Origin of the sequence: Mycobacterium novum (assembly GCF_010726505.1) — a bacterium.
Classification (GTDB): Bacteria; Actinomycetota; Actinomycetes; order Mycobacteriales; family Mycobacteriaceae; genus Mycobacterium; species Mycobacterium algericum.
On the sequence record NZ_AP022562.1, the window covers coordinates 4,352,531 to 4,458,926 of the forward strand.

General features: G+C 67.9%; 80 protein-coding genes, 1 tRNA gene, 3 rRNA genes, 11 pseudogenes and 2 riboswitches (1 of these 97 only partly in view). Of the genes and pseudogenes, 23 read left to right on the top strand and 72 right to left on the bottom strand.

The annotated features are described in order from the left end of the window. Together G6N19_RS20505 and G6N19_RS20510 are read left to right on the top strand one after the other, a co-directional pair. Positions 1–1,117, top strand: partial view of a malate synthase G gene (locus G6N19_RS20505; protein WP_041317821.1) — the 3' portion only. The gene continues 1,115 nt to the left of window position 1, outside the view; only the last 1,117 of its 2,232 coding nucleotides appear in the window; its start codon lies beyond the left edge, outside the window; it ends in the stop codon at positions 1,115–1,117. A 70-nt stretch (positions 1,118–1,187) separates the two neighbouring features. Further along, positions 1,188–3,263 carry a substrate-binding domain-containing protein gene (locus tag G6N19_RS20510; protein WP_193465522.1) on the top strand — a complete coding sequence of 692 codons (2,076 nt, stop codon included), beginning with the start codon at positions 1,188–1,190 and terminating at the stop codon, positions 3,261–3,263. Between the two features lie 6 nt (positions 3,264–3,269). On the opposite strand, the gene G6N19_RS20515 is transcribed toward G6N19_RS20510, so the two are convergent. From G6N19_RS20515 to secA2, 13 genes are all read right to left on the bottom strand, one after another. Further along, positions 3,270–4,826 carry a hypothetical protein gene (locus G6N19_RS20515; RefSeq protein ID WP_013828859.1) on the bottom strand — a complete coding sequence of 519 codons (1,557 nt, stop codon included), beginning with the start codon at positions 4,824–4,826 and terminating at the stop codon, positions 3,270–3,272. 195 nt (positions 4,827–5,021) lie between these two features. Next, the gene (gene gcvP / locus G6N19_RS20520; protein ID WP_193465523.1) at positions 5,022–7,853 is read right to left on the bottom strand and encodes an aminomethyl-transferring glycine dehydrogenase; all 2,832 of its coding nucleotides are present in this window, start codon (positions 7,851–7,853) and stop codon (positions 5,022–5,024) included. Between the two features lie 148 nt (positions 7,854–8,001). Further along, positions 8,002–8,099: riboswitch (glycine riboswitch) on the bottom strand. A gap of 163 nt (positions 8,100–8,262) precedes the next feature. After that, a complete protein-coding gene (locus G6N19_RS20525; protein WP_193465524.1) occupies positions 8,263–9,552 on the bottom strand; it encodes an IS110 family RNA-guided transposase in 1,290 nt (429 codons plus the stop codon). 308 nt (positions 9,553–9,860) lie between these two features. After that, positions 9,861–10,499 carry a MerR family transcriptional regulator gene (locus G6N19_RS20530; RefSeq protein WP_013828857.1) on the bottom strand — a complete coding sequence of 213 codons (639 nt, stop codon included), beginning with the start codon at positions 10,497–10,499 and terminating at the stop codon, positions 9,861–9,863. A gap of 229 nt (positions 10,500–10,728) precedes the next feature. After that, entirely contained in the window at positions 10,729–11,223 is a 495-nt protein-coding gene (locus G6N19_RS20535) for a bifunctional nuclease family protein (protein WP_013828856.1), read from the bottom strand. A gap of 123 nt (positions 11,224–11,346) precedes the next feature. Beyond that, positions 11,347–12,081, bottom strand: coding sequence for a transcriptional regulator FtsR (ftsR, locus tag G6N19_RS20540; protein ID WP_013828855.1), 735 nt, complete (start codon positions 12,079–12,081; stop codon positions 11,347–11,349). After that, the gene (garA, locus tag G6N19_RS20545) at positions 12,082–12,567 is read right to left on the bottom strand and encodes a glycogen accumulation regulator GarA (RefSeq protein ID WP_193374430.1); all 486 of its coding nucleotides are present in this window, start codon (positions 12,565–12,567) and stop codon (positions 12,082–12,084) included. It abuts the gene before it with no gap. Between the two features lie 187 nt (positions 12,568–12,754). Continuing rightward, positions 12,755–13,156: a glycine cleavage system protein GcvH gene (gene gcvH / locus G6N19_RS20550; protein ID WP_013828853.1), complete on the bottom strand. Its 402-nt coding sequence runs from the start codon at positions 13,154–13,156 to the stop codon at positions 12,755–12,757. 28 nt (positions 13,157–13,184) lie between these two features. Then, on the bottom strand, positions 13,185–13,970 hold the full coding sequence (locus G6N19_RS20555; RefSeq protein ID WP_085975711.1) for a DUF881 domain-containing protein: 786 nt from the start codon (positions 13,968–13,970) through the stop codon (positions 13,185–13,187). A 4-nt stretch (positions 13,971–13,974) separates the two neighbouring features. Continuing rightward, positions 13,975–14,307 (bottom strand): small basic family protein, encoded by a 333-nt coding sequence (locus tag G6N19_RS20560; RefSeq protein ID WP_013828851.1) that lies wholly within the window; start codon positions 14,305–14,307, stop codon positions 13,975–13,977. Between the two features lie 83 nt (positions 14,308–14,390). Beyond that, complete coding sequence (locus tag G6N19_RS20565; protein ID WP_013828850.1) at positions 14,391–15,320, bottom strand: DUF881 domain-containing protein; 930 nt, start codon at positions 15,318–15,320, stop codon at positions 14,391–14,393. After that, the gene (locus G6N19_RS20570) at positions 15,313–15,927 is read right to left on the bottom strand and encodes a CDP-alcohol phosphatidyltransferase family protein (RefSeq protein ID WP_013828849.1); all 615 of its coding nucleotides are present in this window, start codon (positions 15,925–15,927) and stop codon (positions 15,313–15,315) included. Before G6N19_RS20570 ends, G6N19_RS20565 begins: the two co-directional genes overlap by 8 nt. Before the next feature lie 11 nt (positions 15,928–15,938). Beyond that, positions 15,939–18,293, bottom strand: coding sequence for an accessory Sec system translocase SecA2 (gene secA2 / locus G6N19_RS20575; protein ID WP_013828848.1), 2,355 nt, complete (start codon positions 18,291–18,293; stop codon positions 15,939–15,941). A gap of 186 nt (positions 18,294–18,479) precedes the next feature. Between secA2 and G6N19_RS20580 the strand changes: the two genes are divergently transcribed. Then, positions 18,480–20,414: an ABC transporter ATP-binding protein/permease gene (locus G6N19_RS20580; RefSeq protein ID WP_083038474.1), complete on the top strand. Its 1,935-nt coding sequence runs from the start codon at positions 18,480–18,482 to the stop codon at positions 20,412–20,414. A gap of 108 nt (positions 20,415–20,522) precedes the next feature. On the opposite strand, the gene G6N19_RS20585 is transcribed toward G6N19_RS20580, so the two are convergent. The 23 genes from G6N19_RS20585 to eccB all read right to left on the bottom strand — a co-directional run bounded on the left by G6N19_RS20585 (position 20,523) and on the right by eccB (position 47,447). Next, positions 20,523–21,980 carry an FAD-binding protein gene (locus G6N19_RS20585; RefSeq protein WP_013828846.1) on the bottom strand — a complete coding sequence of 486 codons (1,458 nt, stop codon included), beginning with the start codon at positions 21,978–21,980 and terminating at the stop codon, positions 20,523–20,525. Between the two features lie 49 nt (positions 21,981–22,029). After that, complete coding sequence (locus G6N19_RS20590; RefSeq protein WP_013828845.1) at positions 22,030–22,530, bottom strand: VOC family protein; 501 nt, start codon at positions 22,528–22,530, stop codon at positions 22,030–22,032. Next, positions 22,527–23,189: an Rv1815 family serine proteinase gene (locus tag G6N19_RS20595; RefSeq protein ID WP_041319805.1), complete on the bottom strand. Its 663-nt coding sequence runs from the start codon at positions 23,187–23,189 to the stop codon at positions 22,527–22,529. Before G6N19_RS20595 ends, G6N19_RS20590 begins: the two co-directional genes overlap by 4 nt. A gap of 137 nt (positions 23,190–23,326) precedes the next feature. After that, positions 23,327–23,887 (bottom strand): LysM peptidoglycan-binding domain-containing protein, encoded by a 561-nt coding sequence (locus tag G6N19_RS20600; RefSeq protein WP_085975767.1) that lies wholly within the window; start codon positions 23,885–23,887, stop codon positions 23,327–23,329. 113 nt (positions 23,888–24,000) lie between these two features. After that, positions 24,001–24,900 carry a sterol desaturase family protein gene (locus tag G6N19_RS20605; protein ID WP_013828842.1) on the bottom strand — a complete coding sequence of 300 codons (900 nt, stop codon included), beginning with the start codon at positions 24,898–24,900 and terminating at the stop codon, positions 24,001–24,003. 45 nt (positions 24,901–24,945) lie between these two features. Then, positions 24,946–25,659: an MgtC/SapB family protein gene (locus G6N19_RS20610; RefSeq protein ID WP_013828841.1), complete on the bottom strand. Its 714-nt coding sequence runs from the start codon at positions 25,657–25,659 to the stop codon at positions 24,946–24,948. A gap of 19 nt (positions 25,660–25,678) precedes the next feature. Then, the gene (locus G6N19_RS20615; RefSeq protein ID WP_013828840.1) at positions 25,679–26,884 is read right to left on the bottom strand and encodes a PPE family protein; all 1,206 of its coding nucleotides are present in this window, start codon (positions 26,882–26,884) and stop codon (positions 25,679–25,681) included. 433 nt (positions 26,885–27,317) lie between these two features. Further along, a riboswitch (M-box (ykoK) riboswitch) is annotated at positions 27,318–27,503 on the bottom strand. Between the two features lie 125 nt (positions 27,504–27,628). Beyond that, the gene (locus tag G6N19_RS21660) at positions 27,629–28,987 is read right to left on the bottom strand and encodes a PPE family protein (RefSeq protein ID WP_013828839.1); all 1,359 of its coding nucleotides are present in this window, start codon (positions 28,985–28,987) and stop codon (positions 27,629–27,631) included. A 5-nt stretch (positions 28,988–28,992) separates the two neighbouring features. Then, positions 28,993–30,309, bottom strand: coding sequence for a PPE family protein (locus G6N19_RS20625; protein WP_193465525.1), 1,317 nt, complete (start codon positions 30,307–30,309; stop codon positions 28,993–28,995). Between the two features lie 4 nt (positions 30,310–30,313). Beyond that, on the bottom strand, positions 30,314–31,537 hold the full coding sequence (locus tag G6N19_RS20630; protein WP_193465526.1) for a PPE family protein: 1,224 nt from the start codon (positions 31,535–31,537) through the stop codon (positions 30,314–30,316). 83 nt (positions 31,538–31,620) lie between these two features. Continuing rightward, the gene (locus tag G6N19_RS20635) at positions 31,621–31,905 is read right to left on the bottom strand and encodes a WXG100 family type VII secretion target (protein WP_013827941.1); all 285 of its coding nucleotides are present in this window, start codon (positions 31,903–31,905) and stop codon (positions 31,621–31,623) included. A 20-nt stretch (positions 31,906–31,925) separates the two neighbouring features. Then, complete coding sequence (locus G6N19_RS20640; protein WP_013827942.1) at positions 31,926–32,222, bottom strand: WXG100 family type VII secretion target; 297 nt, start codon at positions 32,220–32,222, stop codon at positions 31,926–31,928. Positions 32,223–32,273: 51 nt separating this feature from the next. Further along, positions 32,274–32,573, bottom strand: coding sequence for a PE family protein (locus tag G6N19_RS20645; RefSeq protein ID WP_013828836.1), 300 nt, complete (start codon positions 32,571–32,573; stop codon positions 32,274–32,276). Between the two features lie 361 nt (positions 32,574–32,934). Beyond that, complete coding sequence (gene eccA, locus G6N19_RS20650) at positions 32,935–34,767, bottom strand: type VII secretion AAA-ATPase EccA (protein ID WP_013828835.1); 1,833 nt, start codon at positions 34,765–34,767, stop codon at positions 32,935–32,937. Next, positions 34,764–35,933, bottom strand: coding sequence for a type VII secretion protein EccE (gene eccE / locus G6N19_RS20655; protein ID WP_041317813.1), 1,170 nt, complete (start codon positions 35,931–35,933; stop codon positions 34,764–34,766). The genes eccA and eccE overlap by 4 nt, the downstream gene beginning before the upstream one ends. Further along, positions 35,930–37,747 carry a S8 family serine peptidase gene (locus tag G6N19_RS20660; RefSeq protein WP_041317810.1) on the bottom strand — a complete coding sequence of 606 codons (1,818 nt, stop codon included), beginning with the start codon at positions 37,745–37,747 and terminating at the stop codon, positions 35,930–35,932. Before G6N19_RS20660 ends, eccE begins: the two co-directional genes overlap by 4 nt. Continuing rightward, positions 37,725–39,239: a type VII secretion integral membrane protein EccD gene (gene eccD, locus G6N19_RS20665; RefSeq protein WP_013828832.1), complete on the bottom strand. Its 1,515-nt coding sequence runs from the start codon at positions 39,237–39,239 to the stop codon at positions 37,725–37,727. The genes G6N19_RS20660 and eccD overlap by 23 nt, the downstream gene beginning before the upstream one ends. Positions 39,240–39,412: 173 nt before the next feature. After that, positions 39,413–40,312: an ESX secretion-associated protein EspG gene (locus G6N19_RS20670; protein WP_013828831.1), complete on the bottom strand. Its 900-nt coding sequence runs from the start codon at positions 40,310–40,312 to the stop codon at positions 39,413–39,415. 144 nt (positions 40,313–40,456) lie between these two features. Next, positions 40,457–40,741 (bottom strand): WXG100 family type VII secretion target, encoded by a 285-nt coding sequence (locus tag G6N19_RS20675; protein WP_013827941.1) that lies wholly within the window; start codon positions 40,739–40,741, stop codon positions 40,457–40,459. 14 nt (positions 40,742–40,755) lie between these two features. Beyond that, entirely contained in the window at positions 40,756–41,052 is a 297-nt protein-coding gene (locus G6N19_RS20680) for a WXG100 family type VII secretion target (RefSeq protein WP_013827942.1), read from the bottom strand. Positions 41,053–41,145: 93 nt separating this feature from the next. Further along, entirely contained in the window at positions 41,146–41,445 is a 300-nt protein-coding gene (locus G6N19_RS20685; RefSeq protein ID WP_193465527.1) for a PE family protein, read from the bottom strand. Between the two features lie 351 nt (positions 41,446–41,796). Then, positions 41,797–45,996: a type VII secretion protein EccCa gene (gene eccCa, locus G6N19_RS20690; protein ID WP_193465528.1), complete on the bottom strand. Its 4,200-nt coding sequence runs from the start codon at positions 45,994–45,996 to the stop codon at positions 41,797–41,799. Continuing rightward, complete coding sequence (eccB, locus tag G6N19_RS20695) at positions 45,993–47,447, bottom strand: type VII secretion protein EccB (RefSeq protein WP_013828828.1); 1,455 nt, start codon at positions 47,445–47,447, stop codon at positions 45,993–45,995. The genes eccCa and eccB overlap by 4 nt, the downstream gene beginning before the upstream one ends. Before the next feature lie 625 nt (positions 47,448–48,072). On the opposite strand from eccB, the gene G6N19_RS20700 reads away from it, so the two are divergent. The 3 genes from G6N19_RS20700 to G6N19_RS20710 all read left to right on the top strand — a co-directional run bounded on the left by G6N19_RS20700 (position 48,073) and on the right by G6N19_RS20710 (position 52,276). Beyond that, the gene (locus G6N19_RS20700) at positions 48,073–49,872 is read left to right on the top strand and encodes a molybdopterin-dependent oxidoreductase (protein ID WP_013828827.1); all 1,800 of its coding nucleotides are present in this window, start codon (positions 48,073–48,075) and stop codon (positions 49,870–49,872) included. Positions 49,873–50,053: 181 nt separating this feature from the next. After that, positions 50,054–51,814 carry a molybdopterin-dependent oxidoreductase gene (locus tag G6N19_RS20705; protein WP_013828826.1) on the top strand — a complete coding sequence of 587 codons (1,761 nt, stop codon included), beginning with the start codon at positions 50,054–50,056 and terminating at the stop codon, positions 51,812–51,814. A 60-nt stretch (positions 51,815–51,874) separates the two neighbouring features. Further along, positions 51,875–52,276, top strand: coding sequence for a hypothetical protein (locus G6N19_RS20710; RefSeq protein WP_041317804.1), 402 nt, complete (start codon positions 51,875–51,877; stop codon positions 52,274–52,276). A gap of 34 nt (positions 52,277–52,310) precedes the next feature. Here the strand turns inward: G6N19_RS20710 and G6N19_RS20715 are convergent, their stop codons facing one another. Beyond that, positions 52,311–52,874, bottom strand: a complete 564-nt coding sequence (locus G6N19_RS20715; protein WP_013828824.1) for a hypothetical protein — start codon at positions 52,872–52,874, stop codon at positions 52,311–52,313. Positions 52,875–53,520: 646 nt separating this feature from the next. Between G6N19_RS20715 and G6N19_RS20720 the strand changes: the two genes are divergently transcribed. Then, entirely contained in the window at positions 53,521–54,165 is a 645-nt protein-coding gene (locus G6N19_RS20720) for a glycoside hydrolase (RefSeq protein WP_041319801.1), read from the top strand. On the opposite strand, the gene G6N19_RS20725 is transcribed toward G6N19_RS20720, so the two are convergent. After that, positions 54,162–54,674, bottom strand: a complete 513-nt coding sequence (locus tag G6N19_RS20725) for a class I SAM-dependent methyltransferase (RefSeq protein ID WP_408632514.1) — start codon at positions 54,672–54,674, stop codon at positions 54,162–54,164. The two genes, G6N19_RS20720 and G6N19_RS20725, sit on opposite strands and share 4 nt — an antisense overlap. A 54-nt stretch (positions 54,675–54,728) precedes the next feature. Between G6N19_RS20725 and G6N19_RS20730 the strand changes: the two genes are divergently transcribed. Together G6N19_RS20730 and G6N19_RS20735 are read left to right on the top strand one after the other, a co-directional pair. Further along, a complete protein-coding gene (locus G6N19_RS20730) occupies positions 54,729–55,067 on the top strand; it encodes a hypothetical protein (protein ID WP_013828821.1) in 339 nt (112 codons plus the stop codon). Between the two features lie 12 nt (positions 55,068–55,079). Beyond that, positions 55,080–56,735, top strand: a complete 1,656-nt coding sequence (locus G6N19_RS20735) for a ribonuclease H-like domain-containing protein (RefSeq protein ID WP_013828820.1) — start codon at positions 55,080–55,082, stop codon at positions 56,733–56,735. A gap of 6 nt (positions 56,736–56,741) precedes the next feature. Here G6N19_RS20735 and G6N19_RS20740 read toward each other — a convergent pair whose 3' ends face one another. Then, a complete protein-coding gene (locus G6N19_RS20740; RefSeq protein ID WP_013828819.1) occupies positions 56,742–57,134 on the bottom strand; it encodes a hypothetical protein in 393 nt (130 codons plus the stop codon). 125 nt (positions 57,135–57,259) lie between these two features. Here G6N19_RS20740 and G6N19_RS20745 point away from each other — a divergent pair, with 125 nt between their 5' ends. From G6N19_RS20745 to G6N19_RS20770, 6 genes are read left to right on the top strand one after another with little or no spacing between them, the layout of a single operon-like run. Further along, complete coding sequence (locus G6N19_RS20745) at positions 57,260–57,583, top strand: DUF732 domain-containing protein (RefSeq protein ID WP_158019463.1); 324 nt, start codon at positions 57,260–57,262, stop codon at positions 57,581–57,583. 57 nt (positions 57,584–57,640) lie between these two features. After that, entirely contained in the window at positions 57,641–58,777 is a 1,137-nt protein-coding gene (locus G6N19_RS20750; RefSeq protein WP_232062447.1) for a DNA topoisomerase IB, read from the top strand. Beyond that, complete coding sequence (locus tag G6N19_RS20755; RefSeq protein ID WP_041317798.1) at positions 58,698–59,489, top strand: LLM class flavin-dependent oxidoreductase; 792 nt, start codon at positions 58,698–58,700, stop codon at positions 59,487–59,489. The genes G6N19_RS20750 and G6N19_RS20755 overlap by 80 nt, the downstream gene beginning before the upstream one ends. 18 nt (positions 59,490–59,507) lie before the next feature. Next, entirely contained in the window at positions 59,508–60,767 is a 1,260-nt protein-coding gene (locus G6N19_RS20760; protein ID WP_013828815.1) for an amidohydrolase family protein, read from the top strand. 13 nt (positions 60,768–60,780) lie between these two features. Then, positions 60,781–62,424, top strand: coding sequence for an NAD-dependent malic enzyme (locus G6N19_RS20765; RefSeq protein ID WP_193465529.1), 1,644 nt, complete (start codon positions 60,781–60,783; stop codon positions 62,422–62,424). A 25-nt stretch (positions 62,425–62,449) separates the two neighbouring features. Next, the gene (locus G6N19_RS20770; RefSeq protein ID WP_041317795.1) at positions 62,450–63,160 is read left to right on the top strand and encodes a hypothetical protein; all 711 of its coding nucleotides are present in this window, start codon (positions 62,450–62,452) and stop codon (positions 63,158–63,160) included. Positions 63,161–63,215: 55 nt separating this feature from the next. On the opposite strand, the gene G6N19_RS20775 is transcribed toward G6N19_RS20770, so the two are convergent. Both G6N19_RS20775 and G6N19_RS20780 read right to left on the bottom strand, forming a co-directional pair. Next, on the bottom strand, positions 63,216–65,582 hold the full coding sequence (locus G6N19_RS20775) for an AAA family ATPase (RefSeq protein WP_232062448.1): 2,367 nt from the start codon (positions 65,580–65,582) through the stop codon (positions 63,216–63,218). 23 nt (positions 65,583–65,605) lie between these two features. Next, positions 65,606–66,295 carry a type 1 glutamine amidotransferase domain-containing protein gene (locus tag G6N19_RS20780; RefSeq protein WP_083039427.1) on the bottom strand — a complete coding sequence of 230 codons (690 nt, stop codon included), beginning with the start codon at positions 66,293–66,295 and terminating at the stop codon, positions 65,606–65,608. A 67-nt stretch (positions 66,296–66,362) separates the two neighbouring features. Here G6N19_RS20780 and G6N19_RS20785 point away from each other — a divergent pair, with 67 nt between their 5' ends. Then, entirely contained in the window at positions 66,363–66,863 is a 501-nt protein-coding gene (locus tag G6N19_RS20785; protein WP_193465530.1) for a TspO/MBR family protein, read from the top strand. A 1-nt stretch (position 66,864) separates the two neighbouring features. Here G6N19_RS20785 and G6N19_RS20790 read toward each other — a convergent pair whose 3' ends face one another. From G6N19_RS20790 to G6N19_RS21665, 3 genes are all read right to left on the bottom strand, one after another. Continuing rightward, entirely contained in the window at positions 66,865–67,860 is a 996-nt protein-coding gene (locus G6N19_RS20790) for an oxygenase MpaB family protein (RefSeq protein WP_193466468.1), read from the bottom strand. 197 nt (positions 67,861–68,057) lie between these two features. Next, positions 68,058–68,723, bottom strand: coding sequence for a serine protease (locus G6N19_RS20795; protein WP_193465531.1), 666 nt, complete (start codon positions 68,721–68,723; stop codon positions 68,058–68,060). A 19-nt stretch (positions 68,724–68,742) separates the two neighbouring features. Continuing rightward, a complete protein-coding gene (locus G6N19_RS21665; protein ID WP_193466469.1) occupies positions 68,743–70,164 on the bottom strand; it encodes a hypothetical protein in 1,422 nt (473 codons plus the stop codon). Between the two features lie 139 nt (positions 70,165–70,303). Here G6N19_RS21665 and G6N19_RS20805 point away from each other — a divergent pair, with 139 nt between their 5' ends. Further along, the gene (locus G6N19_RS20805) at positions 70,304–70,552 is read left to right on the top strand and encodes a tyrosine-type recombinase/integrase (RefSeq protein ID WP_013828806.1); all 249 of its coding nucleotides are present in this window, start codon (positions 70,304–70,306) and stop codon (positions 70,550–70,552) included. Here the strand turns inward: G6N19_RS20805 and G6N19_RS20810 are convergent. The 3 genes from G6N19_RS20810 to G6N19_RS20820 all read right to left on the bottom strand — a co-directional run bounded on the left by G6N19_RS20810 (position 70,549) and on the right by G6N19_RS20820 (position 71,708). Then, complete coding sequence (locus G6N19_RS20810; RefSeq protein WP_049792879.1) at positions 70,549–70,986, bottom strand: GNAT family N-acetyltransferase; 438 nt, start codon at positions 70,984–70,986, stop codon at positions 70,549–70,551. The two genes, G6N19_RS20805 and G6N19_RS20810, sit on opposite strands and share 4 nt — an antisense overlap. 16 nt (positions 70,987–71,002) lie before the next feature. After that, positions 71,003–71,563, bottom strand: coding sequence for a hypothetical protein (locus G6N19_RS20815; RefSeq protein ID WP_041317785.1), 561 nt, complete (start codon positions 71,561–71,563; stop codon positions 71,003–71,005). Between the two features lie 71 nt (positions 71,564–71,634). Further along, a tRNA-Pro gene (locus tag G6N19_RS20820) sits at positions 71,635–71,708 on the bottom strand. 163 nt (positions 71,709–71,871) lie between these two features. On the opposite strand from G6N19_RS20820, the gene G6N19_RS20825 reads away from it, so the two are divergent. Further along, on the top strand, positions 71,872–73,557 hold the full coding sequence (locus G6N19_RS20825) for a patatin-like phospholipase family protein (RefSeq protein ID WP_193465532.1): 1,686 nt from the start codon (positions 71,872–71,874) through the stop codon (positions 73,555–73,557). A 5-nt stretch (positions 73,558–73,562) separates the two neighbouring features. On the opposite strand, the gene G6N19_RS20830 is transcribed toward G6N19_RS20825, so the two are convergent. From G6N19_RS20830 to G6N19_RS20860, 7 genes are read right to left on the bottom strand one after another with little or no spacing between them, the layout of a single operon-like run. Next, on the bottom strand, positions 73,563–74,345 hold the full coding sequence (locus G6N19_RS20830; RefSeq protein WP_193465533.1) for a sulfite exporter TauE/SafE family protein: 783 nt from the start codon (positions 74,343–74,345) through the stop codon (positions 73,563–73,565). A gap of 22 nt (positions 74,346–74,367) precedes the next feature. Continuing rightward, a complete protein-coding gene (gene der, locus G6N19_RS20835) occupies positions 74,368–75,786 on the bottom strand; it encodes a ribosome biogenesis GTPase Der (RefSeq protein ID WP_193465534.1) in 1,419 nt (472 codons plus the stop codon). Continuing rightward, positions 75,783–76,475: a (d)CMP kinase gene (gene cmk / locus G6N19_RS20840; RefSeq protein ID WP_013828800.1), complete on the bottom strand. Its 693-nt coding sequence runs from the start codon at positions 76,473–76,475 to the stop codon at positions 75,783–75,785. Before cmk ends, der begins: the two co-directional genes overlap by 4 nt. Then, positions 76,472–77,233 carry a pseudouridine synthase gene (locus tag G6N19_RS20845; RefSeq protein WP_013828799.1) on the bottom strand — a complete coding sequence of 254 codons (762 nt, stop codon included), beginning with the start codon at positions 77,231–77,233 and terminating at the stop codon, positions 76,472–76,474. Before G6N19_RS20845 ends, cmk begins: the two co-directional genes overlap by 4 nt. After that, a complete protein-coding gene (scpB, locus tag G6N19_RS20850; protein WP_013828798.1) occupies positions 77,233–77,997 on the bottom strand; it encodes an SMC-Scp complex subunit ScpB in 765 nt (254 codons plus the stop codon). The genes G6N19_RS20845 and scpB overlap by 1 nt, the downstream gene beginning before the upstream one ends. 14 nt (positions 77,998–78,011) lie before the next feature. Beyond that, positions 78,012–78,842, bottom strand: coding sequence for a segregation/condensation protein A (locus tag G6N19_RS20855; RefSeq protein WP_408632515.1), 831 nt, complete (start codon positions 78,840–78,842; stop codon positions 78,012–78,014). Further along, positions 78,830–79,687, bottom strand: a complete 858-nt coding sequence (locus tag G6N19_RS20860; protein WP_041317780.1) for a ParA family protein — start codon at positions 79,685–79,687, stop codon at positions 78,830–78,832. Before G6N19_RS20860 ends, G6N19_RS20855 begins: the two co-directional genes overlap by 13 nt. A 115-nt stretch (positions 79,688–79,802) precedes the next feature. Here G6N19_RS20860 and G6N19_RS20865 point away from each other — a divergent pair. Continuing rightward, positions 79,803–80,552, top strand: a pseudogene (locus G6N19_RS20865) (O-methyltransferase); the annotation flags it as partial. A gap of 104 nt (positions 80,553–80,656) precedes the next feature. Here the strand turns inward: G6N19_RS20865 and xerD are convergent. From xerD to G6N19_RS20920, 11 genes and pseudogenes are all read right to left on the bottom strand, one after another. Further along, positions 80,657–81,604 (bottom strand): annotated as a pseudogene (gene xerD, locus G6N19_RS20870) (site-specific tyrosine recombinase XerD); the annotation flags it as partial. After that, on the bottom strand, positions 81,601–82,224 hold the full coding sequence (locus G6N19_RS20875; protein WP_013828792.1) for an NUDIX domain-containing protein: 624 nt from the start codon (positions 82,222–82,224) through the stop codon (positions 81,601–81,603). The gene G6N19_RS20875 and the pseudogene xerD, both read right to left, overlap by 4 nt. Further along, the gene (locus tag G6N19_RS20880; protein ID WP_049793015.1) at positions 82,217–84,013 is read right to left on the bottom strand and encodes a CTP synthase; all 1,797 of its coding nucleotides are present in this window, start codon (positions 84,011–84,013) and stop codon (positions 82,217–82,219) included. Before G6N19_RS20880 ends, G6N19_RS20875 begins: the two co-directional genes overlap by 8 nt. A gap of 131 nt (positions 84,014–84,144) precedes the next feature. Continuing rightward, a complete protein-coding gene (locus G6N19_RS20885; RefSeq protein ID WP_013828790.1) occupies positions 84,145–85,086 on the bottom strand; it encodes a copper transporter in 942 nt (313 codons plus the stop codon). An 18-nt stretch (positions 85,087–85,104) separates the two neighbouring features. Beyond that, positions 85,105–86,286 (bottom strand): putative cytokinetic ring protein SteA, encoded by a 1,182-nt coding sequence (gene steA / locus G6N19_RS20890; protein ID WP_013828789.1) that lies wholly within the window; start codon positions 86,284–86,286, stop codon positions 85,105–85,107. A gap of 103 nt (positions 86,287–86,389) precedes the next feature. Next, positions 86,390–88,183 (bottom strand): DNA repair protein RecN, encoded by a 1,794-nt coding sequence (recN, locus tag G6N19_RS20895; RefSeq protein ID WP_193465536.1) that lies wholly within the window; start codon positions 88,181–88,183, stop codon positions 86,390–86,392. Between the two features lie 9 nt (positions 88,184–88,192). Next, the gene (locus G6N19_RS20900) at positions 88,193–89,125 is read right to left on the bottom strand and encodes an NAD kinase (RefSeq protein WP_013828787.1); all 933 of its coding nucleotides are present in this window, start codon (positions 89,123–89,125) and stop codon (positions 88,193–88,195) included. Then, positions 89,122–89,928, bottom strand: coding sequence for a TlyA family RNA methyltransferase (locus G6N19_RS20905; protein WP_013828786.1), 807 nt, complete (start codon positions 89,926–89,928; stop codon positions 89,122–89,124). The genes G6N19_RS20900 and G6N19_RS20905 overlap by 4 nt, the downstream gene beginning before the upstream one ends. Positions 89,929–89,936: 8 nt before the next feature. Further along, positions 89,937–90,113, bottom strand: a complete 177-nt coding sequence (locus G6N19_RS20910; protein ID WP_013828785.1) for a hypothetical protein — start codon at positions 90,111–90,113, stop codon at positions 89,937–89,939. Between the two features lie 47 nt (positions 90,114–90,160). Then, positions 90,161–91,196, bottom strand: a pseudogene (locus tag G6N19_RS20915) (HAD-IIA family hydrolase). Continuing rightward, positions 91,182–92,084: pseudogene (locus G6N19_RS20920) on the bottom strand (hypothetical protein); the annotation flags it as partial. The pseudogenes G6N19_RS20915 and G6N19_RS20920, both read right to left, overlap by 15 nt. A gap of 99 nt (positions 92,085–92,183) precedes the next feature. On the opposite strand from G6N19_RS20920, the pseudogene G6N19_RS20925 reads away from it, so the two are divergent. Then, positions 92,184–93,541, top strand: a pseudogene (locus tag G6N19_RS20925) (ISL3 family transposase). A 155-nt stretch (positions 93,542–93,696) separates the two neighbouring features. On the opposite strand, the gene rrf reads toward G6N19_RS20925, so the two are convergent. The 5 genes and pseudogenes from rrf to G6N19_RS20950 form a co-directional block, all read right to left on the bottom strand. Beyond that, positions 93,697–93,809: ribosomal RNA gene (gene rrf / locus G6N19_RS20930) — 5S ribosomal RNA — on the bottom strand. Positions 93,810–93,948: 139 nt separating this feature from the next. Then, positions 93,949–97,068, bottom strand: a 23S ribosomal RNA gene (locus G6N19_RS20935). Between the two features lie 351 nt (positions 97,069–97,419). Continuing rightward, positions 97,420–98,948 (bottom strand): 16S ribosomal RNA (locus G6N19_RS20940). Together the 16S, 23S and 5S rRNA genes form the textbook arrangement of a ribosomal RNA operon. A 414-nt stretch (positions 98,949–99,362) precedes the next feature. Then, a pseudogene (gene tyrS, locus G6N19_RS20945) lies at positions 99,363–100,645 on the bottom strand (tyrosine--tRNA ligase). Positions 100,646–100,662: 17 nt separating this feature from the next. Further along, positions 100,663–101,272, bottom strand: a pseudogene (locus G6N19_RS20950) (DNA-3-methyladenine glycosylase). A 67-nt stretch (positions 101,273–101,339) separates the two neighbouring features. Between G6N19_RS20950 and G6N19_RS20955 the strand changes: the two are divergent. The 3 pseudogenes from G6N19_RS20955 to G6N19_RS20965 all read left to right on the top strand — a co-directional run bounded on the left by G6N19_RS20955 (position 101,340) and on the right by G6N19_RS20965 (position 103,485). Further along, positions 101,340–102,104: pseudogene (locus G6N19_RS20955) on the top strand (ABC transporter ATP-binding protein). Next, positions 102,038–102,866: pseudogene (locus G6N19_RS20960) on the top strand (ABC transporter permease). The pseudogenes G6N19_RS20955 and G6N19_RS20960 overlap by 67 nt, the downstream one beginning before the upstream one ends. After that, a pseudogene (locus tag G6N19_RS20965) lies at positions 102,866–103,485 on the top strand (TetR/AcrR family transcriptional regulator). The pseudogenes G6N19_RS20960 and G6N19_RS20965 overlap by 1 nt, the downstream one beginning before the upstream one ends. On the opposite strand, the gene G6N19_RS20970 reads toward G6N19_RS20965, so the two are convergent. Further along, the gene (locus G6N19_RS20970; protein ID WP_013828778.1) at positions 103,451–103,675 is read right to left on the bottom strand and encodes a Trm112 family protein; all 225 of its coding nucleotides are present in this window, start codon (positions 103,673–103,675) and stop codon (positions 103,451–103,453) included. The pseudogene G6N19_RS20965 and the gene G6N19_RS20970 sit on opposite strands and share 35 nt — an antisense overlap. Further along, a pseudogene (locus G6N19_RS20975) lies at positions 103,672–106,396 on the bottom strand (acyl-CoA synthetase); the annotation flags it as partial. The pseudogene G6N19_RS20975 and the gene G6N19_RS20970, both read right to left, overlap by 4 nt.

Sequence of the window (106,396 nt, forward strand, 5' to 3'; positions counted from 1 at the left end):
CGAGGTGTTCGAGGGCATCCAGGACGCGCTGTTCACCGGGCTGATCGCCGTGCACGGGTTGACTGCCTCCGACGACAACGGCCCGCTGCTCAACAGCCGCACGGGGTCGATCTACATCGTCAAACCGAAGATGCACGGACCCGACGAGGTGGCGTTCACCGCCGAATTGTTCAGCCGGGTCGAAGACGTCCTCGGCCTGCCGCAGGCGACCCTCAAGATCGGCATCATGGACGAGGAGCGCCGCACCACCGTCAACCTGCGGGCCTGTATCAAGGCGGCCGTCGACCGGGTGGTGTTCATCAACACCGGCTTCCTGGACCGCACCGGCGACGAGATCCACACCTCGATGGAGGCCGGGCCGATGGTGCGCAAGGCCACCATGAAGTCGCAGCCGTGGATCCTGGCCTACGAGGACAACAACGTCGACGCGGGCCTGGCCACCGGATTGACCGGCCACGCCCAGATCGGCAAGGGCATGTGGGCGATGACCGACCTGATGGCCGACATGGTCGAGCAGAAGATCGGGCACCCGCGCGCCGGCGCCAGCACCGCCTGGGTGCCGTCGCCGACCGCCGCCACCCTGCACGCGATGCACTACCACCAGGTGGACGTGTTCGAGGTGCAGCGGGAGTTGGCTGGAAAACGCCGCGCCACAATCGATCAGCTGCTGACCATCCCGCTCTCCGAGGGGCTGGCCTGGGCCCCCGACGAGATCCGCGAGGAGGTCGACAACAACTGCCAGTCGATCCTCGGCTACGTCGTTCGCTGGATCTCGCAGGGCGTGGGCTGCTCGAAGGTTCCCGACATCCACGATGTGGCACTGATGGAAGACCGTGCGACGCTGCGGATCTCATCGCAGCTGCTGGCGAACTGGCTGCGGCACGGGGTGATCACCGCTGACGACGTGCAGTCCAGCCTGGAGCGGATGGCCCCGGCCGTGGACCGGCAGAACGCAGGCGATCCGACTTACCTGCCGATGGCTCCGGATTTCGACGACAGCATCGCGTTTGCGGCCGCCCGTGAGCTGATCCTGTCCGGAACGACTCAGCCCAACGGCTACACCGAGCCGATCCTGCACCGGCGCCGACGCGAGTTCAAAGCCCGCGCCGGCCGCTGAGCGGCTACGCGGATTCGAGTGGAATTGACCGTGGCCGGAGAGCTGACCAGGCGGAGAGGACGCAGCCACCGTGGGTAGGCACAGTTTCCCCGGCCCCGACGATTTCGACGACGAGCCGCTCGACCCCGACCAGGACTGGGACGCCGCGGCGCCCGATCCGTTCGGCTTCGGCGACCCGGACGACGACGAGTACGTCGATGACTATCAGGACGCCTTCTACGACGAGCCGATCGGCGGCGATGCGGGCTACGACGCGGACCCGGCCCAGTACATGCGGCGCGGCAGCGGTAGCCGTAGCGAGGAAGAAACCCGGTACCGTACCGGACCTTTCGGCGCGCCCGGGGCCTTGCCGAGCGGGTCCTACCCGGACCGGGAGGCCGAGCGGGACCAACCGCGCCGCGGTCGCCGCGAGCTGGAGCGGTGGCGACGGCATCGCAACGATGCGGGCCGCCGCGGCGTCAGTGTCGGTGTGATCGCCGCACTGATTGCCGTGATCGTCCTGGTGGGCACCGTGATCCTGTGGCGCTTCTTCGGCAACTCGCTGTCGCAGCGCTCGGCCATCGCCGCCGGCAACTGCGCCCACGGCGATCTGACGGTCGCCGTGGTGGCGGACCCCTCGATCGCCGACCACGTGCAGGGTTTCGCCGACCGATTCAACAAGACCGCCAAGCCGGTGGGTGACCGCTGCGTGTCGGTGCAGGTCAAGCCGGTGGATTCCGACGCCGTGGTCAGCGGTTTCATCGGCGACTGGCCGGCACAGCTCGGCCAGCGCCCGGCGCTGTGGATTCCGGGCAGTTCGATCTCGGCGGCCCGCCTGCAGGCCTCGGCCGGCCAGGAAACCGTCAGCGACAGTCGTTCGCTGGTCACCTCTCCGGTCCTGCTGGCGGTCCGGCCCCAGCTCGAATCCGCCCTGCAGCACCAGAACTGGGCGAACCTACCGGACCTGCAGACCGACCCCGACGGTCTGGGCCGACTCGGCCTCGCCGGCTGGGGGCAACTCCGACTGGCGCTGCCGATCGGCGGCAACGGCGATGCCGCTTTCCTGGCCGGTGAGGCGGTGGCATCCGGCGCCGCCCCGAAGGGCGCCCCCGCCACCGACGGGACCGGGGCGGTCCACCGACTGGCCGGCGCACAGCCCCACCTCGCCGACAACTCGCTTGCCGAGGCGATGAACGTACTGCTGCGCCAAGGTGATTCGGCGGCTGCGCCGGTGCACGCGGTGGTGACCACCGAGCAGCAACTGTTCACCCGCGGGCAATCGCTGTCGGACCCGGCGAGCACACTCGGTTCCTGGTTGCCGCCCGGGCCGGCGCCGGTCGCCGATTACCCCACCGTGCTGCTCGCCGGCTCGTGGCTCTCGCAGGAACAGGTCAGTGCCGCCAGCGAATTCGCGCGGTTCGCCCGCAAGCCGGATCAGCTCGCGGATCTGGCCAAGGCCGGATTCCGCGTCGAAGGCGTCGCACCGCCGAGCAGCGACGTGACCGGATTCCCGGCGCTGCCGGACACCTTGTCGGTCGGCGACGACGCGATGCGGGCCACGCTCGCCAATGCGCTCACCACGCTGCCGGGCGCTTCGGCGGTGACGATCATGCTCGACGAGTCCATGACGACCGACGAGGGCGGCAAAACCCGGCTGGCCCATGTGGTCGCGGCCCTGGATCAACGGATCAAGGCGCTGCCGCCGAGCTCCGTCGTGGGCCTGTGGACCTTCGACGGTGTGGAGGGCCACAGCGTGCTCACGTCCGGCCCGCTGGATGAGCCGGTGAACGGCGGAACCCGGGCGGAGACGCTGACCAGGGAACTCGATGCGCTCAGTTCGACATCGGGCGGCGCGGTGTCATTCACCACGCTGCGCCTGGTCTACAACCAGGTGTTGGCCAATTACCACCCCGGACAGACCAACTCGGTACTGGTCATCACCGCGGGACCGCATACCGACCGCACCCTGGACGGCCCCGGACTGCAGGACTTCATCCGGGCGAACACCGACCCTGAGCGCCCGGTCGCCGTCAACGTCATCGACTTCGGTGACGCCGACCGGGCGGTCTGGCAGGCGGTGGCCCAGCTGTCCGGTGGCACGTACCAGAACCTGCGCGGGGCGAACACTCCGGAACTGGCCGGCACGCTGAACACCCTGTTGGGCTGACCGCCGCTAGGCACCCAGCATGTCGAGGATCTGCTGCGGGATGACGTCCACCAGCAGGGTGACCATCCCACCGAACGACCCGACGCTGATGTCCGCCAAGTCCAGGTTGCCCAGACCCAGGTCGTCGAGCAGCTCGCCCAGGTTCAAGCCGGTCAAGTCGCCGATCAGGTCGCCGAGGTTCAGCTCCAGATCCGACAGCCCCAGACCCCCGATCAGGTCGCCCAGATCCAGGCCGTTGAGCAGCCCGGTGATGTCGAGGCCGCCGAGGCCCAGGCCGCCGAGCAGGCCGCTGAGCGTCAGCTCGCCGGTCGAGGGGGCGAAACCGAGGCCTTCCAGGATTCCGCCGATGCTCAGGTCGTCGGGCGACAGCGAGACGCCGAATGCCCCGAGCAGGGAGCTGACGGACTCGGTGATGGTCTGACCGCCCAGCAGATCCCCGAGGGTGATGGTGTTCAGCGCTTCCTCGAGGCCGCCGCCGGTCAAGACGTCCAGCACCGGTTGCAGCAGCGGATTCAGCAGTCCGAGAACCGGCTTGAGAAGCTCCGCGAGCACATCGGCGACAGGCCCGAGTAGGCCAAGGTTCGATAGCATGTCGCCCAGGTGCGAGTCGAGCAGGCCGCCGAAGCCGAGATTGCCCAGCAGGTCGCCCAGACCCAGGCTGACCTCACCGTTGATACCGAATACGTTCAGCACGTCATCGAGGCTCAGGTCGTTGAGGCTGACGTTGGTGTCCAGGCCCAGGCCGCTCAGGATGCCGGTCAGGCTCAAGCTGCCCAGTCCGAGGTCGCCCAGGCCGAGGAAGCCCAGCATCCCGCCCAGGTTGGTGATGCCACTGCCCTGGAGCAGGTCGCCCAGGCCGTCGTCGCTGATCCCCAACTCACTGAGCAGGTTGCCCAAGGTGATGTCGCCCACCAGACCGCTCAGGTCCAGGTTGCCCAGGTCGAGATTGCCCAACCCGAGCAGGTCCAGCAGCTTGGTCAGGTTGAGGTCGGCTTCGAAGTTCTGCTCGGGGGCCAGAATGCCGTTGAGCACCGGGATGTTGATGATGCCCCCGAGCAGGCTGACGTTCTGTGCGCCGTTGAGGTAGGCATCGGCGATGCTGGCCGGCGCGGTGAGCAGGGTGGAGAAGTCGCCGTTGGCCATATCGGCCGCGGCGTTGCTGATCGCTTGGGAGGCCAGCGCCTGCGCGCCCATACTGGCGATCGCCAGTTCCAGCCCGGGCGGCAGCTGTACCGAGACCGACGCCGGCAGCTCCGAGATATCGGTGGTGACGGTCGGCGTGATGCTGGTGAACGCGGAGATCACGCCGAACGGGTCGGTGAACAGCTTGCCGAAGACGGCGGTGATGGCCGACCAGTCGGCGTTCTCGCTGATGTTGTTCAGGTTGGCCGTGGTGTGGGTGAAGAGGTCCGACCAGGCATCGGTCAGCTGTACCGCGTGGAACTGCGCGCCGGCTGCCGGCAAGGCCGGTGAAACGGGGCTGACCGGCGCAATCGCGATGATGCCGGCACCGGCCACGGCGATGCCGGCGGTGAGGTAGGGACGAAGCGCGAGCTGCTGCATGATCTCTCCTTCTGTGATTCACATCACCATCCAGGTGAGATCAGCGTAATCCTCATTTCGGGCTTAGATGAGAGTTTCCTGATTATTTATCATCCACGCATATAACACTTCGGCCGCTATCGATACACTTCGCGACCTTATTCCGGCGCTTCAGTTCACAAACACGGCGTAAGGTCCGTAACTGCGGCCGCGCGGTCAGGCGAAGGCTTCCACCGGAGGGCACGAGCAGACCAGGTTGCGGTCGCCGAAGGCGCCGTCGATCCGGCGCACCGGCGGCCACACCTTCGGTCGGAAGTCACGTCCCAGCGGATAGGCGGCCTGCTCCCGGGTGTAGGGGTGCTCCCATTTGTCGACCACCAGGCATTCGGCGGTGTGCGGGGCGCCGCGCAACGGATTGTCCTCAGCGGTCCACTCGCCGGCGCCGACCCGGTCGATCTCGCCGCGGATGGCGATCATCGCCTCGCAGAACGCGTCCACCTCGGCCAGGCTCTCACTCTCGGTGGGCTCCACCATCAGCGTGCCGGCCACCGGGAAACTCATGGTCGGAGCATGGAACCCGTAGTCGGCCAATCGTTTTGCGACATCGTCGACAGTCACGCCGGTCGCTTTGGTGATCGCGCGCAGATCCAGGATGCATTCGTGGGCGACCATGCCGTTCTCCCCGGTGTAGAGCACCGGGAAGTACTCATCGAGGCGGCGGGCGATGTAATTCGCCGACGCGATCGCGGTCAGCGACGCCGATCGCAGGCCCTGCGCACCCATCATCCGGATGTAGGCCCAGGTGATCGGCAGGATCGAAGCCGAACCGTAGGGAGCCGCCGAGACCGGCGCGCCGCCGGGCAGTTCATCGGCCAACGGGTGTCCGGGCAGGAAGGCGGCCAGGTGCGAACGCACCGCCACCGGCCCGACGCCGGGGCCACCGCCGCCGTGCGGAATGCAGAACGTCTTGTGCAGGTTCAGGTGGCTGACGTCGCCGCCGAAGCGCCCGGGGCGAGCCAGGCCGACCAGCGCGTTGAGATTGGCGCCGTCGACGTAGACCTGCCCGCCCGCGTCGTGCACCGCGGCGCAGATCTCGGCGATGTCGTGCTCGTAGACCCCGTGGGTGGAGGGGTAGGTGATCATCAGCGCCGACAGCGTCGTGGCGTGCTCGTCGACCTTGGCACGCAGATCGTCGAGGTCGACATCGCCGTTCTCCCGGCAGGCGACCACCACCACCCGCATCCCGGCCAGCGCTGCCGACGCGGCGTTGGTGCCGTGCGCGCTGGACGGGATCAGGCAGACGTCACGCTGTAAGTCGCCACGGCTGGCGTGGTAGGCGTGGATCGCCAGTAGACCCGCGTACTCGCCCTGCGAGCCGGCGTTGGGTTGCAGCGAAACCGCATCGTACCCGGTGATCCCGGCCAGCCAGGCCTCCAACTGGGCGATGAGCCGGCGCAGCCCGGCGGCATCGGCGGGCGGTGCGAAGGGGTGCTGGCGAGCGAATTCCGGCCAGCTGATCGACTCCATCTCCGCGGCGGCGTTGAGCTTCATGGTGCACGAACCCAGCGGAATCATGCTGCGGTCCAGTGCGATGTCCTTGTCCGACAGCGCGCGCAGATATCGCATCATGGCGGTTTCGGTCCGGTATTGCCGAAATGCCGGGTGCGTCAGGAATTCCGAGGTACGGGTGGCGATCGGGGCGGCGGCGGGTGCGGCCGCGGCGAGCCCGAATGCCGCCAGCACCGCGGTCACGTGGTCGTCGGTGGTGGTCTCATCGCAGGCCACCGCGACGTGGTCGGCGTCGACGCGCCACAGGTTGATGCCGGCCGCCTTAGCCGCCGCGATGACCTCGTCGGCGCGGCCGGGAACGCGGGCCAGCACGGTGTCGAAGTAGCGGTCGTGCACCAGCGCGTCACCGAGCGCGGCGGCGATCTTCTCGGCCTGGCCGTGCACCCGCCGTGCGATGGCGGTCAGGCCCTCGGCGCCGTGATAGCTGGCATACATCGCGGCCATTACCGCCAACAGCACCTGGGCGGTGCAGATGTTCGATGTCGCCTTGTCCCGGCGGATGTGCTGCTCGCGGGTTTGTAGCGCGAGTCGGTAGGCCGGCGAGCCGTCCGCGTCCACCGAGACCCCGACCAGCCGCCCCGGCAGTTGCCGGGCGTGCTTGCTGTGAACCGCCAGGTAACCGGCGTGGGGCCCGCCGAAGCCCATCGGCACCCCGAATCGCTGGGCGCTGCCGAACGCCACGTCGGCGCCGATATCGCCGGGCGGCGTGACCAGGGTCAGTGCCAGCAGGTCTGCCCCGACCGCCACCATCGCACCGCGTTCATGGGCAGCCTCGATCACCTCCGACCAGTCCGTGACCCGGCCAGATGCCCCCGGCAGCTGGGTGATCACGCCGAAGAAGTCGCCCTCGGGCAACCCATTCCGCAGGTCGGCGGTGACGACCTCGATGCCCAGCGGTTCGGCACGGGTTGCCAGCACCGCCGCGGTCTGGGTGAACAGGTCGGTGTCGACCACCAGCCGGTTGGCCTTTCCCCGCACCGCGCGCTGCATCAGCGTCATCGCCTCGGCTGCCGCGGTGCCCTCGTCGAGCATCGATGAATTGGCGATCTCGCAGCCGGTCAGGTCGGCGATCATGGTCTGGAAGTTCAGCAGCGCCTCCAGCCGGCCCTGGCTGATCTCGGGCTGATACGGCGTGTAGGCGGTGTACCAGGCGGGGTTCTGCATGATGTTGCGCAGCAGCACCGGCGGGGTGACCGTGTCGTAGTAGCCCTGCCCGATCATCGACACCGCGACCGTGCTGGCGTCGGCCAGTTCGCGCAGTTCGGCCAGCGCCTGCATCTCGCCGGCGGCCGGCAGCAAGGCTTCCAGCCCGGGCGCGACACCGTCGGGGCCGAGCGGGTCGAGGATGCCGGCGGGCACCGCCTTGGCGGCCAGTTCGTCCAGCGAGCCGACCCCGATGGTGTCCAGCATCGTGGCAATGGCGGCCTCGTCCGGGCCGATGTGCCGGTCGACAAAACGGAATTCGGTGTGCTCAGCCACGTAGACCCCCTCGGCGATAGACGACTGGTGTCCCTCCCCCTCTGTCGTCTGCCCGTCCCGGGCGCCTGAGAGATTCGGCGCCGGCACGGGCGCCTTTCCCCATGGGCGGGTGGACCCGAAACGGGCAGCACCGCTTTCCAGAGGCATCGATGCGTGCGCGGTCCTGGTGCCTGAGAGGTTGACGGGGAGGTATTGCTCCTTCGGCGCCCGAGACTGGCTGTCCCGAGACTCTCCCGCGCGGCGCTGATGCGCGGCCCAGTCTACTCGGCGCCCCGACCACCGGCGAACAGACGCGAAAGCCCCCATTTCACGCCCAAAATGGGGGCTTTCGCTGGGGGCACCTCCCGCTTGCGGGGGACTCACTCGAAAATGAGGTGACCCCCAGCAGGTGAGTTGCTGCCCCCGGATGTTAGGCGATGTCGGTGAGGGGTTCCAGGGTCACGCTGTAGCCGAGGGATTCGAGCTGTTTGATGGCTTTGGCTTTAGTCTTCGCGGGCTGGTGTCGGGTGTAGTAGTCGAGGCCGGGGTCGTGGTAGAAAGCACCGTTGAGCAGCATGTTGTAGGCGTCGGTGAGCATCTTGTGCTCGATGGCTACCAGGGCGATCATGCCGGATGGTGAACCGCTGGTGCGGTCAGCGTTCCTGCGTTTTTGTGGTGATCGTCGCCTGCCGGCGATGCGGCGGTAGCGGGCACTGTAATAGGTGTTTTTACTGCGGGCCGCCGACAGGGCTGCCACGCCCAGGGCGGCCTTGAGGTGACGGTTACCGGGCCGGGTGGTAGTCGATTTGACCCGACCCGCTGATTCGTTGCAGCCCGGAACCACACCGGCCCACGATGCCAGGTGTCCGGCGGTGGGGAACACGCTCATGTCCGCGCCGGTTTCGGCGATGAACACATCGGCGACGATCCGCGAAAAACCGGGGATGCTCATCAGCAACTCCCGGGCGTACTGAAAGGGCTTGACCACCTCCTCGATGCGTTCATCGAGGCGGTCAATGCCAGCGCTGTGGGCGTCGATGCGATCCAGGTACAGCCGGGCCATGAACGCGTGGTGATCGCTGAACCGGCCGTGCAGCGCCTCGGTGAGGGTGGGGATCTTGTCCCGCAGCCGTTGTCTGGCCAGATCGGCCAACACTGCCGGGTCGCGTTGACCGGCGATGAGCGCTTCGAGCATCGCCCGCCCGGAGACCCCGACAATGTTGGAGGCCACCGCCGACAGTTTGATCCCGGAGTCTTCGAGCAGCTTCTCCAGTCGCTGGATCTCCTTGGTACGAGCGCGGGTAATGACCGTGCGCGTGCGGGTCAGATCCCGCAGTACCCGAATCGGCTCCGGTGGCACGAACGACGCCCGCACCAGCCCGTGCGCGCCCAGATCGGCCAGCCACATCGCGTCGGAGACATCGGTCTTGCGGCCGGGCACGTTACGCACCGACTTGGCGTTGACCAAAATCACCTCCAGCCCGTCTTCGAGCAGGTAGTAGAACGGCTTCCAATAAACTGACGTGGATTCGATCACCACACAGCTGACCTGCTCGGCGATCAGACGCTCACGCAACGCCAAGATCTCACTGGTGGTCGAACCCCAGGTACTCACCGTCGTCGACGTGCCACGCCGGCCCCGGCCTTGGACACGGATGCAGGCCTTGGCGTCTTTCTTAGAGACATCAAGGCCGGCGCACCGCGAATGAATCACTTCCATGGCTGATCAACTCCTTCACCGGAGAATTGTTGGCAATCAACGTGTTCCGGGAAGAGCGAAAAAAAACAGGAGTCTCACTCGCGTGCTCACAGGCAACAATCCACGGCCCCCGCACAAGCACGGGGTGCCCTTCAGTCCCAAGCTGCTCGGCGTGCTCACCAGCAACACAGACGCAACGGGGTCAACCGAAACACCCCTTAAGCGTCACCCCCACCGACCTGCAGCGCAACCACCCCACCAGGCGAAACGGACCCACTAATTTTCATCCCCCACGGTGGGGCGCAGCCCCCCCGATAGCTGCTCGCGGGTTAACCGGTCTTGCGGTCGCGGAACTTGCGGCGGCTGGCCAGTTCATCCTCCGGCGCGGCGATCGACTCGCCACCGTCGGCGCGTTCGCCGGGGAAATCGGCGATGACGCCGGTCAGCTCCCGCATCGCGCCCGACACCGCGATCCCGAACACGCCCTGGCCGCCCTGCAGCAGGTCGACGACCTCCTCGGCCGACGTGCACTCATAGACGGTGGTGCCGTCGGAGAACAGCGTGATGTTGGCCAGGTCCCGTACCCCGCGCTCCCGCAGATGGTCGACGGCGACCCGGATGTTGTGCAGCGAGATGCCGGTGTCGAGCAACCGCTTGACGATCTTGAGCACCAGGATGTCTTTGAACGAGTACAGCCGCTGACTGCCGGAGCCGGCCGCGCCGCGAATAGACGGCACCACCAGCGAGGTGCGGGCCCAGTAGTCCAACTGGCGGTAGGTGATGCCGGCGATCTGGCAGGCGCTGGGCCCGCGGTAGCCGACCAGTTCGTCGGGGACGGAGTCATCGGGGAACAGCCCGGCCTGCACCGGTTCGCCGACGCCGGAAGCGGTCGCTGCGACTTCGCCATCCGAACCCGATTCGGAGGGACCCGCGAAGTCCAGCTGTTCCTGCCCCGGTTGCTCGCCCACGATGCTTCCTCTCGCCGATCGCGCTCGTTGCCACTGGCTGGCCGGTGGCCGCGTTTGCTCTTGCCCGAGTTGGTCGTGAGCATACGCTGTCCGACGAGCCACCGTGCAGTTCCCGCCGTGGCTCAAGTATGGGGCCGTGATTTCCGCATCCTGCTTTGCCGATGGGCGTGTCGTCGGACCGCTCGCAGATGAGACGGATCTGTGACGGGGCTGAGGCCGCCGCGCCGGGTCAGGTTGCTTTGAAATCGTCGGGCGACACGCTATCGAGGAACTCCTTGAACTTCTCCACCTCGTCTTCGCGCACCGCGCCGGAGGGCTCATCGTCGGTCTCGTCGGGGATCAGCAGGCCCGCTTCGGCCAGCACCGCCTCCTCGACGTAGATCGGCACCCCCACCCGCAGCGCGATAGCCACCGAGTCCGACGGACGCGCCGAGACCGTGATGTCACGGTCGAATATCAGGTCGGCGTAGAACGTACCCTCCTGCAGGTCGACGATCCGGACCTCCTTGAGCGAGTGCCCCAGCGCAGCGATCAGGTCGCGGATCAAGTCGTGAGTCAACGGCCGGGCCGGCTCCACACCCTGCTGCTCCAGGGCGATGGCGGCGGCTTCGGCCTGCCCGATCCAGATCGGGAGGTATCGGTCGCCGTCGGCCTCGCGCAGCAACAACACCGGCTGGTTCTGCGGTTGCTCGACGCGAATGCCGACCACGCGTACTTCACCCATCTCCAGTCAGCCCTCCGCAATTGCTTGTTACCCAAGTCGCTGTGTCCCAGTCCGACTCGCTGCGAAACCCCCGGTCCGGCAACCGCATGTCGCACAACAAGCCGCCGACGCGAAGTCTAGTCCTCAGCCGTGCAGAACGTCGTGTACCGCCGACTTGAGCAGCGCGGTGTGCAGCGCGATCGCCAGCGCGGCGACCTCGCGCGCCAAGTCGTCGGCGCGGTCGCGCGCGCCGGCCTTGCCGCCCTTGACCAGCGGCCCGGCGATCTGCGCGATCAGATCGGACTGCCGGTCGGCGGCTGAGCGGAACGCCCGCAGGTGCCGCGGCTCGACACCGTAGTCGGCCAGTCCGCGGGCGCACTGCGCGATGACGACCGCGTGCTCGTCGAAGAATCCGCCCGGCCCGGCCGTGATGACCCCCGTTCTGACCAGTGCCGTCAGCAGGATGTCATCGGCCCCCGAGCGCTCCAGCAGGTCCTCCCGGCTCAGCCTGACCCGCCGGGGCGGTACGGGCAGCGCCGTGTCGCTGTGGGCGACGTCGCCGGCCGACACCAGCCGCGGCACCGAATACGGCGACTCGGCCAGCGGCAGCGCCCCGTCCGGCTCGGCGTCCAGCCTGGCCTTGATCACTTTCAGCGGCAGGTACTGGTCGCGTTGCGCGGTCAGCACGAACCGCAGGCGCGCGCAGTCGTAGGCGCTGAACCGGCGGTAGCCCGACGCCGAGCGCTGCGGCGTCACCAGCCCCTCGGCCTCCAGAAACCGAATCTTGGAGATCGTGACATCCGGAAACTCCGGCCGAAGCAGATCCAGTACCGCTCCGATCGACATCCCGGCCGGTTCGGGGCTGTCAGGCGCGCTCACTTAGCTCCCCGGCCCGGCCTCGGTCTCAGCCGTCTTCGGGCCGGTCAGGAATACCAGCCGGAACTTGCCCACCTGTACCTCGTCGCCGTTGACCAGGACCGCCGAATCGACCGGCTCCCGGTTGACGTAGGTGCCGTTGAGGCTGCCGACGTCGACGACCTGAAACTCGTTGCCTTCCAGCCGGAACTCGGCGTGACGGCGGCTGACCGTGACGTCGTCGAGAAAGATGTCGCTGTCGGGGTGCCGGCCGGCGGCGGTGACCGGTTGGTCCAGCAGGAAACGCGACCCGGCGTTGGGGCCGCGCTTGACGACCAGCAGCGCCGAACCCGCGGGCAGCCCCTCGACACCCGAGGTCAGGCTCTCACCGCCCGCCTGTGCGGGAGCGTCGAGTTCGCTCAGGAAGTCGGCGCGGAAGACCGATGTGGTTTCCACCGTGACCTCGTCGCCTGCCTGGTCCTGCCCATTTCCTGGGTCCTTCTCCGTCACCCGCTGCTCCTCACTGGCCACTGTCGTGTTACCTGGTCGCACCCGCCGGATATCCATGGCACCGGACCCACGATTGTTGAGTCGACCGTACCGCGCAGCGGTCGATAATGTGCCCCGCACCGCGGGATCGTGTCACGGAATACCCGCCGCGATATCCGGCGCGTCCCGGCAGGGAGGCTAGCAATACTCATTCGGCCAGCGTCGCGCGGTACGCGTCGGGCGTCAGCAGCCCCGCGAGGGTCTCATCCAAGCCGTCCGCGGCCTGAAGATCGACCAACCAGCCGGCGCCGTACGGATCTGAATTCACCAGCTGCGGGCTGGCGTCCAGGTCCGCGTTGACGGCAACCACTTTCGCCGAGATCGGCCCGAACAGGTCCGAGACCGACTTGGTCGACTCCACCTCGCCGAAGCTCTCCCCCGCGGTCACGTCGGCGCCCACCTCGGGCAGTTGCACGAAGACCACGTCGCCCAGCGCCGCCTGCGCGAAGTCGGTGATGCCCACCCGGACGGTGTCGGTTCCGGTGCGCTGCACCCACTCGTGCTCGGCGGTGTAATACAGGTCGGACGGAACATTGCTTTCCGAGCTCACGGTGATCGTGCTCCTTGCGCTGTCGGGTTCACTTGACTGGCTGAGCGTATTGGCGTGGTTTCGGTTGCCGCAACACGGTCACCTCGACGTGGTCGGCCTGCTGCACCGCCATGGCGCCACCGAGCCGTTTGACGCTGTCGACGGCCCCACCGGGAATGTTCATCGCGGCCGCCAAGGTAGGCGGATCGCCGATCGCCAGTACGGAATACGGTGGCACCAAGGCGATCCCGTCGAAGTCCAGCGCTCCCGGCGTTCCGGCGACCCAGGAGTCCACCCCGATGCGCACCGCTTTGGTTCCGTCACGGACCTCCATCGCCTCGGCGCCGGCGGCCCGCAGTTCGTTGATCACATCCAGCATGGTCTCCGGCGCCACGCCGCGCGCCGGATCGTCGACGGTGACCACCACCCCGGGCCCGACGGCGCCGACCGTACCGATCATGATCGCCAGGGCGGAGAGCCGGGCCTGGGCGGTCTCGATGGCGGCCTGATCGCTGCTGCCGGACTCCTGCAGGGCGTTGAGCGTCTGCTGCAGCTCAGCGATCTCGGTGTTGAGCGCGGCTTCGCGCTGTCGCAGCGAGTCCAGCAGCACCAGCAGGTCGGCGGGCCGGGCCGTCTCCAGGGCGTCGGTGGAGTCGTTCTGGCGGACCTGGGTGACAATCGCAACCCCTAGCAGCAGGCACAGCAACATCGCCAGTACGCCGAACAGCGGGCTGGAACGGCGCCCGCGAATATCCCCGAAGCCGCGTCGCGACGGCGCGCCGTCAGCGGTGTCGGGTAGTTCGTGCCGACCGTGCGGCACCGGATCACCGGCCACCGCGTCAGGCCCCGAACAGCCGTCGTCGCAGTGCCGCGGCGTTGCCGAAGATGCGGATGCCCAGCACCACGATGATCGCGGTGGACAGCTGGGTGCCGACCCCCAACTGGTCGCCGAGGTAGACGATCAGCGCCGCGACCAGGACGTTGAACACGAACGACACGACGAACACCTTCGCGTCGAAGATCCGCTCCAGGTAGGCGCGCAGCCCACCGAACACGGCGTCCAATGCCGCCACCACGGCGATCGGCAGATAGGGCTGAACCACCTCTGGAACGCTGGGATGAAATACCAGGCCCAGCACGATGCCGGCGATCAGCGCGGCGATACCGATCATCTAGAACTCACTCCAGCCTCCCGAACCGGATTTCCGCCCGGGCACGACGCCGGCGGCGGCGTACCCAGCAAGGCAAGCTTGCGTCACGGCTGCCCGATCTGTTTGGCGAACCGGACATCTCGCACCGAACCGGCCGGCAGGGTCAGGTCGGCGCCGGTCCGGCTGTCGACGCGCACCACCACCCCGTAGGACACCTCCAGCAGGCGCAGCCGGTAGAGCCCGGGCGTCCGCTCGAAGGCGTCGCGCAACTCGCGCGGTGGCCCGATCGCGCGCACCGAGTACGGGCTGCTGATCGGCTTGTTGTCGACCAGGATCGCGCCGCCGGCCTGCCGGATCGTCACGTTGGGCCCGATCCGGACATCACCGATCGCGATCGCCTCGGCGCCGCTGGCCCACAACGAGTTGACGACGAGCTGCAGGTCGCGGTCCAAGATGATCTGTTGGCTGCCGGACACCCGCTGCTTGGAGGCATCGGAGAGGTTGCGCCCGGCAGCGCCCGGGTCGGTTACGGTGACGGTCAGCCCGGGGCCGGTCACCCGGGTGCTGGCGGCCGCCAGGCTCAGCGCGTCAAGGCCGGCCAGCACCCGCTGCCCTTCGGCGTCGTCGGCCAGCCGGTGGCGGCGCAACTCATCGACGCGATTCGTCCAGGTGTCGCGTTTGTCGGCAAGCCGCACGGTCACCGATTCGGCCGAACGAACGTTGCTGGCCAGCACCTGCTGGGCGTCGCGCACACCGGGCGCCAACGAGCGGGCCTGCGAGAACGCGACGGCGAACACCGTCGCCATCAGCAACGCCGCCACCGCCTCCCATGCCCAACGCGCAGTCCGGGCCGGCCGCCCGGTGCCGCGCCGGTCACGCTCGGCCGCCGCCGCGGCATAGCCGGGATCCAGGTGTTCGGACAGCAGCGACCGCAGCAGCGAGGGCACCGCGAATCGCTGCGGCCGGCCCGCCTCGTGGGCGCCCCGGTCGCTCTGGCCGTCATAGCCGCTGAGCGCGAAGAACGGTTCAGACATCTGCCCCTCGGGAGGTGATCTTCGGCAGCGTGCGGACCACCAACCTCACCTGGATCAGGTACAGCACGAACGCCCACAGGTACATGCCCAGGCCCCAGAGCAGGAAGGCCCATCCGACCGACAGCACCGCCCGGCTCCCTACCGCGTCCCACTGGCCCAGCAGGATCAGCGGGAAAGCCGACATCAGCGCGAAGGTGCCGGCTTTGCCGATGTAGGTCACCGGCAGCGCGGTCAGTCCCCGGCTGCGCAACACCGGCAGCACCGCGGCCAGCAGCAGGTCGCGGGCCAGCAGCGTGCCGATGATCCACCACGGCACCAGGCCGCGCAGGCCGAACGCGATCGGGACCGCCGCCATATAGAGCCGGTCGATCGCCGGGTCGAGCAGGGCGCCCAGCGCCGAGGACTGGTCCAGCACCCGGGCCAGCTTGCCGTCGGCCCAGTCGGAGATGCCGCTGATGATCAGCGTCGCCGCCGCCAGCCCGTCGGCCTGCGCGACCAGCAGCAGGTATCCGAAGACGACGATCAGGCCGAGCCGAGCCAGGCTGATGACGTTGGGCACCGTGAGCACCCGGTCTTGGACTCGATGCGAGCCCGCCCCGGCAGACATCCCGGCCGCTCCTAGCGGAAGATTCCGGGCAGGCTCAGCGCGTCCATGGTGTCGTCGCTGAGCGGGTTGTCGCGGACCATGTAGGTCCACGTCGATGTGGGCCGCGCCAGCTTGGACAGGTCGATGCCCGGCTCGGACTCGATGTGTTCGGATGTCTCGAGGGTCTGCTGGGCCGCCTCGATGGCGTCGGCCGCCAGCGAGGCGAACGCGTCCAGGGCCATCCGGTGGAACTCGTCGAGCGGGTTCTGCCTGCCCAGCGCGCGCAGGTGGATGCTCTCCCGGATGTCGGCCAGGAACGCCAGGTGATCGGCCCAGCCGCGGTCCAGGTGGTAGAGCATGATCAGCCGGCAGATCTTCTCGAGCTTCGCATCGGCGTCCTCGCCCAGCTGCTTTTTCAGCTCGGCATAGCGCTGCGGGGTCAGCTCGGCGAGCTCCTCGCGGGCCGCCGGGGTGGACAGCAAGGTGTTGCGCCGTTCGACGATGATGGCGCGCTGCTGGGCGATCAGCTGGTTGTAGCGCCAGGTGTTGGCATGGATGTCGAGCAGCTTGCCCTCGGCGATGCGCTGTGCGTGGTCGAGCATCCCGGCGGCCTTCGGACTCAGGATGCGCCCGTCGTCGTCGGTCTCGGTCGGCAGCTTGTTGGGTTCCAGGTTGGTCGCCGCGACGTCGTCCTCCCAGCTGGAGAAGAACACCGACGAGCCGGGGTCGCCCTGCCGGCCGGCCCGGCCCCGCAGCTGGTTGTCCAGGCGCTCGGTGTGCTGGCGCCCGGTGCCGATCACGTGCAGCCCGCCGAGTTCGACGATCTCGTCATGGTTCGTCTCGTCGGAGCCACCCAGGCGGATGTCGGTGCCGCGCCCGGCCATCTGGGTGGAGACGGTGACCGAGCCGAGCTTGCCGGCCTCGGCGATCACCGTGGCCTCCTCGGCGTCGTTCTTGGCGTTGAGCACCACCGCCGGCACGCCGCGTTTGCGCAGCCGCTCGTAGAGTTCCTCGGACTCGGCGACATCGTGGGTGCCGACCAGCACCGGCTGCCCGGTGGCGTGGATCTCGACGATGTGTTCGACGATGGCGTCGTTCTTGGCCGCGGCGGTGATGTAGACCCGGTCGGTCTCGTCCTCGCGGATGTTTGGCATGTTGGGCGGGATCGGCGAGACCCCCAGCTGGTAGAACTGCCGCAGTTGCTCGCCGGCGGCCAATGCCGTCCCGGTCATGCCACACACCGTGGGATAGCGGTTGACCAGGGCCTGCACCGTGATGGTGTCGAGCACCTCGCCGGTCTCGGTCGTCTCGATGCCCTCCTTGGCCTCGACCGCGGCCTGCAGGCCGTCCGGCCAGCGCTGCAGCGCGGCGATCCGGCCGCGGGACGCGTTGATCAACTGCACCTTGCCGTCGCGGACGATGTAGTGCACGTCGCGCTGCAGCAGTACGTGGGCGTGCAGGGCGACGTTGACCTCGGTCAGCGTGGACACCACATGTTCCTCGGAGTACAGGTCGATGCCGCCGAGTGCCGCTTCGACGCGCCGCGCGCCATCCTCGGTGAGATGGATGTTGCGCCGGTCCTCGTCGGAGTCGTAGTCCACCCCCGGGGTGAGCCGGCCGATGAGTTCGACGATCTCCATCCGGGGGGTCTCCCGGTGGGTGGTGCCGGCCAGCACCAGCGGCACCAGCGCCTCATCGACCAGCACCGAGTCGGCCTCGTCGATCAGCGCCACGTCGGGGTTGGGCGAGACCAGGTCGTCGACGTCGGTGACCAGCTGATCTCGCAGCACGTCGAAGCCGATCTCGTTGATCGACGCGTAGGTGACATCGCACTTGTAGGCCTCGCGGCGCTCGGCCGCGCTGGAGTCGGCGGTGATCCAGCCGACGGTCACCCCCATCGCGGTCAGCAGTGGCCCCATCCACTCGGCGTCGCGACGGGCCAGGTAGTCGTTGATGGTGACCACGTGCACGTGGCGCCCGCCGATGGCGTAACCGGCGGCGGCGATCGCACCGGAGAGCGTCTTGCCCTCGCCGGTGGCCATCTCGACCACATCGCCAGCCAGCATCCGCAGCGCCCCCTGCAGCTGCACATCGAACGGGCGCATCCCGATGCTGCGCTCGGCCGCTTCGCGGGCGATCGCCAGGAACTGCGGGATGTCGGAGGCATCCGCCAGGTCCTTGAGCTTGAGCAGTTGCGCGGCCTTGCGCAGCTGCTCGTCGTCGAGCCCGGCGGCCTTCTTGGCGAAGCCGGCCGCCGCGTTGACCTCGGCCATCGAGCGGCTCTGGTTCTTCTCGGTGCTGGCGCCCAGCAGTTTCCAGAATTTTCCGCTCAGCCGACCCGACTTGGCGCGCGTGGTCCCGGAGACCGTTTTCGAGGTGTTAGCCACAGCACAACCGTACGCGGTGGCCGGTGTCACCACCCCGGGGGCACCACCGGGCCCGTCGGCTTTTCCCGCGCTGCTCATCCGACGCGACGACGTGGCGCTGCGGTAGGTTTCGCACGGGATTTTTCTCGATTTCCGATACCGGCGGCGACGTGGTTCCGGCGGTAGCGACCGCAAGGAGACGTGGCAGTGGACTCGAAGCTGTTCAACCCGTCCATCGACTGGTCGCACGCGCTGCCCGATTCGCTGCTGTGGATCGCGATGGCCTGGAGCATCAGCGCCGTCTGTGTGGTGGCCGTGGTGGTCCTGCTGCGGATGAGCACCCGGTGGGGCCGGCAGTTCTGGGAGATCACCGGCGGCTACTTCACCGGGCGCGACAGCGCCCGGGTGTGGCTGATGCTGGGGGTGCTGCTGCTGTCGGTGATCACCGCGGTGCGCCTCAACGTGCTCTTCAGCTTCCAGGGCAACGACATGTACTCCTCGCTGCAGACCGCGTTTCAGGGCGCCGCCGGCGGCGACGAGGCGGTCAAACAGTCCGGCGTGCACGGGTTCTGGGTGTCGATCGGCATCTTCAGCCTGATGGCGGTGCTGCATGTGGCGCGGGTGATGCTCGACATCTATCTGACCCAGCACTTCATGGTGAACTGGCGAATCTGGCTCACCGATCGGCTCACCGGCGACTGGCTCGAGGGGCGGGCCTACTACCGCGCCCGCTTCGTCAAGACGCCACTCGACCCGGCCGTGGGTGAGGCCGTCGAAGGGGCGATCGACAACCCCGACCAGCGCATCCAGCAGGACATCGACATCTTCACCGCGGGCAACGGCGCCAATCCGAATGCGCCGGCCAACGGCACCGGTGGAACCCTGTTGTTCGGCGCCGTGCAGTCCATGGTGACGGTGGTGTCGTTCACGGCCATCCTGTGGAACCTGTCGGGCACGCTGACCGTGTTGGGGGTCGACATCCCCAGGGCGATGTTCCTGATCGTGCTGCTCTACGTGGCCATCGCCACCGTTGTCGCGTTCTGGATCGGCCGGCCGCTGATCCGGCTGAGCTTCCGCAATGAGCTGACCAACGCCGCCTTCCGGTATGCACTGGTCCGGGTACGCGACTCCGCCGAATCCATCGCGTTCTACCGCGGCGAGGTCGCCGAACGCCTCCAGTTGCGGGAGCGGTTCGGCGGGATCATCGACAACTACCTGAAGTTCGTGAACCGGACCATCGGGTTCGCGGGCTGGAACCTGTCGGTGAGCCAGGCGATCGTGCCGTTGCCCTGGGTGATCCAGGCGCCGCGGCTGTTCTCCGGGCAGATCATGTTCGGCGGAGTGGCGCAGACGGCGACGGCTTTCGGCAACATCTCCGATTCGCTGTCCTTCTTCCGCAACGCCTACGACAACTTCGCCGGCTACCGTGCCTCCATCATCCGCCTGCATGGGCTGGTGGAGGCCAACCGCGAGGCCCGCGAGCTGCCGGAGCTGCTGGTCAAGCCCAGCACCGACGGCACCGTGGTTCTCGAGGGCGTCGAGGTGCGCAGCCCGGCCGGTGACCCGCTGGTCGAGGCGCTCGATGTGCAGCTGGGCATCGGTGACGCGCTGATGATCGCCGGACCGTCCGGCAGCGGAAAGACGACCCTGCTGCGCAGCCTGGCCCAGCTGTGGCCGTACGCCTCAGGCACCCTGCAACGTCCCGACGCCGACAACGAGACGGTGTTCATCTCCCAGCTGCCCTACATCCCGCTGGGCGACCTGCGGACCGTGGTCGCCTATCCGCTGGCACCACAGGAGATCTCCGACATCGCGCTGGTCGATGCGCTGGGCAAGGTGCTGCTGCCGCATCTGATCAACCAGCTCGACAACGTCGAGGACTGGGCCAAGGTGCTCTCGCCGGGCGAGCAGCAGCGGGTGGCGTTCGCCCGGCTGCTGCTGACCCGGCCCAAGGCGGTGTTCCTCGACGAGTCGACGTCGGCGCTCGACGAAGGCCTGGAGCTGACGCTGTATCAGCTGCTGCGCACCGAACTTCCTGACACCGTCGTGGTCAGCGTGAGCCACCGGCACACCGTCCGCCAGCATCACAAGCAGGTGCTCGAACTGCTCGGCCGGGGCCGCTGGGAGCTCACCCCGGTCTAGCCTCACCACCAGCGCGAGCTCGCCCCTACCAGCGCGAGTGTGCGTGCCTCCGGTCGACACGCCGTGGCACACACCGGATTTGCGCACGTTCGCGCCCGGGGTGGCCGGTCAGCGGGAGCGGGCCGCCGCGTGCGCACCGGCACGGCGACCGAAGAACGAGCCCTCGCCCAACTGGGTGCCGCTGGCATAGCCTTTGCCGTCCTGGGCGATGTTGGCCGCACAGGCCCCGGCGGCGTAGAGGCCGGGCACCGCGCTGCCGTCGTCGCGCAGCACCTCGCCGTCCACCGAGGTCGCCAGCCCCCCGATGGTGAAGCCGGCATACATCGCCTTGCCCAGCGACAGGTCGAAGGCACCCCACGGCCCGGTGTCCTGCGGGGCGAGGAACGGCGGCTGCTTGTGGAAGTCCGGGTCCTCCCCGCGCGCCGCGTAGCTGTTGTAGCGATCCAGCGTCGCCACCAGGTTCCCCTCCGGAATCCCCAGTGCCGCTTCCATTTCCGGAACCGTCTCCCAGCCATCGATCAGCGTGACCAGCGGCACCTGCGGCGTTCGCAGGTGGTTCTCGTCGACGATCAGGAACGCCGCACTGTTCGGCTGATCCATCACGTAGCCCGACGTGCGCGAGTGATAGGAGTCCTCGGCGACGAAGCGCTTACCGTCGGAGTTGACGATGATCCCGGTGAGCAGGATCGACGGCGGATAGACCGGCGCGGTGATGAATATCTGATCCATATGCTTGGTGGCACCGCCCACCGACATCCCCATCCGGATGCCCAGCCCGTCGTCGTAGGTATTACCCAGCACGAACGGCTTCTCCGCCAGTTTCGGGGTGTACTGGGCGACCATCTCCGGGTTCATCACGAAGCCGCCGGCGGCGATCACCACCGACTTCGCTTTGATCGCACCGCTTTCGGTGAAGTGCTTCCAGGTGACACCGGCGACGGCGCCGGCGGCGTCGGTGACCAGGCCGGTGGCGCCTGTTTCGTAACGGATCTCCACGCCGAGGCCATCGGCCCGCTTGAGCAGCAGGTCGATTACCATCTTGGCGCCCTGGGTGTCACCGGGAACCGGAACCTTGTGTCCGCGCGGCGCCGGAACGGCCTGGTTCAGGTACGGCCATACCTTCTCGTTGCCGGTGTACATCAGCCCCTCGGTGTTGGGCTGGATCACCGCCTTCTCCGGGTAGTAGCTGCGCTCGAAGGCGACCCCCAGCTCTTCCAGCCAATTGAAGTGCTCGACGCTGCCGTCGCAGTAGGCCCGGATCTTGTCGTGCTCGGGCTCCCGGGAGACCGCTACAAGGTACTTGTACATCTCGTCGGGTGAATCCGGATGCCCGGTTGCCTGTTGGACGGCGGTCCCGCCGCCCAGGTAGAAGTGCCCGCCCGCCATGGCGGTGGTGCCGCCCGCCTCGGCGGCCCGCTCCAGCACCAACACCCGCGCACCGGCGGCCGCCGCGCTGACCGCCGCGCAACCACCGCCTATCCCGAATCCGATCACCACCACGTCGACCTCGTCAGACCATGACGAGATATCCTCTACGGCAATGGTTTCCGGAATTTCGGTGGTCATCGAAATCGTTCCTTCCCGTGCTGGCGCTGCGCGTCGTAGCCGACGCGACTCACCTCTGCTGCTCTTTGATGTAGTCGAAGACCGCTCGGATCTCCGCCGGAATGTACGCGATCTCCACGAACGGGACGCCCGCCTGGACCGCCGAGACGTAGCCGAACCGGATACCGCCGGGCATCACGCCTTGGGCGACCACGCCGGCTCCTTGCGCAGCGGCGTCCTCGATCATCGCGGCGAAATCGGCGGGGTCGGCAGCCTCGACGCAGATGTGATGCAGGCCGGGTCCGCTGTCGCGGAGGAACTCGGAGTAGATACTGCGCCCGCTGACCGGTGCGATCAGCTCCAGTTGCATGTCGCCGGCATAGCTCAGCGCGATGTCGGCGACGAAGTCGGCCGGTTCGCCCCGATAGCTGCAGGTATCCGGGGTGAAATGCACCCCCGGCATGCGGACCCACTTGCGGGCGCCCAACAATGCGCTCAGCGTCGATTCGGTGGCATCGAGATCACTGGTGACCCAGGCGATCTGGACGGGTGGTCGAGGCAGCGGAGTCACGGCAGCGGGGTTGGCACGCCGACGTCTTCGCGGACCTGCTGCGAGATCGCCGGCCACGACACCGCGGCCGGGTACTGCCCCCACACGCTGTTGAACAACCCGACGATCCGGGCGGAGCCGGGGCCGCGGATCACATACACCGGGCCACCGGAGTCGCCCTGTTGGCTTTGAACGCCGTGGGTCATCGTGAACCATCCGTTGTTGACCCGCTCGACGGTTCCGCAGGTCTCTCCGGTGACGATACCGAAGTGGCAGACCGGGTCTCCCGGCGCCACGATGTCGTCCGGACCGGCCTCGAGTCGCAGGCCGCCGGGCAGGATGTCGTTGCTGTCGACATCGTCGGCAAGCACGATCGCCTCGTAGTCGGCGATCACCTGATCGGTGTTGACGGTCGCACCGTTGGGGGTGTTGTCGCGGAAGGTCGCCAGGGTGCCGATCACGTTTCCGGCCCGGTCGGTGACGGGGCCGCTCCCCCGGCAGTGGCCGGCGGTGAAGGCGACACGCATGACGGGGTCGACGTAGCCGAGTGTGCACACGTGGGTGTCCTGGTGAATCTCCATCCCGGGAAACACCAACACCCGATCGGCGCGCGCGGTACCGACCGCCGGGGACGCGACCGTCGCCCCGACCGCAACACCCACCGCCAGCAACCGCACAATGCGCCCGCGCACCGTCTCGACTCCGATCGTTGAGGCCGGTCAGTCCGGCCGGGATTCGACCACCGTGATCACCGGCGCAACGCGACGGCCCGGCCCCGTTGTGGGCTCCGGGCCGCCGCGTCGGCCGTCAGCGGCGATCAGGGGATGGTCAACTCCTGACCGGGGTGGATCAAGTCCGGGTTGGCGATACCGCTGGCCTCCGCGATCTGCGGGTACTTGTTGCCGTCACCGTAGAACCGCTCGGCGATGGCGAACAGCGTGTCACCGGAGACCACGGTGTACTTGCGTGCCGCGGGTGCGGCCGGCTCTGCGGGGGCCGCTTCAGCGGGGGCCTCTTCAGCCTTGGGCTCCTCGGGCGGCGGGGCGTCGGTCTCGGTCTTGGTCGACCAGGCCGCGCCGTCGGCGGCGTAGAGCACCAGGTTGCGGTCGTCCTGCAGGACCAGCTTGACGTCCTTCTTGCCCTTGGTGTCGGTGTGCCAGATGGGCTTGTCCGCGGTGTACAGCACGAAGTTGCCGTCGGTCTGCACCTCGGCGCGCACCACGTCCTTGCCGTTGGTACCGGATGCCCAGATCGCCTTGCCCCGCGCCGCCAGCACCAGGTTGCCGTCGTCCTGCAGTGTCAGGGTGTACGCCCCGTTCTTAGAGGTCAGCGACTCGCCCTTGACGAGCTTCTTCCCTGCGGTGAGCGTGTCTCCCAAGCTCTGTGCCACGTTGTTCCCTTCTCATCGGCACGCCGCGGCCGAAGGCGCCGGGGCGTTGTCGCTCGGATGCGACGTCGCAAGCCTATGCGAACACCGGTCGGTGCGTCCCATCATTGCCGCAGTGCCGCCGAAGCCCGCGACGATGCGGGTTGCCATCCGGGCGGCCCGAAAACGTAGCCGAGCCGATCGCGCCAGCTCCTCGCGGCGCGCACATCGGCGATGATCGAGGCGTATTCGTGGATCTGCAGTTTGACGATGTTGAAGGTGTCGACCTGCTTGGTCAGCCCGTAGTGCGGCCGAAACCGCTCGGGCGCGAAGCTGCCGAACAGCCGGTCCCAGACGATCAGGATCCCGCCGTAGTTCTTGTCCAGATACTCCTGATCCATCCCGTGGTGCACCCGGTGGTGCGAGGGGGTGTTGAAGATGAACTCGATTACACGCGGCAGCTTGTCGATCCGCTCGGTGTGCACCCAGAACTGGTAGATCAGATTCACCGAGAATGCGGCGAACACCATCCAGGGCGGAATACCAAACAGCGGCAACGGGATCCACAGCAGGACCTCGCCGCTGTTGTTCCACTTCTGTCGCAGTGCGGTGGCCAGGTTGTAGTACTGGCTGGAATGGTGCGCCTGGTGGGTCGCCCAGATCAGCCGCACCCGGTGCGCGATGCGATGGTAGGTGTAATACAGCAGGTCCACGCCCAGGATGGCGATCACCCAGGTGTACCACTGCCGCGGCGACAGGTGCCACGGCGCCAGATAGGTGTAGATCGCCGCGTAGCCGAGCAGCGCGAGGAACTTCCAGCCGGCGGTGGTGGCCACCGACACCAATCCCATGGAGATGCTGGTCCAGGCGTCCCTGGCGCGGTAGGAGCCGCGTTCAAGGTCTGCGAGCTTGCGGGCCGCCGTCCATTCCAGCGTCAGCAGCAGCAGGAAGAACGGGATGGCGAACAGCACCGGGTCACGCATCGGGCCCGGCAACACCGACCACATGCCAGCGATCCCATCCACCGCGCTCACCTCCAGTGCCAACAGCCTAGATCGGCCCGGCGACGGTCACTCCGGCGACAGGGCCGCCTGCCCCTCGGCGTGCCACTGCACCGCATAGACGCCCGGCTGCAGCGAGAGCTCGCCGACCAGGCGCTCGAGCCGTTCCGGCGCCCGGTTATCCGACAACATCGTGGCGGTCAGGGTCATGTTGTCGTCGCCGGCCGGGCCGGTGTGGATCCCCCGCAGCACCAGGTCGTTGCCGGCGGTGTGCTGCACGATCTGGGCCCGCAGGTACTTCTCGGACTTGGGCCGGCAGACCACCTGCACCTGGTACGGCGACTGCGGCTCGTCCTCCTCGATGTGCTGATCACGGTCGATGAGCCGGCCCAGCGGTCGCAGCAACAGGTGGGTGCCGACGATCGCGCCGGTGCCGATCACCGCGAACAGCACGTCGCCGGCGGCCGCCAGCACCCCGACGGCCGCCGAGCACCACAGGGTCGCCGCGGTGTTCAGGCCGCGAACGTTGAACCCCTCCCGCAGGATCACCCCGCCGCCGAGGAATCCCACCCCGGACACCACATAGGAGGCGACCCGGGTGGAACTGGTGTCACCGGCGGAAACCGAGTAGAGCACGAACAGTGTCGCCCCGGCCGCCACCAGCGCATTGGTGCGCAACCCGGCCATCCGTGCCCGCCACTGCCGTTCCAGCCCGATCAGCGCGCCGCAGCCCAGCCCGACGGCCAGCCGCAGCGTGAACTCGGCGACGCTCAGCGTCTGCATGGTCCCAACGATGTCACAGCTATCCGGCGACCACCGGCCGAGCCATGACCGTCGGCTTGAAGCCGTACCGCGGCGCGGCGAATCCGTAGTTGCGGCCCTGCCCGGCGCCGGCCAGCGGCACGCCCGGCATACCGGCCGCGCCGGCCTCCGGCGCGTGTGCGGCAACGGTCCAGCCGGTGGCGGCCACGGCGCTGCCGGGAGCTGCGGTAGCCGGGATGGACGCCGCCCACGACTGCGGCACCGACAGCGCGCCGACCGTGGACGCCTGCCCCATTGTCGCCGAGGCAGTGCCCAGACCCCCCAATCCGGCGCCCAGGCCGTGCATTCCGTGGCCGAGTCCGCCGCCCAGCCCGAGCCCGCCGAGCATCGGCGTGAACGGGTCGATGGCGCCCAAGCCCAGCGGGTCACCCGCGGCGATGGCAGCACCACGCACCACCGCCATGTCGGCGGCGAAGTTGGAGATCCCGGCCGCGCCCATCGGGCTGAACGAGCTGCTCATCAAGTTGGTCATCGCGTTGCTCAGGTCACCCGTGCTGATCCCCTCGCCCCCCGTGACCGGCGGCTGCACCGGCGCGGCGAGGGTCTGCAGCGTCTGCGGCGTGTTGGTAATCGCTTGCGACAGTGTGGATTGCGCATTCGACGAGGCCGCGTTACCAGCGGCCTGGGCAACCGCGGCCTGCTGGACCGCCTGCGACGACGGGTCGGCGACCTCGTGCGGTGAGTTGAACGGCGTCACCTTGGTGGCCACCGCCGACGACGCCGCGTAGCCGTACATCGCCGCAGCGTCCTGGGCCCACATCTGGCCGTAACGCGCCTCCGTCGCGGCGATCGCCCCGGTGTTCTGGCCCAGGACGTTGGTGGCCACCAGGGTCGCGAGCTGTGAGCGGTTGGCGACGACCAGCGGCGGCGCCACCGTCATCGCGTACGCCGCGTCGAACGCCGCGGCTGCCGCCTTCGCCTGGGCGGCAGCCTGTTCCGCCCGGACCGCGGTGGTGCCCATCCACGCCGCGTAGGGCGCGGCCGCGGCGGCCATCGCGTTGGAGGCCGGCCCCATCCAGCCCTCGCTGATGAGCCCGTTGATGACCGACTGGTAGGCGGCCTCGGCCGAAGCGAGTTCGGCGGCCAACTTGTCCCACGCCGCCGCGGCGGCCATCAGCGGTCCCGAGCCGGGGCCGGTGTAGATACGAGCCGAGTTGAATTCCGGCGGGAATGCTCCGAAGTCCATGGCATTGCTCCTAATTGACTGGTGGTTGAGAGAGTCTGGTGTTGCGCGGGTGTGCAGGCACGTCGATATCCCGATACGCGTTGCGTCCGCAGCTGGCCGGAGGCACGAATCGGGTTAGCCGGTCATGGCGACATACCGGAGCCGGGCGCGTCGACGAAATCGCTGCTCGACGGAAAGTTCGAGCTGACAAGCATTTTCGCCGACATGCCGAAGCCTGACGTGTTCCGCTGACGGAAGCACGCCAGATGACGAATTCAGCGCCGGTGCGAATCAGATGGTGAAAGCAGTACCGAGATCGAGCGAGACGAACATCGATCTCGGATAGGAACTATCACTCGGACTCAATGTCGCTCTCACCTCCTCTCGGCCTGGGCACGCGCGGGTGCCTGCACGTATGCACACAGAGGTGGGGACGCCCGGCGACAGCCGGACTTTCGCACCCCTCTCGTCAGAGCTTCGGCACTGCACGGCGTGTCCTGCCTGCGCATGCAACGCAGGTCCGGAAGCCACTTGGGCTCAACCCTTAATCCGGGAGGAGCTGTCCTGACCCGGGGCGTCTTTCGACGTTCGGGGTCAGTGGCCTATATCCGTGCAGACGCCTCACCTAACGAGGTGCTTGCCTCACCATAATGCACCAGCTAACTGGCAGGGTCAATCAGACACCGCGCGACGGCAGCGGCTCGCGGGCCAATAGTCCGCTTCGGTGGCCAAATCGCCTGCTGTCGGGCAGAAATCGCACGGGCTTCAGCCGGGCTGCCGACCCGGCCCGGCGTTATTCTGCCCGTCGGGATTGACGTGCACCGCATGCACGCCGGGTTGCTCGGCGAGTTCCTCGAGCAGGCTGTCGAGGCGACTGGGGTCAACGTGCCAGTGCTGCACATCGGTGGTGCCGGCCAACTCGGTGACCAGGCGTTCCAGTCGGCTCTGCGCGTGGCCGTTCATCGCGGCGGCGGGGCGGCTTCGCGGTGCGGCGCCGGTGAGCGCCCGCGCGGCCAGGCTCGCCAGCGCGATGTCGCCGAAGACCCCCGTGGGGATCTGCGCTCCGGCGACCGCAGCGGCCGGCGCTGCCGCCGCGGCGGCGCCGGGCAACGCCGCTGCGGCCATCTTGGCCACCGGGGCGGTCGTCACCCAGTTCGGCGGAACGCTGAGCCGGCCGATCCTGCCCGGGCCGCCGGCACCGGCCGATACCGGCCCGGCGCCGACCGGTTGCGGCAGTTCCGTTGCGACCAACGACGTTGCGCCGGAGCCGAATCCGGCTTGCCCGCCGGTTGCCGCGGCGATGTCCAGGTCGATGTTGAGATTACGGGAGTACTGGACCATGCCGTAAAGCACGGTCTTGATCGCGGCGTTGAACGGCACGATGCTCTTCGGCAGCACCTCGATGTAGGAAGCGATCTGGGCCAGTGACAGCGCCGTGGTGGTCTGCGCCGGCTGCGTCGAGGCTGCCGCAACCGCCGCCGCCGGAGCAAGCCCGTTCAGCGCCTGAGGAATGGCGGTGATCAACCGCGACAGCTCAGCGTGCCCGCTGGCGGCGGTGGCAGCGGCGACCGCCGCCGCCTGCCCACCCTGCCGCGCGGGGTCGGTGGTGGGCGGTGGTTCGGCGAACGGGGTCAATGCGGTCGCGGCGGCCGACTTGGCGGCATAGCTGTACATCGCCAGCGCGTCCTGGACCCACAGTTGCGCGTACTCGACGTCGAGCGACGCGATCGCCGCGCTGTTCTGCCCGAGCACATTCGACGCGACGAGCGTCGCCTGCGCGCTGCGGTTCGCCGCGATCATCGGCGGTGGCGCGACGGCGGCGAAGGCTTCGTCGAAGGCCGCCGCGGCCGCGGTGGCCCGGGCGGCAGCCTGCTCGGCCAGGGCTGCGGTGGAGTCGAGCCAAGCCAGGTAGGGTGCCACGGCGGCGGCCATCGACTCCGACGCCGGCCCCAGCCACCACTGGCCGGTCAAGCCCGATAGCACCGATCGGTAAACCCCGGCAGCCGAACCGGTTTCGGCGGCCAGCCGCGCCCACGCGGCCGCGGCGGCCAGCATCGGCCCGGAGCCCGGGCCGGCATACAGCCGTCCGGAGTTGACCTCCGGCGGCAGCGCGGCAAAATCCATTCCCCTCACCTCCGGCCCCGTGGCGACCCGGTGTCCGGCGGAACCTGCGCCTCGGTGTCGAAGTAGATCTCGTGGACCCCGGGCTGTCCGGCCACCTCGCCCAGCAGACTCTTGAGCCCGCCCGGCTCGACGTGCCAGTGCCGCACCTCTCCCGCCTCGGTGAACCGGTCGCCGATCCGCTCGCCCTGCGCGCCCGCCCGCTTGGCACGGCTTCGCCGACCGGCCCGCCCGGCCGTCATCGCGGCGGCAGCCATGCCCGCACCGTGTCCTTCCGGTGCCGCTGCGGCGGCGGCCGGTGCCGCGGTGGGTACCGCCGCTGTCGTCGTGGCCTCCGGCACCGACTCGGCCCAGGCCGGCGGGACCGCGAGTTTGCCGACCACGCCTGCGTTCCCGGCGCTCGCGGCCACCGCCGGCCGCACTCCGCCGCCCGATTCAACGACACCCAACGCCGTTGTGCCCGAACCGAACCCGGCCCGTCCGCCGGTGGCCTGTGAGATGTCCAGATCGGTGTTGAGGTTGCGCGCATACTGCCCCATGCCGTAGAGCACCGAGATGTTGGTGTCGTTGGCGGGCAGGACCGTGCGGGCCAGTGTCTCAAGGTAGGAGGCGCCCTGCGACACCGGGTCGGTGCTCTGCGCCGAACCCAGCACGTCGACCGGTGCGGCCTGCGTGCCGCCGGACCCGGAGAGTCCGCGCAACGCCTGCGGTATCGCGTTGAGCAGTTGGGACAGTTGGTTGTGCACACCGCCCGTGTCGGCCGGTGTGACCGCAGCGTTCTGTCCGCCCGATGGGCCGGCCACCACCGTTGGCGGCGAGGTGAACGGCTGCACCGCCGTCGCGGCTGCGGAGCGCGCGGCGTAGCCGTACATCACCATGGCGTCCTGCAGCCACATCTGTCCGTACTCGGCCTCCATGGCCGCGATCGCCGTCGCGTTCTGTCCGAGCACATCGGAGGCGACCAAAGCCGCCAACAGGCTGCGGTTCGCGGCGATCACAGGCGGCGGCACGATTGCTGCGAACGCCTGCTCGAAATCGCTCACCGCCTGCATCAGCCGGCTCGCGGTCTGCTCCGCCACCGCCGTGGTTGCGGTGAGCCAGTTCACGTAGGGTGCCGTCGCCGCCGCCATCGCCTGCGACGCGGGACCGAACCACGCCTGCCCGGTGAGTTCGGCGATCACGGCCTGATAGGCCGAGGCCACCGCACCGAGCTCCCCGGCCAGTCCCCGCCATGCGCCGGCCGCTGCCAACATCGGCCCGGCGCCCGGGCCGGCATACATCCGCGCAGAGTTGGTCTCCGGCGGCAGCGCCCCGAAGTCCGGCATCGCTCTAGTCCTCCGCCGAAGGCGGAATCACGATGATGGTCGCCTTGCTCGGTTTACCGGGCTTGCCGGCCGCCGCCCGGCCGGTGACTCCGCCGGGCCCGCGCCCGCCGGCCCCGGCGGCGGTGAGACTCATGGCGCGGCCAGCCAGCCCGCCCAGTGCCAGGTCGCCGGCCAGCCCGCTCTCGCTCTCCGCGGCAACGGCCGCGACGGCTTCCGGACCGGCCTCGGGGAAGACCGCGGCCACGGCCTTGGCGGTCGGCGTCTGGGCGAGCCATCCCTGCGGCACCGACAGCCGCCCGATAGAGCCGCTGTTGGCCGACCCGGCCGACACCGCCGGCATCGGGGCCCCGGCCAGCCGCGCCCCGGCCAGCGCCTGCGCAGGCAACGGCTGCTCGAGCCAGGGTTTGGGTCCCATCGCCCGGTTGACAGACGAGACCACGTTCGCGCCGTTCATCGGCAGCAGCACGCACTGGATCGCCAGCAGGTAGGGGATCCCACCGATGCCGAACAGCGAGATCGGCGACAGCGGACCGGCCAGGAAATCGAGGATCGCCGTCGGTTCGGCCTGTGCCGTGCCCGATACCGCCATGCCCTGTAAGGCCTGCGGCACCAGCGAGATCAGCTGGGTCAACGACGACTGGGTCTGGGCACCGGTTCCGGCCGCCGCCTGGCCGGCTGCAGCCGACTGTGCCTGTAGGCCGGCAGGATTGGTGGTCTGGGGCGGCTGCGCGAACGGAGCCAGCGTGGTGGCGTTGGCCGACGCACCGGCGTAGCCGTACATCGCGGCGGCATCCTGGGCCCACATCGCGGCGTATTCCAACTCGGCCGCCGCGATCGCCGCGGTGTTCTGGCCCAGGATGTTGGTGGCGATCAGCGACAGCAGCAGGCTACGGTTCGCCTCGATCAGTGGTGGCGGCACCGTCGCGATGAACGCCGCGTCATAGGCGGCGGCCGCCGCCCGGGCCTGGGCGGAGGACTGTGCCGCCTGCGCAGCAGTGCTGCCCATCCAACCCGAATAGGGCTGGGCGGCCGCCGCCATCGCAGCCGCCGTCGGACCGGACCAGACTTGGGCGAGGCTGGTGACTACCGAGTTGTACGACGACGCGGTCGAACTCAACTCGGCGGCCAGTGCGTCCCATGCTGCGGCTGCCGCCAGCAACGGCCCGGATCCGGGACCTGCATACATTCGCCCCGAGTTGATCTCCGGGGGCAACGCTCCGAAATCCATGCCCTACCACCTCTGGTCGATCGGCCGCGGCGCGGATTTCCGCTCAGTTGGTGACGGCGCAGCGCCCCGGGGGCTCGGGTCGGTCAGGCCCAGCTGGAGCCCACCGAGGCGTCGGTGTTGGCCATGTTGTTGCCGGCGGTCTGCACCTTCTGACCGTGGGCGTTGGCCTGCTCGTAGATCACCGCGAAATTGCGGCCCAACTGCGCCACGAACTCCTGGCAGGCCACCGAACCGGCGCCACCCCAGAAATCCCCGGCCGCCAACACGTCATGCACGATCGCCTGGTGCTCGGCCTCCAACGAGGCAGCCTGAGCACGGATCAACGCACCGTGGGCATTCACATCACCGAACTGGTAATTGATCGACATAGTTGCTCTCCTTGGCCCTTCTAGCTCGACAGGATCTGCTGGGAAGCAGCTTCCTGCTGCTCGTAGTGGTTGGCGTCACGGATCAACCCATCGCGCACCCCGTGCAGCATGTTCACGATGTTGCGAAACGCCGTCTGCATCTGACCCATGGTGTCCATCGAGGTCCGCTCGGCCAGACCACCCCACCCCGCACCGGAGATGTTGGTCGACGACGCCCACATCCGGCGCGCCTCATCCTCCACCGTCTGCGCGTGAACGTCGAAACGCCCCGCCATCGCCCGCATCGCATCCGGGTCGGTCATAAAACGAGTTGCCATGAAAATCTCTCCTAGGTTTGTGAAAAAATTTGTGGCACAGCGGCAGTGGACTTATCCGGCCGATGCGGCGTTGGCCGCCTCGGTCGCCGCATACGAATTGGCGCTGCTGTTCAGCGTGGCCACGAACGCCTGGTGGATGGCTTCCGCCTGAGCGCTGATGGACTGGTACATGCTGGCGTGGGCGGCGAACTGGGCCGCGGTCAGCGCCGAGACCTCGTCCGCGGCAGCCGGAACGACGCCCGTGGTGGGCGTTGCCGCCGCGGCGTTCTGGGCGCTCAGGGCCGACCCGATGGCGGCCAGATTGCCTGCGGCCGCGGTCAGGGCCTCCGGTTGGGTGTTCACAAAACTCATCGGGCCTCCTCCGAAAGGTGCCGGCCGCCGAAGGACCGGCGTTCACCGGGTGCGTCGAGCGTGCACCCGCTGACAACGTTAGGCGTCATCGCGGAGTGGGGCTCACTACAACACGGTTCAAGGACAGTTCAGAAATCAGATACGGTGCCGAAGGCGGATCGGATCGAAACACTCAGCGACCCCCGATAGGCACAATCACCGGGACACAAGTCTCGTCGTCACCTCCTCACACCGCCGATACCGACGGGCCGGGGTGAGACACCGGCCCCCTTATCTGCGCAATGGTGGCACCGCTGGCACCGGCCGTCAACCCGAACAGGAGGCCTGGCCACTGTGAATCGGCTGGCGGGATGCTGTCGGGTCAGGACGGCTTCTTCTCGGCGACCGCCGCGCTGAGCCCTTCGGCGAGGTCCTCGCGGGTCAATTCCTTGAACTTGTGCAGCCATTCGTCGCTGAATTCGGTGACGTCGCCCGCCAGCACCGCGTCGAGTTCGGAGTCGTCGAGCCGGAAGCTGCGGTGGTCCCGCGCCTTCTCCACCACGTTGCGTACGAATCCGGCGTTGCCCAGCACGTCGATGCCGCGGATCAGATCGCCGTCCTCGGAGTAGTTTTCGTCAGCGTAGAACTTGGTGTAGGACGGCAGCAGCCCCTCGACCGCTTCGTCGGTGACCACGTCCTCGTTCTCGGCGCCCATCATCTTGGTCAGTTCCAGCAGTTCCGGCGGGGTGTAGCTGTAGAACTCGATCACCGTCGAGAACCGTCGCCGCAAGCCCTGGTTCACCTCGAGCATCTTGTCCATGGCGTTGGCGTAGCCGGCTCCGAACACCACCAGCTCGTCGCGGTGGTTCTCCATGTAGAGCAGCAGCGTGTTGATGATCGCATTGCCATAGGCGTCGCCTTGGCTGTAGCCGCGTTCGTGCAAGGTGTGCATCTCATCGAAGAACACCGCGCCGCCGAGCGCACCCTCGAGCAGTTCCTCGGTGTTCTTCTCCGCGTCGGCCATGTAGCGGCCCAGCAGCTTGGAACGGTTGGTCTCGACCACCAGTGGCTTGCGCAGCACCGTCAGACCGCACAGTTGCTTGGTGAAGGCGCGCGCCACCGACGTCTTGCCGGTGCCGGGTGGACCGAGCAACAGCGTGTGGCGGGATGTCACCGGGACGGGCAGTCCCATCTTGGTACGCGCCAGGTTCACCTTGGTGGTCGCCTTGATCAGCTTGATCTCCCGCTTGGCCTGCTCCATGCCGAGCATGGCGGCCAGCTCCGCGTCGCCCTCGGCCAGGTATCTGGCGGCCTCTTCGGCGTGCCGGTGCGCCTCGGCCTGTTCCCGGGTCGGGGCGCTGTCCGGGTCCCACGGATCCGTGCGGGCCTCGATGGTCTCCGGGTCGGTCAGGATCAGCCGGTAGTCCAGGTTGTCCAGGGCCTCGCGGGCAGGCGCGAACTTCGCGTCACGCGAATACACCCGGCGCAGCAACTCAGCGGCCTCGTCTTCACGGCCGAGGTGGCGCATGCACATGCCCTGGGTGTAGAGCGCGACGTTGGTGGCACCGGGCACCCGGTCGCCCTCGATGGCCTCCTGGGCCCGTCGGGTCGCCTCCTCGAACACCCCTAGCGAGGCCAGCGCCGTGGTGGCCATCGCGGCGGCGGCCGCCTTGAGCTCGGGCTGGCGCCACGGCGCCGCCGCCGGGAACTGCTTGAGCACGTCGGGCCAGCGGCCGGTCCGGAAGTACAGCATGCCGCGCACGTAGCCGACCAGCTCCGTTTCGAACGGGTTGCGCGGCTCGATGCCGTCGAGCAGCTTCGCCGCCTCCTCATAGCGCTTGGCTTCGGCCAGCGCGGCGGCGTAGGCGGCGGCCAGCGACTCCACGCTGGTGATCCGCAGCCGCAGGAACATCCCGTCGGAGACCTCGGGATGGAATTCCAAGTCGGACAAGCCCAGTCGGCGCGTCTCCCAGCCGAACGTGCGGACGGTCGCCCAGGCGTTCGCCAACACCTCGATGTCGGAGTCACCGGCCAGCACCCGGGCCAGCCAGGCGTCGCACATGCTCGGGTCGATCGTGGTGGCGGTGGTGAACATCTGCAACGCCACCTGCGGGTTGTGGCTCGGCTGCAGCCCGTTGACCGAGATCCCGGAGGCCAGCATCCCGGCCACCATGGCGTTGCGGGCGTCGGTCGCCGCCGACTGCGGGCTGGTCACGGCCGCGTCCCAGATGCCGGAACGGCGTACTCCTGCAACGCATCCACCGACACGACCAGGTGTTCGCCGTTCTGCAGGTCCCGGCCGGGCACGGGCATGCGTGGATGCGAGGTGGGTGCCGGAAGGCTGGCGCAGACCGCCTCCAGCTGGCGCCGGCCCACGAACCGGTTCAGTGCGGCGCGCACGTTGCGGCCCAGCTTGCCGGCGCTGTGGTACCGCACCAGCACCGATACGCTGGTCGTCCGGCCGCCCCCCGGGGCGAGCCGGACCGTCACCACCGTCGCATCGGTCTCCGGGTACCACAGATGCTCGAGGTTCTCGTCGGTGATATCGGCCGGTGACAGCCAGAAATTGGTGACGTGGCCCTCCGGCCGATTGCGGAACAGCCGGTGCGAAAGTTGTGCGGCCTCCAGTCCCGCCAGCGTGGCCTCGTCGACGTCGTCGAATTCATCGGCGCGCAGCGGTCGCGCACTGATCAGGCGTCCGTCGATCTCCTCGGCCAACCGCTCGGTGGCCGCCGTCAGGGTCGCGGCCAGCGAGTCGCGTGCCGCCACCGCGTTGACGTTGTGCTGCGGGTCCATCCGCAGCACCAGCCAGGTCCGCCGGTGGTCGGGCATCGACGGGGTGTCGTCGAAGTCGACGTCCTCGCTGTCACGGGGCGCACTGCGGGTGCCCACCGAGACGATGTCGATGCTGTCCAATCGCACGTCGAACTGGCGCAACCCGCCGGCGAGCCGCTCCAGTGGGAGGGCCGCCGGCTCCAACCCGCGTCGATGCCGGCCGGTCGCCTGCACCGGCCGACCGCCCACCGCGATCACCGTCACCAATCGGCCCTGGTGCTCGCGCATACCGATCGGCTCCCGCCCGAAGCGGCGGTGATGATCGACTGCCGGAGTGCGGCCGCGGCTCAGTGCCGTCTCCGTGTCGGCGAATTGATCGGCGAACCATGCCGCCCACATCGTGCTGATCGGCACCTGCCGGTAGGTGACCAGCGCGATGATTGCGACCAGCACCGCGACGCCGACGCCCGACCACCATGCGTAGACGGCGACCTGCTCGTCGCCGGGCCACCGGCCGGCCAGCACCAGTATCCCGATGTCGATCAGAAAGACGATGGTCACCCGCGTCCATGACAGGTTCAGACCTACTGCGTGCTGTGCCTTCATCGGTTCCTACGTGATCGTCGCAATGCTGCCACTCCCAGTGCCACACCGGCCGCCGCGACCGCCGCCAACAGCCCGGCCCCGGCGACCCACGCCGGGGTCATGTCGCGTTCCGGCGGCATCGGCGGCACCTGCAGCGGCGCCGACAGCCGTTCCGGCGGTTGGGGCGCAACGTCGGGAACATCCCACGTCAGCGCCGCCACCGGGTCAATGATGCCGTAACCCACCACGTTGTCGACGCCGCGTGCCGGTGGCCGCGCCGTGCGAATCAGCCGGTTGATCACCTGATGCGACGACAATTCCGGGTATTTGGCCCGTACCAGCGCCGCCACGCCGGACACGATCGCCGTCGAGAAACCGGTGCCCGACGGCACCAGCAGTGAGTTCTCCGGGCCGTCGACCGCGTTCATCAGCCCGTCATCGCGCGGCGAGAGGCCCTCGATGTCGGTGCCGGGTGCGGCGATCGACACCCAGGGACCGGCGACGCTCGTCTTGCCCAGTGGCGCTCCTGCCGAATCCACCGCACCGACCGTCAGCACGTACTCGTCGTACCAGGCCGGCGTCACCACGGTGTTGACCCCGTTCCAGTCGCGCGGGTCGTCGGGCCGCATAGCGTTGTAGATCGGGTTCTGCTTGCAGTCGCGCCAACTCGTGTCGCCGGCGGCGGCGACGATCACCGCGTTCTTCTCGACCGCGGCGTAGCGCACCGCTGCGCCCAGATCGGCCTGATCGATGAGGGTGCGCACGTTCATGCAGATGGCGTGGGAGATGTTGATGACCCCGGCGCCCATGTTGGCGGCGTGGACGATCGCTCGCGCCATGGTGCGGATGCCGTCGGTCTTCTCCCGCAGCTGCGGATCCTGCCCGTCGCCGAACGGCTCCTTGGGGCCGAATGCCTGGCTGTTCTGCCGGATCGAGATCAGTTGCACATCGGGGGCCACCCCGCTGAACGCGTCGGGCGCCGGCCCCGGCGGCGGTGGTGCCTTCGGCGCGCGGAAGTCGACCGGGGCGATGCGCGCCCGCCCGGCAGAGCCCGCCGATCGCACGGTTCCGGCGTCGGTGGTGTGGGTGGACGACGCCGCACCATTGGCAGGACCGGGAGCCGGACCGGGAGCGGGTCCCGGAGCCGGAGCCGGCGGCGGGGCGGGCGCAGGCGGGGGGGCCGGCGCGGGATGCTGGGCGGGCGGACCGTTGCCCGGTTCCTCCCCCTCTGCCGGCGGTGGTGGCGGCGCCGGGGGCGGCGGCATCACCATGATCGTCGTCTGCGGCACCGGTGGCGGTGGCGAGGGTTCGTTGGTGGGAACCGACGGCGGTCGCCGGGTCTGGCGTGGCGGCGGCAGCGGGGTCACCCCGTTGTCCGGCAGCGCAGCGATCAGCGACGCCACCAGGGTGCCGTGCGCGTCACAGTCCGACAACCCGTCCCCGCCCGCCATCACGTAGTCGCCGCCACCGATGAGGTTCGGCATCCGCGGGTGGGGAGTCACCCCGGTGTCGATGACCGCGACGCTCACTCCGCCGCCACGGCTGAACTTCCAGGCCTCCGGCAGGTTGAGCATGTCCATGTAGGCCGGCTGCACCCGGAAGTCGGTGTCGGGCAACACGCCGACCTCGGTGCAGTACGAGGTCTGCCGCATCGTCTGCGGCGGCCCGGGCGGACCGTCCGGCGGCAACGCTCCGGGGTCGATGCCGGGCCGTTCGATCGCACCGGCGACCGGCATCCCGGCCAGTGAGCCGCTGGCCATCATGATCATCGCGGCACCGGCCGCCGCGGTGCGCTGCAGCCGACGCACGCCCCTACCGGTACCGGATCGCTTCATAGGTATTCATCAACCACAGCGCCAACGGGAACAACGGCATCAGGCACAGGTATTCGATCCACTCGACGAACTTGCGGAACAGCGGACTGTAGATGGTGTTGGGCACGATCACCGCGGACAACAGCCCGAACATCGGCACCAGTACCAGCACCGCCGCCCCGACCACCAGCGTCGTGGGCGTCCACAGCACCACCACGAAGCGCACCACCACCGCGGCAACGATCACCAGGCCGGTCAGCGTCACCGTGACCGCCTGCCACCGGTCCCGGAAGGAACGGCCTCGCAGCACCAGGAACCCTGCCGTCAGACCGGCCAGCAGCAACGGCAGCCACGATCGGTCCGAGTGCGGGTCGCACAGGCCGGTGACACACACCGCGATCAACACGCCCAGCCCGGTGAGCAGGCCGGTCAGGAAGGATCGTGCCCGCTCGGCGCGCAGCACCACCTCGCGGACCGACTCCGGCCCCTCCAGGGACGGCGCGGCGCCGGGCTTGCTCACCACCGTGGTGGGCAGGTCGGGACGAGCCTCGAACACCCAACGACTCGTCGCCGACGGGAAGACCGGCAGGCGCAGCCCGGCGAGCCACCGCGACAGCGACGGTGCCCACTGGTAGGCGAGCACACAGGCCAGGTACACGCACGCCATGAGGGTCACCGCCCCGGTCAGGAACAGCATCCGCAGGACGCCGGCGAACATCACCGCCGCGCTGATGACGGTGACGGCCGAGTAGGCGGCCAGCTGCCGTCCGGTGAGGCGAATGACCGACAGTGCGGCGATGCCGGCGACGCCGAAGCCCAGCGCAGCCTGCGCCGCGCCGACCTCGCCGGGCACCGCTGCCGCGGCGGCCACAACCAGCGGAACCAGCCCGCTGGACAGCAGCATGTCGCCGGCCCACCGGTCGGAGGCGTTGCGCGCCTGGATCAGGATCAGCGCGGCGGCGATCAGCACCAGTAGCGCCAGCCCCGCACTGAATCCGGCCGTCAGCCAGTTGTCGTGCTGGACGCGCCAAGCGGCGAGCAGTCCGGTCGCCAACAGCACGCCCAGCGCCAGGGTCGACACCCCGACGCGCACCGCGGTCACCGCATTGACCGGGGCGAACCGCTTGGCCAGGTTCACCGATACCGCCGTGGAGATGTGTTCGATGACCGGTGAACGCCGCTCCCGGTCCTCGATGAACCGCAGCCACAGCCGGTCGCCGTCGTAGACGTCCTGTTCGGTCAGCGACTGGTTCGGCCGCAGCGCCGTGCCGTCGACCAGGCACAGCACCCAGCGGCCGCGTCCGTCGGCCTGCAGGGTGGGCTCATCGAGCTCGGCCAGCCGGCCGTTGATCACCTTGAGCAGCGGGTCCAGCATCACCGACACGGGCGCGTCGGCGTCCAGCAGCGTCCCGATCTGGACACCGTCGCCGGCCATGACGCCGACCACCACCGCACGCGGCGCGGACGTCGCGACTTCACCGCCCGGCTGCGGTGCTTCGATCGCCGTGGTCATGGCCGCACCCCCTGATCGACGAATACTGAACCCATAGCTGCCGCCTCGCAATTTGTCATTTCAAAGTCTGTCCAATTCTAAAGGCAATGCATGTTATTCGCACGATTGGCGTTTACCGGCAATTTCCCGGTGCGTCACACGACATTTCGGTGCCGGTAGTCCCGGTGCACCGGTTAGACCCTCCGGTGCGTTTTCCAGGCGCCGTAGGGCAGGGTGTCGAGCACGGTTTTGACACCCACCTGAACCAGTTGCGGGGTGGCCGGGCAGATCGCCAGCCACGCTTCGCCCGATCCGGCGGTGCGCGCCTGCTGATAAAGCGCGATCCGGCCGCCGGATCCGTCTTTGAGCGACAGCACCGACGCGCTCGGGCCCTTGGCGTCATCGCGGTATTGCCGCGCGTACACCGCGGCCTCCGCAGCCGGCTCGGACAGCGCCTGGCCCAGCGCTGCGACGGTGGCAGCGCTGATCCCCATCCGGCGCAGGTCTCCCCCGGTGAAGATGTTGAAGCCGGAGTCCTGCCAGCTCTGAGTCGCCTCGAGCATCTCCTCCATCGGCACGTTGACCGCGGTGATCTGCGCCGGGTCGGCGTGGTGGATGGATTCCATGCCGTCGATCACCAGCGCGGCGATCGAGGCGGCATCGGTCACCGAGACGTCGTCGACGGTGATGTCGGTGCCGACCCGCACCGCCGATACCCAGTGCTCGCCGCGCCGCGCCAGCAGCACGCGGAACTCGTTGTCCGGGATGTCGCGGGTGCCGGGCGGCTGGTCTTCGTCGTCGATGACGCCGTAGCGCAGCTTGCCCAGCGACAGCAGGGCGACCACCTCGAGGTCGGGCGCGGCCAGCACCTTCATCCGGGCGGCGACGGTCTCGTTGACCTGGTCGTCGACGACGATGCCCTGCTCACGCATCACGGCCATGCCGGGATGTTCCGACAGCCAATCGTTCGAATCGGTGGAAACGTAGGGTCGGCAACGCAATTCGGGGGCAACGTGGCGAATATCCAGCAGCGCTTGCAGCAGCCAGAAACCCTCGACGTTGACGGTGATGTCTGTGCGGGTGCTCGGATCCATCACTACCCTCCTCTACCTTTGCCGACGTACTTGGCTATTGGATCACGCTGCGGCGTGGGAACGCCTGCCACCATCCCACCAATTGCAGCACGCGGCAGCACACCGGTGGGTCGGTGTGCTGCCGCGCTGCGGATTGCGGGTCGGTCAGGCCCAGCTGGAGCCGACGGAGGCGTCGGTGTTGGCCATGTTGTTGCCGGCGGTCTGCACCTTCTGACCGTGGGCGTTGGCCTGCTCGTAGATCACCGCGAAATTGCGGCCCAACTGCGCCACGAACTCCTGGCAGGCCACCGAACCGGCGCCACCCCAGAAATCCCCGGCCGCCAACACGTCATGCACGATCGCCTGGTGCTCGGCCTCCAACGAGGCAGCCTGAGCACGGATCAACGCACCGTGGGCATTCACATCACCGAACTGGTAGTTGATGCTCATCTGTGGTTCTCCTTCTAGCTCGACAGGATCTGCTGGGAAGCAGCTTCCTGCTGCTCGTAGTGGTTGGCGTCACGGATCAACCCATCGCGCACCCCGTGCAGCATGTTCACGATGTTGCGAAACGCCGTCTGCATCTGACCCATGGTGTCCATCGAGGTCCGCTCGGCCAGACCACCCCACCCCGCACCGGAGATGTTGGTCGACGACGCCCACATCCGGCGCGCCTCATCCTCCACCGTCTGCGCGTGAACGTCGAAACGCCCCGCCATCGCCCGCATCGCATCCGGGTCGGTCATAAAACGTGTTGCCACTTGTCTCTCCTTGTCTGAAGTTCGTCGGTCGGTTGGTTGACGTCGTTGTCTTAGGTCGCCGGCATGGCCGTCACTCCTGCTCGTTCAATCCGCTCAGCCGGCCGAAGCCGCGTTGGCCGCCTCGGTGGCTGCATAGGAGGTGGCGCTGTTGTTGAGGGTCGCGACGAACATCTCGTGGATCGCCGCGGCCTGAGCGCTCACCTGCTGGTACATCGTCGCGTGGGCGGCGAACTGCGCAGCGGTCAACGCCGAGACCTCGTCGGCGGCGGCCGGGACCACACCGGTGGTCGGGGCCGCAGCAGCGGCGTTCTGCGCGTTGAGCGCTGATCCGATACCGCTCAGGTTCCCCGCAGCGGCGGCGAGCGCCTCCGGTTGCGTGTTCACGAACGACATTGACAATCCTCCTCGGATCGCTGTCAGCAATCTTTCCGCCACAAAGCTTAAAGGCTCGGAAAGGCCGAAACGGCCGATTATGCCTACTGTTCACCTGCCGACAGCAACTGTTCATCTGGTGGGGCCCGCGAGGAGTGGCGCGGCACACAAAACAGCGACGACCTGCCGAAACACGAGACTGTAATTCACCTGCGGAGTGGGTCCGCGGGCGTCTCGCCGCAGTGGCCGCAACGAGGCCCGCCGTTTAAATCTGGCCGCGGCGAATTGCCGGCGGCGCTGCTGAAAGTTCCGCCGCCAGCAACCGCCGCGGCGCCGTTACGGACGCCACGGCGGTTGTCGCGACGGGGCAGCTCAGCGCACCGGCGCGGCGGTACGTTCCTGGGTCGGTGCCCGCCGCAGCTCCGTGGCGGCGACCTGCACGAACACCCCGGTGTCCTCGGCCATCAGCAGGCCACGTCCGCGGGGCAGCGGACCGCCCTTCATCTTGCCGCGGATGAAGCCCTCGTCCGGGTCGGCATCCATCACCAGCAGCGGCGCATTGGCCTGGTGCAGCGCCCGCAGCAGCGGATCACTACCGGCCGACGACCAGCCGCCGAAGGTCCGGGTGGCGATCACGTGCAGGCCCACGTCGGCCGCGCGGGTCACCCAGGGGGCGGCCTTCTGGAACGGTGAGTCGAATCCAGGCGGGAACTGCTGGATGTCGTCGATGATCAAGAAGATGTCCGGCCCGCTCCACCAGGTACGCGACAGCAGTTCCTCGGCCGACAGACCCGGCGGCGGCTCACGGTTGGCCAGCGTGGCGGCCAGCTCGTTGATGAGCGCCACCGCGCCGTCCATGTTGTAGGCGAACTTCTCCACGTAGTCCGAGCCCAGGGTGGTCAGCAGCTGCCGACGGGGGTCGATCAGCCACACCTGCGCCGACCGCTGCGTGGTGGGCGGCGCGGTGCTGGAGCCGGGCGCGTACAGCCGCTCGATCTCACTCATGATGGTCGCCAGCGTGGTGGTCTTGCCGGATTCGCGGCGCCCAGTCACCATCAGGTGCCCGTTCTCGGCGAAGTTCAGATAGACCGGCTGCAGGTCGAGTTCGGAGATGGCCCACGCGATACCGCCGGCCCCGACGCCTTCGCGCTGGTCGTTGGCCGCGACGGCCCGCACCTCGTCCAGCCCGAACCGCGCCGGCAGCCGCCGCACCGGGCGCACCCGGCCCACCGCCACCTGGCTGACCGCGGCGCCCACGCTGTCGGACTCGAATACGTGATGGTCGGTGTCGGCCATCGCAGGCCGGGCGATCAACGTGTGCAGACCGGACTGGGGGTCGCTGTCCAGGCGCACGTAGTTGACCGCGACCATGCCCCGGCCCGGTTTGACCGGGACGTCCTTGGCGAACCGGGAACGCACCAACTTGGCGTCCTCCACCGCAGCCAGCCGCAGCTCGACCCGGGACCCGAAGCCGCTTCGGACCGGGGGCCGCAGCTCCGACTCGCGGTCGGCGGTCACGACCACGTGCACGCCGAACGAGGGGCCCTGGTTGATGATCTGGTTGACCTGTTCGACGAGCACCTCGTTGTCCTCGGACAGCGCACGGTAGTTGTCGACCACCAGGTAGACGTCACCGAAACCGTCGTTGGGCACGCTTCCGGGGGCGCCGTCGAACTTGCGACGCCGGAAGACATCCATCGAGGCCACATCGTTCTCGAGGAAGCTGCGCTTGCGGGTGCGCACCAGCGCCAGCAGTTCGGCCACCGTGCGCCGGACCCCGTCGGGGTCCGTCGGCCCGCAGACACTGCCCACGTGCGGCAGGGTGGCGACCGTGGTCAGCGCGGTGCCGCTGTAGGCCAGGCAGTAGAACTGGACCTGCTCGGGGGTGTGGGTCAGCGCCGCCGCGGAGATCAGCGTCTGCAGCGCCGTCGTCTTGCCGGCACCGCCGGCCCCCAGGATCAGCACGTTGGCGCCGGGCCCGGAGGTGTCCACCGTCCACGGTGGCTGGTCGTGCTTGAACGGCCGGTCGATGACACCGATGGGGAACACCAGGTCTCGGCGGGTACCGTAGTTCTCCTGCCACGGGTGGCCCAGGTAGCGGTTCACCAGGTCGTCGACGGCCACCGGGTCGTCCAGCGGCGGCTGCCACAGCCGATACGGCTCGAAATCGATCTGGCGCAGCTGATCGATGATCACCGTGCCCACCTTGGGAATCCGGATCCAGTCCTCTTCCTCGGCGGCGGGCTCCTCGGCGGGGGTGGCGGTGATGGCCGGCATCTCGTCGGCCGCTTCGAGTTCGGTGCCGCTCACGCTCACCTCCAGCGGGGTGAACGCGGTGGTGAACAGCTGCGGCCGGATGTAGTCGATGGAGTGCACCTGCGGCAGCTGTTCGTCGTCGAGAATGCCGCCGCGCTGATAGTCGCGCCACAGGAACTCGGCCTGGAAGCGGATGACCTCTTCGCCGCTCTTGCGGAAATAGCCCAGGCCCGCCTTGCCCGGCAGGTTCACCGCGTTCGGCACGCCGGCGGCCTGTGCGGCACCGGCCGTCTGCGCCTTGAGCACCAGCCGGTAGCCCATGTTCTCCATCAGCTTCTCGGCGCGGCTCTCGATGGTCTGCGATGCCATCATCAGGTGCACCCAGTAGGCGCGGCCCTGCCGGCCGATCGAGTCCAGCACCTCCACCGCCGTCGGCATGATGCGGAACCACTCGTAGAACTCGTCGATCACCACGACGAGCATCGGCAGCGGCGGCAGACTGTGGTCCCCGCGGGCGGCCATCCGGGACCGGATCTCGTTGTACTCCTTGGCGCCGTCGACGCCCGCGCTATCACACATCGACTTGCGGCGGGCGATCTCGCCCCACATGGCTTCCAGGAAGCGCTCCATCAGCGCCTGGTCATCTTCCAGGTCGGTGATGATCCGCGACACGTGCGGCACCCCGGAGAACGGCTTGACCGCCGAACCACCCTTGAGGTCGGCCAGCACGAATTGCAGCTCGTCGGGCGAATGCCCCAACAGCAGCGACTCGATCACGGTGCGCACCAGCGTCGACTTACCCGAGCCGGTGGTTCCCGACATGACGCCGTGCGGGCCGTCGCCCCCCTCGTCCAGTGACTTCATGTCGAGGAACAGCAGCTCGCCGTTGTCGGAGCGGTTGCCGAACGGGACGCGCAACCGAGCCCGGCTGCCCTCGTTCTGCCGGCTCGTCCACAGCTGGTTGAAGTCGATGCGGCCGGCATCCTCGATGCCGTAGTAGGAGAGGATGTCGCGAGCCCCGATGTGGTGCGTCACGCGCTGGCCGATCTCTTCGTAGGCCTCGGCGAGCCGCCAGTGCGCCATCCGCTGCGCGAACTGCTCGGCGTCGGTCAGGCTGAGCTGATCGGCCAGGGCGAAGAACCACTCGTTGTCGTCGATGACCATCCAGGTGTCGCGGTCGCGCGGCAGGGCGTTGATGATGCCCTTGTCGTCGAAGCGCAGCACCCGCTGTGACACCCCTCGCCACTCCGGGGCGCCGGTCAGGTCGAAGAACGTGACGCCGTCGATGCCCTCGGTGGTGTTGACGTACTCCCATTGCGGATCGACGCCGTCGACGACGATCAGGTGGTGCGGCGTCGGCGTCTCCGCCGACGAGCTGGCGTGCCGCGGCATGAAGGAGCCGCGCCCGGAGAACAGGTCGGCGTGTTCGGTGGCGAAGTCGCGCACCGAGCCGTACACCATGCGGGCGTTACCGGCGGCGTCCTGCCGGCGGGGGTCGCCGAAGTGCGGCAGCCATTTCACCCAATCCCACTGCTCCACATCGGAAGTGACGACGACCATCCGCAGGTGGTCGGGCCCGTGGGAGAAGGCGAACTGGCAGATGATGGCACGCATCAGCCCGAGCACGTGCTCACGGTCGCCGACCAGTGAATACCAGGGCTCGACCAACAGCGAGACCATCTTGGGCAGGTTGTAGACCACGCTCTGGTAGCGCCCGAACTCCTGCAGCGCCTTTCCGGTCACCGGTTCGAGCTCGATGTCGGTCGGCATATTCTGCGGCTCACCCCAGGTGACCTCGGGCCGCGTCATGCCCACCCCGACCCGGGCCAGCCCGAAGTTGAGGTCTTTGCCGTTGGGTTGACGCTCCCACATCCGCGACGACCCGACCGCCGCGGAAAGCGTGGAGGGCGCCGGGTGGTACCACCGGTAGTTGGCGTCCATGCTGTCTGCGGACTCTGCGGCCGACTCGCGCAGCCGGTCCAGCATGAGCATGAACTGGGCGCGCATCGCGTCGAGCTTGGGACGGCTCAGTTGCTGGGCGCCACCGCCGAAGCGGCCGCCGAACATCATCATCGCGATGCCGCCGATCATGAAGATCGGGAAGATGGCGCCGGCGCCCAGGAACATCCGGGAGCCGTTGGCCACGGTCATCGAGACCATGCCGACCAGCAGGCCGACGACCAACACCCCGACCACCACCAGCCACCACGGCTTGCCTTCCGGCGGCGGCACGCTCAGCGGCGTGGGCAAGACGATGTTCTCCGGCTTGACCACCGGAGCGCGTTCCGGCGTCGGCCGGGCGAATCCACGTTTCACTTGGGCACCGCCAATTCTGCAGGGCTCATATCGGTCGGCAGGGTGTCATGACGTACCAGGGCGTCCTGGCGGGACAGCGTCGGGCCGTGCGCCAGCAGGCGCAACGCCACCGACGGTGCCAGTGCGGGCTCGCTGACCAGCCCCAGCGCCTTGCGCTCATCGTCGCCGGGCACCCCGAAACGCACCCCCGAGGCAGACAGCCACCACAGCGATTCCCGCGTGGAGGCGTCTGGATCGTTGCCGGTCACCGCGACGAAGTTGCCGTAGCCCGGACCGAAGTAGACCCGGTCGGCCTGCGGCATGTTGTTGTTATTGGTCTTCACCAGCGACACCACCCGGTTGATCTGCTTCTGCGGCACGGGAATCGTGGGGCCGGACACCACCTGGACCCGGGCCCGGCTGTCACCACTGGACCGCTCCCACCACCAGCACGTGGACGGGTTCTCCTTCATGTCGACGACCTTGAGCGGTCCTTCCGGGTAGGCCGACAGGTCCAGCCCGGTGACCACCGGCATCTTCGCCAGCTCCGGCGGCGCCACCACCACCGGTGCGCCGCCCGCAGTCGCCCCGGCGTTCTGCAGGATGCGCGCCACCACCGACGACACCGTCTGCACGCCGTCCATGAGCACCACCGAATACTGCTGCGGCCCAGCCAATTGCGGCGTGGTGAAGACGGTTCCAACCGGCCCGGGGGCGTTGGGGAAGGCCGGCGGGCGGCCGGCCTCCGGGACGAACGGCACCGCCAGCTCCGGGCCGACCGGCAACGCGTCGAAGAGCGCCTGACTCATCGGCCGCGCATGCTCGACCTGTTCGGGGGTGAGGCCCAGCGGCAACAGCACCGCCCGGTCGGCGGCATCGATACGCGAGCGCCGGCCCTGCCGAACGACCCACGACTCGTCGTTGTAGCGCAGCACGACGGCGTCCGGGCCGTCGAGCACCCGGCGGCGGGAGTTGAGGTCCGGGCTGCCGTCGATCACCGTCACCGTGACCGGCGACGGCGCTCCGACCCCCTGCACGTTGGCCACGGTGTCGCAGATCAACCACGACGACGACGACGGTGAAGTCGGCAGAATGTCCGACGGCGCGCCCGGGATACCGACCAGCGGGCCGTGCGGCTGCTCGGCGATCTGCGCCGAGCGCACTTTGTGCGGATTGTCGGCGCGACCGGCGATCAGCCGGGCCGATGCCAAATTCAGTGCCGGATATAAGGTGTCGCCGACCCGCACATACAGCGCCCCGGAGTCGCGGTCGGCGATGATGGGCGATTCGTTCAGTTGACCCGATGGGCTCAGAAACGACCACAGCAGCGCACCCAGACAGATGACCGAGGCCGCCGACACCGAGGCGACCACGGCCAGCGCTTGGCGCCGGCCGGGTTCGACTTCCATCCGAACCTGCCAGCGGGTCAACGCCATCGCGGTCCGCCGCGCCAGGAACTGATACCCGGTCATCTGGGTACGTGTCGACAACCCCAGGCCGTAACCGGGCCCCCGCTGTTCGTCAGCCACGGTGCGCCCCAACCCCCGCCGATCGGACTGGCCGGCTACGACGCCGTTCCGGTGCCATATTGGTCGTCATCTACCCCTGCCTGATCACAAGTTTCTCCACTGCGCATGCTAGCCGTGTTGCGCAGCGACCGCCCCCCGCGCAGATTGCAATCCGGCAGCGATGGCGAATTCGGGTCCGCGATTCTGACTCGGATTATGAGCGCGTCAGGTGAACGGTCAGTTACGCGCGAGATACACCTGAGCGCAACGGCGCGCCGCCCGGCCGGAACCCGGATCCGCTCCCGGAAAAAATCGTGCCGATCGAAAGCCGCCGACTCGGGAATCCGGGCCGGTGACGGGCTCGCGGGTCAAAACCGCATCCGCGGCCGCGACCCGCGCCCCGCGGGACGCATCTGCAGGTCCGAGGTTGCTGCTAAGAACCTGTGCATTTGGTGTCAGAGCGGCGGCCCACGACGCCGACGGTTGTACTGTCGCGGGCGTGACGACGATCGACGGACAGGGCGCTGAGGGCCAGCTCGACCCTCGGGGGCCGGCCACTTCACCAGCGACGGAAGAGACCACTCACCGCGTGAACTACCCCACCGACGTCGTGGACGTCGAACTGGAGCTGGAGCAGGGCTACCGCACCGAGATTCACAAGAATCACGACGACACCGTCGACGTCGAGACATACGGGGGCGGTTTCGACCTGTCCCGGCGGGCGATCGCCCCGCACCTGCGGATCGGCCGCGACAGGTGGTTGAACCTGTTGTGGCTGATTCCGATCGGCTTCGTCGGGCTGCTCACGGCGATCGCGGCCGGCAAGGGTATCCGCAACATCCCCGGTGTGGAGGAGTTCATCGCCGAATACCCCGGCAGCATGCCGTCGACGAAGGTCGAAAGCGGGCTGCCCGCGTGGCTCGGCTGGACGCACTTTTTCAACCTGTTCATGATGATGTTCATCATCCGGTCCGGAATCCAAATTCTCTGCGACCACCCGCGGCTGTACTTCAGCCGCAACTCGACGCCCGGTAAAGACGAATGGCTGCGGGTGGGCCCCCCGGTCCCGGACGACCCGTACTGGACGGCCAACGCCGACACCGTCGCGCTGCCGCGCCACTTCGGGCTGCCGGGCTTCCGGCATTCGATCGGGCTGGCCCGCTGGTGGCACCTGGGCCTGGACGTGCTGTGGCTGCTCAACGGCGCGGTGTTCTACGTCCTGCTGTTCAGCACCGACCAATGGCGCCGGATCATCCCCACCAGCTGGGACGTCTTCCCGCACGCCGCTTCGGTGATGATCCAGTACATGTCGTTGAACTGGCCCGACGACCATACCTGGACCAACTACAACGCGCTGCAGCTGATCTCCTACTTCGTCACGGTGTTCGTCGCCGCCCCGGCCGCGGTGATCACCGGCCTGGGCATGTCGCCGGCGCTGTCCCAGCGCCTCGGGCTGATCAGCAAGCACCTGCGGCTCAACATCCAGGTGGCACGCTCACTGCACTTCTTGGTGCTGGTCTACTTCCTGATGTTCATCCTGGTCCACGTCACGATGGTGTTCGCCACCGACGCGTTCGACAATCTCAACCACATGTTCGCCGCGCGCGGTTGTGTCGAAGGCGCCGAGCCGGGATGCCACAGCGCCACGGGCTTCTATGTCTTCTGCGCGGCCGCCGCGGTGTGCATCGTCGCCTGGTTCGCCGCGACCCCGCTCACGATCAAATACCCGCGGGTGGTGCAGAAGGTGGGCTTCGCCCTGATCGGGCCCTTCCAGCGTTCGCTGGAGAAGCTCAACCCCAAGCCCGGCACCTTCACCGAGGACGACATCTCGCCGTTCCACTGGCGCAACGGTCGGCTGCCCGAGACCGTCGAGTACAAGGAGCACGAGGCCAGCGACTTCAAGGACTGGCGGCTCAAGGTGTACGGGTTGGTCGAGAACCCGATGGAATTCAGCCTGGAAGACCTCAAGGCGCTGCCCTACCACGACCAGATCACCCAACACTTCTGCGTGCAGGCCTGGTCCGGGGTGGCCAAGTGGGGTGGCGTGCAGATGTCGACGATCATGGAGATCGTCAAGCCACTACCCGAGGCGAAATGGGTGGTGTTCTACTCGATGGGCCTGGGCGCCACCGGCGGTATCTACTACAACGCGCACCCGGTGGACCAGATGTGGCATCACATGTCGATGCTCGCCTACAACATGAACGACGAGCCGCTGCCCTACATGCACGGTCGCCCGCTGCGGCTGCGCAACGAGTTGCAGCACGGCTACAAGCTGGTCAAGTGGATCAAGGGCATCGAGTTCGTGGCGTCCTACAAGGAGATCGGCAGCGGTCACGGCGGCTACAGCGAAGACCACAAGTTCTTCGGTCGCCACCAGACGATCTGACGTTTCCCCACCGCACGGAAGGGGCCGGCCCGTCGGGGTCCGGCCCCTTTCGTGCGTTCGACGCCGGTTCGCCGACGCCTTCAGGGACCCGGCATCGAATCCCCATCCAGCTCGCAGCCCCGCCGATTAATATTCCGCATCATAATCATTTTTATTGACGGATCAGGCGAGGAATCGGGTCATGGCAGACGTTGACGAGAACCACCACACCGGTCGCACGGCACTGGCGAGCGACCGCGACGAGCTCACACCGGCACACCACGTCGTCGACCCCGAGACCTGGGCGGGCGGCCTGGGCGAGAAGATGGCCACCGCTCCGCGGCTGCGCGTCGGCCGAAACCGATGGTTCAACCTATTGTGGTTGCTCCCAATTGGTTTCGCGGCACTGGTTATCGCTGTCGCGGTGGCGAGGTACCTGGTGGGTTTCCCGGCGGTCGGCGCCTTCGTCCACCGTTACCCCGGTACCCTCGCGACCGGCGGAGCCGCGGGAATACCCGCCTGGGCCGGCTGGCAGCATTTCTTCAATCTTTTCCTGATGACGTTCATCGTCCGGTCGGGCATCCAGATCCTGGCCGACCATCCGCGGTTGTACTTCAGCCGCAACGCCACCCCGGACACCGATGAGTGGTTCCGCATCGCCGGGCCGGTCCCGAAGGACCCGATGTGGACGGCCAAACAAGACTCGGTGGGCCTGCCCGACCAACTCGGCCTGCCCGGGATCCGCCACGCCATCGGGCTGGCCCGCTGGTGGCATCTCGGCGCGGACGTGTTGTGGCTGGCCAACGGTGCGGTGTTCTACGCGCTGCTGTTCACCACCGGGCATTGGCGCCACCTCGTGCCGACCAGTTGGGCCGTCTTCCCCGACGCGTTGTCGGTGGGCATCCAGTACCTGTCGCTGGACTGGCCCGACGACAACGGCTGGGTGGCCTACAACGGCCTGCAGCAGCTCGCGTACTTCACCACCGTGTTCATCGCCGCGCCGGCAGCTGTGATCACCGGGATCGGGATGAGCCCAGCGGTGTCCATGCGGCTGACGCGCATCAGCAAGCGGCTGAGCATCCAGCTGGCCCGTTCGCTGCATTTCTTGGTGATGGCCTACTTCCTGGTGTTCATCCTGGTGCATGTGACGTTGGTGTTCGCCACCGATGCGGTGCGCAACTTCAACCACATGTTCGCCGCTCGGGACGGTTCCGGTCTCGCCGGTTTCTGGGTCTTCGCCGTGGCGATGGCGGTGACCGCCCTCGCCTGGGTGTGGGCAACCCCGTTCACCTACCGGCATCCGCGGGTGGTGCAGCGGGTCGGCTACGCACTGATCGGCCCGCTGCAGCGACTGTTCGAGCACGTCAACCCCGAACCCGGCGGTTTCACCGAGGAACACATCTCCCCGCACTTCTGGCACAACGGCACCTACCCCGAGACCGTCGAGTACAAGGAGATGTTCGCCGGGGATTTCGCCGACTGGCGGCTGCACGTCTACGGATTGGTGGAGCACCCGAGGGATTTCTCGCTGGACGAACTGAAGGCCCTGCCCTACCACGAGCAGATCACCCAGCACTTCTGCATCCAGGGGTGGTCGGGGGTGGCCAAGTGGGGCGGCGTGGCGATGAAGACCGTCCTCGACATCGTCAGCCCACTGCCGGAGGCCAAGTGGGTGGTGTTCTATTCCATGGCGCCCGGTTCCGAGGGCGGGCTTTACTACGACGTCCACGCCATCGAGCAGATGGAGCACCACCTGACGATGCTGGCGTACCGAATGAACGACGAACCGCTCAGCTACGGCCACGGAGCGCCGCTGCGGCTACGTAACGAATTGCAGCACGGCTTCAAAATGGTCAAGTGGCTCAAGGGGATCGAGTTCGTCGAGCACTTCCGCGAGGTCGGCGGCGGCTACGGCGGCTACAACGAGGATCACGAGTTCTTCGGCTACCGGCAGACGCTGTAACCCGCGCGTCGGCCGGGCCGTCGTAGGGTAGATCCAGTCAACCGAGCGACGGGAGCAGCCATGCGGAATCGCGGTATCGGAAAGTCAGTCCTGTCGGTGGTGGTGGCAGGGATCGCGGTGGGCGCGGTGGCGACCGCCTGCGGTGACTGCGAGAACGATTCAGACGACGGGGGCTACGGCGAGGTCACCACCGCGCCCAGCGCTCCGCTGGCCCCGATGACACCGATTGCCCCCGACGAAGCCGTGCCGGAACAGACCGTCGTCCCGGAGGCCCCGCTGACCAGTGCGGCACCTGCCGTCGAGCACCCCGCGCCGCAGGGCGGGGCGACGCCCGCACCCGCGCCGGCGGCACCCCGGGTTCCGTCAGCGCCTGCCGTTCCCGCCGTTCCCGCCATTCCCGCCATTCCCGCCATTCCGGCGATCCCGGCGATTCCTGCCATCCCCGCGATACCCCACCCGTAGCCAGGGGCGGGCCGGCCCGGCCCTCGGCGCCCGGTCAGACGCCCGTCCAGGCCGAGTCCAGCCGCTCGGCGACGTCGATGACCTGTGCTTGCTGCGACTGCGGGCTCTCGATCTCGTCGGCGACATAGCTGGCGATGAACCGTCGGATCTCCCCGTCGACCCCGGCGAAGATCCGCAGCAGCTCACCTCGGATGGACGTCGACGACACCTCCACGGTGATGTCGGACGGCCGCGGTTTCGGTACGTCGATGATCAGCAGCAACGGTTCGGCGGCTCGAGCCGTGGCCCGCAGCGCGATGTCACCGGCCACGGTGAACCGCTGCTTGTCCAGGCGCAGGTCGATGAGCAGGTCGATCACCAGCGGAATGTGGATGGCGAACGTGAGCAGATCACCCAGGCCGCGAGCCACCCGGGGCTGTTGGATCCGCACCTTCGCGCTGACCCGGGCGATCCCGCCCGGCCCCTGCCGCATCGGGGGCATCTCGAACTCATCACCGGCGATCGCGGCGAACGCAGCTGCCACGCGTTCTTCGGTGACCGCGATCTCGAAGAACTTCCGCCCGAACTCTTCATAAGTCAGGTAGCTGAGGTTCTGCATAGCTTGATACCGTCTCACGTCCACATCGGCAACGGCCGCTGATCGGCGTGCGCGTCGCCATCTTCTCACCCGGGCGCCCCGCGGCGCGCACGGAACCAGGCCGGCGCGCCGATGTCGGTCGGGGGGCGGCGGGCCGTCGCCGGAGCGGCTCGGATCAGCATCGCGCCGGCGGGCGCCGGCAGCCCGGGATTCCCGCTCTGGCGGGTTCAGCTCCGCCGGCCGGCCGTGATCTCCACGACGACGGCTCAAGCCAAGCACCGTGCGGCGCCGACCGGCCGTCGTTTCAAAATTCATTGAATAGTGCGAAATGACAAACCGTTTCACTGACGCGGCACGCCGGGCGACCGATACACTTTGCGCGGCAGACCTTCTCACCGATACCGCCGGTACCACTGACCCAGTTCACCCGTCCACCAGCAACATTCGTCGAACAATCTGAATTAACGCTGCCACCAACCACTCTCGGCGGGCTGCCTACACCGCATCTACCAGCACTTCAACGTCGAAATCCGGTCTGCGCGGCATATTTTCACCCCGCTACCTGGTGTTTTATGTTGTGGCGTAATGCCTAACAACTTCAACGTCAAACGTGATGCCTGCCACAGATTTTGGTCCGCTCAGTTAGCCATTGTTAATGTGCCTGGTCATGTTTGGTCTCGAAGCGCTGATGGCGCTCATCCAGCAGGTTTCGGGCACGCCGTACATCACCGGTGGGGACAGCCCCGCTGGGACGGACTGCTCGGGACTGGCGTCGTGGGTGTCGAACGTCGCCACCGGCCGGCCGGCCTTCGGTGACCGGTTTCACACCGCCAACGAGGAGTCGGCTCTGCTGGCGCGCGGCTTCCAGTACGGCACCGCGCCGGGTGCACTGGTGGTGGGCTGGAACAGGAGCCACACCGCGGTGACGCTGCCCGACGGCACTCCGGTGTCCAGCGGCGAGCGGGGCGGCGTGAAGATCGGTGGTGGCGGCGCCTACCAGCCGCAGTTCACCCACCACATGTACCTGCCGATGCCTACCGAGGCACCCGCCGACGAAGCGGCGCCGGTGCTGTTCGCCGCCATGATGGAGCCGGCTCCCGCGCCCGAGCCGGCCGCCGAGCCGATGGGCATGGACATGGCCCCGCCGTTGGACGCACCGCCGCCGTTCGAGGCACCGCCCCCGTTCGAGGCACCGCCGCCCTTCCAGGCCCCGCCTGCCGAGGCGCCGCCGATGGACGCCCCAGCGTTCGACGAGCCGCCGACCGAGCCCGGCCCGGAGCCAATCGAACGCGACGCGCCGCCGCAGCCTTAACCCGCGCCGTCGATCCGGCGTCGCGCCAGCAACCACGCCAGCCCCTGCCCTTCGCCGGCCGCGATCACCTCGAGACCGGCAAATGCCTCGCGGAGCTCACCGGGCGCGGCACGGAACCGCCCGGCGACGCTGCCGACCTGGCTGAGCGCGGTCACGGCCAGCAGCCCGCCCGGTGTCAGCCGCTCCAGCATCGGTGCATCCAGCCGGCGGTCGCGGAACCGGGCGCAGTAGATCACGTCAGCCGGCGGCCCGTCGGGCAGCCCACCGTCGAGGTCCACGACCTCGAAGCGGCATCGGTCGCCGACGCCGCTGCCTGCCGCCAGGGCGCGCGCCTGCTCGATCGCAATCGGGGAGACGTCGAAGCCCCGCACCTGTAGCCCCCTGCGGGCGAGCCAGACGGCAGCGGTCCCCTGCCCGCAGGCGACGTCAACCGCATGGCCCGCGGTCGGGAACTCGTGGCGGAACGCCGTGAAGACCGCTGCCGGGCCGAGCGCGTCCGGCCAGGGCAGATCCCGGTCCGCGTATTTCGCATCCCAGCGGGTCCGGTCATCGTCGCTCACTCGATGGACGATACTGCGGCGGTGAAACTGCAGCCCTGGATCGCGACCGCCATGGCGCACACCGCACCGCAGGTGCAGATCACGACGCTGATCTGCGCATTCGCGGTGCTCACCTACTGCGCCCTGAGGGATCGTCCCGCCATTGTGTGCGGTGTCCTGGCCGCGGTGTGCGGCCCGGCCATCGAGATCGCGATCGCCGCGGCGGGCCAGTTTCGTTACGCCGCCGATTCCGACGCACTGCTCGGGGTGGCCCCGTGGCTGGTCCCGCTGTACTTCGCGTTCGGGATCGTCGCCGCGCTGATCGGCGAAATCACCGCTGCCACAAGGCGGACGACGCCCTAGGATCTACAGGCCATGGAAGGGGTCACCCTCGGCGGCTATCACGCCCAGCAGTGCGCCCGCGTCACCCACAACCTGTTCTCCCCCGGCGACGTCGAGCCGGTGACTCCCTCACCGGAGCAGCTGGCATTGCGCGCGGCCGGCATCGCCTTTGAAGCGGCGATCTTCGACGAGCTAGGCTCCCGCTACCGCGATTCGGGACGGCTGCTGGTGCTCGACGCCGACGCCGGCCGCAGCGAGCAGCAACAGGCCACCCGTGCGGCGATGGAAGCCGGTGTCGACGTGATCGCCGGCGGGTGGTTGCCGGAGGTGAACGGCCGCGTCGGGAAGCCCGATGTGCTGATCCGTTACGGGAACGGCTACCTGCCCGTCGACATCAAGAACCACCGCACTGTAAGCAGCGCGAAAACCTTCGAAGTGCAGGTGTCGACACTGTCGGCGCCGGATCAGCTGCTCTCCTTCCCCGGTTACAGTGATCACGGCGCGCGCTGGCGTGACGACGTCATGCAACTGGCGCACTACACCCGGATGCTGCAGGAGCTGGGGTATCACCCGGGCCTGAACCGCGGCGGCATCATCGGCAGCTCCGATCTCACCGAGGTCGTCGGCGAGGAGCATGCGATCACCTGGTACGACCTCGACGCCGAAGCCATCCTCACCTACTCCGCCAGCGACCCCGAACACCGCAAGAAGCGCTCCGCTCTGCAACGCTACGACCATGAGTTCGCCTTCCGGCTGGACGTCGCGCGCGCCGCCGCGTCCGGGCGGGAACTGGTGCGGCCCTACCGGATCGTTGACTGCGATTCCTGTGATTGGTTCGACCACTGCGCCACCGTGGCCGGCGAGGACGACGCATCGTTCGCTCTCGAGACCGGCCACCTCAACGTCCGGGAGTGGCAGTACCTCTACCGGCACTGTGGCGACGGCACCACGTTGAGCGTCGCGCAGTTGGCCCGGGTCGACCCGGACCGCCACGCCGAGGAATTCCGCACCCAATCGGTGCGCACCCAGAAGCCTGGAGAGCGGCTGGCCAATGCTGTTCGACGCGCCCGGATGAGCTGCGCCGGCATCGATTACGAGCAACACCGGCCAGGCCGCCCGACGGTGCCGTCCGCCGACATCGAGGTCGACTTCGACATCGAGTGGGATGCCGACTCCCGGATCTACCAGTGGGGTCTTCGCATCCGAGAGGGCCAGGACGACACCGCCGCGCACTACGACCCGGTGGTGTCGTTCGAGCCGCTCGACGAACACGGCGAAGCGCAGCTAGCTGATGAATTCGCTTCCCGCATATGGCAATTGCGCGATCGAGCTACGCGGGAGGGCAAATCGCTGGCCGTCTTCCACTGGCATCACGCCGAGCGGTCGAGGACCCGCAGGTTTCCCGCCGTCGTCGAAGCCCTCGACGGACTCACCCACGACCTGCATCAGTGGTTCGAGGCCGAGTACTTCGCGCGCACCTCATCGTCAATCAAAAGCGTCGCCGGGTATTTCGGCTTCGAGTGGGACGTCGACGACGCAGGCGGGCTGGCGTCGCAGCTGGCGATCGACGTCGCCCGCGGGTGCGGGCCGGAGGCCGACATCGCCCGGCAGTGGTGCTTGCGATACAACGAGTGCGACGTCGCGGCCCAGGCGGCGATTCGCGACGGGTTGCGCCCCGGTCCCCGGTGAACCGGCTCAGCTTCGCTGCACCGACGGGCAGATCTCAGCGTGCGCGGCGTCGACGACTCCGGTGGCGGTCGGCTTGGGAACCTGAAGGTAGACCGAGACCTGTTCGACGATCAGGCTGGTCGGGTGCTTCGGGAACTCCAGGCAGGCGGTCCGCCCGGCGGCCAGCCGTGGCGCTTCGCTGCCGGGCGGGAACTTCCCGCGGATGGCATTGAGGTAGGCCATCTCCCCCGCGTTCGGGTAGGTCGACTGTTGCTCGGCGCAGAGCAGGATATCGGCGCTGTTACCGCAGTAATCCGGATCGCGGGGATTGAGCGGGTCAGCGTGGGCCGATGACGCGGCACCGACCAGTCCGGCCAGCGCGGTGGCGGCCAGGGCCGGCAGCAGGGTGGTTGCGTTCACGTCCAGCGCCTTTCTGTTCTCGCCGCTGACGCTAGCAGTTGTCGCGCCGCCGCCGGGAGGACTTCGCGATCCTGCGATCGGGACCGGTCATCGCCGATCCCGGCGCTCGCCGTAGCATCGCCATCATGAGTTGGGTCGCCCGGTTCACCGTGCCGCTGACCGCGTGCTGCGTCTCGGCGGTGGCCCTGGTAGGGGCGTGGATAGCCCCTGCCCCGGCCAACGCCGACGACAGCGGCTTCATGAAATACCTCAACAGCCACGGCTACACCGCCCGCTACGCCGGCGACGAACCGATCTCCGAGCCGAGCGTGCGCGCACTCGGGCACATGATCTGCGAGAACCTGCGCGTCGGCAGGAGCGTGGCGGTCCAGGCGCCGAATTACCCGGCGTGGCCGCAGTTCACCCTCATCGCCGAGGCCGCCCAGCACGAGCTGTGCCCGGGCCTGTAGACAACGCGGGAGCCCGGCCCGGGTGTCAGCCGGGCGCGCCGGGGGTAATTCGGTGCCATGAGGTTGCGCAGGAGCCAGGTCGGCGCCACCGGATTCCGCCGGGTCGGACGGGGCCGCGGCTTTTCCTACACCGACGGCAATGAGCCGGTCGACGACCCGGCGGTACTCGCTCGGATCAAGGAACTGGCCATCCCCCCGGCCTGGCGGAACGTGTGGATCTGCCCTTACCCCAACGGCCACATCCAGGCCGTGGGAACCGATGCCGCCGGGCGCCGGCAATATCTGTACCACCAGCAGTGGCAGGCAGAGCGAGCCGAAGAGAAGTACGACCGGGTGCTGAACCTGGCCAGGATGCTGCCGCAGTGGCGCGCCGATCTGCTGGCCGACCTGGGCGGCCGCGGGCTGAATCGCGGCCGCGTGCTGGCCCTCGCCCAGCAACTGATCGACCGGGGTTATTTCCGGGCCGGCGGCGAGGAATACACCCAGGAGAACGGCAGCTTCGGACTGGCCACGCTGCTGCGCGACCACGTCCGGATACGCAGCGACTGCGTGGACTTCGACTACCCGGCCAAAAGCGGCGTACGGCGGACGGTGTCGGTCGACGATCCGCTGGTGGTGCGGGCGGTGCGCGCGTTGTTGCGCGCCCCCACCGACATTCCCCGGTTATTGGTGTACCGCACGCCCGAGGGCTGGTGCGAGGTGCGCGCCGACGACCTCAACGAGCGGTTCCGGGAACTCACCGATGTGCAGTTCAGCGTCAAGGATCTTCGGACCTGGCATGGCACCGTGCTGGCAGCCGAGAACTTCGCCGCTGCCCGCGAGCCGACATCGAAAACCGTTCGCCGAAGGGAGATCGCCGCGGTAATGCGTTGCGTCTCCGAGGAGTTGGGTAACACGCCGGCGGTCGCCCGTGGTTCCTACGTGGATCCGCGGGTGGTGGACGCCTACGAGCAGGGCATGGCCATCCGTGCGGCGCTGAACCGGGTGCCCCGGGAAGGAGTCCGCCCGCCGGGTCGCCGCGGAGAACGCGACCGCCCGATTGATCCGGCGTATCGACCGGGCACGGCGCTGAATTGCACCGCTGGTTGCGGCCTCCGGCGGTTAGGATCGATTGATGCGTCACGCGATCCACGTGCCCCTGTTCGGCACGCTGGCCGACCCGCGCGCGATCGCCGATATCGCCTGCGCCGCTGAGCAGAACGGGTGGGACGCGCTGTTCGTATGGGATCACGTCCTGAGTCCGGTTGCCGGTGAATGGGATATCGCCGACCCCTGGATCACGCTGGCCGCGGCGGCGACGTCGACCGAGCGCATCAGGATGGGCCCGATGGTGACCCCGCTGCCCCGCCGCCGGGTGGTCAACGTGGCCCGCGAGACCGTCACCCTGGACCGGCTCAGCGGTGGCCGGCTGATTCTGGGCCTGGGCACCGGCCGCGACGTCTGGCGCGAGTATTCGGCCTTCGGCGACAACGGTGACCCGCGCCGGCTGGCCCGCGTCCTCGACGAGGCCACCGCGGTGCTGACCGCGTTGTGGGCCGGTGAAACGGTGACCCACCGCGGCGAGGTCATCGTGGACGGTATTCGCCTCAATCCGGGTCCGGTCCAACGGCCGCGAATACCGATGTGGTTCGGCACCAATCGAACCAGTGGCGCGCCGATCGAGCGCGCCGCCCGCTATGACGGCATCTTTCCGCTGGGCATGGATCCCGACGGGATCGCCCGCATCGCCGAGACGGTTGCGGCCGCCCGCGGCGGTCTGGCCGACTTCGACATCGCGGTGGCCGCCGGCCCGGGCGCCGATCTCGATCGACTGCGCGCCCTCGGCGCCACCTGGGCGGTGCGGGAGTTCTGGCCGGGCGACCGTCCCGACAAGATCCTGCGGGTCATCGAGCGGTGCGCCCCGTGAGCAGCTGAGGAGGCCGGCGTGCAGATCCATCGCGGCAACATCGTGTTCACCCCGACGCCGCAGGATTTCGTCACGCTCGCCGATGGTTACGTCATCGTCGGCGACGACGGTGTCATCGCCGACTGCGTTGCCGAACTGCCGGACCGGTACGCCGGTGCGCCGGTCACCGATCACGGCGACCGACTGATGCTGCCGGGTTTCACCGATGCGCATGTGCACGCCTGCCAACTGCCGATCACCGGATTGCAGGGCAGCACCGAACTGATCGACTGGCTGCACACGCTGACCTTCCCCCAAGAGGCCGCGTTGCGTGACGCGGTCTACGCGGACGCCGTCTACGGTGAGTTCGTCGAATGCCTGCTGCGCAACGGCATCACCAGTTCGATCGTGATGGGCACGATCCACGCCGACAGCACCGGCATTCTCGTCGACAAGCTCATCGCGGCGGGACTGCGATCGTGTGTGGCCAAGGTGTCCCGGGACCGCAACGCACCGGCTGACTCCCGCGTGGACACCGCGCAGGAGATCGCCGACTCCCGAGCTTTCATCGAGCAGACGCTGCCCAAATCGCCGCTGATCACTCCGGCCATCGGCCCCAGTGTGGCCATGGTCTGCTCGCGCGAGCTGATGGCGGGGCTGGCGCAGCAGGCCCGCGAGTTCGGCATCCCGTGTCACATGCATCTAGCGGAGAACCCCACGGAGATCGAGATGACCCTGCAGATGCACCCGGACAGCGCCGACTTCGTCGACATCTACCAGCGCGCAGGCCTGATGGGCACGGCCGACACCGTGGTGGCCCATGCGATTCATCTCAACGACCGCGAAAAGCGGGTGCTGCGTGACACCGGCATCCTGGTCGCGCACTGCCCCCACTCGAACCTGAACCTGCTCAGTGGGGTGATGCCGCTGGCCGACTACCACGACACGGGTGTCCATGTCGGGCTCGGCAGCGACGTCGCGGCCGGGCATGCGCTCAACATGTTTCAAAACATCGTCGGCGCAATCCAATCCGGCGCCGTGAGCTATCTGGCCGAGCGCACGACACGGCCGGTGCGGGCCGCCGAGGCGTTCTACTGCGCGACCAAGGGCGGTGGCGGATTCTTCGGCAAGACCGGCAGTTTCGAACCGGGTTACGCGTTCGACGCGCTCGTCGTCGATGACTCGATGTGGCCGCGGTTCAAGCCCATGACGCTGGCGCAGCGTGTCGAGAAGCTCATCTACTGCGGCGATGACCGCAACATCGAACGCGTCTACGTCTACGGTCGGCAGGTGAGATGAGGGAGGTGACGCTGTGACACCGCAACAGCGCCGCGGTCAGGATCTGCTCTTCGATGCCCTGACCACCAAGGGGACCGCATTCAGCCACGAGGAGCGTCGTGAGCACGGCCTGCTGGGACTGCTGCCCGTCGCGGTGAAAACCATTGCCGAACAGGCCGCCCACACCTACACCGAGTTCTCCACCCGCCGTGACGATCTGGACAAGCACATCTATCTGCGGGCGCTGCAGGACCGTAACGAGACGTTGTTCTATCGACTGCTCAGTGAACACATCGAGGAGATGCTGCCGATCGTCTACACTCCGACGGTCGGCGAGGCCTGTCGGCAGTTCAGCGAGATCTACCGGCGACCGCGCGGGTTGTTCGTGTCGTATCCGGATCGGCAACAGCTACGGGAGGTGTTGCGCAACCGGCGAGAGCAGCAGATCGACGTCATCGTCGTCACCGACGGCCAGCGCATTCTCGGCCTGGGCGATCAGGGCATCGGCGGCATGGGCATCCCGATCGGCAAGCTCTCGCTGTACACCCTGATCGGTGGCATCGCGCCTGCCCGCACCTTGCCGATCATCCTCGATGTCGGCACCGATAACGTCGAATTGCTCGACGATCCGCAGTATCTCGGCTGGCGCCATCGCCGCATCAGCGACGAGGAGTACTACGCGTTCGTCGATGACTTCGTCGCGGTGGTACGCGAGGAACTGCCCGATGTGCTGCTGCAGTGGGAGGATTTCGCCACCACGCATGCACTTCCGCTGTTGGAGCGCTACCGCAACCGGTTGCTGACGTTCAACGACGATATCCAGGGCACCGCCGCGGTCGCCCTCGGCGCGCTGCACGGCGCCGTCCGGGCCGCCGACCGGCCGCTGTCGCGGCAGCAGGTGGTGATGTTCGGTGCCGGTTCGGCAGGCATCGGCGTGCTGGAGATGATCCGCCGGGAGATGGTGGCGGAAGGGCTGACCGATGCGCAAGCCGCCGAACGGATCTGGGCCATCGATGTCGAGGGGCTGCTGACCGACGAACGCACCGATCTGTCCGACAGCCAGCGCCGGTTCGCGCAGCCCGCTTCCCGCCTGGCGGGTTGGGAGGGCCGGGGCCTGGCCGATGTGGTGCGCCACGTCGACGTGGGGATCCTGTTGGGGCTGTCGACGGCGGCCGGGGCCTTCACCGAGGACATCGTGCGCACGCTGGCGGCCAAGACCGACCACCCGATCATCTTCCCGCTCTCCAATCCGACGAGCCGCGCCGAGGCGCACCCCGCTGAGCTCGACGCGTGGACCGACGGACGCGCACTGATCGCGACTGGTTCGCCGTTCGCACCGGTGCGCCGCGGCGGGCGGACCCGCCACGTCGCCCAGTGCAACAACGTCTACATCTTCCCGGCGATCGGGCTGGCGGTGACCGCGGCGCGGGCGACCCGCGTCACCGACGCCATGTTGCGGGCGGCGGCCACCACCCTCGGCGACACTTCCCCGGCGCTGTCCGACCCCGACCAGCCGCTGTTGCCGTCCTTCGCGGATCTGCCGGAGATCACCACCCGCATCGCGACCGCCGTGGCGGTCCAGGCGGTGCGCGACGGGGTCGCGCCGGAGGCCTCCGACGACGAGCTCGCAGCCGCCGTCCGACGGACACGCTGGGCACCGGAGTATGCGACTCGCTAGCCGAGCTGGGCCACCGTCCTGCAATATGCGAGGTCAGTTCACTAAAGTGCTCGGGGTGGATAGAGGGAAGATCGCCCGGCGATGTGGTCGCGGCCTCGCCATCGTGGCGTCGCTGGCGGTTTCCGCCGCCCTCATCCAGGCCCAGGGAACCCAGGATGCGGCGCCGAAACCCGCCGAGACCGCCGAAGCGGCCCCGGCGCCCGCTCCGCCGCCGCCCGCCGGCAAGATCCGCCTCGCCGACCCCGCCGAAGCCGCCGCGCTGGCCGCCAACGTGCCGATGCCGACCGAAGGCCAGCAGTTCACCTTCCCGCTGCCCGCCGGCGTGGCCCCGGAGAACGGGCTGCAAGTCAAGACCATCTGGGCCGCCCGCACCATCGGCGTGCTGTTCCAGGAGATCAAGACCATCTACGGGTACCGGCAGGACCCGCTGCGATGGCATCCCGACGGGCTGGCCATCGACGTGATGATCCCGAACTATCACAGCGACGCCGGCATCCTGCTCGGCGATCAGATCGCCGGCTACGCCCTGGCCAACGCCAAGCGCTGGGGTGTCAACCATGTGATCTGGCGGCAGAAGATCTACCCGGGCGTCGGAGGCGGGAACTGGACGTCGGATTACGGCAACGAGACCGCCAACCACTACGACCACGTCCACATCGCCACCAATGGCGGGGGCTACCCGACCGGGCAGGAGACGTACTTCATCACCTCGATGACGCCCGCGCCGCCCGACTGAGGGCCGGGGCGTTCACGGGCGTCGCCCCGGGCGGGTCGGGCGGTGTTGCCACCGGTTACCGGCGCGCAATCCAGCCGAGGAACTCCGCCACGGTGAACACCGGTTTGTCGTACTCCTGGGCTTTGCGGGCCTTGCCGGACTGGGTGCCTGCCTCGGCGATGACCAGCACCTCGCACCGCGTCTTGGTCACCGAACGTACCGGCGCCAGCCCGGCTGAGGCGGCCAGGTGCTCCATCTCGTCGCGATCCATCACGCGGCCTTGGCCGTCGACCGCGGTTCCGGTGAAGCAGACGCGGGCGCCGGGGACCAGGACCGCGTCGATGTCATCGGCCGTCGACAGCGGCTGAGCCAGCCCGGCGCCCAATTCACCGGCTCCCAATGCTGCCAGGGCGTCGCGTAGGCGCCCCAGCACCTCGTCAGGTAGCGGGGTGCGGGCCGCCGCCAGCAGCAGCTGGTCGGCGGCGGTCTGGCGGGCCGCGTGCTCCCAACTCGTCTCACCGGCGAGGAAGCCCTCATCAGCCGGGACGGCGCCCAGCAGGACGGCGCCGATGCCGCGGCTGATCCGCAGCAACGCTGACAGGGCCGGAAGGTGTTCTGCCGTCGGTGTTGTGACGTCAGGGTCGCGGCTGAGCAGGATTCCCGTCAGCGCATCGGTCTCGTCGGGCTCGTCGAACGGCGATGAGCCGGCATCCAGGGTGCCGGCATCCAGGGTGGCCAGCGCCGATCTGGCCCGCTGCAGCGCTGTCTGGCCGGTGACGGCAGCGCCGCGCAGTTCGGCCCCCAGCGGCATGGGAACGACCTGCCCCAGCCGTTTGAGTTCGAAATCGATCAGCCCCAGCATCTCGTCGATATTCACCCCCACCGGTGTGCATCCGGCCAGCATCGGAGCGATCACTGCCCACGCCTCCCGCAGCGTGGGCGCCAGCAGCACATCTGCCACCCCGATCCGGTACGCCTGCCGGGCGTCGGCCAGATCACGCTGCGGGTTGATCAGCGTCGACACCGCGGTACCGTCATCGAAAGCCACCGCCAACTCCACCGGGCGCGGCCGGGACATCCGACCCTCGTCGCCCACGGTGAGCAGGCCGATCGCGCAGAAGCGGCGAGACCGCTCGGGGCTGGCCGAGGCACGCAGAAACCGGGCGATCCGGCGGTCCACCTTGAGATCCTTCGGCAGCACCGGGCGTTTGAGCACCAGGCCTGCCAACGACGTGCATCGGCTCAGGGCCACGTAGAGCTGGCCGGTGGAGAACATGCCCCCAGACAGGTCCACCACCAGCCGGTCCAGCGTCTGGCCCTGGCTCTTGTGAATCGTGATCGCCCACGCCAGCTTGAACGGCAACTGGGTGTAGGTGCCGACAACCTCCCGGCGCAAGGTACCGCCGTCGACCACCGGGCGGGTGGCCTCCCAGGTGAACGGGGCGACCTCGGCGATCGCACCGTCGGGGAACTCGACCTCGACGACCGCGCCGTGGCGGTCGTAGTCCACCCCCACCACACGTCCGATCGAGCCGTTCACCCAGCGCTCGGCGTGGTCGTTGTTCAGCATCATCACCTGGGCGCCGGCCTTGAACCGCAACTCGTCGTCGATCGGCTTGTCGAATAACGACAGGTCACCGGATTCGGTGGCCCGGTGCACCATTACTTCGCCGGGCAACCGTTCGAGGTGCTGGCGGTTGCGGGCGGTTACCAGTCTGTTGGTCGGCGCGAGTGTCAACCAGAACTCGTCGTCGGGAGGCACGAAGTCGGCATTGACCCGAGCGTCCAGGTGGTGCCGGGCATGACCGAGCAACACGCCTTCGCGAATCTCATTGAGAATCGCGGTCATCCGGTCGTCGCCGAGCTGGCGGAACACCGTCGTCAGCGAGACACTCGGAAAGTCCTCACGGCTGAAGGCGTTGGCCGAGAAGAAGTATGGGGTGTCATAGGTTGTCGAGAAGTAATGCTGCTCTCTCTCCGTGACCACGGGTGGCAGCTGATAGAGGTCGCCGACCAACACGACCTGCACCCCGCCGAACGGGGTTCCGGGCTCTGGGCCGAACCGCTGCAACGCGCCTGCGACCATGTCGAACACGTCGGCACGAACCATCGACGTCTCGTCGATGATCAGGGTCTGCAGCTTGCCGAGCGTCTTGCTGAAGCGTCCGGGCCGATAAGCCCCGACGGTGACATCGGAGAGCGTCGTTGTCGGACGGAATCCGAACAGGCGGTGGATGGTGTGCCCGTCGACGTTGAGCGCCGCGATGCCGGTCGGAGCGACCACGACGACGTTGCGGTCGGTGCCGGCCATGAAATGGCGGATGAGCGTCGACTTTCCGGTGCCGGCCTTACCGGTCAGGAACAGGTTTCGGCCTGAATCCAACAGCGCCAACGCTTGCCGGAACTCGTCGGTCACCAGCACCGTGTTGCTCGCTGCAACCACGGTTGCACCTTACCTTTGCGGCGTCACCCACCCAGCACGGAGACGATCTTCTTGGCGGTCGCCTTGGCCGATCCCGGATTCTGTCCGGTGACCAGCCGCCCGTCGGCAACGACGTGCGACGCGAAGGGAAGCAAGCCCTTCTGGTAGCGGGCGCCGCGCTTTTTCATCTCTGCTTCGGCGTTGTAGGGCACCAACTTGTTGACGCGCGCAAGAACCTCCTCCACCCAGGCGAACCCGGTGAGCCTGCGCCCGGAGACCAGCAGCGATCCGTCCGAGAGCCTGGTATTGAGCAGGCCGCAGTAGCCGTGGCAGACCGAAGATACGATTCCCCCTCGTTCGAATATCTCCCGCGTGATGCGTTGCAGCCCTTGGCTATCGGGAAAGTCGAACATGACCGCGTGTCCGCCGGTGAAGTAGATCGCGTCAAAATCTGCCGGGTCGAGCTCATCGGGCGAGGCGGTGCCGGCCAGCAGTGCCATCTTCGCCGCGTCGGCGTGCCAGGCTTTGGCGCTCTTGTCGAAGTTGGGGAACTTCAACGAGCGCGGTTCCAGCGGCGAAGGCCCGCCTTTCGGGCTGGCGATCGTCTGCTGGTAGCCCGCGTCGGCGAAGATCTGATAGGCGTGGGTCAGCTCCGAGAGCCACAGCCCGGTCGGCTCGGCCGGGTCGTCGTAGTGGGCGACGTTGGATACGACGTTGAGAATGTGCTTGGTCATCCTCCCAGGATTGCGCTGCTCCCCCCAACCGCGCCAGCATTCGGCCGCCGCCCTTTAGGGTGCAACCATGCAGGTAACCTCGCCGAAAGCGCATCAACCCGGTTCGCTGCACCTCGCCGCGCTGCTGGTCTCACTGCTCGCCGTCATCATCGTCGCCACGCTCGGAGGGCTGGCGACCGCCGATGCCGCAGCCGATTACGGGAGGCTCGCCCAGCCCGGCTGGGCGCCACCGAGCTACCTGTTCGGGCCGGTGTGGAGTGGCCTCTATCTGCTGATGGCGGTCGCGGCGTGGCTGGTCTGGCGTGCCGATCCCCGGTGGAGCAGCCCGGCCGTCATCGCCTACGGCATGCAGCTGGTCCTGAATCTGGCGTGGTCACCACTGTTCTTCGGACTCGGCTGGCGGGGTCTGGCCCTCGTGGACATCGTGGTGCTGGACGTCGTCGTGGTGGTCACCATCGTCGCGTTCTGGAAGCTTCATCGCGCCGCGGCGTTGCTGATGCTGCCGTATCTCGGGTGGATTCTGTTCGCGACCGCGTTGAACTATTCGGTGTGGACGCTGAACAGCTGACTCAGTCGACTTTCGGGCAGTAGAAGTGCGGGCTGTCGCGGTATTCGACCGGTGGCAGATTACGCGCCGGGGTCTGCACCAGCGGGGCGTCGACCGGAAGACGGCCCGAGGCACGGTCCAACGCCGAGCGCTTGCGCGGATGCATCAGTGCACGCTTCGGCCCGTACTTGGAGACGAGCGTGATCGCCTTGCACAGATACCCGTGCACCCGCTCCTGTCGCGCCGACCAGGTGTAGCCCATGAGTTCGCGCACCGGCGGGTCGTAGAGGGCCACCGTCATGAACGTCAGGAAGCGCTGCATCACCTTGAGGTTCAGCTCCCACAGCCAGTCCGGAATCCACTGCAGTGACGGGTGTTTGGGCATGGTCGACAGATCCATGACCTCGCGGGCAGCCCAGGTGTTCTCCAGCACGTTGTTGCACATGTGGTCCCAGTACTCCTGGAACTCCTCCCACGTCTTGGGCACCGGACGCATGCTCATGCCGTACATGCGGTACCAGGCGACGTGCTCGTCGAAGAGCTGTCGTTTGTCGTCCTCGCTGAGTCCGCCGGCGAACTTCTCGGCGGCCAGCAGGGTCGACTTGAAGAACGTGGCGTGCGCCCAGTAGAAGACGTCCGGGTTCAACGCGTTGTACCGGCGGCCCTGCTCGTCGACGCCCTTGATTCCGATGTGGTAGTCGCGGACCTCGGCGCCGGTCTGCGGGGCGCGGTAACCGTCGAACACTACGCCGCCGATCGGGTAGATCGACCGCATCAGCCGCGGGATGCGCTCCATGAAGAAGATGGAGTGATCCTTCACCGCCGCGCCCAGCTGCGGGTGCATGTTCTGCATCGAGCCCGCCCAGGTCCCCTGGAACAAGCCGGTCCATTGACCGAAGTACTTCCAGGTCAGCGAGTCGGGGCCGAGCGGCACCGGTGGCGCGTCGTAGCCGCCGGTGCTCACCGGACAGCCCGGAGCCATCGGCGCACCGTCGGCCGCCGGACAGGTTTCCGACATGTCTTGAGTCACGAGCGCGCACTCCCAGTCAGTGGTGGTCCATTTTGGACAACGTGTGTTGTCAGTATCGACAGCTTAGGACGGGCCAGCGACCGCGGTCAACGGTCGGTCCGGCACGGTTGGCGGTCAGGGTGCGCGCGGTGTATGGCTACCAGCGCATTCCCGTTGCGCGGGCGACCAGAACCGCACCGGCCCCGTCAGCTCCCGATCGGGACGAATCCGCTGCCGGGTCCGTCGCCGGCGTTGACGTCGGCCAGGATTGCGCTGAATTTCGTCACGTACGTAATCGGCAACGAGGGGGTAGACCTGCCGCCCCAGGTGATGCCGCCACCGACGACCATTCCGACCAACAGACCATCCATCGTTACCGGGGCTCCCACATCGCCTCCGTCAAACCACCCATGCATCTGGATGCGCGGCCAGCCGTCCTGCCTGATGCCATAACAGATGCCAGGACTGGCAGGTCCCCACTTGCACACCTGCGAATCGAACACCGGGTCGGGACCGAGGCCGTTGATCGCAACGCCGGCGTAGTCAGACACCGGAATCAGCTCGGGCGCATCGAACTTGATCACCGCGTAGCCGAGGTCGCCGTTGGCGGCCACCACCGTGCCCACGGTGGTGTCGGCTCCCGCAATTGCGACGGCAGCCCCTGGCCCGCCGCACTGCGCTCCGGTGAAGCCCACGACGTCGCCGGCCCGGTCGCGTCCGATCGTGGTCAAGGTGCAGAAGCTATCTCCGTTGACGACGACGACCGCTCCACCGCCCAGGATCACCATCGCAGCCGCCGGAGGAGCAGCCGGCAATCCCGCAGCGAAAAGCAGTGCGAGGGCGACGGTTTCCCGCCAACGCGCGAACCGCACGGCGCCTCTCACGTGTCGGTCAGCCGACTGGGTTCAGGGTGGCGTCGCCATCGGCTCCGGGTGTTCCCGGCGTTCCGTCGGCGCCGCCGTTGCCACCCGTTCCACCGGGCTCGCGCGAGTTTCCTCCGCCATTGCCGCCGTTGCCCCCGGCACCGTTGCCGTTGGGACCGACTTGCCCACCATCACCGCCATCGCCACCGATGCCGCCGGCGCTACCCAAGTCGCCGGAGCCGCCGTTTCCGCCGTTGCCGCCGACTCCGCCGGTACCGCCATCGGCGTCGCCGCCGGTCCCGCCGGTCCCTCCGGTGCCACGAGGCGCGTCATCGGAGCCGGTAGTCAGGCCAGTGCCACCGTTTCCTCCGTTGCCGCCATCACCACCTTGGCCTCCGGTGCCGGCACCGCCGCCACCACCGCCACCACCGCCGGCGCCCCCGAAGCCACTACTGCTCGCTCCATCACCGCCGCTACCACCGGCACCGCCGACTCCGCCGTCGCTGGCGCCGCCATTGCCGCCGACGCCGCCGGTGCCGCCCTGGCCGCTCGCGTTCAGACCGACACCGCCGCCGGCACCGCCGGCACCGCCGTGGCTGGCAGCAGCACCGTCGACACCATCACCGCCGTTGCCACCGTTACCGCCAACACCACCGTTACGGCCGCCGCCCAGCATGCCGCCGATACCGCCGTCGCCTCCCTTGCCACCGGCACCGGCGATGCTGCCCTCACCCTCGGCGACACCGCCATCACCGCCGTTACCACCGGCCCCGCCGTCCCGGCCACCGCTCAGCGGGCTGGTTATGCCACCGGTCCCACCTGTTCCGCCGTTGCCGGCGACGCTGTTTACACCGCTCACTGCGCCGCCATTGCCACCGTTGCCGCCGGCGCCCCCGTCCTGGCCGCCGCCCACCAGGCTGCTGATGCCTCCCTCGCCGCCGTTGCCGCCGGTACCACCGCTGCTGTGGTCTCCGATGGCTGCACCACCGTCTCCGCCGTTGCCGCCTACGCCGCCGTTGCGGCCGTCGGAAGTGGTGCTGCTGGTGCCACCGTTGCCGCCGTCACCTCCGTTGCCGGCGGTGCTGCCGTCGCCGGTGGCGTCACCGCCTTTGCCGCCGGCGCCGCCGATACCGCCGTCGCCGCCGCTGCCCAGGGCGCTGCCGTAGCCGCCGGTACCACCATCGCCGCCGTTGCCCGCCGTGCTGCCATCCCCGGTGGCGTCACCGCCGTTGCCGCCGGCACCGCCGGGACCTCCCCCACTCCCGCCACCCAGGATGCTGCCGAAGTTGCCCGCGCCGCCGGTTCCGCCATCACCGGCGACACTTCCTGCCCCGTTGGCGGCACCGCCGTTTCCACCGTTACCGCTGCCGTAGCCGCCGTCACCGCCCGCGCCACCGGTCCCGTTGGCGCCGACAGATGTTCCGCCGTGACCGCCGTTCCCGCCGCCCACACCGCCGTTACCGCCGGCCGCTGGTCCAAGCAGGGCGACCGTCTGGTGTTCCGCACCGAGCTGGGCACCATCGTGGACGACCGTTACCTGCTGCGTGCGATGAAGTCCGCTGCCACACGGGCGGGTGTGGCTGACAAGGGTGACCAACCACACCCTGCGGCACACCGCCGCTCAGACCTGGCTGGAAGCCGGTGTCCACATCAAGGCGGTCTCCGACCTGTTGGGACACTCCTCCATCAGCATCACTGGCGACATCTACGGTCACACCTCCGACGACACAGCGCGGGCTGCGATGGATGCCCTCGCCGAACGACTCGGGCACCGCAAGCCCAACCTGTCGGTGGTCAAAGACTCCGACGACGGGGGCACCTCGGCGGCGTCAAGCTAGCTGACCTGGACGTAGGCAGGGCGGCATTTCGCGTCGCGGTTCACGAAACGCTCCCACCCCATACCACTACCCCAGAACTGGTCTGACTGTTCGTCCTGACTCAGCGCGACCAAGCGACGGTCAGGGAATTGACGCCTCAGTTCTGCAACCACAGCACGCCCTATCCCCTGCCGACGATGGTCTTTGCGCACTTCAAAGGTCTGTATCTCCAGCGCAGCGTCCTGGTACTGCACGGCGTCTCCGTAGGCTTCGAGGCAGACCATTTCATCGGTCACCAAGCGCGCGACTTCTACGCCGTCGAGCATCACGCGATAGTTGGTGTATTTGTCCGTGTCACTGATGCCTCTAAACCAGGTGAATGAGTACCCGGTGTGATCGGAGCCGAATGGCTGCGCGCCCTGGCGGCGAGGGATTTTCACCAGCTCCAAGTTCATGGTCACCGAAAATCACCTAGGCGCCGTCGCCGTTGGTGTCGTCCATCATCTCTAACAGGTAGTAGGAGGTCAGGTCGGTCAGGTGCTTTTGTATCTGCTGTTCACGAGGCAAGGCGCGAAGGATCGTCGGCAGCAGGCTAAAGAAGACGACCAGCCTCCCAGCACCTGCACTTTCCAGTCTCTGCAACCTGGTCTGCATCTTGTTCGACTCGCCGCTCTCCGCTACGGCGTCGTCCATCAGCGCCTGGGTCGGGTTCACGATGTTCGGATTGTCGGTCAGCCCGATGACCGCTGCACCACTCGACGCGATGCTGGTGTAACTCGCCTCAAGCTCGGCGCGCACCTTCTCGTACGCCGAGATGAGCGCAGCGATGTACCTCTTAACCCCATCCGTGTCCCGTGTGATGGGTGCCGCCGCAGACTGTCGCTCTTTCCTGAGTATCTCGCTCACACGATTGCGCTCCTCCACCGCTGCAACGAACTCAGTCACGGCTATGTCCAGTGCCTCGTTTCCCATGTCTCCCCTGGTGTTCTCGCGATGCCCATCTAGCCCCGAAATCCTGCCCGTGGTGGTCACCAGTGGTGATCAGAATGGCGAAAGGGCATCTTCGATTGCTCGAAAACACCCTCTGACCTGCTAAATCCTTGTCGGGCTGACAGGATTTGAACCTGCGACCACTTGACCCCCAGTCAAGTGCGCTACCAAACTGCGCCACAGCCCGCCACCGCCGAACAACCCCGGCAGCAGGTCGAAAGCCTACCGCAAGGGATCGGGCGCGCCGAACCCGCGTGAGGGCACCGGCCGCCCGGATCGAGACGCGTAGGCTCGCCACGCGAGCGTGCCTCCCCCCTCCGCAACGCCCACAACCCCAGGAATCGCAACTGATGCAGATCCCCTTCGTCGAAGCAATGCTCGGCATGGTCGATCGCCGCCCTGACCCGATGCACATCCCCGGAACCACCGAGGACGCCGTCACCGACGACGTCGTCGACACCGCCGACCCCGGTGACGCCGTCCTGCTGCTGCAGAAGATGGAGAACCGGCTGGTCCGCCACTCGCTGCGTCACCCCGATGTGCTCTCGGCCGAGCAGCTGCGCCGGCTGCGGTATCTGCTCAACTTCGCCCGGCTGGGTGACTTCGAGCCCGGGGCCGCGGGTCCGGGCGGCAGCCGCGGACGCGGTGATGTCTCCGTCGGGGCGGAGCTGGCCCCGTGGCGGGGCAAGGTGACCGATGCCCTGTACGGCCCGCTGCGCGAGGAACGCGACCCGGTGATCGCGCTTACCGCCGCACGCGACGCACTCGGTGCGCTGGCCGCCGATCAGGACGAGCAGCGCCGGCACTTGATCGAGCGCCACGGTGATGACTTCTCCGCGTGCGAACTCGACGCCGAGGTCGGCCACAAGAAGCTGGTCACCGTGCTCGGCGGTGGCGGCGGAGCCGGGTTCGTCTATATCGGCGGCATGAATGCGCTGTTGGAGGCCGGACCGGTCCCCGACTATCTGATCGGCTCGTCGTTCGGTTCGATCCTGGGATCGGTGGTCAGCCGGACGCTTCCGGTGCCCATCGAGGAGTATGTCGCGTGGGCGAAGACGGTGTCGTTCCGCGCCATCCTGGGACCGGAACGGCTGCGCCGCCGCCACGGACTGACCGGGGTGTTCTCGCTGAATTTCGATCAGTTCGCCGACGCCATGTTCCGCCGGGAGGACGGCGAACTGATGCGGATGTCGGATCTGGCCATCCCGTTCGACGCGGTGGTCGCCGGCGTGCGCCGGCAGCCTTTTGCTGCGCTGCCGGCGCGGTACCGCAATCAGCGGCTCGCCGCGCTGCAACTGCGCTCGTTCCCGTATCTGCCGATCGGACTCGGCCCGCAGGTGGCGACCCGGCTGTGGCAGACCGCGGCCTTCATCGACCCACGGGTGGTCAAACCGCTGGTCATCGGCGGCGACGACCCGGACCGCGACGTCAACGTGGTCGACGCGGCGTCGTTCTCCTCGGCGATCCCCGGAGTGCTGCACCACGAGACCAAAGACCCGCAGACGGTGCCGATGTTCGATGCGCTGCTCGCCGACAACGACGTGGGCGCCCTGGTGGACGGCGGCGCGGCCAGCAATGTTCCGGTCGAGCTGGCCTGGAAGCGGGTCCGCGACGGCCGGCTGGGCACCCGCAACGCCTGCTATCTGGCCTTCGACTGTTTCCATCCGCAGTGGGATCCGCGGCACCTGTGGCTGGTGCCGATCACGCAGGCGATCCAGCTGCAGATGGTGCGCAACGCCCCCTACGCCGACCATCTGGTCCGGTTCTCCCCGACGCTGTCACCGGTCAACCTGGCGCCGTCAGCGGCCACCATCGAGCGGGCCTGTCAATGGGGACGCAAGAGCGTCCAGGGCGCGATCCCGGTGGTCTCGGCGCTGCTGGAACCGGTGTGGTGGGAAGGCGAGAAACCGGCGGTGGTCGAGTCCGAACCTGCGCAACCGGTGCAGCAGAAGGCCGCGCCGATGAGCACGGTGATGTCGGCGTTGCGCCGGCCGCGGAATCGCTGGGAGCGGTGGCGCAACCGCGACGCGATCTGAACCGCTCAAACCGCCAGCAGCCGGTAAAGCCCGATCAGGCCGACCACCAGGATCGCCGCGCGCAGGGTATTCGGTGACAGCCGGCGCCCGTAATGCCCTCCCAAGTAGCCGCCTACCATGGAACCGACCGCGATCAATCCCACTGCAACCCAACTGATCCTGTCGAATGCGGTCAGAATGTAAGCCAACGCTGCGACCACATTGACCAACGTCGTCAGCAAGACCTTGGCCGCATTCATCCGCTGCATCGACTCGGGCAGCAGCACCCCCATCACGCCGATCAGCAGAATGCCCTGCGCCGCAGAGAAGTAACCCCCGTAGACAGCGACCGCGAAAGTTCCGATCGTAAGTACTGTCATCCGAGCGCGACTCAGGTGCTCACGTGAGCGGCCGGCCTGTTCCGCCCGGCGTTGGGCGATCGCCTGAACCCGCGGCCCGACCACGACCAGCGTCAGGGCGATGACCAACAGCACCGGCACCACCCGGTTGAAGACGCTTTCGGGCAGGTGCAGCAGCAGATAGGCGCCCAAGATGGCGCCGGCCACCGAACCCGGGATCTGCCAACGCAGCTGGTCCCACTGCCCGCGCAGCTCACGCCGGTACGCCCAGGTACCCGACACCCCGCCGGCCACCAGGCCGATCGAATTGGAGATGGTCGCGGTCAACGGCGGGAAACCCAGCGTCACCAATGTCGGGAAGGTGATCAGCGTGCCGGAGCCGACCAGAGAATTGATCGCCCCGGCGCCCACTCCGGCCAGGATGATCAGCACCATCTGCGAAACCGGCACCGGCTCCCCCTTCTGCGAGGCCTCAACGAGTGCGCTTGGCGCCCCGTTTCTCTCGCACCCGCACATTGATCCGGATCGGGCTGCCCTCGAACCCGAACGTCTCGCGCAGCCGTCGCTCCAGGAATCGGCGGTAGCCGGCCTCCAAGAACCCGGTGCTGAACAACACGAACGTCGGCGGACGAGCCGTGGCCTGGGTGGCGAACAGGATTCGCGGTGCGCGGCCGCTCCGCGCGGGCGGCGGTGTCGCGGCCACGACTTCTTTGAGCCAGGAATTGAGCTGGCCGGTGGAGATCCGGGTGTCCCACGATGCCAGCGAGGTCTCCAGCGCGGGCACCAACTTCTGCACGGCGCGACCGGTTTTGGCCGAGATGTTCACCCGTGGCGCCCAGGCCAGCCGGGCCATGTCGCGGTCGATCTCCTTGTCCAGCAGGTAGCGGCGATCCTCGTCGACCAGATCCCACTTGTTGTAGGCCAGCACCACCGCGCGGCCCGCCTCGACCACCATCGAGATCACTCGTTGGTCCTGCTCGGTCAGCGGCTGCGACGAATCGACCAGCACGATCACCACTTCGGCGGCATCGATCGCGCCGTGGGTGCGCACCGAGGCGTAGAACTCGTGTCCGCTGGCTTGCCCGACCTTGCGGCGCAGCCCGGCGGTGTCGACGAAACGCCAGATCTTGCCGTCCATCTCGATCAGCGAGTCGACGGGATCGACGGTGGTGCCGGCGACGTCGTGCACCACGGAACGCTCATCGCCGGCGAGCCGGTTGAGCAGCGAGCTCTTGCCGACGTTGGGCTTGCCGACCAAGGCGACCCGTCTCGGGCCGCCGCTGCCCGCCGACACCTCGGCCACCTCGGGCAGCTTGGCGACCACCTCGTCGAGCAGATCGGCCACCCCGCGGCCGTGCAGCGCGCTGACCGTGAACGGTTCGCCCAGCCCCAGCGACCACAGTGCCGCCGCGTCGGCCTCGGCGCGCTCACTGTCAACCTTGTTGGCGGCCAAGAACACCGGTTTACCGGAGCGGCGCAGGATCTTGGCGGCCGCCTCGTCGCCGGCGGTGGCACCGACCACCGTGTCCACCACCAGGATCACCGCGTCGGCGGTGCGCATCGCCACCGCCGCCTGCTCGGCGACCAGCTGCTGCAGGCCCTTGGCGTCGGGTTCCCAGCCGCCGGTGTCCTGCACCACGAAACGGCGTCCGGTCCACAGTGCGTCATAGGAGACCCGGTCGCGGGTCACGCCGGGCAGGTCCTGCACGACGGCTTCGCGCCGGCCCAGGATGCGGTTGACCAGCGTTGACTTGCCGACGTTGGGCCGGCCCACCACGGCCACCACCGGTGGCGGCCCGGAGTCCTCGACGTTCTCATCGAAGCCACCGTCTTCGCCGATCTCCCAGTCGGTTTCGTCGAACCAGGTGCCGTCGGATTCGGAAGTGCTCATCGGATCGCCCCGCAGCGTTGCTCGACCAGATCGCGCAGGTGGTCGATCACCTGCTCCTGGCTCATCTCTCCGGTGTCCACGATCACCGCGTCGTCGGCGGGCCGCAGCGGCGATACCGCCCGGGTGGAATCCAGTTCGTCACGCCGCCGCACATCGGCCAGCACACCGGGGTAGTCGTCGCGCAGGCCGGCCGCGACGTTCTGGTCGTTGCGGCGCTGGGCGCGGGTCTCGGCCGAGGCGGTCAGGAAGATCTTCACGTCGGCATCGGGCAGCACCACGGTGCCCACGTCGCGGCCTTCCACCACCACGCCACCGCCGGCAGCGGCCAGCTGCTGCTGTAGGGCTACCAAACGAGTACGCACTTCGGGGACCGCCGACACCGCCGACACCGCCCCGGTCACCTCGTCACCGCGAATCTCTCGCGAAACGTCTTCTCCACCAAGGTAAGTGCGGTCGCCATCGGGCTGCGAATCCACCGAGACCTCGACATTCCGGGCGACCGCGGCGATACCGTCGGTGTCATCGAGGGCGACGCCTGCGCGCAGCGCCGCCAGCGTGACGGCCCGGTACATGGCGCCGGTGTCGATGTAGCGCGATCCCAGCGCTTTAGCCAATCCTCGCGCGACCGTGGACTTTCCGGTTCCGGCCGGTCCGTCGATGGCGACGACCGCCAGACGGCCCGCGCTCATAGTCCGACCGCCGTATACAGTTCGCCGATCTCCTTGCGGTTCAGCACCCGAATGGTTCCGGGCCGCTGCTCCCCCAGCGCAACCGCGCCGATGTCGGTGCGCACCAACTCCTGAACCGGGAACCCGACGGCGGCCAACATCCGGCGGACGATGCGCTTGCGGCCCTCGTGCAGGGTCACCCGCACCAGCGACTTGCCGGGTACGGCGTCCACCACCGCGAAGTCGTCGACCTTCGCCGGCCCGTCGTCGAGTTCCACGCCCTCGCGCAGCTTCTTGCCCAGCCCGCGCGGAACGGATCCGAGCACGGTGGCGACGTAGGTCTTGGGAACACGGAAGGACGGGTGCATCAGCCGGTGCGCCAACTCACCGTCGTTGGTCAGCAGCATCAGCCCCTCGGTGTCGGCGTCGAGCCGTCCGACGTGAAAGAGCTTGGCATCACCGCGAACCCGGTGCTCGACGTAGTCGCCGATGCACGGCCTGCCGCGGTCATCCGACATCGTCGAGTGCACACCGCGCGGCTTGTTCAGCGCCAGATAGACCCGGGTGTCATCGACGCTCACCCGCGCCCCGTCGACGCGGATCACCGAAGCGGCGGGATCCACCCGGGTGCCCAGTTCGGTCACCACCTGACCGTCGACCTCGACTCGGCCGTCGCGAATCATCTTCTCGGCGACCCGGCGCGAGGCGACCCCGGCCTGCGACAGCACTTTCTGCAGGCGCACGCCCTCGGCGTCCGGCTGGAAATCGGAGAAAGCCATCAGAGGTGGTCCACATCGAACGTCAGCGGCTGGTCGGCCGCCGGCGCGCCACCGAGTTTCATGAAACGCGGTTCGCTGTCCAGGGATTCGCTCAGGTCGTCGATCACGTCGACATCCGGCAGCAGCGGCGCGATGTCGGGCAGGTCGGCCAGCGATGACAGTCCCAGCCGCTCCAAGAACAGCTCGGTGGTGGCGAATGTCACCGCGCCGGTGTCGGCGTCCGCGCCGGCTTCGGTGATCAGGCCGCGCGCCAGCAGCGTGCGCATCACCGCGTCGACGTTGACGCCGCGCACCGCGCTGACCCGGGCCCGCGTCACCGGCTGGCGATAGGCGACCACCGCCAGTGTCTCCAGGGCGGCGCGGGTCAGTTTGGAGCGGGCGCCGTCGAGCAGCAGGCGCTCGACGTAGGGGGCGAACCGGGCGCGGGTGTAGAACCGCCAGCCGCCGCCGGCCTCGCGCAAATCCATACCGCTGTCGCGGTCGGCGAGTTCGTCGGCCATCGCCCGCAGTTTGGCGGTGATCCGGTAGACCGGCTGGTCGGTGGCGGCCGCCAGCGACTCCACGGTCGCCGGGGTATCGACCACCAACAGCAGGGCCTCGAGCACCGCGCCCAGTTCGGCGTCCTCGAGTTCGGGGGCCACGGCGACGTCGATACCCAGATCGGAGCCCGACCCGCCGGAAGCCTCCAGTTGGCCGGTGTCATCCACCGTTTCCGCAGCCGCGGCGCCGTCGGACACCTCGGGTTCGGGCATGTGGTCAGTCATCAACTCGTCTCGCACTACTCGGCCGATTCTGCTTTCACCAGGTCTTCATTGCTGGGACGTTCACCGGTCCACGACACCTGGAGCACACCAAGTGGTTCTGACTGATCGAATGCTACCGCCCGCGCTCGATACAGCTCGAGCAGCGCCAGGAAGCGGCCGACGATCTCGATCGGCGCTTGGCAATCGGCCACCAGCTCCGAGAACGACGCCCACTGACCGGTGCCGCGTGCCTCCAGCAGCCTCAGCAACACACCGGCCTGCTCGGGCACCGACACCATCACCTGATGCAGATGCTCAGTGCCCACGGTCGGAACCGGGCGCGGGGTGAATGCCGCCGCCGCGATCTGGGCGAACGTCTCGGCGTCGACGCCCAACATCACCTCGGGCAGCAGGTTGGCGAAGCCGTCCTCCAGCGAGACCGCGCGCGGATAACTGCGCAGCGCGGCGGCCTCCAGTTCGGCGAACATCTGCGCCACATGCTTGAACGCCCGGTACTGCAGCAGCCGGGCGAACAGCAGGTCGCGGACCTCCAGCAGCGCCAGGTCCTCTTCGTCGTCGACCTGTCCGGCCGGCAGCAGCCGGGCCGCCTTGAGATCGAGCAGCGTGGCGGCGATCACCAGAAACGCCGTGGTCTCCTCCAGCTCCAGCTGCGCGCCGACTTCACGCGTGTAGGCGATGAAATCATCGGTGACCTGGTGCAAGGCCACCTCGGTGACGTCGAGGCGATGCGCGAAGATCAACTGCAGCAGCAGGTCGAACGGACCCTCGAAGTTGGTCAGGCGAACGCGGAAACCGGTGGCGGCCGTTTCGGTGTCGGTCTGGGCGTCGGTACTCACGCGCCGAATCGGTCGATGACTTCGCGGGCCAGCGCGCGGTAGGCCTGTGCGCCTCCGGACTTCGGGGCCCAGGTGGTGATGGGCTCCCCGGCCACGGTGGTCTCGGGAAACCGGACCGTGCGGGTGATCACCGTGTCGAACACCAGGTCGCCGAAGCGCTCCACCACCCGCGCCATCACCTCCCGGGAGTTGACCGTGCGCGGGTCATAGCGGGTCAGCAGGATGCCGCTGATCTCCAGCTTCGGGTTCAGCCGGTCGCGGACCTTCTCGACGGTGTCGGTCAGCAACGCCAGCCCGCGCAGCGAGAAGTACTCGCATTCGGTCGGGATCACCACCCCGTCAGCGCAGGCCAGCCCGTTGACGGTGAGCAGCCCCAACGACGGCTGACAGTCCACCAGCAGGTAGTCGTAGCGGTCCAGCACCGGGCGCAGCGCACGGGCCAGCGAGTGCTCCCGCCCCACCTCGTTGACGAGCTGGATCTCGGCGGCCGACAGGTCGATGTTGGAGGGCACCAGGTCCAGGTTCTCGACGCGGGTCTGCATCAGCACGTCGTCGATCTCGACCCGCGGCTCCACCAGCAGGTTGTGGACGGTATGCGCCAGTTCGTAGTGCGGCACCCCCAGGCCGGCCGACAGCGCGCCCTGCGGGTCCAGGTCCACCAGCAGCACCTTGCGGCCGTACTCGGCCAGCGCCGCGCCGAGGTTGATGGTCGAAGTGGTCTTGCCGACGCCGCCCTTCTGGTTGCACATCGCGATGACCTTGGCGGGGCCGTGTGTGGAGCGGGGCTGCGGCTCGGGGATGTTGCGCGGGGGACGCCCGGTCAAGCCGACGGCGGAGCTGTCGTCGTCGCTCATGGCCGAGTCGGCGTGGTCGTGGCGAACATCCGAAGAAGTCTAACCGGTGACCGACGCCCACACCTGCTACATGAACAGTCCGCCGCGGCGTGCCGAGCGCCATAAGATCGCAGCCATGAGCCTGAAACGACGCCTCCCCTTCCTGCGGTGGTCGTTCCTGCGGATGGCGACCGGCGGCCGCAACATCACCACCACCGGCCAGATCGGCGACGGCCGCGAAGCCGCCGCCGTCGACTACGTGCTGGCCCATGCCCGAGCCGGCGATATCGACGACGTGCTGGCCCGCATCGACGAGTTCGCCTACGAGAAGTCGCTGCTGATCAATATCGGCGACGAGAAGGGCGCCCTGCTCGACGCCGCGGTGCAACGGGTCCAGCCGGCCCTGGCCCTGGAGCTGGGCACCTACTGCGGCTACAGCGCCCTGCGTATCGCCCGCTCCGCACCGGCGGCCCGGATCTATTCGATTGAGCTGGCCGAGGCCAACGCCGACAACGCCCGGCAGATCTGGGCGCACGCCGGGGTGGCCGACCGGATCACCTGCGTGGTGGGCACCATCGGTGACGGCGGGCGCACCCTGGACGTACTGACCGCGCGGCACGGCTTCGCCGCCGGCACGCTGGATTTCCTGTTCCTCGACCACGACAAGGACGCCTACCTGTCGGATCTCCAGAGCATTTTGGACCGGGGCTGGCTGCATCCGGGGTCGGTCGTGGTCGCCGACAATGTCAAGGTGCCGGGAGCGCCGCGCTACCGCGAATACATGCGGGCTCAACAGGGGACGCACTGGGACACCGTCGAACACAAGACCCACGTGGAGTATCAGCGTCTGTTGTCCGACCTGGTGCTCGAGTCGACGTACCTGGGTAATTCCTCCGCCGAGCAGTCGCGAAAGCCCCCGCGGGTGCTTTTGGGGCTTACGGGTCTGCTCGCGCAGGAGAAACCGCGCGAAAGACCAGAAGAAACTAGCGGGCGCGGGGTGGGCGCCGCCCAGACCTCACGCAACGCGTTCACCGTGACCAGCGTGTAGATCTGGGTGGTGCTCACCGAGGCGTGACCGAGCAGTTCCTGCACCACCCGCACGTCCGCGCCACCGTCGAGCAGATGGGTCGCGAACGAGTGCCGCAGCGTGTGCGGTGACACCTTCGCGGTGATCCCGGCGCGTTCGGCGGCGTCCTGCAGCACCTGCCAGGCACTCTGCCGCGACAGCCGGCCTCCGCGGGCGTTGAGGAATACCGCCGCGGTACCGCGCCCGCGCCTCGCCAGGTCCGGGCGGCCGCGCACCAGGTAGGCGTCCAGCGCGGCCACCGCCGGCCGGCCCACCGGCACCAGCCGCTGCTTGCCGCCCTTGCCGCGCAACAGTACCGACCGATCACTGACGTCGACGTCGTCGAGGTCCAGTCCGACGGCTTCCGAGATCCGCGACCCGGTGGAGTACAGCATCTCCAGCAACGCCCGGTTGCGCAGTGTCAGTGGACCGTCCGAGACGCTTTCTCCGCCGGCGCCGGCCAGCAGCGCCGACACCTCGTCGATGGTCAGGCTCTTGGGCAGTCGCCGCCCCGGCGTCGGCGGCTTGACGCCGCGCGCCACATCCATCGGCGCCATGCCCTCGGCGGCGGCGAACCGGTGCAGGCCCCGCACCGCGATCAGGGCGCGCCCGGCCGAGACCGCCGACAGCGCCGGTATGCCGTTCTCCGGGTCGCCGCGCCGCAGCGCCACCAGGAAGTCGGTGACGTCGCTCTCGCCGGCACGTGCCAGGTCGTCGACGCCGCGGGCCAGCAGGTGCTCGCTGTAGCGGCGCAGATCCCGCCGGTAGGAGCTCAAGGTGTTGGCGGCGACCCCCCGCTCGACCGTCAGATGATCCAGGTAGCCCTGCAGCTGCCCGCTCAGCGGATCGACCGGCTGCGCCGCCGCCGTCATGACGGGTTCTTCCTGGCGGCGAACGCGGTAGGCCGGTCGACCCACTCGGCGTCCACCGGGCGCAACGTCGTGAATCCCTGATGATGCAGATAGGCCGCCAGGATCCCTGCCACCGCAAGGGCGTTGACGATCTCACCGCTGAACACCAGCTTGGCGGCCTCGGCGATCGGATACCAGCGCAGCGTGAGATCCGCCTCCTCGTCGTGCGCCTCCGGGCGGTCGACCTCCGAGAGGCCGGTGGCCAGATACACCCGCACCGACTCGTCGCTGAACCCCGGCGTGGAGTCGAGGTCGACGAGCACCTGCCAGGTGGTCGCCGTCAATCCGGCCTCTTCGACCAGTTCGCGGCCGGCGGTCAGGTGCGCCGCCTCACCGCCGAGATCCAGCAGTCCGGCGGGCAGTTCCCACAGCCGCCGGCCGAACGCGTGGCGGTACTGGTAGATCAGCGGGATGTTGCCGGCATCGTCCATGGCGACGACGCCGACGGCGCCGTAGTGTTCCACCACGTCGCGGGTGGCCGTAGTGCCGCCCGGCATCCGCACCTCGTCACGGCGCAGCGCGAAAATCTTGCCGCTGTGCAGCAGCTGCGACGAGGTGGTCTCGAAGACGTGGTCAGCCACGGGTTACATGTTCCGGCAGGGCTTCTTGCAGCGGGTCGGCCAACGGCTGGGCGCTGCCGCCTCGCCCGTCTGCCCGGTGTTGGAGGTCGGCGGGTTGTTCGTGGTGCTGTTCGGGGATCTCCACCGGCAGCCGCTCGGCGGCCTTGTAATCCATGGCCGCACCGACGAACGCCGCGAACAGCGGGTGCGCCCGGGTCGGTCTGCTCTTGAGCTCCGGGTGTGCCTGGGTGCCCACCAGGAACGGGTGCATCTCGCGCGGGTACTCGACGAACTCCACCAGTTTGCCGTCCGGGGAGGTGCCGGAGAACCGCAGTCCGCTCTGCGCGATCCGGTCCCGGTAGGCGTTGTTGACCTCGAACCGGTGGCGGTGCCGCTCGGAGACCTCGGTGGCCTGATAGGCCTCGGCCACAATCGAATCCGCTTCCAGCACCGCCGGATAGGCGCCCAGGCGCATGGTGCCGCCGAGGTCGGCCGTCCCGGCGACCGCGTCCTGCTGGTCGGCCATGGTCGCGATCACGGGGTCGGGGGTGTCCGGATCGAACTCCGCCGAGCTGGCTTGCGCGATCCCGGCGGTACGGGCGGCGTCGATCACGATGCACTGCAGGCCCAGGCACAATCCGAGCACCGGCAGCCCGTGGGTGCGGGCGTAGGCGATGGCGCCGATCTTGCCCTCGATGCCCCGGATCCCGAAGCCGCCCGGAATCAGCACGCCGTGCATCTCACCGAGCGCGGCAGCCGCCCCGGCGGGGGTGTCGCACTGATCGGAGGCGATCCAGTTGATCTCGACCTTCGCGTAGTGGGTGAAGCCACCGGCGCGCAACGCCTCGGTCACCGACAGGTAGGCGTCGGACAAGTCGATGTATTTGCCCACCAACGCGATTCGCACCGTCTCGTGGGGCTCGTGGACGCGGCGCAGCAGTTCGTCCCACTCGGTCCAGTCGACATCCTTGAACGGCAGGTTGAGCCGGCGTACCACGTAGGCATCTAGTTCCTCGCGGTGCAGCACCTTGGGGATGTCATAGATCGACGCCGCGTCCGGGGTGGAGATCACCCCGTCGACGTCGACGTCGCACATCAACGCGATCTTGTTCTTCAGCGGTTCGGGTACTTCGCGGTCACAGCGCAGGATCAGTGCGTCGGGGGTGATACCGATGCTGCGCAGCGCAGCCACCGAGTGCTGGGTGGGCTTGGTTTTGAGCTCGCCCGAGGGGGCAAGGTAGGGCACCAGCGACACGTGCAGGAAGAACACGTTGTCCCGGCCGACATCGTGGCGGACCTGGCGGGCAGCCTCCAGGAACGGCTGCGACTCGATGTCGCCGACGGTGCCGCCGATCTCGGTGATGACGACGTCGGGGCGCCGGCCGTCGGCGTCCGGATCGGACATCGCCAGGATGCGCCGCTTGATCTCATCGGTGATGTGCGGGATCACCTGCACGGTGTCGCCGAGGTATTCGCCGCGGCGTTCCTTCGCGATCACCGTCGAATAGACCTGTCCGGTGGTCACATTCGCCGACCCGGACAGGTCGCGGTCGAGGAATCGCTCATAGTGGCCGACGTCGAGGTCGGTCTCGGCGCCGTCCTCGGTGACGAAGACCTCCCCGTGCTGGAACGGGTTCATCGTCCCGGGATCGACGTTGAGGTAGGGGTCGAGCTTCTGCATGGTGACCTGCAACCCGCGGGCGATCAGCAACTGTCCGAGGCTGCTCGCGGTCAATCCCTTACCCAGTGAGGAGGCAACTCCACCGGTGACGAAGAGGTGCTTCGGCTCGGTTTGCGGGTGCTTTCGCAGTGGTGGCAACACCAACCTCCGTGACGACGGCGCAGGGATTGAGGGCCTGCCGACCCACGGAATCTCACCCTAACATCGACGGCGCACCCCGGCCGCTGACACGCCCGGCTCCACCGACCGCGGCCGGCCCGCTACTGCGCAATGGTGACCGAGCCGGCGCCGTGCCCGATGCCGTACTGACCCGAGTGGCCGCCCTCGATGAGGCTGCTCACCGCCATCACCGTGGTGATCCGGCCCGACTCGACGTCGACGTCGTCGACCGTGCTGACCGCCGCGGCCACCGAGGAGTCGGTGCGGGCCATCGCGACCGCCGCAGTACCTGACGCGCAGCCGTCCCGGCCGGCCAGCACCGTCGCCGAGCCGTGCGGGGCCAACGCCGCGGCGAACCGGGCGACGCTCACCCCGGCGCTGCCGGCATCGTCGGGCAGGGCGCCACCGGTGATGACGACGGCCGCGTTGGCCGGCCCGAATCGCTGCTCACGGTAGGTGATGAAGCCGGTGTCGCGCAGCGCGGCCAGCACCGTCGCGCGCTGCGGGTCATCAACGGGCCCGACGGCCGGGTCGCGATTGATCAGCAGCGCGATACCGAGCAGATCGCCGGCCTGGGCGCCCGAGTCGATGAGGTTGCTGCTCAGCTGGGCACCGGCCGGCACGATCCCGGACTCCATCACCGCGCGCAGTTTCTCCTCGGCGTTGCCGTCGACGAACTGCGTCGTCAACGCGACCGTTCCGGTGACGGTTCCGCCGGCCTGGCCGATGATCCGCGCCACCGCGTCGACGTCTTCGTCGGCGGCGTCGGGAGTCCGGAAGACGACCGCGGACTTGCCCTGCAGCGCGTCGCGCACGATGCGTGGTGCCATGGCCGCGTCGAAATCGTTTGCGTTGCTGAGCCGCTCACCGAGTGCGTTCTGCTGTTGGTGCAGCGTGTCGATCTGGGCGCGCAACTCCTGCTTGTCGGACTGCAGGCCGCCCATCAGCGGGCCCGACAGCAGCCCGGAGCCCAGCACGACACCCAACACCAGCGCCAGCAGCACGGCGGTCAGCGACATCGCGTGGTAACGAGGGGTGATCATCGCGGTACCCCGATCCCGTTACGTCACCCAGTGCCGCAGCCACTGCGACAGGTCGTGCCAGTAGTTGCTGAGCCATTCGAGCACCAGGGCGTCGGTCTGCGACACCCAGAGCGCGACGATGACCGCCAGCAGCATCGACAGCACCAGCAGCGCGATCGCGCCGGCGGAGATCCGGCTGCGGTATAGCGTGGCGACCGCGCGGGCGGCCACCAGCTTCTCGCCGACCTTGAGGCGGGTCAAAAACATCGACGGATTCGTCAGCTGACGGGTCCGGTCGAAGAACGTCTCGATGTTGGCGGTGTGCCCGGCCGTCACGAGCAGCGCCGCGCCGTGATGATCGGCCAGCAGCAACGCCAGGTCCATCGCGGACCCGGCCGCCGGGAACGTCATCGCGCCGACACCGAGGTCCTGGATGCGCTCGAGCCCCGGCGCGTGACCGTCGGCGTCAGCGGGCAGCACCACCTGCGATCCGCACCGCAGCACTTCGGCGCTCATCTGATCGGGGTCGCCGACGATCAGCTGCGGCCGGTAGCCGGCCTTGCGCAGCACATCGGCTCCGGAGCCGATGCCGATCAGCACCGGCTGGTACTCCTTGATGAAGGGCTTGAGGCATTTCAGGTCGTCGGCGGCGTCGGGTTCGTCACCGACCAGCACCACGTGCCGACGCCGCAGATCCACATCGATCTCGGGGATCCCGATCCCGTCGATGAGCAGCGGGCTCTCGCTGCGGATGAACTCGATGGTGTTGCCGGCGAAGGACTCCAGGTGCGCCACCAGCCCGCTCTTGGCCTCCAGCATCAGGTCGGCGATCTCGACGTCGCTGCGCTCGACGCCTCGTGCCAGCCGCCGGTCACCGGAGTAGACGGCGCCGTTGTGCAGCCGGATTTTGGCGCCGTCGCGGATCTTCTTGAACACCGTGGGTCCGGCTTCATCGATCAGCGTGACGCCGTTGGCGACCAGCACCTCGGGCCCGAGGTTGGGGTAGCGACCGGAGATGGACGCCGAGGCGTTGACGACACCGGCGATCTCGGCCTCCACCAAGGCGTCGGCGGTGATCCGGTCCAGATCGAGAATGTCGAGCACCACGATGTCGCCCGGGCCGACCCGCCGCAGCAGTCGGTCGATGTCGTGATCAACCCGGGCCGTGCCGATGACACCGGGCCGGGAGGTGTTACGAGACAGCAGCGCAGACATCTTCATGGCGGCGATTCTGTCCTCGAAACAGCTCAAAACCCGGGAGGCGCGCCGCAACAATAGCCTCAGAAGTTCAATTACGTCACAGTTGTCACACGGTCTTGGCGGCTTATCCGCCGCGGTCTACGTCCCGATCATCCCGGGCGGCGTCGAGCAATTCCCGCGCGTGCGCCCGGGCGGTGTCGGTCTCCCCCAGCCCGGCCAGCATCCTGGCCAGTTCGCCGACCCGGTCCTCATCCGTCAGCCGCCGCACCCCGCTGGCGCCGTCACTGCCGGTGGGCTCCACCATCAGGTGCACATCGGCGTAGGCCGCCACCTGCGGCAGGTGCGTCACCACGATGACCTGGTGGGTGCGGGCCAGCCGCGCCAGCCGCCGCCCGATCTGCACCGCCGCGCGGCCGCCGACGCCGGCGTCGACCTCGTCGAACACCATCGTGGTGCCGGCCGAGTCGCGCGACGACGCCGACAAGGACGAGGTGGCCAGCACCACCTCCAGTGCCAGCATCACCCGGGACAGCTCACCTCCGGAGGCGCTCTTGGCCAGCGGCAGCACCGTCATGCCCCGATGCGCGGCCAGCCCGAACTCGACGTCGTCGATGCCGTCGGCGCCGGCGTGCACCACCTGCCCCGAGGGCAGCCGCAGGGCGGCCGGGTCGTCGTCGGCGGCCGGGCTGTGGTGCACGCCGACGCTGAACTCGGCGTCGGCCATCGCCAGCCCGGACAGCTCTGCGCTGACCGCCTTGGCCAGCGAGCCGGCCGCCTTGCCGCGCGCGGCGCTGAGATCGGTGGCGGTCTTGACCACCCGCTGCCCGAGCTCCTCGGCGCGATCGGACAGCGCCGCCAGGGCTTCTTCGGAGACGTCGAGTTGGGCCAGCCGCTCGCGCGACTCGGCCGCCCATGCCAGCACCTCGTCGACGTCGGCGGCGTACTTGCGGGTCAGCGAGCGCAGCTCGGCCTGCCGCGCCAGCTTGGCGTCCAGCGCGTCGGTGCCGGTGGGCAGTTCGTCGAGGTAACCGCCCAGTTCGCGGGCCACGTCGCCGACCACCGTGAGCGCCTCGCCGAGTTGGTCGCCCAGCGCCTGCAGAGCGCCGTCGTCGGTGCCGGTCAACGCCGTCCTTGCCTGCCCGAGCCGGTCGGTGGCCGAGGTGGGCGCGGTGGCCGCGTCATCGTCGGCGCCGCCTGCCAGGGCCGCCGCGCCGGCCGCCGCGGCGCGCAGTGCGTCGAGTTCGGAGAGCCGGCGAATCTCGACGGTCAGCGCGTCGTCCTCACCGGGGCACGGGTCGACGTCGTCGATCTCGCGCAGCGCGAAGGTGAGCCGGTCGGCTTCCTGAGCCAGTTCCCGGGCGCGGTTGCGGCGGTCGATGAGGTCACGCCGCGCCGACAGCCAGGCCTCCCGCGCGCTGCGGTAGCGCTCCAGCCGGGCGCCGACCGCGGCGAACCGGTCCAGCGCACCGCGCTGTTCGTCGGGGCGCATCAGCCGCAGTTGGTCGTTCTGGCCGTGCAGCGTCAGCAGCCCGCCGGTGAAGCCGCTCAGCGATTTGGCGGGCACCCCGCGGCCACCCAGGTAGGCGCGCGACGGCCCATCGCGGCTGACCGAACGGGCCGCGATCACGCTGCCGTCCTCGTCGCGCTCGGCCCCGGAGGACTCCAGGAGCTCGTCGATCTGCGCGGCCGAGGCCGGTGCCAGGTCAGCGGTGCAGAACCGGCCTTCCACCACGGCGCGGGTGGCCCCCGAGCGCACCCGGTTGGCGTCGGCGCGCGCACCGCCGAGCAGGTGCAGGCCGGTGACGACCATCGTCTTGCCGGTGCCGGTCTCCCCGGTGAGCACGGTCAGGCCGCGGTCGAATTCGGCGGTCGCCGCCTGGATCGCGCCCAGCGACTCGATGCGGATCTCAGTAAGCAACGGCCGTCGTCACTGTCCCCGCCAGCCGGTCACCGGCAGCCGGAATTTGCGCACCAGCCGGTCGGTGAACGGGGAGCTGCCCAGCCGCGCCCACTTGACCGGTCTACCGCCGCGCTGCACCTCGAGCCGACCGCCGGCCGGCACCAACATCTTGCGGCGGCCGTCGCAGAACACCAGCGCGTTGTGTCCGTCGCTTTCAACCTCGATCGCGATCGTCGAGTCGGGGCTGGTCACCATCGGCCGGGCGAACAGCGCGTGAGCGTTGTTGGGCACCACCAGGATGGCGTCCAGGTCGGGCCAGAGCACCGGCCCACCCGCGGAGAACGCGTAGGCGGTGGACCCGGTCGGCGTCGACACCAGCACGCCGTCGCAGCCGAACGTCGACACCGGCCTGCCGTCGACCTCGAGGACGACACCGAGGACGCCCAGCCGGGGACCCTTCTCCATGCTGGCCTCGTTGAGCGCCCATCCGCGGTCGACGATCTCCCCGTCGGCGCGCACCACGACGTCGAGCGTCATCCGGTCCTCGACTCGGTAATCGCGGGCGATGACGTGGTCGAGGACCCCGTCGATGTGGTCGGCCTCGGCCTCGGCCAGGAACCCGATCCGGCCGAGGTTGACCCCCAGCACCGGGATGTCGGCGGTGCGGGCCAGTTCGGCGGCCCGCAGGAAGCTGCCGTCGCCGCCGAGCACCAGCACCAGCTCGCAGCCCTCGGCGGCCCGGTTGTCCGGGTCCACCACGTCGATCTCGACTCCGAGGTCGCGCATGTCGTCGGGCGCCAGATGCAGCGAGCCTTTGTCGACGGCCTCGGCGGTCAGCACCCGCAGCGTGATGCCGTGGTCGCCCAACACCTTCTCGACACGGCGGGCGGTGTCGGTGGCTTCTTCCCGCCCGGTGTGCACCACCAACAGGACGGTGCGCTCGCCGTTCCCGCTATTCACTGGGGTCCCTTCGCGACGGCATCCTGGACAGCTGCATCCAGTGCGTCACCGCTTCGCGGTGCGGCGGCGGCGCGCAGGTGCAGAAAGTACTCGACGTTGCCCGACGGCCCCGGCAGCGGACTGGCGGTGACCGCGACGGTGCCCCAGCCGAGCTCAGCCGCGCGGTGCGCCACCGACAGCACCGCGTCGGCCCGCAGCCGCGGGTCCGACACCACCCCGCCGGCGCCCACCTGCGCTCGTCCCACCTCGAACTGCGGCTTCACCATCGGAACCATATCGGCGTCGGGTGACGCGCAGCCAGCCAGCGCGGGTAACACGGTGGCCAGCGAGATGAACGACAGGTCGGCGACGATCAGCTCGGCGAGCCCACCGATGATCTGCGGCGTCAGCCCGCGGACATTGGTGCGTTCGACCACCACGACGCGCGGATCGGTGCGCAGCGACCAGGCCAACTGGCCATAGCCGACATCGACGGCGACCACCCGGGCCGCGCCGCGGTCCAGCAGCACTTCGGTGAACCCGCCGGTCGAGGCGCCCGCGTCCAGGCACTGCCGGTCGGCGACGTCGATCCCGAAGGTGTCCAGCGCGCCGATCAGCTTGTGCGCCCCGCGCGACACCCAGCCGCGTTCGCCGTCGCCCGCGACGGCCAGGGCCGCCGAGAGCGTCACGGCGGTCGCCGGTTTCACGGCGGGGATGCCGTCGATGGTGACCTTGCCGGCGCCGATCAATTCGGCGGCCTGCTGGCGGGATCGCGCCAGTCCGCGCCGGACCAGTTCGGCGTCAACACGCGCGCGCCGCGACATCGATGCCCTCAGCCCTTCTCCACCGACTCCAGCGCGGCGACCAACACCTCGTGGGCCGCTTCGAGCCGCTGCGCCAAGGCGTTGAGATCGCTGTGAGCCGGTAGTTCGGCCAGCTCCGCTTCCCCGGGCAGCTCGGCCAGCAAGGCCGCGATACGTTCCCGGACATCATCAATCTCACTGTTCATGGGTGCCACCAACGCTAGACGATGTCAGTTTGAGCCGGTGCGTGCCCTCAGGGCCAGGTGCCGAGCAAGGACCAGTGTTGCAGGGCCTGCGCGGCGGTGTCATCGGCGGACTCAACGGTGAACGGGCGCCCGGCCAGCTCGGCCTCCGCGACCGCCCCGGCCAGGGCCCGCACGATCGACAGGCCATCGGAGTCGTCTTCCTCGGGCTGCGCCCCGGCCACGGTGAGCGTCGTGCCGTCCACGCTGATCTGCCATTGCGGCTGCGGACCGATCGCCAGCCCGTCGGCGTCGAGAAGTAAGGCCCGCAGGTCGTGGCCGATGTAGGTGGGCCGCTGCTCGGCGACCGCGCCGACCGCGTCGCGCGCCGAGTTGACGCCGGTGAGCACCATCAGGCTGGGCAGCGCGGCGGCGTTGGCGGCGGCGATGTCGGTGTCCAGCCGGTCACCGACCACCAGCGGCGCGTAGAACTCGCCGCGGGTCAGCGCCTCGGTGAGCAGCGCCGGACCGGGTTTGCCGGCCACCTGCGGTTCGGCGTCGGTCGCGGCCCGCAACGCGGCCACCATCGAGCCGTTGCCGGGCAGCAGGCCGCGTTCCGACGGCAGTGTCTTGTCGACGTTGGTGGTCATCCACATGGCGCCGCCCTGATCGCCAGCGCCGCCTCGGCCAGCTGCGCCCAGCCGGTCTCGGTGGAGAGCCCTGCACCACCGCAGCCGGCTCATCGGAGGCCAGCCGCACCGGTTCCAGTCCGGCGGCGGCGATCTCAGCGGCCAGCGATTCGGTACCCACCACCAGCACTCGTGATCCGGCGGGAAGCTGCTCGGCCAGCAGATGCGCGGCGATCTGGGCGCTGGTGGCGACATCCTCGGCGGCGGCGGTGAAGCCCAGCCGGTTCAGGTGTGCCGCGACCTCATCGGCGCCACGCGAGGAATTGTTGGTGATGAACAGGGCGCGGCTCGGTAGCTCCGCGAGGGTCTCGACGGCGCCGACGGTGGGTTCACCGCCGCGAAACACCGTGCCGTCGAGATCCAGCAGCAGACAGTCGTATTCGTCTGCCAGGGCCGCGCTGCCGCCGAGCTCGGCGATACGGTCCTCGACGTCGGTGACCCCGTCGACGTCGGCGGCGGCGGCCCGCAGGAACCATTCCACCGCCTCGGACTCGCGGCCTAGCGCCACCAGCGTCTCGGCATGCGCATAGTGCAGCCGCGCCACCGTCGACCCGGTGCGGTCGGGATCGACTGCCGGGGTCGAGAGCACCGTCAGCGCCTGCTCCAGCTGGCCCAGGTCGGCGCGCGCCCCGGCGACGACGATCCGCAGTTCGTCGGCCTCGTCGCCCTCCAGCTGGGCGGCCTCGTCGCCGGCGGCCAGCTCGATCGCCCGCTGCGGCCGGCCCATGCCGCGCTCACAGTCGGCGATCAGCGGCAACAGCGCGGACTTACTGCCCATGCGGCGTGCCGCCCGCAACTCGGCCAGCGCCTGTGCCCAGTCGCCGCAGTGATAGGCGGCGATGCCGACCGCTTCGCGGACCGCGGTGATCCGCGTCGAGCGGGACCGGGCGGCCCGGGCGTGCCGAAGAGCCGCCGGCGGGTCGTCGTCCAGCAGCATCCCGGCGGCCACCAGATGACAGGCGACACCGTCCGCGGTGGCCCGGTTCAGCGTGCTCAGTTCCCGACGCACCTCCGGAGCCAATTGCCTGGGTTCGATCCCGGGGGGAAGCGGTGGATCGTCGTAGCGCGCAGCCGGTTCCGCAGCGGCGGTATGCGGCGGCCGTGAGCCGCCGTCGTGGTCGCGCCGCGGTTGGCTGCGCCGATCCCGATCCCGATCCGGTCCGCCGCCTCGGGTCGTGCGCCGCTGATCGCCGGTGGGTGTGCGCCGCTGGTCGCCAGCTCCCCGCCGTTGCTGCGGACCGCGTTGGTCACGTCCGGCGCCCCCGCGCGACTGCCCACGTCCGCCACTTGCTCTGTTGTCGACCACGGAAACCTTTCACCGTAAAACCGGCTCTTCCGACTTGATGGGGGTCCTGGGGTGACCGATTCGGATCGTGTCGGTGACTGATTGAGGGCTCGCGCCCTTGTGAACTGGGTGTTCTTCACGCATCCAACACAAGAAGGGCGCGAGCCTTGTCCAACGATAGTTCCTCGCTCTCATCGTCGTCGATGCGGTCCGCGTCGGTCACGATGGTGTCCGGGTGCTCGAGGTCCGCACCGCCCGACTGGGTCGGCCGGTGCACGACGTGCCAGACCCGGTCCACTGCCGGCCACCGCGGTCGGGTGATCACCCAACCGCGTGATGTCAAGATGGGGCCAGGACGACCGCTGATGGTGTGGCGGAAGCGGAAATGGCTGTGCACCAACGACTCATGTGAGAAGAAGACGTTCACCGAGGCGACACCAGCGGTCCCACCGCGTGCCCGGATCACGCTACGGGCGAAGACCGAGATGGCCCACGCGGTCCTCGACGATGACCGGTCGGTGGTCGCGGTCGCTGACGCCTACGGCTGCACCTGGAACACCTGCCACGCCGCGGTGGCCACGACCGCCGATGCGGCCCTTGACGGTGAGCCCGAGCCGATCACCGTGCTCGGCATGGATGAGACCCGCCGCGGCAAGGCCCACTACGAGACCGACCCCGACACCGGCGCGCGGATCTGGGTCGACCGCTTCGACACCGGACTGGTCGACATCGCCGGCGCCGGGGGCCTGCTGGTGCAGATCAACGGCCGCTCGGCCAAACCCGTAGCCAACTGGCTCGCTGAGCGTGACCCAGCCTGGCGGGCCGCCATCGACTACGTGGCGATCGACATGTCGAACACCTACGCCAAAGCCGCCCGCGACGCTCTGCCCCACGCCCAGCTGATCGTCGACAAGTTTCACCTGGTCAAACGAGCCAACCAGACCGTTGAGGCGGTGCGCCGCGCACCCTGGGACAACCGGGGACGACGGGGCCGCAAAGCCGACGGCGAGTGGCTCAACCGGCGCCGGTTGCTGCGTGCTGCTGAACGTCTCACCGATGACCAGCACGCTCGCCTGGTCGCCGCCCTGGCCGCTGCTGATCCCGCCGGCAACATCCTGGCCGCCTGGATCGCCAAAGAGCTGCTGCGCGACGTGCTGGCCTGCGCTACGACCGGCGGCGCTCGCGCCGACGTCAACGCCGCCCTGTGGCAGTTCTACGACTTCTGCGCCGCCACCGCTGTCCCGGAGATTCACGACCTGGCAAAGACCATCGAAACCTGGCAGGCACCAATGATTCTCGCGATCACCACCGGCCTGACAAATGCCCGCAGTGAAGGCTACAACCGGATCGTCAAGCACGTCGGCCGGACCGCCTTCGGCTTCCGTAACCCCACCAACCAACGCCGCCGAGTACGGTGGGCCTGCACCCGCCAATCACGGCGAGCGCCACTCAGAGCCAGGCGGCTACGCCCCTGCTAACTCGGAAGAGCCGTAAAACCTCATGTAAGGATACGGCCCGCCGCTAATAGTCCGGCTACTGCACCGACCCGCGCTCTGGTCACGCGTTTCGGCTCGGGCTGTTGGAAATGCCTGTGGCCCCCAATTGTTTTGGGGGCCACAGGGCTTTATGTTGTGTTCGGCGGTGTCCTACTTTTCCACCCGGTTGGGCAGTATCATCGGCGCTGACAGGCTTAGCTTCCGGGTTCGGGATGGGACCGGGCGTTTCCCTGTCGCTATGTCCGCCGTAACTCTATTTTTTTGTGTGGGTGCGGGCTGGTGGCCGGCACCTGGTGTCACCATTGTTTGTGTTTGGTGGTGGGGTGTGGGTTCTCTATGTTTTGTGGTGTGTGGTTGCGGGCAACACGACAATTATTTTGTTTGTTGTGTGTTGGTAAGTTTTCGGCCGGTTAGTGCCAGTTCCTGCACACCTTGCGGTGCTTCCAGGTCTGGTCTATCGATCCCGTGGTCTGCGGGGGGCCTTATCCCACTGAAATGGGTGAGAATCCTGGTCTTGGAGTGGGTTTCCCGCTTAGATGCTTTCAGCGGTTATCCTGTCCGAACGTGGCCATCCAGCCGTGCTCCTGGTGGAACAACTGGTATACCAGAGGTTCGTCCGTCCCGGTCCTCTCGTACTAGGGACAGGTTTCCTCAAGATTCTGACGCGCGCGGCGGATAGAGACCGAACTGTCTCACGACGTTCTAAACCCAGCTCGCGTGCCGCTTTAATGGGCGAACAGCCCAACCCTTGGGACCTGCTCCAGCCCCAGGATGCGACGAGCCGACATCGAGGTGCCAAACCATCCCGTCGATATGGACTCTTGGGGAAGATCAGCCTGTTATCCCCGGGGTACCTTTTATCCGTTGAGCGACACCCTTCCACTCGGGGTGCCGGATCACTAGTCCCGACTTTCGTCCCTGTTTGACGTGTCAGTCTTACAGTCAAGCTCCCTTGTGCACTTACACTCAACACCTGATTGCCGTCCAGGTTGAGGGAACCTTTGGGCGCCTCCGTTACATTTTAGGAGGCAACCGCCCCAGTTAAACTACCCACCAGGCACTGTCCCTGAACCAGCTTCATGGTTCGAGGTTAGAGGTCCAATACGATCAGAGTGGTATTTCAACAACGACTCCACCCACACTGGCGTGCGGGTTTCACAGTCTCCCACCTATCCTACACAAACCGCATCGAACATCAATACCAAGCTATAGTGAAGGTCCGGGTCTTTTCGTCCTGCCGCGCGTAACGAGCATCTTTACTCGTAATGCAATTTCGCCGAGTCTATGGTTGAGACAGTTGAGAAGTCGTTACGCCATTCGTGCAGGTCGGAACTTACCCGACAAGGAATTTCGCTACCTTAGGATGGTTATAGTTACCACCGCCGTTTACTGGGGCTTAAATTCTCAGCTTCACCCCCGAAGGGGTTAACCGGTCCTCTTAACCTTCCAGCACCGGGCAGGCGTCAGTCCGTATACATCGTCTTGCGACTTCGCACGGACCTGTGTTTTTAGTAAACAGTCGCTTCTCACTGGTTTCTGCGACCCTCCCGCTGCCGGCCGCGAAGGCCATGACGGTATGAGGGTCCCCCTTCTCCCGAAGTTACGGGGGTATTTTGCCGAGTTCCTTAACCATAGTTCACTCGTACGCCTTGGTATTCTCTACCTGACCACCTGTGTTGGTTTGGGGTACGGGCCGTGTGCGTGCTCGCTAGAGGCTTTCTCGACAGCATAGGATCACCGAATTCGCCACATTTGGCTATGCATCACCTCTCGGAATATATGAGACCCGGATTTGCCTAGATCTCTTCCTACCGGCTTACCCCAGTATTACCACTGACTGGTACGGCTACCTTCCTGCGTCACCCCATCGCTTGACTACTACCAACGAAGGTCCCACGCAGCCCCCCGCCGCTTCTCTCCCGAAGGATCGAAGTCAGCGAGGTTTTGGGTGGTTAGTACCGCTGATTCATCAGGGACGCCCACACACGGGTACGGGAATATCAACCCGTTGTCCATCGACTACGCCTGTCGGCCTCGCCTTAGGTCCCGACTCACCCTGGGAGGACTGGCCTGGCCCAGGAACCCTTGGTCTTTCGGCGGGCAAGGTTCTCACTTGCCTCATCGCTACTCATGCCTGCATTCTCGCTCCCACACCCTCCACCACTAGATCACTCTGTGGCTTCACCGGATGCAGGACGCTCCCCTACCCAATCCTTGACGGATTGCCGCGGCTTCGGCGGTGTGCTTGAGCCCGCTACATTATCGGCGCACAATCACTTGACCAGTGAGCTATTACGCACTCTTTCAAGGGTGGCTGCTTCTAAGCCAACCTCCTGGTTGTCTTCGCGACTGCACATCCTTTTCCACTTAGCACACGCTTAGGGGCCTTAGCCGGCGATCTGGGCTGTTTCCTCTCGACGCACGGAGCTTATCCCCCGCCGTCTCACTGCCACGCTTTGACTCACCGGCATTCGGAGTTTGGCTGACGTCAGTAACCTAGTAGGGCCCATCGGCCATCCAGTAGCTCTACCTCCAGTGAGAAACACGCAACGCTGCACCTAAATGCATTTCGGGGAGAACCAGCTATCACGGAGTTTGATTGGCCTTTCACCCCTACCCACAACTCATCCCCTCAGTCTTCAACCTAAGTGGGTTCGGGCCTCCACGCGGTCTTACCCGCGCTTCACCCTGGCCATGGGTAGATCACTCCGCTTCGGGTCCACAACACGCCACTACACACACCCCAACGGATGCGATACGCCCTATTCAGACTCGCTTTCGCTACGGCTACCCCACCCGGGTTAACCTCGCGACGTGCCGGTGACTCGCAGGCTCATTCTTCAAAAGGCACGCCATCACCCCACCCCAAAAGGGAAGGCTCTGACGGATTGTAGGCACATGGTTTCAGGTACTATTTCACTCCCCTCCCGGGGTACTTTTCACCATTCCCTCACGGTACTCGTCCGCTATCGGTCATCGAGAAGTATTCAGGCTTACCGGGTGGTCCCGGCAGATTCACAGCAGATTCCACGGGCCCGCTGCTACTCGGGAAATCATTGCAAGGCAGGTATCGGGTTTTCACGTACCGGGCTCTCACCGTCTACGGCAGACCATCCCAGGCCACTTCCGCTAACCACAACACTTTCTCACTGCCCTCCAGGCAAGGTAGACCCGGACACAACACTCCCACAACCCCGCACACACAACCCCTACCCGGTATCACATGCATACGGTTTAGCCATCCTCCGCTTTCGCTCGCCACTACTCACGGAATCACAATTGTTTTCTCTTCCTACGGGTACTGAGATGTTTCACTTCCCCGCGTTACCTCCCCACCGGCTATACATTCACCGGAGGGTGACACCACATCACTGATGCCGGGTTTCCCCATTCGGACATCCTCGGATCCACGCTCGGTTGACAGCTCCCCGAGGCATATCGCAGCCTCCCACGTCCTTCATCGGCTCTCGATGCCAAGGCATCCACCATGCGCCCTACACACTTACAAACACAAAACCAAGAAACAAAAAATTGCAAAACAAACAGACCACAAGGCCTGCTTGCTAGATGCTCGCAACCACTATCCACAAAACAAACACCACACCCCACCACCAAGATGGAGCGACAACACACCCACCCCCACACGGGGGCACAAACAGGCCTGTTGCCTCAGGACCCAACAGTGTGCCCAACCCGAAAGCCGGCCACCAGAAGCACAAGGCTGCTGGCGGTTGGTGTCTTCACTTGTTGTTGTTCGTAATTCCACTGCACCACCGACCACCCACTACAGGCGCCGGCACAAACTCTCCCAACCGCATCACCCTCACCCCTGTGAGGTACGGGGGAATCATGGTGCTCCTTAGAAAGGTGATCCAGCCGCACCTTCCGGTACGGCTACCTTGTTACGACTTCGTCCCAATCGCCGATCCCACCTTCGACGGCTCCTCCCAAGGGTTAGGCCACCGGCTTCGGGTGTTACCGACTTTCATGACGTGACGGGCGGTGTGTACAAGGCCCGGGAACGTATTCACCGCAGCGTTGCTGATCTGCGATTACTAGCGACTCCGACTTCACGGGGTCGAGTTGCAGACCCCGATCCGAACTGAGACCGGCTTTAAAGGATTCGCTAAACCTCACGGCATCGCAGCCCTTTGTACCGGCCATTGTAGCATGTGTGAAGCCCTGGACATAAGGGGCATGATGACTTGACGTCATCCCCACCTTCCTCCGAGTTGACCCCGGCAGTCTCACGAGTCCCCACCATCACGTGCTGGCAACATGAGACAAGGGTTGCGCTCGTTGCGGGACTTAACCCAACATCTCACGACACGAGCTGACGACAGCCATGCACCACCTGCACACAGGCCACAAGGGAAACCACATCTCTGCAGTCGTCCTGTGCATGTCAAACCCAGGTAAGGTTCTTCGCGTTGCATCGAATTAATCCACATGCTCCGCCGCTTGTGCGGGCCCCCGTCAATTCCTTTGAGTTTTAGCCTTGCGGCCGTACTCCCCAGGCGGGTACTTAATGCGTTAGCTACGGCACGGATCCCTAAAGGAAGGAAACCCACACCTAGTACCCACCGTTTACGGCGTGGACTACCAGGGTATCTAATCCTGTTCGCTCCCCACGCTTTCGCTCCTCAGCGTCAGTTACTGCCCAGAGACCCGCCTTCGCCACCGGTGTTCCTCCTGATATCTGCGCATTCCACCGCTACACCAGGAATTCCAGTCTCCCTACAGTACTCCAGTCTGCCCGTATCGCCCGCACGCCCACAGTTGAGCTGTGAGTTTTCACGGACAACGCGACAAACCACCTACGAGCTCTTTACGCCCAGTAATTCCGGACAACGCTCGCACCCTACGTATTACCGCGGCTGCTGGCACGTAGTTGGCCGGTGCTTCTTCTGTACCTACCGTCACCCCGCAGAAAACCACGGAGCTTCGCCGATACTGAAAGAGGTTTACAACCCGAAGGCCGTCATCCCCCACGCGGCGTCGCTGCATCAGGCTTGCGCCCATTGTGCAATATTCCCCACTGCTGCCTCCCGTAGGAGTCTGGGCCGTATCTCAGTCCCAGTGTGGCCGGACACCCTCTCAGGCCGGCTACCCGTCGTCGCCTTGGTAGGCCATCACCCCACCAACAAGCTGATAGGCCGCGGGCCCATCCCACACCGCAAAAGCTTTCCACCACAGAACATGCATCCCATGGTCCTATCCGGTATTAGACCCAGTTTCCCAGGCTTATCCCAGAGTGCAGGGCAGATCACCCACGTGTTACTCACCCGTTCGCCACTCGAGTACCCCCGAAAGGGCCTTTCCGTTCGACTTGCATGTGTTAAGCACGCCGCCAGCGTTCGTCCTGAGCCAGGATCAAACTCTCCAAACAAAAAACGTTCAGAACAATCCTGAAAACATCAGTTCCGAAAAACCGACAAAAACAACACCACACCCCCAACACGGGGCGCCGAGAGCATGGCAAAAACAACAACAAACAAAAACCACCAAACACACTATTGAGTTCTCAAACAACACGCCCCACCCGGACGCGCAGTCAACCCGCGGCTAAAAGCCGCGCATCGGCAGTGCGGACAGATGAGATGCCCCCGGAATCGCTCGGTGAATCTCGTCGATTCCGTGGGCTTGTCGCGCTGACCGGGTCTGGCCTGGTCGCGGCGACGTGCACTAAGTTACGCGAGGTGAAACTGGGAGTCAAATCCGCTGCTAGCAGGGTATTTCGGCGCCTTCAAGATCAACTTCGCGCGGCGCCTGCCCCGTCGGGCTGGCCGGCCTCGAGTCCTCGCTAACCACCCTGGACTCGTTGGACGCCGGCCACGTTGCGCTTGCCGCGGCGCACCACCAGCCACCGGCCGTGCAGGAAGTCCCCCGGCTGCGGCGACCATTCCTCGCTGTCGACGCGGACGTTGTTCACCGAGACTCCCCCTCCTCGCCGATGGTGCGGCGGGCCGCGCCGCGACTGGCCGACAGCCCGGTGGCGACCAGCAGATCGACGATGCCGTCCGGGCTGCCCGGCGCCAGCTGGGCCACCGGCGTCTCCTGCAGCGCCGCGGTCAGCGTTGCCTCGTCCAGCCGGGCCAGCTCCCCCCGACCGAAGAGGGCCTGACTGGCCAGCTCGACGGCTTCGGTGGCCGCCTCACCATGGACCAGGGTGGTGAATTCGCGGGCTAGCCGGCGCTGCGCGGACCGCTCGTGCGGTCGCTCGGCGGTGGCCTTCTCCAGCTCTTCGAGCTCGTCGGCGGACAGGAAGGTGAACCAGCGCAGGTAGCGAACCACGTCGGCGTCGGCGGTATTGAAGAAGTACTGGTACCAGGCGTACGGGCTGGTCATCTCCGGATCCAGCCAGAGGCTGCCGCCGCCGGTGGACTTGCCGAACTTGGTGCCGTCGGCCGCGGTCACCAGCGGCACGGTCAGCGCGTGCACGGTCGCACCCAGCTTCTGACGCACCAGCCGGACACCGGCGATGATGTTGCCCCACTGGTCGGAGCCGCCGATCTGCAGTGCGCAGCCGTACCGCCGGTACAGCTCCACATAGTCGTTGGCCTGCAGCAGCATGTAGCTGAACTCGGTGTAGGAGATGCCCTCGGAGTCCAGCCGGCGCCGGATGGTGTCGCGGTCGAGCATCACGTTGACAGAGAAGTGTTTGCCCACGTCACGCAGGAATTCGACCGCCGACAGCGGCGCGGTCCAGTCCAGGTTGTTGACCACCACCGCGCCGGTGGGGCCGTTGTCGAAGTCGACGAAGCGCTCCAGTTGGCCCCGGATCCGCCCGGACCACTCGGCCACGGTGTCGGCGCTGTTCAGGCTGCGTTCGCCGGTGTCGCGGGGATCGCCGATCAGGCCGGTGGCCCCGCCGGCCAGCACGATGGGCCGGTGGCCGGCCCGCTGGAATCGGCGCAACGCCAGTAGCGGCACCAGGTTTCCGGCGTGCAGGCTGGGCGCGGTGGGATCGAATCCGGCATAGACGGTGATCGGCCCGCCGGTCACTTCGGCGGTCAGCGCATCCAGGTCGGTGGATTGGGCGATCAGGCCGCGCCAGCCCAGCTCGTCGAGAATCGTCGTCGGCATGCGTCGATTTTCCCGGATCAGTCGCTGGCGCCGGGCGCCGGTGCCCGCGGGCTTCGTCGGTAGGCCGAAACCTCGGGCTTCCCGGGCGCCCACAATCGCCACGGCCGGTCGGCGGCCTGGCTGACGCCCACCCGTGGCCCGGCCTGCGCCGCCAGCGGCGCACCGAGCCGCAGTTGCACCGGACTGCGTGCGTCAAACAGATCGATTCCGTTGTCCGCCATGGCGATTCCCAGAGCAGAGCAGAGGTTGCCCGGGCCGCGCGCCAAACCGGTGCTCGGCACCGCTTCGCCGCGTCGCGACCGCGCCACCGCCGATCCCTCGTCGATCACCGCCGCCCGCAGCAGCACCGCCGCCGCCGTGCCGTCCGGCCCGCAGGCCACATTGGCGCAGACGTGCATGCCGTAGCTGCGGTAGGTGTACAACCGGCGGCCGGGCCGAACATCACGGTGTTGCGCCGGTGGGACCGCGATAAGAATGCGCCGCCGGGTCCGGCCACGGCCCGTCGGGCACGCCGCCATAGGCCTCTACCTCGACGATCGTCGCGCGCACCCCGCGGGCGGTAAGGGTGGCGCCGAGCAGCAGGCGGGCGGCCGCGAGCGGATCGACCGCCAGCTGGGCTGCACTCACCGCCCAGATTCTGCCCGAGCCCCGATTGGGCCTTGACAACGCATCGCAACCGGTCGATATTCATCACATGATGATTTCATCGCGTGATGAATTATCGGGGGCGCGTCCCATCCCGGCCGTCGACATCGAGCACCTGCGGGTGATCCGGGGTAAGCGCCCGGTCCTGCACGATCTGTCGGTGCGGATCGCCCCGGCACCATCACCGGCCTGCTCGGCCCGTCGGGCTGCGGCAAGACCACGCTGATGCGCTGCATCGTGGGCACCCAGGTCATCACCGGCGGACAGGTCACCGTGCTGGGCGACGCGGCCCGGCTCCGCGGCGCTGCGTCGCCGCGTCGGCTACATGCCCCAGCAGGCCACGATCTACGACGACCTGCGGGTCATCGACAACGTCCGCTACTTCGCGTCGCTTGCCGGCGTCGACGCCTCGGCCGCCGACGACGCGGTCGACTCGGTGGATCTGCAGCGGCATCGCGGCGACTACTGCGCGAACCTGTCCGGCGGGCAACGCGCCCGGGTGTCGCTGGCCTGTGCGCTGGTCGGCCGGCCGGACCTGCTGGTGCTCGACGAACCGACGATCGGCCTGGACCCGGTGTTGCGGGCCGAGCTCTGGCACCAGTTCCAGGCGCTGGCCCGGCGCGGCACCACGCTGCTGGTGTCCAGCCATGTCATGGACGAGGCCGACCATTGCGGCGACCTGTTGCTGATGCGCCAGGGCAGGCTGCTGGCGCGCACCACACCGCGACGACTGCGAGAGGAGACCGGATGTACGTCTATGGAGGAAGCGTTCCTGTCCGTCATCCGGCGCAGCACCGCGCCCCGAGCCGGCTGACCCGCACCCTGCAGCTGCGGCCGTTCCTGGCCACCACGCAGCGGATCCTGCGGCAACTGGCCGGTGACCATCGCAGCGTCGCGATGGTCCTGCTGGTGCCCAGCCTGATCATCACGTTGATGTACTTCATGTTCGCCAACGTCCCGCATCCGCCGGGTACCCCATCGCCGTTCAACGCCGCGTGCCTGATTCTGCTCGGCCTGTTCCCGCTGTTTCTGATGTTCGTCATCACCGCGATCACGATGCAGCGCGAACGCGCGTCGGGGACGCTGGAGCGCATCCTGACCAGCCCGCTGCGCAGGCTGGACCTGCTCGCCGCCTACGGCACGGCGTTCTCGGTCGCGGCGGCCGCCCAGGCCAGCCTGGCCTGTGGTCGCGTTCTGGCTGCTCGGTTTCGAGACCGCCGGCAGCCCGGCGTGGGTGTTTGTGATCGCGATCGTCAACGCGGTGCTCGGCGTCGGCCTGGGGCTGCTGTGCAGCGCCTTCGCCCGCACCGAATTCCAGGCGGTGCAGTTCATCCCGCTGGTGATGGTGCCGCAACTGCTGCTGGCCGGGATCATCGTGCCCCGCGCGACGATGCCCGAGTGGCTGCAGTGGATCAGCAACGCGTTGCCGGCCAGCTACGCGCTGGAGGCACTGCAGCAAGTGGGCGCACATCCGCAACTGACCGGTATCGCGGTACGCGACATGGTCATCGTGCTGGTATTCGCGGCCGCCGCGCTGGCCCTGGCCGCGGTGACACTGCGACGACAGACGCCGTGATGTCCACTGAGGCCAGCAACCGGCGGCCGGGCCGGCCCTCCGGATCCTCGGACACCAGGGAGCGGATCTTGAGCTCGGCCCGGGAGCTCTTCGCCCACAACGGGTTCCAGAACACCTCGATCCGCGCGGTGGCCGCCGATGCCGGCGTCGACGCGGCGCTGGTGCACCACTATTACGGCACCAAACAACAACTGTTCGCCGCGGCGACCGAGCTGCCGGTGGACCCGATGGTCGTGTTGGGACCGTTGCGGGACGCGCCCGTCGAACAGCTCGGCCGCATCCTGCCCGAACTGCTGCTGCCGCTGTGGGATTCGCAGGCCGGTACCGGGCTGATCGCAGCGATGCGCTCCATGCTCACCGGGACCGAAGTTCCGCTGGCGCGTTCGTTTTCCGCGATATCGTGGTCGCCGAACTCGCCAGTCGCATCGATGTACCGGCCGGAACCGGCGTGTTGCGCGCCGAGTTCACCGCGAGCCAGTTGATGGGCATCGTGGTCGCCCGCTACATCGTCGGCCTGGAACCGCTCGCGTCGCTGCCCGGCGACCAGGTCGTGGCGATGGTCGCCCCGACGCTGCAGCGTTATCTCACCGGGGATCTGCCGGACCGGCTCGGCCGATGAGGCGGGCATGTTCGTCGTCGCCGACGTCGGTGGCCTCGTCGATCAGCAGCACCGGGATACCGTCCTCGATGCGGTAGGCGCGACGCAGCCGCGGGTTGTAGAGCACCTCATCCGCGGAACGTTTCACCCGCAGCAATGGTCCGCGGTCGGCCGGACAGACCAGGATGGCCAACAGCTCGTCGTCGATCACTGGCGGCCCCCGGCCAATTCGGCGCGTACCGCGGCGGTCAACCGCTTGAACTGTCCACTCGCCGCGTCGAAGTACCAGGCGTTGCGCCCGGCCTTGGGCAGCCCGGCTTCGCGCAGCTCACCCAGCGTCGGGCGGTAGACGGCACTCAGCGGCAGATCCGGCACGACATGCACGACATCGGGCCCGGCGCCGACGGGCAATACCGCCACCGCCTCGCTAAGGTCCGCGGCGGTGACGGTCGCCCCGGCCACCGTCACCGCGGACACGACCAGGTCGTCCCCGGAGCCGCCGTCACCCGATACGTCACCGCCAGATCGACGCCGGTGACGATGCCCAGCGCGTCGGTGATCAGCACCGGATAGGCCATGCCGCGGCCGGTGTGGATGCTCGAACCGCGTCCGCCGCCCAGCCAGTAGTCGCCGTCGGCGTCGCGCCGGAAGAGGTACTCGGTGGAGATCCAGGTGTCGGCGGGCGCGAACACGCCGCGCTTGACCGATGCCGACGGGTCGATCGGCCCGCGTGGCTTGGCCAGCAGCACCCCGACTTCGTTGGTCTCGGCTTTCCGCACGAAGCCCCGCTCGTCCTCGAGGATCAGGTCCTGGTCGGGGTCGTAGGCGGCCAACTCCACCTCCACCGCTCCGGGCGGCCCTTGCTGCCGACCTTGGCGCCGGAGACGTTGGCCAGCACCGCCTGGCCGTCGGTGGTGGCGAAGAACTCGACGACCTGGGCCGGCGCGAACGCCTCGGTGACCCGGCGCCACAGCCCCACGGGCATGCCGGAACCGATGAACAACCGCACCGGATGGTTGCCCTGCAGCACGAAATTCGGGTCGTCGATGACCTCGCGCAGCATCGCCCAGGTGTAGGACACCACGCTCACCCCGTACTGGCGCACCTCGGCGACGAAGCGATCCGGGTTCAGGCCGCGCGACAGCGCGATGCGGGCCCCACCGACCACGGCGCCGCCGAGGCTGACCAACAGCCCGGACTCGTGGTGCAGCGGCGTCAGGCAGTACAGCGTGTCGGTGGGCCCCAAGGCGGCGGTCGACGCGGTGCCGAACGCCGAGAGCGCCCACCGGTAGTTGGTGATCTGCTTGGCCACCAGTTCGCCGGCCACCGTGCTGAAGGCGACGAACGCCAGATCGCGGGCGAATCCCGGGTTGGGCCGGTACCAGCCCGGCAGGTCGACGGCGTCGGGGTCGATCTGCTCCATGTCGATGACGGCTTCAGCGTCGGCGGCAAGTCAGATCACGGGTCTCACCGCCACCGAGGACCAGCACCTGGCAGCCCAGGTCGCGGACGGCGGCCAGCGCCAGGTCGAGGTTGCCGGGGTCGGTGATGATCTCGGAGATGCCACCCAGGCGTGCCGCCGCGCCCAGATCCCCATCCGGCGGCATCAGCACCGCGACCGCGCCCAGGCGCGACAACGCGGCGATCGCGACCATGGCGCTGGGGCGGGTGGCCATCAGCACGCCGACGTGAACACCTTGCCGCACACCGACATCGATCAATCCGCGGACGACGTTGTCGATGCGCTTGTTGACCGCCTCATAGGTGTGCACCCGGCCGTCGAACAGCAGGAATTCGCCGTGGGGCGACTCGGCGGCCTGCTCACCGATGATGCGGCCCAGCGAGATCCGGGTGTGGTCGTTGATCTGTCCGAGCCGGGCCAGCCGGGGCAGGGTGCGTGCGGTCTCGATCGCCATGGTGCGCATCGACTTCTGTGCGGCGACCATGGCGTCGGCGGCGCCGCGGCCAGCGTCAGCGCGACACCGGAGGCCTCCCCCAGCCCGTGCGCGATCCGCGAGGTCATCGCCACCCCGCCCTTGCTGTCCTCGGGGGCCTGCTCGGCCATCAGCGCCACCCCGGGGGCTGCGGGCCTGGCCCTCCTGCCACAGCACCCAGTCGGCGACCGTCGGCCAGGTCAGTTCGGCCTTGGAACCGACCACCAGCCCGAAGTGCCCGGCGCGCAGCAGGTACTCGAAGACCTTGGCGTCGGGCGCCGCGCGCCGGATACCGCGCACCGCGGCCGGCTGGCCGATGTCGTCGACCTCGCCGACGAAGGCCAGCACCGGGCAGGTGATGTCGGTCAGCGTGACGAGTTGGCCGTTGATCGCGAAACCACCGGTCATCATCCGGTTGTGCGCGATGAACTGCTTGAGCAGCTCCGAGATCGCCGGACCCGACCAGGCGATCCAGCCCTCCGACTCCAGGAAACGCCGCTGCGCCTCCCGCGGCAGCAGGGCTTCCCGGTCGTGCAGTTGGCGCAGGAAGTCCATGCGGGCCTTGGCGGTCTTGAGCGGATCCATCATCTGGAAGCCCACGCGCGCCTGCCACCCCGAGATGTCCAGCCGGTTGAAGACGTGGTCGGCCATGAACCCCGCGACGCTGGAGGCGATGTTGGGCGGCACGCCCATCGGTAGCGCGGCCAGGGTGTCCACCGGGGAGCCGAACGCGATGATGGACGCGATGCTCTTCGAATGCCGGTAGGCCCCTGCCTGATAGGCGAACATGCCGCCCTGGGAGTAGCCGGCCAGGTGCACGTCGCGTCCGGCCGTCTCGGCGATGGTGTCGATCGCCTGGCTGAGCCCGACGATGTGGTCGGCCAGGTTGCGTCGCATCCGCCCTCGACCTCGTCGGGTGAACCGAAGTCGATCACCCAGGGGTCCACTCCCGCCCCGTGCAGGATGCCGACCGCGCCGTCCTCGCGGGTGACGTCCCA

What these genes read in the sequence shown, in the direction of transcription:
- G6N19_RS20625 (WP_193465525.1), bottom strand. Translation starts at nt 30,309, where the DNA reads ATGCCGGACTTCGGGGCGCTGCCGCCGGAGACCAACTCTGCGCGGATG.
- G6N19_RS20525 (WP_193465524.1), bottom strand. Translation starts at nt 9,552, where the DNA reads ATGGAAGTGATTCATTCGCGGTGCGCCGGCCTTGATGTCTCTAAGAAA.
- G6N19_RS20810 (WP_049792879.1), bottom strand. Translation starts at nt 70,986, where the DNA reads ATGAACTTGGAGCTGGTGAAAATCCCTCGCCGCCAGGGCGCGCAGCCA.
- scpB (WP_013828798.1), bottom strand. Translation starts at nt 77,997, where the DNA reads ATGACTGACCACATGCCCGAACCCGAGGTGTCCGACGGCGCCGCGGCT.
- G6N19_RS20515 (WP_013828859.1), bottom strand. Translation starts at nt 4,826, where the DNA reads ATGCAGCAGCTCGCGCTTCGTCCCTACCTCACCGCCGGCATCGCCGTG.
- G6N19_RS20770 (WP_041317795.1), top strand. Translation starts at nt 62,450, where the DNA reads ATGCGAGGTCAGTTCACTAAAGTGCTCGGGGTGGATAGAGGGAAGATC.
- eccB (WP_013828828.1), bottom strand. Translation starts at nt 47,447, where the DNA reads ATGACCGGGTATCAGTTCCTGGCGCGGCGGACCGCGATGGCGTTGACC.
- eccD (WP_013828832.1), bottom strand. Translation starts at nt 39,239, where the DNA reads ATGACCACGGCGATCGAAGCACCGCAGCCGGGCGGTGAAGTCGCGACG.
- der (WP_193465534.1), bottom strand. Translation starts at nt 75,786, where the DNA reads ATGAGCACTTCCGAATCCGACGGCACCTGGTTCGACGAAACCGACTGG.
- G6N19_RS20825 (WP_193465532.1), top strand. Translation starts at nt 71,872, where the DNA reads ATGCAGATCCCCTTCGTCGAAGCAATGCTCGGCATGGTCGATCGCCGC.
- G6N19_RS20585 (WP_013828846.1), bottom strand. Translation starts at nt 21,980, where the DNA reads ATGACCACCGAAATTCCGGAAACCATTGCCGTAGAGGATATCTCGTCA.
- G6N19_RS20645 (WP_013828836.1), bottom strand. Translation starts at nt 32,573, where the DNA reads ATGAGTTTTGTGAACACCCAACCGGAGGCCCTGACCGCGGCCGCAGGC.
- G6N19_RS20790 (WP_193466468.1), bottom strand. Translation starts at nt 67,860, where the DNA reads ATGTCGGAAACCTGTCCGGCGGCCGACGGTGCGCCGATGGCTCCGGGC.
- G6N19_RS20745 (WP_158019463.1), top strand. Translation starts at nt 57,260, where the DNA reads ATGAGTTGGGTCGCCCGGTTCACCGTGCCGCTGACCGCGTGCTGCGTC.
- G6N19_RS20660 (WP_041317810.1), bottom strand. Translation starts at nt 37,747, where the DNA reads ATGAAGCGATCCGGTACCGGTAGGGGCGTGCGTCGGCTGCAGCGCACC.
- G6N19_RS20730 (WP_013828821.1), top strand. Translation starts at nt 54,729, where the DNA reads ATGGACGATACTGCGGCGGTGAAACTGCAGCCCTGGATCGCGACCGCC.
- G6N19_RS20670 (WP_013828831.1), bottom strand. Translation starts at nt 40,312, where the DNA reads ATGGATCCGAGCACCCGCACAGACATCACCGTCAACGTCGAGGGTTTC.
- G6N19_RS20785 (WP_193465530.1), top strand. Translation starts at nt 66,363, where the DNA reads ATGCAGGTAACCTCGCCGAAAGCGCATCAACCCGGTTCGCTGCACCTC.
- G6N19_RS20720 (WP_041319801.1), top strand. Translation starts at nt 53,521, where the DNA reads ATGTTTGGTCTCGAAGCGCTGATGGCGCTCATCCAGCAGGTTTCGGGC.
- eccE (WP_041317813.1), bottom strand. Translation starts at nt 35,933, where the DNA reads ATGAAGGCACAGCACGCAGTAGGTCTGAACCTGTCATGGACGCGGGTG.
- G6N19_RS20535 (WP_013828856.1), bottom strand. Translation starts at nt 11,223, where the DNA reads ATGGGTGAAGTACGCGTGGTCGGCATTCGCGTCGAGCAACCGCAGAAC.
- G6N19_RS20715 (WP_013828824.1), bottom strand. Translation starts at nt 52,874, where the DNA reads ATGCAGAACCTCAGCTACCTGACTTATGAAGAGTTCGGGCGGAAGTTC.
- G6N19_RS20860 (WP_041317780.1), bottom strand. Translation starts at nt 79,687, where the DNA reads ATGAGCGACGACGACAGCTCCGCCGTCGGCTTGACCGGGCGTCCCCCG.
- G6N19_RS20685 (WP_193465527.1), bottom strand. Translation starts at nt 41,445, where the DNA reads ATGTCGTTCGTGAACACGCAACCGGAGGCGCTCGCCGCCGCTGCGGGG.
- cmk (WP_013828800.1), bottom strand. Translation starts at nt 76,475, where the DNA reads ATGAGCGCGGGCCGTCTGGCGGTCGTCGCCATCGACGGACCGGCCGGA.
- G6N19_RS20755 (WP_041317798.1), top strand. Translation starts at nt 58,698, where the DNA reads ATGCGTCACGCGATCCACGTGCCCCTGTTCGGCACGCTGGCCGACCCG.
- G6N19_RS20640 (WP_013827942.1), bottom strand. Translation starts at nt 32,222, where the DNA reads ATGGCAACTCGTTTTATGACCGACCCGGATGCGATGCGGGCGATGGCG.
- G6N19_RS20675 (WP_013827941.1), bottom strand. Translation starts at nt 40,741, where the DNA reads ATGAGCATCAACTACCAGTTCGGTGATGTGAATGCCCACGGTGCGTTG.
- G6N19_RS21660 (WP_013828839.1), bottom strand. Translation starts at nt 28,987, where the DNA reads ATGGATTTTGCCGCGCTGCCGCCGGAGGTCAACTCCGGACGGCTGTAT.
- G6N19_RS20635 (WP_013827941.1), bottom strand. Translation starts at nt 31,905, where the DNA reads ATGTCGATCAATTACCAGTTCGGTGATGTGAATGCCCACGGTGCGTTG.
- G6N19_RS20565 (WP_013828850.1), bottom strand. Translation starts at nt 15,320, where the DNA reads ATGTCTGAACCGTTCTTCGCGCTCAGCGGCTATGACGGCCAGAGCGAC.
- G6N19_RS20910 (WP_013828785.1), bottom strand. Translation starts at nt 90,113, where the DNA reads ATGAACAGTGAGATTGATGATGTCCGGGAACGTATCGCGGCCTTGCTG.
- G6N19_RS20570 (WP_013828849.1), bottom strand. Translation starts at nt 15,927, where the DNA reads ATGTCTGCCGGGGCGGGCTCGCATCGAGTCCAAGACCGGGTGCTCACG.
- G6N19_RS20560 (WP_013828851.1), bottom strand. Translation starts at nt 14,307, where the DNA reads ATGATCGGTATCGCCGCGCTGATCGCCGGCATCGTGCTGGGCCTGGTA.
- steA (WP_013828789.1), bottom strand. Translation starts at nt 86,286, where the DNA reads ATGAAGATGTCTGCGCTGCTGTCTCGTAACACCTCCCGGCCCGGTGTC.
- G6N19_RS20780 (WP_083039427.1), bottom strand. Translation starts at nt 66,295, where the DNA reads ATGACCAAGCACATTCTCAACGTCGTATCCAACGTCGCCCACTACGAC.
- G6N19_RS20615 (WP_013828840.1), bottom strand. Translation starts at nt 26,884, where the DNA reads ATGGACTTCGGAGCATTCCCGCCGGAATTCAACTCGGCTCGTATCTAC.
- G6N19_RS20905 (WP_013828786.1), bottom strand. Translation starts at nt 89,928, where the DNA reads ATGTCGCGGCGCGCGCGTGTTGACGCCGAACTGGTCCGGCGCGGACTG.
- G6N19_RS20885 (WP_013828790.1), bottom strand. Translation starts at nt 85,086, where the DNA reads ATGATCACCCCTCGTTACCACGCGATGTCGCTGACCGCCGTGCTGCTG.
- G6N19_RS20705 (WP_013828826.1), top strand. Translation starts at nt 50,054, where the DNA reads ATGGCAGACGTTGACGAGAACCACCACACCGGTCGCACGGCACTGGCG.
- G6N19_RS20845 (WP_013828799.1), bottom strand. Translation starts at nt 77,233, where the DNA reads ATGGCTTTCTCCGATTTCCAGCCGGACGCCGAGGGCGTGCGCCTGCAG.
- G6N19_RS20710 (WP_041317804.1), top strand. Translation starts at nt 51,875, where the DNA reads ATGCGGAATCGCGGTATCGGAAAGTCAGTCCTGTCGGTGGTGGTGGCA.
- G6N19_RS20750 (WP_232062447.1), top strand. Translation starts at nt 57,641, where the DNA reads ATGAGGTTGCGCAGGAGCCAGGTCGGCGCCACCGGATTCCGCCGGGTC.
- G6N19_RS20610 (WP_013828841.1), bottom strand. Translation starts at nt 25,659, where the DNA reads ATGCAGACGCTGAGCGTCGCCGAGTTCACGCTGCGGCTGGCCGTCGGG.
- G6N19_RS20735 (WP_013828820.1), top strand. Translation starts at nt 55,080, where the DNA reads ATGGAAGGGGTCACCCTCGGCGGCTATCACGCCCAGCAGTGCGCCCGC.
- G6N19_RS20630 (WP_193465526.1), bottom strand. Translation starts at nt 31,537, where the DNA reads ATGGATTTCGGAGCGTTGCCCCCGGAGATCAACTCGGGGCGAATGTAT.